This window comes from Parabacteroides sp. KHUB-03 (assembly GCF_056640975.1).
The window spans coordinates 230,686-346,028 of record NZ_CM153257.1 but is presented as its reverse complement, the minus strand read 5'-3'; the positions used below and the strand labels follow the sequence as shown (position 1 = coordinate 346,028).

The 115,343-nt window shown below is 41.0% G+C and carries 91 protein-coding genes and 1 tRNA gene (2 of these 92 only partly in view); 35 read left to right on the top strand and 57 right to left on the bottom strand.

All coding sequences use genetic code 11. The features are described from left to right. The 7 genes from ACYIB7_RS01375 to ACYIB7_RS01345 form a co-directional block, all read right to left on the bottom strand. Nucleotides 1-345, bottom strand: the start of a protein-coding gene (locus tag ACYIB7_RS01375) for a glycoside hydrolase family 32 protein (RefSeq protein WP_480337876.1). It extends 1,239 nt beyond the left edge of the window; 345 of the gene's 1,584 nt are visible here — the first part of the coding sequence; the start codon lies at nucleotides 343-345; its stop codon lies off the left edge, out of view. A gap of 25 nt (nucleotides 346-370) precedes the next feature. Further along, complete coding sequence (locus ACYIB7_RS01370; protein WP_480338495.1) at nucleotides 371-1,978, bottom strand: glycoside hydrolase family 32 protein; 1,608 nt, start codon at nucleotides 1,976-1,978, stop codon at nucleotides 371-373. A 119-nt stretch (nucleotides 1,979-2,097) separates the two neighbouring features. Beyond that, nucleotides 2,098-3,819 carry a RagB/SusD family nutrient uptake outer membrane protein gene (locus ACYIB7_RS01365; RefSeq protein ID WP_103983971.1) on the bottom strand — a complete coding sequence of 574 codons (1,722 nt, stop codon included), beginning with the start codon at nucleotides 3,817-3,819 and terminating at the stop codon, nucleotides 2,098-2,100. A 21-nt stretch (nucleotides 3,820-3,840) separates the two neighbouring features. After that, the gene (locus ACYIB7_RS01360; protein WP_480337874.1) at nucleotides 3,841-7,002 is read right to left on the bottom strand and encodes a SusC/RagA family TonB-linked outer membrane protein; all 3,162 of its coding nucleotides are present in this window, start codon (nucleotides 7,000-7,002) and stop codon (nucleotides 3,841-3,843) included. A 458-nt stretch (nucleotides 7,003-7,460) separates the two neighbouring features. Next, the gene (locus ACYIB7_RS01355; RefSeq protein ID WP_103984028.1) at nucleotides 7,461-10,178 is read right to left on the bottom strand and encodes a hybrid sensor histidine kinase/response regulator transcription factor; all 2,718 of its coding nucleotides are present in this window, start codon (nucleotides 10,176-10,178) and stop codon (nucleotides 7,461-7,463) included. Nucleotides 10,179-10,332: 154 nt separating this feature from the next. Continuing rightward, on the bottom strand, nucleotides 10,333-11,043 hold the full coding sequence (gene pyrH, locus ACYIB7_RS01350) for a UMP kinase (protein WP_103983972.1): 711 nt from the start codon (nucleotides 11,041-11,043) through the stop codon (nucleotides 10,333-10,335). 213 nt (nucleotides 11,044-11,256) lie between these two features. Continuing rightward, nucleotides 11,257-12,540, bottom strand: a complete 1,284-nt coding sequence (locus ACYIB7_RS01345) for a UDP-N-acetylmuramoyl-tripeptide--D-alanyl-D-alanine ligase (protein WP_480337872.1) — start codon at nucleotides 12,538-12,540, stop codon at nucleotides 11,257-11,259. Between the two features lie 92 nt (nucleotides 12,541-12,632). On the opposite strand from ACYIB7_RS01345, the gene folP reads away from it, so the two are divergent. From folP to ACYIB7_RS01325, 4 genes are all read left to right on the top strand, one after another. Next, the gene (gene folP, locus ACYIB7_RS01340) at nucleotides 12,633-13,481 is read left to right on the top strand and encodes a dihydropteroate synthase (protein ID WP_480337871.1); all 849 of its coding nucleotides are present in this window, start codon (nucleotides 12,633-12,635) and stop codon (nucleotides 13,479-13,481) included. Nucleotides 13,482-13,497: 16 nt separating this feature from the next. After that, nucleotides 13,498-14,283, top strand: coding sequence for a diadenylate cyclase CdaA (gene cdaA / locus ACYIB7_RS01335; protein ID WP_103983975.1), 786 nt, complete (start codon nucleotides 13,498-13,500; stop codon nucleotides 14,281-14,283). A 125-nt stretch (nucleotides 14,284-14,408) separates the two neighbouring features. Further along, nucleotides 14,409-15,425, top strand: coding sequence for a phosphate acetyltransferase (gene pta, locus ACYIB7_RS01330; RefSeq protein ID WP_103983976.1), 1,017 nt, complete (start codon nucleotides 14,409-14,411; stop codon nucleotides 15,423-15,425). Between the two features lie 26 nt (nucleotides 15,426-15,451). Then, nucleotides 15,452-16,651 carry an acetate kinase gene (locus ACYIB7_RS01325; protein WP_103983977.1) on the top strand — a complete coding sequence of 400 codons (1,200 nt, stop codon included), beginning with the start codon at nucleotides 15,452-15,454 and terminating at the stop codon, nucleotides 16,649-16,651. 76 nt (nucleotides 16,652-16,727) lie between these two features. On the opposite strand, the gene ACYIB7_RS01320 is transcribed toward ACYIB7_RS01325, so the two are convergent. The 8 genes from ACYIB7_RS01320 to rsmA form a co-directional block, all read right to left on the bottom strand. Continuing rightward, nucleotides 16,728-17,507, bottom strand: a complete 780-nt coding sequence (locus ACYIB7_RS01320) for a UDP-2,3-diacylglucosamine diphosphatase (protein WP_480337869.1) — start codon at nucleotides 17,505-17,507, stop codon at nucleotides 16,728-16,730. Between the two features lie 17 nt (nucleotides 17,508-17,524). Continuing rightward, nucleotides 17,525-17,842: an SUF system Fe-S cluster assembly protein gene (locus tag ACYIB7_RS01315; protein WP_103983979.1), complete on the bottom strand. Its 318-nt coding sequence runs from the start codon at nucleotides 17,840-17,842 to the stop codon at nucleotides 17,525-17,527. Between the two features lie 85 nt (nucleotides 17,843-17,927). Next, entirely contained in the window at nucleotides 17,928-18,608 is a 681-nt protein-coding gene (gene radC / locus ACYIB7_RS01310; RefSeq protein WP_103983980.1) for a RadC family protein, read from the bottom strand. Nucleotides 18,609-18,672: 64 nt separating this feature from the next. Further along, nucleotides 18,673-19,236 carry an elongation factor P gene (gene efp / locus ACYIB7_RS01305; protein WP_099463753.1) on the bottom strand — a complete coding sequence of 188 codons (564 nt, stop codon included), beginning with the start codon at nucleotides 19,234-19,236 and terminating at the stop codon, nucleotides 18,673-18,675. 170 nt (nucleotides 19,237-19,406) lie between these two features. Then, nucleotides 19,407-20,105: an LrgB family protein gene (locus ACYIB7_RS01300; protein WP_480337867.1), complete on the bottom strand. Its 699-nt coding sequence runs from the start codon at nucleotides 20,103-20,105 to the stop codon at nucleotides 19,407-19,409. A 3-nt stretch (nucleotides 20,106-20,108) separates the two neighbouring features. Next, nucleotides 20,109-20,447: a CidA/LrgA family protein gene (locus ACYIB7_RS01295; RefSeq protein ID WP_103983982.1), complete on the bottom strand. Its 339-nt coding sequence runs from the start codon at nucleotides 20,445-20,447 to the stop codon at nucleotides 20,109-20,111. Nucleotides 20,448-20,645: 198 nt separating this feature from the next. Beyond that, a complete protein-coding gene (gene mgtE / locus ACYIB7_RS01290) occupies nucleotides 20,646-21,992 on the bottom strand; it encodes a magnesium transporter (protein ID WP_099463756.1) in 1,347 nt (448 codons plus the stop codon). Between the two features lie 18 nt (nucleotides 21,993-22,010). Beyond that, nucleotides 22,011-22,814: a 16S rRNA (adenine(1518)-N(6)/adenine(1519)-N(6))-dimethyltransferase RsmA gene (gene rsmA / locus ACYIB7_RS01285; RefSeq protein WP_103983983.1), complete on the bottom strand. Its 804-nt coding sequence runs from the start codon at nucleotides 22,812-22,814 to the stop codon at nucleotides 22,011-22,013. Between the two features lie 96 nt (nucleotides 22,815-22,910). On the opposite strand from rsmA, the gene ACYIB7_RS01280 reads away from it, so the two are divergent. The 7 genes from ACYIB7_RS01280 to ispF all read left to right on the top strand — a co-directional run bounded on the left by ACYIB7_RS01280 (nucleotide 22,911) and on the right by ispF (nucleotide 32,933). Further along, nucleotides 22,911-23,924: a lysylphosphatidylglycerol synthase transmembrane domain-containing protein gene (locus ACYIB7_RS01280; protein WP_103983984.1), complete on the top strand. Its 1,014-nt coding sequence runs from the start codon at nucleotides 22,911-22,913 to the stop codon at nucleotides 23,922-23,924. Nucleotides 23,925-23,973: 49 nt separating this feature from the next. Further along, nucleotides 23,974-25,428, top strand: coding sequence for an aminoacyl-histidine dipeptidase (locus ACYIB7_RS01275; protein WP_103983985.1), 1,455 nt, complete (start codon nucleotides 23,974-23,976; stop codon nucleotides 25,426-25,428). 1,087 nt (nucleotides 25,429-26,515) lie between these two features. Further along, on the top strand, nucleotides 26,516-27,166 hold the full coding sequence (locus tag ACYIB7_RS01270; RefSeq protein ID WP_103983986.1) for a redox-sensing transcriptional repressor Rex: 651 nt from the start codon (nucleotides 26,516-26,518) through the stop codon (nucleotides 27,164-27,166). A gap of 2 nt (nucleotides 27,167-27,168) precedes the next feature. Continuing rightward, a complete protein-coding gene (locus ACYIB7_RS01265) occupies nucleotides 27,169-27,783 on the top strand; it encodes a fumarylacetoacetate hydrolase family protein (protein WP_103983987.1) in 615 nt (204 codons plus the stop codon). Nucleotides 27,784-27,793: 10 nt separating this feature from the next. Continuing rightward, on the top strand, nucleotides 27,794-31,183 hold the full coding sequence (gene porU, locus ACYIB7_RS01260) for a type IX secretion system sortase PorU (protein WP_480337864.1): 3,390 nt from the start codon (nucleotides 27,794-27,796) through the stop codon (nucleotides 31,181-31,183). Between the two features lie 68 nt (nucleotides 31,184-31,251). Continuing rightward, nucleotides 31,252-32,448 (top strand): type IX secretion system outer membrane channel protein PorV, encoded by a 1,197-nt coding sequence (gene porV, locus ACYIB7_RS01255; RefSeq protein ID WP_103983989.1) that lies wholly within the window; start codon nucleotides 31,252-31,254, stop codon nucleotides 32,446-32,448. A gap of 8 nt (nucleotides 32,449-32,456) precedes the next feature. Then, the gene (ispF, locus tag ACYIB7_RS01250; RefSeq protein ID WP_103983990.1) at nucleotides 32,457-32,933 is read left to right on the top strand and encodes a 2-C-methyl-D-erythritol 2,4-cyclodiphosphate synthase; all 477 of its coding nucleotides are present in this window, start codon (nucleotides 32,457-32,459) and stop codon (nucleotides 32,931-32,933) included. Nucleotides 32,934-33,302: 369 nt separating this feature from the next. On the opposite strand, the gene ACYIB7_RS01245 is transcribed toward ispF, so the two are convergent. Both ACYIB7_RS01245 and ACYIB7_RS01240 read right to left on the bottom strand, forming a co-directional pair. After that, nucleotides 33,303-33,524, bottom strand: coding sequence for a hypothetical protein (locus ACYIB7_RS01245; RefSeq protein WP_099463764.1), 222 nt, complete (start codon nucleotides 33,522-33,524; stop codon nucleotides 33,303-33,305). A gap of 51 nt (nucleotides 33,525-33,575) precedes the next feature. After that, nucleotides 33,576-35,390 carry a T9SS type A sorting domain-containing protein gene (locus tag ACYIB7_RS01240; RefSeq protein WP_146059485.1) on the bottom strand — a complete coding sequence of 605 codons (1,815 nt, stop codon included), beginning with the start codon at nucleotides 35,388-35,390 and terminating at the stop codon, nucleotides 33,576-33,578. A gap of 72 nt (nucleotides 35,391-35,462) precedes the next feature. Between ACYIB7_RS01240 and hflX the strand changes: the two genes are divergently transcribed. After that, on the top strand, nucleotides 35,463-36,680 hold the full coding sequence (gene hflX / locus ACYIB7_RS01235) for a GTPase HflX (protein ID WP_103983992.1): 1,218 nt from the start codon (nucleotides 35,463-35,465) through the stop codon (nucleotides 36,678-36,680). On the opposite strand, the gene xerD is transcribed toward hflX, so the two are convergent. Continuing rightward, nucleotides 36,681-37,610 (bottom strand): site-specific tyrosine recombinase XerD, encoded by a 930-nt coding sequence (gene xerD, locus ACYIB7_RS01230; RefSeq protein WP_200817975.1) that lies wholly within the window; start codon nucleotides 37,608-37,610, stop codon nucleotides 36,681-36,683. 85 nt (nucleotides 37,611-37,695) lie between these two features. On the opposite strand from xerD, the gene aroQ reads away from it, so the two are divergent. From aroQ to ACYIB7_RS01205, 5 genes are all read left to right on the top strand, one after another. Then, nucleotides 37,696-38,112, top strand: coding sequence for a type II 3-dehydroquinate dehydratase (gene aroQ / locus ACYIB7_RS01225; RefSeq protein ID WP_103983993.1), 417 nt, complete (start codon nucleotides 37,696-37,698; stop codon nucleotides 38,110-38,112). Between the two features lie 124 nt (nucleotides 38,113-38,236). Continuing rightward, on the top strand, nucleotides 38,237-39,694 hold the full coding sequence (pyk, locus tag ACYIB7_RS01220) for a pyruvate kinase (RefSeq protein WP_103983994.1): 1,458 nt from the start codon (nucleotides 38,237-38,239) through the stop codon (nucleotides 39,692-39,694). A gap of 9 nt (nucleotides 39,695-39,703) precedes the next feature. Further along, a complete protein-coding gene (locus ACYIB7_RS01215) occupies nucleotides 39,704-40,330 on the top strand; it encodes an O-methyltransferase (RefSeq protein ID WP_099464093.1) in 627 nt (208 codons plus the stop codon). Between the two features lie 12 nt (nucleotides 40,331-40,342). Further along, the gene (gene rbfA / locus ACYIB7_RS01210; RefSeq protein ID WP_099463770.1) at nucleotides 40,343-40,678 is read left to right on the top strand and encodes a 30S ribosome-binding factor RbfA; all 336 of its coding nucleotides are present in this window, start codon (nucleotides 40,343-40,345) and stop codon (nucleotides 40,676-40,678) included. An 8-nt stretch (nucleotides 40,679-40,686) separates the two neighbouring features. Continuing rightward, complete coding sequence (locus ACYIB7_RS01205; protein WP_103983995.1) at nucleotides 40,687-41,916, top strand: FtsX-like permease family protein; 1,230 nt, start codon at nucleotides 40,687-40,689, stop codon at nucleotides 41,914-41,916. Here the strand turns inward: ACYIB7_RS01205 and msrB are convergent, their stop codons facing one another. Beyond that, nucleotides 41,917-42,981: a peptide-methionine (R)-S-oxide reductase MsrB gene (gene msrB / locus ACYIB7_RS01200; RefSeq protein WP_103983996.1), complete on the bottom strand. Its 1,065-nt coding sequence runs from the start codon at nucleotides 42,979-42,981 to the stop codon at nucleotides 41,917-41,919. A 139-nt stretch (nucleotides 42,982-43,120) separates the two neighbouring features. Next, entirely contained in the window at nucleotides 43,121-44,203 is a 1,083-nt protein-coding gene (locus ACYIB7_RS01195) for a mannose-1-phosphate guanylyltransferase (RefSeq protein ID WP_099463773.1), read from the bottom strand. 152 nt (nucleotides 44,204-44,355) lie between these two features. On the opposite strand from ACYIB7_RS01195, the gene ACYIB7_RS01190 reads away from it, so the two are divergent. Further along, nucleotides 44,356-44,439, top strand: a tRNA-Leu gene (locus tag ACYIB7_RS01190). A 101-nt stretch (nucleotides 44,440-44,540) separates the two neighbouring features. On the opposite strand, the gene ACYIB7_RS01185 is transcribed toward ACYIB7_RS01190, so the two are convergent. Beyond that, complete coding sequence (locus ACYIB7_RS01185; protein ID WP_200817977.1) at nucleotides 44,541-45,041, bottom strand: GNAT family N-acetyltransferase; 501 nt, start codon at nucleotides 45,039-45,041, stop codon at nucleotides 44,541-44,543. 474 nt (nucleotides 45,042-45,515) lie between these two features. On the opposite strand from ACYIB7_RS01185, the gene ACYIB7_RS01180 reads away from it, so the two are divergent. Both ACYIB7_RS01180 and ACYIB7_RS01175 read left to right on the top strand, forming a co-directional pair. Next, a complete protein-coding gene (locus tag ACYIB7_RS01180; protein WP_480337861.1) occupies nucleotides 45,516-49,073 on the top strand; it encodes a response regulator in 3,558 nt (1,185 codons plus the stop codon). Between the two features lie 89 nt (nucleotides 49,074-49,162). Beyond that, entirely contained in the window at nucleotides 49,163-50,389 is a 1,227-nt protein-coding gene (locus tag ACYIB7_RS01175; RefSeq protein WP_480337859.1) for an MFS transporter, read from the top strand. Between the two features lie 96 nt (nucleotides 50,390-50,485). Here the strand turns inward: ACYIB7_RS01175 and ACYIB7_RS01170 are convergent, their stop codons facing one another. The 4 genes from ACYIB7_RS01170 to ACYIB7_RS01155 form a co-directional block, all read right to left on the bottom strand. Further along, complete coding sequence (locus tag ACYIB7_RS01170) at nucleotides 50,486-51,412, bottom strand: PfkB family carbohydrate kinase (protein ID WP_103984008.1); 927 nt, start codon at nucleotides 51,410-51,412, stop codon at nucleotides 50,486-50,488. A gap of 96 nt (nucleotides 51,413-51,508) precedes the next feature. Then, nucleotides 51,509-52,258: a biotin--[acetyl-CoA-carboxylase] ligase gene (locus tag ACYIB7_RS01165; protein ID WP_394340855.1), complete on the bottom strand. Its 750-nt coding sequence runs from the start codon at nucleotides 52,256-52,258 to the stop codon at nucleotides 51,509-51,511. Then, nucleotides 52,248-52,601, bottom strand: coding sequence for an MmcQ/YjbR family DNA-binding protein (locus ACYIB7_RS01160; protein ID WP_480337857.1), 354 nt, complete (start codon nucleotides 52,599-52,601; stop codon nucleotides 52,248-52,250). The genes ACYIB7_RS01165 and ACYIB7_RS01160 overlap by 11 nt, the downstream gene beginning before the upstream one ends. A gap of 19 nt (nucleotides 52,602-52,620) precedes the next feature. Continuing rightward, the gene (locus ACYIB7_RS01155; protein WP_099464095.1) at nucleotides 52,621-52,986 is read right to left on the bottom strand and encodes a YraN family protein; all 366 of its coding nucleotides are present in this window, start codon (nucleotides 52,984-52,986) and stop codon (nucleotides 52,621-52,623) included. Nucleotides 52,987-53,055: 69 nt separating this feature from the next. Here ACYIB7_RS01155 and ACYIB7_RS01150 point away from each other — a divergent pair, with 69 nt between their 5' ends. Further along, on the top strand, nucleotides 53,056-53,283 hold the full coding sequence (locus ACYIB7_RS01150) for a hypothetical protein (RefSeq protein WP_099463779.1): 228 nt from the start codon (nucleotides 53,056-53,058) through the stop codon (nucleotides 53,281-53,283). Then, complete coding sequence (locus ACYIB7_RS01145; RefSeq protein WP_480337855.1) at nucleotides 53,280-53,720, top strand: nucleoside deaminase; 441 nt, start codon at nucleotides 53,280-53,282, stop codon at nucleotides 53,718-53,720. The genes ACYIB7_RS01150 and ACYIB7_RS01145 overlap by 4 nt, the downstream gene beginning before the upstream one ends. A gap of 23 nt (nucleotides 53,721-53,743) precedes the next feature. Here the strand turns inward: ACYIB7_RS01145 and ACYIB7_RS01140 are convergent, their stop codons facing one another. From ACYIB7_RS01140 to uvrA, 6 genes are all read right to left on the bottom strand, one after another. Next, the gene (locus ACYIB7_RS01140) at nucleotides 53,744-54,004 is read right to left on the bottom strand and encodes a DUF4834 family protein (protein ID WP_099463781.1); all 261 of its coding nucleotides are present in this window, start codon (nucleotides 54,002-54,004) and stop codon (nucleotides 53,744-53,746) included. Between the two features lie 47 nt (nucleotides 54,005-54,051). Continuing rightward, nucleotides 54,052-54,753: a CDP-alcohol phosphatidyltransferase family protein gene (locus ACYIB7_RS01135; protein WP_103984011.1), complete on the bottom strand. Its 702-nt coding sequence runs from the start codon at nucleotides 54,751-54,753 to the stop codon at nucleotides 54,052-54,054. An 11-nt stretch (nucleotides 54,754-54,764) separates the two neighbouring features. Further along, on the bottom strand, nucleotides 54,765-55,436 hold the full coding sequence (locus ACYIB7_RS01130) for a phosphatidylserine decarboxylase family protein (RefSeq protein ID WP_103984012.1): 672 nt from the start codon (nucleotides 55,434-55,436) through the stop codon (nucleotides 54,765-54,767). Between the two features lie 70 nt (nucleotides 55,437-55,506). Then, nucleotides 55,507-58,755, bottom strand: coding sequence for a UvrD-helicase domain-containing protein (locus ACYIB7_RS01125; protein ID WP_480337852.1), 3,249 nt, complete (start codon nucleotides 58,753-58,755; stop codon nucleotides 55,507-55,509). Nucleotides 58,756-58,760: 5 nt separating this feature from the next. Continuing rightward, a complete protein-coding gene (locus tag ACYIB7_RS01120) occupies nucleotides 58,761-59,105 on the bottom strand; it encodes a translation initiation factor (RefSeq protein ID WP_103984014.1) in 345 nt (114 codons plus the stop codon). A gap of 23 nt (nucleotides 59,106-59,128) precedes the next feature. Further along, entirely contained in the window at nucleotides 59,129-61,927 is a 2,799-nt protein-coding gene (gene uvrA, locus ACYIB7_RS01115) for an excinuclease ABC subunit UvrA (protein WP_480337850.1), read from the bottom strand. A 164-nt stretch (nucleotides 61,928-62,091) separates the two neighbouring features. On the opposite strand from uvrA, the gene ACYIB7_RS01110 reads away from it, so the two are divergent. The 3 genes from ACYIB7_RS01110 to ACYIB7_RS01100 all read left to right on the top strand — a co-directional run bounded on the left by ACYIB7_RS01110 (nucleotide 62,092) and on the right by ACYIB7_RS01100 (nucleotide 66,341). Then, nucleotides 62,092-63,621 carry a glycoside hydrolase family 10-like protein gene (locus ACYIB7_RS01110; RefSeq protein ID WP_480337849.1) on the top strand — a complete coding sequence of 510 codons (1,530 nt, stop codon included), beginning with the start codon at nucleotides 62,092-62,094 and terminating at the stop codon, nucleotides 63,619-63,621. Between the two features lie 15 nt (nucleotides 63,622-63,636). Beyond that, a complete protein-coding gene (locus ACYIB7_RS01105; protein WP_480337847.1) occupies nucleotides 63,637-64,488 on the top strand; it encodes a helix-turn-helix domain-containing protein in 852 nt (283 codons plus the stop codon). Nucleotides 64,489-64,790: 302 nt separating this feature from the next. Continuing rightward, on the top strand, nucleotides 64,791-66,341 hold the full coding sequence (locus ACYIB7_RS01100) for a sulfatase family protein (protein WP_103984018.1): 1,551 nt from the start codon (nucleotides 64,791-64,793) through the stop codon (nucleotides 66,339-66,341). A 148-nt stretch (nucleotides 66,342-66,489) separates the two neighbouring features. Here the strand turns inward: ACYIB7_RS01100 and ACYIB7_RS01095 are convergent, their stop codons facing one another. After that, nucleotides 66,490-67,650 carry a clostripain-related cysteine peptidase gene (locus tag ACYIB7_RS01095; protein WP_480337845.1) on the bottom strand — a complete coding sequence of 387 codons (1,161 nt, stop codon included), beginning with the start codon at nucleotides 67,648-67,650 and terminating at the stop codon, nucleotides 66,490-66,492. A 73-nt stretch (nucleotides 67,651-67,723) separates the two neighbouring features. Beyond that, on the bottom strand, nucleotides 67,724-70,063 hold the full coding sequence (locus tag ACYIB7_RS01090; RefSeq protein WP_480337843.1) for a lamin tail domain-containing protein: 2,340 nt from the start codon (nucleotides 70,061-70,063) through the stop codon (nucleotides 67,724-67,726). 129 nt (nucleotides 70,064-70,192) lie between these two features. Between ACYIB7_RS01090 and ACYIB7_RS01085 the strand changes: the two genes are divergently transcribed. Beyond that, nucleotides 70,193-71,203 (top strand): aspartate-semialdehyde dehydrogenase, encoded by a 1,011-nt coding sequence (locus ACYIB7_RS01085; RefSeq protein ID WP_103984021.1) that lies wholly within the window; start codon nucleotides 70,193-70,195, stop codon nucleotides 71,201-71,203. A 154-nt stretch (nucleotides 71,204-71,357) separates the two neighbouring features. Here the strand turns inward: ACYIB7_RS01085 and ACYIB7_RS01080 are convergent, their stop codons facing one another. The 7 genes from ACYIB7_RS01080 to ACYIB7_RS01050 form a co-directional block, all read right to left on the bottom strand. Then, nucleotides 71,358-72,959, bottom strand: a complete 1,602-nt coding sequence (locus tag ACYIB7_RS01080) for a RagB/SusD family nutrient uptake outer membrane protein (RefSeq protein WP_103984022.1) — start codon at nucleotides 72,957-72,959, stop codon at nucleotides 71,358-71,360. An 11-nt stretch (nucleotides 72,960-72,970) separates the two neighbouring features. Then, the gene (locus ACYIB7_RS01075) at nucleotides 72,971-76,063 is read right to left on the bottom strand and encodes a SusC/RagA family TonB-linked outer membrane protein (protein ID WP_103984023.1); all 3,093 of its coding nucleotides are present in this window, start codon (nucleotides 76,061-76,063) and stop codon (nucleotides 72,971-72,973) included. Between the two features lie 222 nt (nucleotides 76,064-76,285). After that, entirely contained in the window at nucleotides 76,286-79,036 is a 2,751-nt protein-coding gene (locus ACYIB7_RS01070) for a hypothetical protein (RefSeq protein WP_480337840.1), read from the bottom strand. Nucleotides 79,037-79,064: 28 nt separating this feature from the next. Next, a complete protein-coding gene (locus ACYIB7_RS01065; RefSeq protein ID WP_103984025.1) occupies nucleotides 79,065-80,249 on the bottom strand; it encodes a glycoside hydrolase family protein in 1,185 nt (394 codons plus the stop codon). Nucleotides 80,250-80,400: 151 nt separating this feature from the next. After that, complete coding sequence (locus ACYIB7_RS01060; RefSeq protein ID WP_103984026.1) at nucleotides 80,401-80,646, bottom strand: hypothetical protein; 246 nt, start codon at nucleotides 80,644-80,646, stop codon at nucleotides 80,401-80,403. A 2-nt stretch (nucleotides 80,647-80,648) separates the two neighbouring features. Next, nucleotides 80,649-81,962 carry a Gfo/Idh/MocA family protein gene (locus ACYIB7_RS01055; protein ID WP_480337838.1) on the bottom strand — a complete coding sequence of 438 codons (1,314 nt, stop codon included), beginning with the start codon at nucleotides 81,960-81,962 and terminating at the stop codon, nucleotides 80,649-80,651. 44 nt (nucleotides 81,963-82,006) lie between these two features. Further along, nucleotides 82,007-83,347 carry a Gfo/Idh/MocA family protein gene (locus tag ACYIB7_RS01050; RefSeq protein WP_099463800.1) on the bottom strand — a complete coding sequence of 447 codons (1,341 nt, stop codon included), beginning with the start codon at nucleotides 83,345-83,347 and terminating at the stop codon, nucleotides 82,007-82,009. A gap of 276 nt (nucleotides 83,348-83,623) precedes the next feature. Here ACYIB7_RS01050 and ACYIB7_RS01045 point away from each other — a divergent pair, with 276 nt between their 5' ends. Then, nucleotides 83,624-84,781 (top strand): AraC family transcriptional regulator, encoded by a 1,158-nt coding sequence (locus tag ACYIB7_RS01045; protein WP_103983354.1) that lies wholly within the window; start codon nucleotides 83,624-83,626, stop codon nucleotides 84,779-84,781. Between the two features lie 7 nt (nucleotides 84,782-84,788). On the opposite strand, the gene ACYIB7_RS01040 is transcribed toward ACYIB7_RS01045, so the two are convergent. Next, entirely contained in the window at nucleotides 84,789-86,009 is a 1,221-nt protein-coding gene (locus tag ACYIB7_RS01040; RefSeq protein WP_103983353.1) for a hypothetical protein, read from the bottom strand. A 22-nt stretch (nucleotides 86,010-86,031) separates the two neighbouring features. Then, a complete protein-coding gene (locus ACYIB7_RS01035; RefSeq protein ID WP_480337836.1) occupies nucleotides 86,032-87,255 on the bottom strand; it encodes a DcaP family trimeric outer membrane transporter in 1,224 nt (407 codons plus the stop codon). A gap of 153 nt (nucleotides 87,256-87,408) precedes the next feature. Between ACYIB7_RS01035 and ACYIB7_RS01030 the strand changes: the two genes are divergently transcribed. Next, entirely contained in the window at nucleotides 87,409-88,773 is a 1,365-nt protein-coding gene (locus ACYIB7_RS01030) for a TrpB-like pyridoxal phosphate-dependent enzyme (protein ID WP_099463804.1), read from the top strand. Between the two features lie 97 nt (nucleotides 88,774-88,870). Here the strand turns inward: ACYIB7_RS01030 and ACYIB7_RS01025 are convergent, their stop codons facing one another. The 8 genes from ACYIB7_RS01025 to ACYIB7_RS00990 form a co-directional block, all read right to left on the bottom strand. Further along, nucleotides 88,871-89,077 (bottom strand): helix-turn-helix domain-containing protein, encoded by a 207-nt coding sequence (locus ACYIB7_RS01025; protein WP_480337834.1) that lies wholly within the window; start codon nucleotides 89,075-89,077, stop codon nucleotides 88,871-88,873. A gap of 14 nt (nucleotides 89,078-89,091) precedes the next feature. After that, a complete protein-coding gene (locus ACYIB7_RS01020) occupies nucleotides 89,092-89,748 on the bottom strand; it encodes a DUF2975 domain-containing protein (RefSeq protein ID WP_103983351.1) in 657 nt (218 codons plus the stop codon). A 21-nt stretch (nucleotides 89,749-89,769) separates the two neighbouring features. Then, nucleotides 89,770-91,542, bottom strand: a complete 1,773-nt coding sequence (sppA, locus tag ACYIB7_RS01015) for a signal peptide peptidase SppA (protein ID WP_480337832.1) — start codon at nucleotides 91,540-91,542, stop codon at nucleotides 89,770-89,772. Nucleotides 91,543-91,788: 246 nt separating this feature from the next. After that, complete coding sequence (locus ACYIB7_RS01010; protein ID WP_103983349.1) at nucleotides 91,789-92,460, bottom strand: DUF2461 domain-containing protein; 672 nt, start codon at nucleotides 92,458-92,460, stop codon at nucleotides 91,789-91,791. Nucleotides 92,461-92,512: 52 nt separating this feature from the next. Further along, complete coding sequence (locus ACYIB7_RS01005; RefSeq protein ID WP_103983348.1) at nucleotides 92,513-94,735, bottom strand: patatin-like phospholipase family protein; 2,223 nt, start codon at nucleotides 94,733-94,735, stop codon at nucleotides 92,513-92,515. A gap of 50 nt (nucleotides 94,736-94,785) precedes the next feature. Next, the gene (locus ACYIB7_RS01000; protein WP_480337831.1) at nucleotides 94,786-96,213 is read right to left on the bottom strand and encodes a tetratricopeptide repeat protein; all 1,428 of its coding nucleotides are present in this window, start codon (nucleotides 96,211-96,213) and stop codon (nucleotides 94,786-94,788) included. Beyond that, nucleotides 96,210-98,084 (bottom strand): TonB family protein, encoded by a 1,875-nt coding sequence (locus ACYIB7_RS00995; RefSeq protein WP_480337830.1) that lies wholly within the window; start codon nucleotides 98,082-98,084, stop codon nucleotides 96,210-96,212. The genes ACYIB7_RS01000 and ACYIB7_RS00995 overlap by 4 nt, the downstream gene beginning before the upstream one ends. A gap of 18 nt (nucleotides 98,085-98,102) precedes the next feature. After that, nucleotides 98,103-98,465, bottom strand: a complete 363-nt coding sequence (locus ACYIB7_RS00990) for a BlaI/MecI/CopY family transcriptional regulator (protein WP_480337828.1) — start codon at nucleotides 98,463-98,465, stop codon at nucleotides 98,103-98,105. Between the two features lie 187 nt (nucleotides 98,466-98,652). Between ACYIB7_RS00990 and ACYIB7_RS00985 the strand changes: the two genes are divergently transcribed. From ACYIB7_RS00985 to ACYIB7_RS00970, 4 genes are all read left to right on the top strand, one after another. Then, a complete protein-coding gene (locus ACYIB7_RS00985) occupies nucleotides 98,653-99,471 on the top strand; it encodes a head GIN domain-containing protein (RefSeq protein WP_480337826.1) in 819 nt (272 codons plus the stop codon). 120 nt (nucleotides 99,472-99,591) lie between these two features. Then, a complete protein-coding gene (locus ACYIB7_RS00980) occupies nucleotides 99,592-100,380 on the top strand; it encodes a head GIN domain-containing protein (protein ID WP_103983343.1) in 789 nt (262 codons plus the stop codon). A 23-nt stretch (nucleotides 100,381-100,403) separates the two neighbouring features. Continuing rightward, nucleotides 100,404-101,186, top strand: coding sequence for a head GIN domain-containing protein (locus ACYIB7_RS00975; protein WP_103983342.1), 783 nt, complete (start codon nucleotides 100,404-100,406; stop codon nucleotides 101,184-101,186). Between the two features lie 11 nt (nucleotides 101,187-101,197). Then, entirely contained in the window at nucleotides 101,198-101,995 is a 798-nt protein-coding gene (locus tag ACYIB7_RS00970) for a head GIN domain-containing protein (protein ID WP_480337824.1), read from the top strand. 1 nt (nucleotide 101,996) lies between these two features. On the opposite strand, the gene ACYIB7_RS00965 is transcribed toward ACYIB7_RS00970, so the two are convergent. The 7 genes from ACYIB7_RS00965 to ACYIB7_RS00935 form a co-directional block, all read right to left on the bottom strand. Then, on the bottom strand, nucleotides 101,997-103,007 hold the full coding sequence (locus ACYIB7_RS00965) for an NAD-dependent epimerase/dehydratase family protein (protein WP_103983340.1): 1,011 nt from the start codon (nucleotides 103,005-103,007) through the stop codon (nucleotides 101,997-101,999). A gap of 7 nt (nucleotides 103,008-103,014) precedes the next feature. Further along, complete coding sequence (locus ACYIB7_RS00960; protein ID WP_103983339.1) at nucleotides 103,015-103,221, bottom strand: hypothetical protein; 207 nt, start codon at nucleotides 103,219-103,221, stop codon at nucleotides 103,015-103,017. 24 nt (nucleotides 103,222-103,245) lie between these two features. Continuing rightward, a complete protein-coding gene (locus ACYIB7_RS00955; RefSeq protein ID WP_103983338.1) occupies nucleotides 103,246-104,010 on the bottom strand; it encodes a metal ABC transporter ATP-binding protein in 765 nt (254 codons plus the stop codon). Beyond that, nucleotides 103,994-104,887, bottom strand: coding sequence for a metal ABC transporter solute-binding protein, Zn/Mn family (locus ACYIB7_RS00950; RefSeq protein WP_480337823.1), 894 nt, complete (start codon nucleotides 104,885-104,887; stop codon nucleotides 103,994-103,996). The genes ACYIB7_RS00955 and ACYIB7_RS00950 overlap by 17 nt, the downstream gene beginning before the upstream one ends. Nucleotides 104,888-105,022: 135 nt before the next feature. Beyond that, nucleotides 105,023-105,691 (bottom strand): bifunctional 4-hydroxy-2-oxoglutarate aldolase/2-dehydro-3-deoxy-phosphogluconate aldolase, encoded by a 669-nt coding sequence (locus ACYIB7_RS00945; protein ID WP_103983337.1) that lies wholly within the window; start codon nucleotides 105,689-105,691, stop codon nucleotides 105,023-105,025. Between the two features lie 15 nt (nucleotides 105,692-105,706). Then, nucleotides 105,707-106,750 (bottom strand): PfkB family carbohydrate kinase, encoded by a 1,044-nt coding sequence (locus tag ACYIB7_RS00940; protein WP_480337821.1) that lies wholly within the window; start codon nucleotides 106,748-106,750, stop codon nucleotides 105,707-105,709. A gap of 33 nt (nucleotides 106,751-106,783) precedes the next feature. Next, complete coding sequence (locus ACYIB7_RS00935; RefSeq protein ID WP_480337820.1) at nucleotides 106,784-108,814, bottom strand: DUF6259 domain-containing protein; 2,031 nt, start codon at nucleotides 108,812-108,814, stop codon at nucleotides 106,784-106,786. Between the two features lie 418 nt (nucleotides 108,815-109,232). Between ACYIB7_RS00935 and purL the strand changes: the two genes are divergently transcribed. From purL to ACYIB7_RS00920, 3 genes are all read left to right on the top strand, one after another. After that, nucleotides 109,233-112,925 (top strand): phosphoribosylformylglycinamidine synthase, encoded by a 3,693-nt coding sequence (purL, locus tag ACYIB7_RS00930; RefSeq protein ID WP_103983294.1) that lies wholly within the window; start codon nucleotides 109,233-109,235, stop codon nucleotides 112,923-112,925. A 380-nt stretch (nucleotides 112,926-113,305) separates the two neighbouring features. Continuing rightward, nucleotides 113,306-114,592 carry a porin family protein gene (locus ACYIB7_RS00925; RefSeq protein ID WP_103983293.1) on the top strand — a complete coding sequence of 429 codons (1,287 nt, stop codon included), beginning with the start codon at nucleotides 113,306-113,308 and terminating at the stop codon, nucleotides 114,590-114,592. Between the two features lie 13 nt (nucleotides 114,593-114,605). After that, nucleotides 114,606-115,343: the 5' portion of an MBL fold metallo-hydrolase gene (locus tag ACYIB7_RS00920; RefSeq protein ID WP_103983292.1), read on the top strand. It continues 84 nt past the right edge of the window; the window shows 738 of its 822 coding nt (coding positions 1-738); it begins with the start codon at nucleotides 114,606-114,608; the stop codon falls past the right edge of the window.

Below are 115,343 nucleotides of genomic sequence, written 5' to 3'. Positions count from 1 at the left end.
TGCACTTCCCGAGAAAATATATCCAAGGCTATCCGGATACAAGGCAATAGGCAAATGTTCCCAGTGTACCAAATCTTTACTTACCGCATGTCCCCAGTGCATAGGTCCCCAAACAGACTTCTCGGGATAATGCTGGTAAAAAAGATGATATTCTCCTTCATAATACACCATTCCATTCGGGTCGTTCATCCAATGTTCCGCCGGTGAAAAATGAATTTGCGGACGGTATTTTTCCTGAAACAGCGAAGTTACCTCCGCTGTTTCAGTATTTTTATTTGTTTTGTTTCCCGTACAGGCTGTAAATCCGATAACGGCAGCCAGTGCACAATGTAATAAACCTTTCATTTGTTTGTGTTTTATCAGATTGTTGTTATTTCCAAATGGACTGAAGCGTATAAACCTCAAGGTTCTTCACTTCAATATTATGACCCCAGAAATGGAATCCTTCCTTATTGTTCGGATCAGCTTTACGTTCCATGTAATAAGCGTAGGCACCGCCATCTACATATACTTCCACCATTGTCTTGTCCAGAATAATATCAACAGTGATTTCCATGCTTGTTCTGTCTTCAGGGGAATAGAATACTCCGTTTACGCGATTAAAATTCATATCATAATCTAATAAACGTTGTCCAAACAGGTTCAGGCCTGCACTGGTTGCATGAGACAACTTCAATGTGGTACGTATACGAAGAGCTCCAGCATTGTTATACGGCTGCAACATCTTGCTTGCTTGCTGAACTGTCAGGTCTTTTCTGTCAAACGCTTTCGTTTGTAGCATTTCCACCTCTTTTACAGGCTCGCTGAATAATCTGACACCATCTTTAGTGGTACGTAAAGATAAAGAAGTAGGCAGCGTCATTGTACCTTTGAACGGCATGCCTGCATGGTCTATGTTACTCCAACCAATCTGTATGCGGCGTCCGTCACTTTCAGGTATATTAGTAAATGTCTGCGCTGCATAGATAGCACCTGAAGTGAAATAATATTTACCAGCTTCCGGTGTAAAAGTCTTTCCGTCAAAAGAACCGATCATATAGGTTCCCGAAGCTCCGTACATTACCCATTTTTTATTGTCAGGATTGCCATCCACTGCCAGTTCAAACAGTTCAGGGCATTCCCAGAAACCGGTCACATGACTCTGGAATGTCCAATCTTTCAAGTTAGACGAATTATAAATTGAGTGCCCATCGCGTTCATTCAGGATCATAACCCAATTGTTACCCGGTGCGTACCAAAATACTTTCGGGTCGCGGGTATCCCGTGATTGCCACTTGTCAAACGAGTCTATCACCGGATTTCCTTTATATTTCGTCCACGTACGTCCTTTATCCAGGCTATAAGCGATACACTGCACCTGTTTCTGCGGTTGATCGGCAGTATAGATAGCTACCATAGCCGGTGTATTACCTTTATTAAAACCAGCCGTATTATTGTAGTCTATCACAGCAGAACCAGAGAACATCGTTCCGTGTTCGTCCGGATACAAGGCTACCGAAAGTTCTTCCCAATGAATAAGGTCTTTACTTACCGCGTGTCCCCAATGCATATTACCCCATTCACGTTCATACGGGTTATGCTGATAGAACAAATGATATTCGCCATCATAATAAAGCAGACCGTTCGGGTCATTATTCCAGCCTCTGCGTTGCGTGTAATGTACTAAAGGACGGTTTTCTTCTTTGTACATATTTTCGTGTCCGGCAACTTCATCGGCCTGATATATCTTATCCATCCCGGTATTATCTCCTTTATAAGAGATAACTATATTCTTATTTTTATATTGAGAGACATCGCAGAACACCCAATAGTCTGGGTTGGCGGGTGCCAGGCGTATATCAAAAGCCTGCTCTTTACCATCTGCGCTTAATGTCATTACGGCGCGGTCTACCTTCTGGGAGACAGGAAGATTCAAATATTTCTTAGTAATTTTCATCTTGATATCTTCTGCACTCACTATGCAGGACAGGGTTAACATGGCACCTGTTAAAGTCAACAATTTACTGTAATTCATGCGTTATACGTATTTAGAATTAAAGAGATATTATAAATGAAAGATAAGCAGACTATCAAAAGCCTGCTTATCACAAACTTTGTTTACCAACCGTAGTTTTGTTTATACAATTTCTTGCTAAAGTTAATCTGATTCTTCGGAATTGGGAAATACTCATCCTTGTTCTTTGTGAACTTCGCTTCACCCATATAGGTACGGCGTGTTTTTTCCGTAGCAAAGTAGCTATTCACTTCTTTGTCAGCAATACCCCAACGAACCAGGTCAAAGAAACGCGAACCTTCCTGAGACAATTCCAAGCGTCGTTCCCAACGTAATGCTTTACGTGCAAAGTCTTGCGTCCATGCCGGACAATTTACACCGGGCTGATAGGTGGCAATCTTGAACTTTCCCGTAGGATCGCCCTGAACATCCACCAAACGTGCCGTACTCTTAGCTGCCCTTTCACGAAGAGAATTTATAATAGGTAATGCTTCGTTTTGACGGCCTAATTCGATCAAAGCTTCAGCTTCCCACAAAAGAACATCGTCGTAACGAATAATATCGCGGTTCTTAGAGCTTGACATAAACGGTAATGAGAAAGCAAAACAAGGGCAATCAGGCAACACAACTTCTTTCATAGACATGAAGTTTCCGTATGTATTCGGATCACGGGTCCAGCTTGCTTCAAAGATAAACTCGGGGTTATACTTATAAGGAGCACCCGGAATAGCTACCGTATGATTCAAACGCGGGTCAATGTTGTATTTCAACAAATCTTCGGCATTCTTCAAGTCGTTGTTGTTATAAGTATCAAACAAAGGAAGGCCATTATCGTCTGTCTGGAATGCGTTCACCATATTCTGGGAAGGGGAGTGGAAACCACAGCATCCATATTCAGGATTCATCGGATAATTCAACATTGCACCCCAATCCAAACGGCCGTATAGTGTTCCGTCGCCAGTTGAGAATTGTACGGCAAATACAGATTCGCGTCCGTTTTCAGTTTCACAAAGGAAGTTTTCAGCAAAATCGGAAGTTAAAGAATATTTGCCCGACAATCCCTGGCAAAGAGTTACTACCTCCTGCAACTTTGTTTTGTCTATATTAACGACATTATTCTTTTCGTCCTGTTCGTATGCTGCATACAAGAGCGCTTTTGCCAGATAAGCCTGGGCAATGCTCTTATTAATACGTCCGATCTCCGCTTGTTTTTCCGGCAGATTTTCGGCAGCAAAGCGGAATTCGGCAATAATCATATCCCAAAGTTGCTTGTCGGTATATTCAACGTTGGAGATATTGATATAATCCTCAGTCTTATCGTTCTCATCAATCCAAGGCATCTGTTTGAATAATATCTTCAGGTCGAAATAGAAGTGTGCACGCAAGAAACGTACTTCGGCTTCACGTGTAGTCTTCAGAGGGAATACAGTTGCATCCATCGCATTGATACGAGACAAAGCGTCATTAGTACGGGCTATACAGACATATTCATTATACCATTTTTTATCCAGATAGCCATTATCGTCACGCAGATAAACAAACGTTTCAAAAAGATGGAAGTCGCCCATATCACCAGTACCGGCACCTCCTTTATAAGCATCCCCTGCACGCAAATCGCCATAAGGCCAGTATGCATGCATACCATCGCTAAAGTTGTCGTTACCCAATGCAGAGTAAGCAGCAATGACCATTTTTTCTATATTTTCCACGGTATTCAGGTCATCCGTGCTGGCAACTCCCTGCGGATTGACATCCAGGAAAGAGTCGCAAGCTGCCATAGGAAGCAGCAAGGCAGCTGCCAATGTCATATATTTAAAAGTCTTCATAATTGTATTCGCTAATTAGTTTTAAAATGAAACATTAACACCCAAAGTGAAAGCACGCGGAACCGGATATGCGAAATCTGGTGTTTCAGGGTCTACACCCGTAAAGGCATTATCGCCCCAGCCCTTCTTAACTGTCAACAAGTTCTGTCCGGATACATAAATACGTGCATTCTGCATACGTGCTGCCTGCAGCCAAGCCTTCGGCAAAGTATAACCAATCTCGAAGTTAGCCAGCTTCAAGAAAGAAGTATTTTCGATAAAGTATGTAGAGAAACGGCCTTCATCATTTACATTGTTTGCCGAAACAGCAGGAATCGTAGAGTTAGGATTCGCAGGGCTCCAAGCGTCCAGCAAACGGGCACCATAATTTTGTCCGCCAAAGAAACCGTAGAAGTCGGTAAACGCCTTAATGCTATTTACATTTGCATGAGAGCCTACCTGTCCGTTCCAGAACATTGAAACGTCGAAGTTTCTCCAGGTTGCACTCAGGTTCAGACCATACAGGAAGTCCGGATCTTCTACGCCTAACCATGTACGGTCTTCATCGTTGATCACATTATCGCCATTCAGGTTTTTGTAGCGGATACGTCCCACACCTTTACCCGGCTGGCCTACGTGAGCATCTACTTCTTCCTGATTCTGGAAAATACCGTCGGCTACATAACCGAACAAAGATTTCCAGGGACGTCCCAGAATTGTCTGGTCGTTACCGTTACCGGCATAAGAATTGATTACGTCTTCCGGTAATTTTGTAATTTTGTTACGATAGCTGGCGATGTTACCGGAAATATTCAGTTCTACCTCACCAATTTTCTTATTGAAAGTAAGCAAGAATTCAAAACCGCTGTTCTCCATACTAGCCCCGTTCACCCAACGGTCTCCACCGAAACCAATTGTTGCAATATAAGGAGGCTTAACAAGGATGTCGTTTGTTTTCTTAAAGAAGTAGTCTACAGAACCGGTGAACATCTGGTTGAACAAGCCGAAATCGATACCGGCATTATTCTGTGTGGTAGCTTCCCATTTCAAATCAGGATTCTGCAATTGTGTACGCACAAAACCTGAAGGAAGTTCTCCCTGTCCTGCACCTGTGATATCGTAAGCCGTACCCTGGTCGCGGTTGAAAGCAGGGTCTGTAAAGTAACGGGCCTGGTACAAACCGTATGAAGCATAATTGTCTATTTCCTGATTACCTGTCATACCCCAACCGTAACGAAGTTTCAAGTCTGAAACAACATTCTTTGCACCTTCAAAGAAACCTTCTTCACTAACACGCCATCCTAAAGAGAATGCTGGGAAAGTACCCCAACGGTTGTTAGCACCGAATCGTGAAGAACCGTCACGACGAACAGTTACAGAAGCCAGATACTTATTATCGAAGCTATAGTTGATCTTTCCGAAGAAAGAAGAAAGAGCATAAGCCGTAGCACCACCGCCATTACGCAAGTTGCCATCGCCAACAGACAAATACATATAATCTTCATTTTCCAGTAAGAAACCATCGCGGCCGGCACTCATATCTTCCAGTCTGTATTTCAACATTTCCTGACCAACCAGGATATCAAAGTTACTCTTGCCCAGGTCTAATTTATATTGCAACGTGTTACTCAAAATCCAGTTACCGCCATAATTTGCATATGTATTCAAACGCGCAGTCTTGTCAGACATGAAACCGGACTGATATGTCTTCTGCATATCGCGCTTCCACCAACCGGTATAGTCGATACCGAATTTAGAACGGAAAGTAAGCCCCTTCAAAATATCTACTGTCAAGTTAACGTCGCCAAAGATGCGGAATACATCTTCATGGTTCTGTTTGTTATCTTCAATCAGGCGAACCGGATTCTGACGGTCACTCATGTTGCTGGCAGGACCACCCCAACCGCCGTCCAGTGAATGGATAGGAACGATAGACTGGATATTCTTTGCACCTTCCTGCAAAGTACGGTCGCTGATAACAGAACTGCGTGTTTTAGACAAAGACAGGTTCTCGCCGATAGTAACGCGGTCGTTAATCAGTTTATAGTCGCTATTGATACGGGCAGTTACACGGTCGAAGTAAGTACCTTTCACCGTACCGTTGTTGCCATAATAATCTACGGAGAACAAAGCACGTCCTTTGTCGGTACCTGAAGTAACAGTTACGTTATAGTTCTGCATCAAACCTGTGCGGCTGATTTCCTTCACCCAGTCCGTGTCGCCTGCACGCATCACCGGAGTGCCGGCTACGTCAAGGAATTCGGGCATAATAATGTTATTCAAAGTAGGAATACCGTTATTCCAGGCAACGTCATACATATATGTATATTTGTTCATACCTGTGTTAGGTTGTCCGTTGCTCAAGGTTGTTGTGTTCAGGATAGAACCGTCGTTAACACCTGCACGGAAATTAACCAAACCGTATTCTTCGGCATTCAACAAATCAACCGAACGTTGCCATTGCTGAGCCGTTACGGAAGCACGGAAGTCTACATGTGTACCACCAGCTTTGCCTTTCTTGGTTGTTACGATAATAACACCGTTGGCAGCACGCGATCCGTAGATAGTGGCAGCAGAAGCATCTTTCAAAACCTGAATAGATTCGATGTCGGAAGTAGCAATTTCATTCATCGAGCGGGTGCTGGGAATACCGTCTATAATATATAGAGGTTTGCTGTTTCCCAAAGTAGAGACTCCACGAATCTTAACATCCACGTCGCCGTTAGGCTGACCGGTATTCTTTATACTAAGACCGGGTACGCGTCCCTGCAAAGACTTGATAGCATTACTGCTGTTGATATCTTTGATATCGTCCATTTTCACAACGGATACGGCACCGGTCAAATCGGCTTTCTTTTGGGAAGAATATCCGGTAACTACCACATCAGACAATGCCTGTACGTTTTCTTTTAGAATAATGTTGAGCGCTTTGTTTGACGTTACAGCCATGTCTTGTGTAATGAAACCTACATAGCTGATCTGAATTGTTGCCCCTTTGGGCACTGAGAGAGTAAAGTTTCCATCCAAATCGGTGATGGTTCCGTTTGTAGTTCCTTTTTCAACTACAGAAGCACCAATTATAGGGAAGTTGTCCGTTCCCGAAATAACTGTACCTTTTACCGAAATCTGCTGTGCGTACATGGATTGCGTAATAAATAGCAGGGCAACCCAGAAGCACCACTTTGCAAGCGGCAATCTCTTCATAAAGATTAAATTTAATAGTTCAACAATAATAACTAGATCCAAAAAATTGATATGCGGCAAATATAGACGCGCCATTTATACGGAGTTGATAACAAAACAACCAGGATATATTACAAATGTAACATCGGACGCAGAATGCTACATTTGTTACAGTAATAATACAAATTTGATATCCGGCCAAAAGTACTACCATTGCTTCCATTAACATAAAACACGTCTCCGCTTTATGAAAAGCACAACCAACCTACAAAGTTTCCGGGAAGACAATTTTTCTCTCATCAGATGGGTACAAACATTATAAAAAGACGATATTATTATCTTTGCAAGGATATAAAGATAATAATATCGTCTTTTGGGAAACTTTGAAAATTGATACGGAGACAAAATAATATGTCAGCGTTCACCGAGTCCGCCCGACACAAAAATGCAACAAAAACAACTATCGACGGGGCTGTATCCTACACAAATTCGGTAGGCGTTACATCGTACACAGCCTTAAAGCACTTGGTAAAATAGGCCGGCGACGAAAATCCGGTGCGATACGTTATCTCGCTCACCGTGTATCTCCGTTCGCGAAGCAGCGCAGCGGCCTTCGAAAGACGGTAATTGCGCAGGAAGTCCACCGGTGTGGTTCCGGTAAGCTCCTTTATCTTGCGGTAGAGGTGTCCGCGCGACAAGCCTAGCATATCGCTCAGTTTTTCCACGTTGTAATCAGGATCGGGATAGCCCTCTTCAATACGCTCTACAAAGCGGCGCATAAACGCATCGTCCATGCTTTCGGGTTTACCCGGTTTGTCGAGCAGCAGATTGCCGTTTTCCAGCTTTCGGAGGAGTTGTTCGCGCAAACGCTCACGCTCTTCCAACACACGGATGATTTTGAGCTTGACAAAATCCATATTGAAAGGTTTCTGTATATAATCGTCGGCTCCACCCGAAATTCCGTGCTTCTGCTGCCGTTCGTCAGAAAGAGCCGTAAGCAGCATCACCGGAAGGTGACTGCACGAAAGGGTAGTTTTGATGGTGCGACACAGGTCGAAGCCATTCATGCCGGGCATCATCACATCGCTAAGAACAAAGGATATGGCAATATCTTCATGTTGCAAAACATGAAGAGCTTCCACGCCGTTGGAAGCGGTTACCACACTAAAATTCTCGCTCAGCCCTTCTTTCAAGAAGGTACACACTTCGTTGTCGTCTTCCACCACCAGAATGGTGTAAGGATATTTCCGGGAAAGCATTTCCTTCTCGCCGGTATTGTCGAGCATAGCAGCATCGCAAGCCATTTGCGGCACTTCAGTTACGTCGGCATCAACAAAATGCTTTTTCTCCTTATACAGGTTGACAATAAACGTTGTTCCTTTTCCGGGCAGGCTATCCACCCTGATGTCTCCATTGTGCATCAACATATATTCCCTGGCCAAGTGAAGCCCGATGCCAGTTCCCTCTGTAGCATTCTCGGTATAAAAACGGTCGTACAAATAAGGGATTTTCTCGGCAGAGATGCCCTGTCCGGTATCTTTCACGCTAATATGTATGCACTCTCCCGCATCGGCCACTTCGACAGCTATGCTCCCACCATCGGGGGTGAATTTAAAGGCGTTCGAAAGAAGGTTCATCAAAACCTTCTCTATCTTATCCGGATCGATCCATATCTCCTGCGACTTCACGCCCGAGGCAAAAGTGTAGGTAATGTGGCGTACTACGGCCATGCTATCGAAATATGACTTTACTTCGCTGGCAAACGAAACAATCTCGGTCTGCCGTATCTTCAATTTCTCCTGCTTGTTTTCTATCTTGCGAAAGTCCAGTATCTGATTGATTACGCGATACAGCCGGTTCGCATTTTTCTGTATCAATTGCAGATCGGGCAGGTAGGGAGAGTCGTGCATCAACCCCATCAGGCGATCCAGCGGGCCCAGTATCAGCGTGAGGGGAGTACGTACTTCGTGCGAAACGTTGGTAAAGAATTGTAGCTTCTGGGCAGTCACCTCCTTGATCTCGGCATTAAGGGAGATGAGTTTCTGGCGTTGTTCTTCTTCTTTACGGTTGATTTCGCGCAGCTCCCGGTTCTTCCTTTTCATCTTCCGGTTAATGGAAAAGACGTAAAAAGAAAGGAGAACGAAGCCTATCATCAGTGTTGTGATGATCCAGAGCGAGCCTTGCAGAAATTGGAAACGATTGAGCAAGGATTCTATATTGCCGCGCTGCTGCTCGATACGTCTCTGGTAGTTCAGCAAGCGCGATGCCTGAATCAGCATGGAGTGGGCAGCGGACTTATCGATCTCGCCCGTTTGCAGAGGGATAAATTTATCCACCGGCTCGCCGTTCAATATTTTCACAGCGGTACGGAGCACCTGCTCGCCACCTGTAGGATATAAAAAAGAGGCATTGATGCGTCCGTCGGCAACGGCTTCCAAACCGGCCCCGGGTACGGCATCCACTCCAATAATAGGCAGGCTGTCCCCTAATACGGAATCTTTTTCCAAAAAATATTCGCGGGCGGCAATGGCCATCATGTCGTTGTGAGAATATACAAAATCAACGTTGAAAGGCCATTCCAATGAAGCCAGACGTACTCTGGCAGTATCATAGACCCATTCTCCCTCCACTTTACGGAAATAAAGATCGGAGCGTTTAACCAGAGCATCTATAAATCCCTGATGGCGTTCTTGCGCAGGCGACGAGCTTGCCAATCCCCATATCTCCAGGATTGTTGCTTTGGGAGGCAGGTATCTGGAAGCATATTTTCCGGCCTCGTAGCCTATTTCGTAGTTGTCTGCACCCACAAAGGTGGTATAAAGGTCTGTGTTTACTTTCCGGTCTGTAATAATCGTAGGGATTCCGGCGCGGTAAGCCTCCTCGGCCGCTTCGGTGATGGGCTGCGACTGGAATGGGGAGATGATTAACACATCCACCTTCTCGTTTATCAATTCTCTGATCTGGCGTATCTGGGTGCTGTTGTCGCTATGTGCATCTTTGATTATAATTTCCAGATTATCGTAGTTGGATGCCTCTATTTCCATCTCTTTCAGCATAGCTTGGCGCCACGCATCATCCAGCATGCACTGCGAAAGACCGATTACGAACTTTTTATCATTCTTCTCGGATGTGGTACACGAGAATAAGCAAGATGCCAGTACAGTAATGGAAAGAAAAAGTTTAAACGGTTGCTTCATAACTATCATCAGAGAAGGTTGAAAAGATTTACAGAATTGACATTTCCAGATACTGCCGCCAGGCAGTTTAAAGAAGAGTGCTAAGTCATCCCGGTCATTTTACAAAATCATCGGGATGGTTTTATAAAATGACCGGGATGACTTAGTAAAAACACTAATTGTGTACCAGCGTACCTATATTATCCCCGCTCATTACTTTTTTCAGATTACCATTTGTATCCATATCGAATACGATAATAGGCAGGTTATTTTCTTTGCACATGGTAGTAGCGGTCAAATCCATAACCTTTAATCCACGGGTATAAATTTCATCATACGTAATTTCAGAGAACTTTGTTGCCGTAGGGTCTTTTTCCGGATCAGCGGTGTAAATACCATCCACCCGGGTTCCTTTCAGCATGACATCCGCCTCTATTTCAATCCCCCGCAGAGAAGAACCTGTATCTGTAGTAAAGAACGGATTTCCTGTACCGCCCGACATGATAACGACATTGCCTTGTTCCAGCAATTCAATAGCACGCCATTTATTATAAAATTCGCCAATCGGCTCCATACGGATAGCAGTAAGCACCTTTGCCTTCACTCCTTGTGCAACCAGAGCCGAACTAAGTGCCAGGCTGTTGATTACGGTTGCCAACATACCCATCTGGTCGCCTTTTACCCTGTCAAATCCTTTAGATGCACCACTCAAACCACGAAAAATATTTCCACCGCCTATAACGATACCTATTTGTACACCCATTTCAGCAATCTCTTTAATCTGAGAAGCATATTCATTCAACCGGACTTCGTCTATGCCATATTGCTTGCCACCCATCAGCGATTCGCCGCTTAATTTTAAAAGAATTCGTTTGTATTGAGCCATATCTATTGGTTTTTAATATGATTGAACAAAAGTAGACATTTAACAAGACTGTACAAAAAATGAAATCATTTTGTAATATTCCGATATTATTTTTGTCGTGAAACAAGTTTGGTAATCTTCCTGTTTTTTTAAGATAAAAATATCACCAAAACTTTATTCCTAACTTAAAATAGCAGCCCGTCTTTCAGCGGAAAGCGAGGGCTGCTATTTACGTTATAGAAACTCTATCGTTTTTTCCAAAGCCATCCCGTGAGACCCTTTAATCAGGACGTGATATCCTTTCAAAGGTTGCTCCCGGAGGCTTGTTATTAGCTCTTCAGTTTCCACAAAAGGAGAAAACTCTTTTCCAACTTTTGCAAAATGATCACCACAAAGATATACTTTATCAAACTTAGCGGCTTTTACCAATTCTACTATTTCCGTATGCAGTTCATCACTAGACGGTCCTAACTCCTTCATATCACCAAGTATAACCGCTTTCGGGTATACCGGCATAGAAGCAAAATTTTCCAAAGCCACCTTCATACTGCTGGGGTTGGCATTATAAGCATCGATAATCAGTTTGTTATGCCCGGTTTCTTTCAATTGCGAACGATTATTTGTCGGTTCATAGTTAGCAATAGCACGGCTAATACGCTCAGCCGGAATCTTAAAATAACGTCCTACTGCAACTGCAGCCAAAACATTGTCTATATTATAAGCACCTATCAAGTGAGTCTCTACCGTATGTATCTTACCTTGTTGCTTCCAGTCAAATACTAACAAAGGGTTGCAGCTAACCACATGCCCCGAAGCAAATGCTTCTTCACTTTCGCCATAAGTAATCTGTTCAATACCTTTGGCTATAGCCTGTAAATCGGCATTTTCTTTTTTGATGAATATTTTCCCTTTGCTGGCACGCATATAATCGTAAAGCTCTCCTTTTGTCTTAACCACACCTTCAAAAGAACCAAAACCTTCCAGATGTGCCCGTCCAACATTTGTAATAATTCCGTAATTCGGCTGAACGATATTAACCAGTTCTTTTATATCTCCCGGATGGCTGGCTCCCATCTCTATCACGGCCATTTCATGATCATGATTCAAACGTAACAGAGTAAGAGGAACACCGATATGGTTATTCAGGTTTCCTTCCGTATAAAGCAAGTTATATTTTGTAGAAAGAACTGCTGCCAGTATCTCTTTTGTCGTTGTCTTGCCATTTGTTCCCGTAATTCCAATAACAGGAATACCTAAAATTTTACGGTGACGATGAGCCAACTGTTGAAGAGTGACTAACACATCATTCACCAATATAGTACGCTCGCCGGTAACATAGGCCGGATTATCTATTATAGCATACGAACAACCGGAATCCAAAGCTTTCGCCGCATATTGGTTCCCGTCAAACTTGTCGCCTTTTAAAGCAAAGAACAATGATCCTCTGGGGCAATTACGACTATCAGTTGTAATCTTCGGATTATGTAAAAACAATTCGTATAGTTCTGAAATATTCATAGCATTATTAGCATTTTATTGGATAGCAAAAGTAACGCATATTATATTATTTCCGTACTTTTGTAGGAAATTGTTTGTTACCGATTATAAAGATGAATTATAAAACACTCAATATTAAAGGCACTCTCATTTCCCTGGAAAAGCCTATAGTCATGGGGATATTGAATATCACACCCGATTCTTTTTATGCCGGAAGCCGGAAACAATCGGAAGCTGAGATAGAAAAGCGCATACAAACAATCCTGGAAGAAGGTGGAACGATAATTGACATAGGAGGATATTCATCCCGTCCGGATGCAATAGACGTTTCTTCCGAAGAAGAGATGAAAAGACTGCAAATGGCTCTGGAAATATTGAACAAACAGTACCCGGATGTTATTATTTCGGTAGATACGTTCCGTGCAGATATTGCACGCCGTTGCATAGAACGATACGGGGTGGCTATTATAAATGATATATCAGCCGGCGAATTAGACCCAAACATGTTTGAAACCGTTGCCGATTTGCGTGTTCCTTATATCATGATGCACATGCGAGGCACACCCAAAACCATGCAACAGCATACAAACTACACAAACATGATGAGCGAAATCATACAATATTTTGCAGAAAAGGTGAAACGCCTGCACTTGATGGGAGCTAACGATATTATACTGGATCCCGGTTTTGGTTTCAGTAAAACAGTGGACCAGAACTATGAACTAATGAGCAATTTGAAAGAATTCGGATTATTCGGACTACCGTTACTAGTTGGTATTTCGCGTAAAAGCATGATTTATAAATATCTGGGCGGAACGCCAACCGAAAGTTTGAACGGGACAACTGTTTTAAATACATTTGCTTTGCTCAACGGCGCTGATATTCTACGTGTGCATGATGTAAGAGCCGCCGTAGAAGCTGTCAGAATTACAGAGAAACTAACTGTCAATTGTCAACTGTAAACGATCTATTATTATTATGTGGATGCACTTTGGCATAAAAGATTTGATTGATGTACTACTGGTAGCCTTCTTCCTGTACCAGACTTATAAATTAATGAAAAGTTCGGGTACACTGGCAATCTTCAGTGGCGTCGTTTCATTTATTATAGTATGGATACTCGTTTCGCAAGTTCTGGAAATGAGACTGATGGGAGCCATACTCGATAAGTTCATCAGTGTAGGGTTTCTGGTACTGGTTATTTTATTTCAAGACGAAATACGGCGCTTTCTGGTGGCTCTAGGCTCACACCGCGGATGGAAATTCTTGGGCAAATTGTTTTCGAAAAAGGATGAAACCAAAGAAAAAGAAGGTAAGTTCATAGCACCGGTTGTACTTGCCTGTATGAATATGGCACGTAAAAAAACAGGAGCATTGATTGTCATTCAACAGGATATCGACTTATCGGTATACGAACATACAGGGGAAATGTTTAATGCCGATGTTAATGCACGCCTGATAGAAAATATTTTCTTCAAAAACAGCCCTCTACATGATGGAGCCATGATCATTGCAGACAACCGTATCAAAGCAGCAGGCTGCATCCTTCCTGTCGCACAAAACGCTTCCCTACCCAAAGATATGGGATTGCGGCATCGCTCAGGATTAGGCATGTCACTCGAAACAGATGCCCTCGTTATCATTGTTTCGGAAGAACGCGGAAAAATATCAGTAGCCCACAAAGGTAAGCTAAGTGTGAATGTGACTGCAGAAGAGCTCCAACAAATACTCTCAGGCGAACGGGAAGTGATAAACTATTGTTAAAAGTTCTGAAAGTGACAACTTAACATGTAATTCTTTTGCCCGTTTTGCAAACTCCATATTGCATTATTGTATACTTTTGTAACCGATTACGGTGACAATTACAAAATAATATAAAAATTCCTATTATGGACTTAATGCAAGACATCATTGCACGCGCTAAAGCTAACAAGCAGCGCATTGTTCTTCCCGAAGGAACAGAGGAAAGAACTCTGAAAGCAGCCGACCGCTTATTGGCCGACAAAGTAGCAGACATTGTATTGATCGGCAATCCCAACGAAATTAAAAAACTTGCTACAGATTTTGGATTGAACCACATTAACGAAGCAACCATCGTCGACCCTAAAAATCATGCAAAGAAGGCAGCTTATGCCGATTTGCTTTTCCAATTACGTCAGAAAAAGGGCATGACTCCGGAGAAAGCAGCCGTATTGGTTGAAGAACCGTTGTTTCTTGCCTGTTTGATGATCAAATCGGGAGATGCCGATGGAGAAATCGCCGGCGCCCAAAACACAACAGGCGATGTTTTGCGTCCTGCATTACAAATTATAAAAACAGCTCCGGGTATGAGCTGCGTTTCAGGTGCATTTATCATGTTCACAAAAAAACAGGAATACGGTAAAAACGGCATACTTGTATTTGCCGATTGTGCTGTAATGCCTAACCCCACAGCTCCCGAACTGGCCAGCATTGCAATCGCAACAGCTGCAACAGCACGGGATATCGTAGGTATGGAACCTCAGGTTGCCATGTTAAGCTTCTCTACCAAAGGAAGTGCTTCAAACGAAATGGTAGACAAAGTTGTAGAAGCTACCAAGATGGCCAAAGAAATGGCTCCGAACGTGAAAATTGACGGTGAACTTCAGGCTGATGCTGCATTAGTTGAAAAGGTAGCATCTTTAAAAGCACCGGGTAGTGAAGTTGCCGGCAAAGCAAATGTATTGGTATTCCCTACTCTGGAAGTAGGCAATATTGCTTATAAACTTGTACAACGCCTTGGAGATGCAGAAGCTGTAGGCCCTATCCTTCAAGGAATGGCTGCTCCTGTAAACGATCTGTCACGTGGCTGTTCGGTAGACGATATTTACAAGATGGTTGCTATAGCCTGCAACCAATCGATAGGTTTGAAAGCTACAAAAAAGTAAGAATCACAAAATAACAATATAAACACATGAAGATATTAGTTCTTAACTGCGGAAGTTCTTCTGTAAAGTACAAATTGTTTGACATGGACAAACATGAAGTACTGGCTCAAGGCGGTGTCGAGAAACTGGGATTACCCGGTTCTTTTCTCAAATTCACATTGCCTAATGGAGAAAAAGTGATCTTGGAAAAAGAATTGCCGGAACACAATGCCGCAATTCAGTTTATTCTAAGCATATTAACCGACGAAAAATATGGTTGCATCAAATCATATGATGAAATAGACGCTGTTGGACACCGGGTAGTACACGGAGGAGAAGCATTCAGCGGAAGTGTTGAAATCACAAGCGAAGTGATTGGAAAAGTGGTAGAATGTATTGATCTGGCCCCTCTTCATAACCCTCCTAACCTGAAAGGTATTCGTGCGATGAGCTCATTGATTCCGGGTATTCGCCAGGTAGGTGTATTCGATACGGCTTTCCATCAGACAATGCCGGATTACGCTTATATGTACGGACTTCCTTATTCCGTTTATAAGAAATACGGTATCCGCCGCTATGGATTCCATGGGACAAGCCATCGTTATGTATCAAGACGTGCTTGCGAAATATTAGGCGTCCCATACGAAAAACAACGTATTATCACAGCCCACGTAGGCAACGGAGGTTCTATTGCTGCAATCAAAAACGGTAAATGCGTAGATACTTCCATGGGATTAACTCCGGTAGAAGGTTTATTGATGGGTACCCGTTGCGGAGACGTAGACGCCGGTGCACTGACATTCCTGATGGACAAAGAAGGTCTGGATGCTAAAGGCATGTCTAACCTGATAAACAAACAAAGCGGCGTACTAGGACTTTCCGGATTGTCTTCCGATATGCGTGAAATCGAAGCCGCAATAGCCGACGGAGACAAGAAGGCTATCCTGGCATTAAACGTATACAATTATCGTATTAAGAAATATATCGGTGCTTATGCAGCTGTTTTAGGTGGTTGCGACATCCTTGTATGGACTGGTGGAGTTGGAGAGAACCAATGGGCAACCCGTCGTGTTGTTTGCGAAAACATGGAATATATGGGCATGAAAATCGATGTGAAGAAAAATGAAGGTATGCGTGGCGAAGAAATGGTAATCAGTGCTCCGGACAGTAAAGTTACTATTATTGTTGTTCCTACTGACGAAGAATATATGATTGCTTCCGACACGATGGATATATTAAACAAATAAAATCCTAATCCTCACAGCTTACAAAACACAAAGGATTAGTGTTTAGACAGTCCCGGCATCGGTTGGGACTGTTTTTTTATTCTATTTCAAACTGATTCAAGGAGAGAGACTCGCCGTCCCATTCTATATAAGAGAAATATTGCATCCAGTCGCCAGTAATAAGTAAACGGCTCGTCTTAGACAACATTAAATCCAGCATGATATGACGATGCCCGAAAACAAAGAAGTTTATATCCGGATGCACCTTCAAATATTCTTTTGCAAAAGAAATCAGGTACTCTCCTGCTTCTCCTTGATATGCTTTTACATTACCATTAAGAGCTTCTTTCTTCAAACCACTTTTACGGCTACTCAATGACCAACCTAAGGCAAAACCAAATGTCCACCGGGGATGAATACCCGCATACAACCACTGACAGAATTTATTGCGAAAAACAGCCCGGATCAGACGAAAAAGCTTACTACGATAATCCACTTCATCTCCATGTGCTAAAAAGAAGCGTTTGCCCAATAAATCAATGGTAAGCGGTTCATGATGAATGACAGCGCCTATTTCCTGAGGCAAGTAGTCAAACATCCATATATCATGGTTTCCAATGAATATATGAATCTCAATTCCATTATCCGACAACTCGGCCAATTTACCAAGAAAACGCGTATGTCCCTTCGGAACAACATATTTATACTCGTACCAATAATCGAAAATATCACCCAACAGCCAAACAGCTGCAGCATCTTTTTTTATACTGTCCAACCAGCGCACCAACTTCTTTTCAACCGCCAACGGGTCTTTGTGGAAACGGGCGCCTAAATGGGCATCCGAAGCAAAATATATTTTCTTTCGGGAGGAGTTCATTTTTCTTTCGGGAGGAATTATAAAAAGCCCAGTTCCAACTTAGCCTCTTCAGACATCATATCTTTATCCCATTCCGGCTCAAACACAATGTTCACTTCCACATTGTTCACACCGTCCACCGATTCTACTTTCATACGGACATCTTCCACAATGAAGTCGGCTGCAGGGCAATTAGGAGCCGTAAGCGTCATATCTATACGAACATTCTTATCGTCGTCAATCTCTACATTATATATAAGGCCAAGATCGTACACATTTACCGGTATCTCCGGATCATATACGGTTTTAAGCATGGTAACAATAGCTTCTTCTGTCTGGAGGAATTCGTTGTTCATTTTAATTCTATTTAAATGCAAAATTACGAAATAGTTAACTAAAGAACCTCTCTATACATTGAAAAGTTTATTAAAAGCTACTTTACTAGAGCCTGCCTTCATCCGTATAACTATAAAACCGGTCGTCTGATATGATAATGTGGTCTAATAAACGGATATCCACCAACTGCACCGCCTGCTTTAGCCGCTGTGTCAACGCATCGTCCTGTGCACTTGGCTGGGTAACTCCCGAAGGATGATTATGGCAAAGAATAATACTTGCAGCCAGCGATTGGATAGCTGCTTTCAGTATCAGACGAATATCTGCATGGGTTTCCCCCACTCCACCTTGACTAATTTTAACCTTCTCAATAACTCTGTTTGCACGATTCAGTAAAGCAATCCATAGTTCCTCGTATGGCAAATCACAAAGCAAGGGATAAAAAAGAGAATAAGCCGCACGGCTTTCCTGAACAACCAACCGTTGAACCGGTTCACAACCTCTGCGTCTTTTACCCAATTCCAAAGCAGCAGCAATTGTAACTGCTTTTGCTTCGCCAATACCCTTAAAAGATGAGATTAAATCGTTTACGGACAATTTGCCTAATGCATTCAAATTATTATCAACAGAATGAAGAATACGCTGGGACAGTTGAACTGCCGTTTCCTGCAGATTTCCAGAACCAATCAGAATAGCCAGAAGCTCGGCATCACTTAAGGAAGATGCTCCTTTATGAAGTAATTTCTCACGCGGACGATCTTCTATCGCCCAATCTGTTATTTTCATAGCTTGTATTTGGTATAAAAAAGAAAAGGGCGGCTAAAAGCCGCCCCTATTTCTCTATATAGTATTAACGGATACGTCCTACATAAGAACCGTCCTGTGTATTGATTTCGATCGTTTCACCTTCAGAAATAAACAACGGAACACGAACCTCCGTACCGGTTTCCACTGTTGCCGGCTTCAATGTGTTTGTTGCAGTATCGCCTTTAACACCCGGTTCCGTATAAGTAACCTTCAATTGTACTTTTACAGGCATATCAGCAAAAAGAACAGTTTCTGTTGAAGCATCCGAAACAACATCAACAACCTGACCTTCTTTCATGAATTCAACACCATTAATAAGTTCTTTATCGATAATAACATCTTCCCATGTTTCCTGATTCAGAAAGTGATAATGTTCGCCTTCATTATATGAAAACTGGTAGGGACGGCGTTCAACACGTACATCTTCCAGTTTTTCATCAATATTGAAACGACGTTCAAGCGTACCGCCATTTACAATATCTTTCAATTTCGTACGCATGATAGTATTACCCTTACCTGGTTTTACATGAAGAAAATCCACGCAGAAATATAGCTTTCCATCTAAACGAATACAAGTTCCTTTCTTAATGTCTTGTGAATTGATCATACTTTATATTTTTTATTTATGTAATACGATTGAATTAATTCGTCATTTTCCGGGTGCAAAAGTAGTGCTTTCAAACGAAAGTAACAACATATTGCCGTATTTTTATTCTGAAAAGAGTTGCAAATCAATCTAATATGATTTGGAAGGAGAAAATACCCGTGGTTGTTTATTCAGAACATCGACAGAATTAAGCCAATCAAAGGAACCAAAACAGCAGTCATTATACCCATCAGGCCAATAGCTAATCCGCTCAAGGCTCCTTCTATAGCTCCCAGCTGGATGGCAACAGATGTCCCTACTCCATGCGACGAAGCGCCTAGTGCCAACCCCTTGGCTATATGGCTTTCTATACCTAAAACTTTCATTACAACAGGCCCGACTATACTGCCAAAAATACCTACCACAACAACAATAACAGCTGTTAAAGAAGGGATACCTCCGGCCTTTTCTGCAATGCCCATAGCAATGGGTGTTGTCACCGATTTAGGTTGAAGGGTGGCTATTAAAGCCTGGTCCGCTCCCATTACTTTACCTATTATAATTACGCTTACGATACCAACGATAGCTCCTACAAATACCGAGGTCAGGATCGAGATTACATTTCCTTTCAGGTATTGTATCTGTTCGTACAGGACATATCCTAATGCTACAACGGAAGGGCCAAGCAAAAAGTGGATCAAATGCGTATGTTGTTGAAACGATTCATAGTGAATCCCAAGCACTTGCAACACTACTATAATTACAAACACGGAGGTTATCAAAGGATGCAACAGGCTGACACGGGTCTTCTTATACAAAGCCATCGCCGCCAAATAAGTTCCCAACACCAAGGTCAGGGCAAATATTTCAGAATCAGCCAACATATTCATCGTCTATTTTCCTTTCTCCATTTTCTGTTGCACAAGAGCAACGCTGGCAATAACTAAAATCGTACTCACCACACATGCCGTAAGAATAACCGCCCAATACTGGGAAAGAATACCCACTGAGCCCATCAATCCCACAGCCGCAGGAACAAAGAACAGGCTCATATTCTGTGTCAATATAGTAGATACCCGTTTCACTTTATCCGGTTTTACCCATTTAAAAGCAAGAGCCAGAAAGAGCAACACCATGCCTATCACGCTACCCGGTATAAAACCGTCTATGAAATAGCTTATAAACTCTCCCGTAAAGTAGAAGAATAAAATATAAAACGCTTGTGCCAGCATAAACCTTTTACCTATTATTTAGTGACTGCAAAGATAACACATAAACAAAAAACATGTTCTACAACATAAGACATTAACCTATGTTTAACAAAACAGATTCATAGTTATAACTTTTCAAACCCATAACTATGATTTTTCCAAATCATCGGAATGAGTTTTTGCGATACAAAAAAGCGTGTGTAACGATGGTTTGATAAATCAGGCTAATGCAGAGGTGATAAACATATAAATCATCATACCTATAATATCGTTAGTAATCGTTATAAAAGGGCCGGTAGCCAGGGCTGGATCCACATTCATCCGGTTCAATGTCATCGGCACAAGTGTTCCGAATATACTGGCAAACATGACTACGGCAAATAAACTAAGTGACACAGACGCCGTAATAGCTCTGTCACCCAGCATAAAGAAGTTGTATATGAATACTACCAGACTGATAATGCTGGCGTTAATAAGCGAAACAACAGATTCTTTTAATATTTGCGAAACTATATGTCCTTCTTTCAATGTATTATTAGCTAAGCCTTGCACCACAATAGCAGAAGACTGTATTCCTACATTTCCGCCCGTACCACCAATCAACGGGATAAACAAAGCCATTTTAGGATTAGCCGCAAAACTACTCTCAAAGCCTCCCAGAATCACCGAATTTCCTAACCCGCCAATCATGCCGATAAGTAACCAAGGCAAGCGTGCAGCCGTTTGCATAAACACATTATCGGATGTCTCCACATCCTGGGAAATACCGGAAGCCAACTGGTACTCACGTTCATGTTGCTCGCGGATTTCATCCATTACGTCATCAATAGTAATACGACCAACCAAACGTCCGATACTATCTACTACAGGTAACGCAACCAAGTCGTATTTCTCAATAGTCTGCGATACATCTTCAATACTGTCACTTTCATGTACGGAGATCGGATCCTTCTTCATTACATGTTTGATCTTGGAAACAGAAGGATTGGTGATAAGCCGTTGCAAAGGCAAAACACCCTTCAGGCGTTCGTCGTCATCTATTACATATACGTAATAAATCTCGTCCATCTCTTCAGCCTGTTTACGCATTTCGTCAATACATTGGGGCATACTCCAATTTTCGTTTACAACGATCATTTCAGTACCCATCAAACCTCCGGCCGTATCTTCGTCATATTTCAACAAGTCTACGATATCACCGGCCTGCTCAACATCTTTTATATGCGACAAGATTTCTTCCTGCGTGTCTTCATCCAATTCACGCATCAAATCAACTGCATCGTCGGTTTCCATGTTATCCACGAAACGCTTCGCAATCAATTCACTCGGAAGTTCTTTCAGTAATTTATGACGGTCTTCTTCGTCAAGTTCCATCAACACGTCGGCTGCTTTGTCTCCGTCCATCAGCAGATAGAGATAAATAGCTTCCCGAAGATTCAGTTCCTGATATAATTCGGCAATATCTGCAGGATATAATTCGTGCAACAATTCGCGCGCTTTATCATCTTCTTTCCGTTCGATGATATTTTTCAGGTTCTCGATGTATTCTTTCGTTAATTCAATCATGGCAACGTGTTGTTTCTTCTATCGGGCAGGGGTTATCCGGCCAAGCACATTATTCTTTTGACAAATCAGGGTAAGCTCTACAAACTGTTCTACAGAAAGTTGTTCGGGGCGCTTATCAAAAATAGGCAATACATAATCCGGACAATCTTTGCCTAAAAGAGGTTTCATTGAATTGCGCAGCGTTTTGCGACGTTGGTTAAAAGAGGTCTTGACAACGGTTTTAAACAATTTCTCATCGCATCCTAATTCCTTCCGGTTATTACGCACCATACGCAAAACGGCGCTTTTCACCTTTGGGGGCGGATCGAAAACATATTCGCTGACTGTAAACAGATAACTTACATCATACCATGCCTGCAATAATACACTTAATATGCCATATGTCTTGCTACCCGGACCGGCAGCCAAGCGTTCGGCCACTTCTTTCTGCAACATTCCGGAACAACAAGGTACTTGTTCTTTATAATCAAGAACCTTAAAAAATATCTGGCTGGATATATTATACGGATAATTTCCAATCACACAAAACGGCCCTGAGAAGAGTTTGGAAAGGTCCAACTTCAGAAAATCATCTCCTATAATGCGCCCTCGCAAAGCAGGAAAATTCTGTTCCAAATAAGCTACCGATTCCCGGTCAAGTTCCACAACTGTAAGATCTTGCCCTGCTTCCAGCAAGAACTGGGTAAGCACTCCCATACCAGGACCTATCTCCAATATCGGTGTACCTTTATAGTCGGCTACTGTATCAGCAATACGCTGGGCAATTTGCAAATCTTTAAGGAAATGTTGTCCTAATGCCTTTTTCGGTTTAACTAATCTCATCCAGTTATTTAATAGATTGTGTTTCGTATCTAAATAATATTGTATCTTTGCAGACGCACAAAAATACAACAAATTATTAAAAGAACCCTACGTGTAATGGATTTTAAAGGCATTCTACGCACGATTCTTAAGATATGCTTACCTCTGGTTTTCGGCTGTTTGCTGCTCTGGTTTTTATATCGAAAGATGGATGTCAGTGAGATATGGAGAGTAGTAAAAGAAGGTGTCCGTTATGACATAATCTTGTTTTCCTTATTATTCGGCCTTGCTGCCAATATAATACGCGGTCTCCGATGGGGATTGCTGATCAGTTCGCTGGGCGAGCGGTTCAAGATGAGCAACGTTATCTATGCCGTATTAGGTAATTATGCTGTAAACCTCGTACTGCCCCGCGTCGGGGAAGTATGGCGTTGTGGTGTGATTACGAAATACGACAAGATTCCATTCTCCAAATTGCTGGGCACCCTGTTAATAGACCGTGTAAGCGATACAATCATGGTCGGGCTTATTACCTTGATGATATTCATCTTCAACATTAATTTCTTCACGAGTTTCTTTGCCAAGAACCCGGCACTGCTTGACGGCTTCCAATCTATGTTCAATTCTATCTGGATTTATGTGATTCTGATAGTTTTTTGCGTCGGAATTTGGTTTATATTCACTTATATGAGTAACTTTACGCTGGTACAGAAAGCGAAGACCCTGTTGTTGAATGTTTGGGAAGGGATGAAAAGCATCTGGCTGATGAAACACAAAGTTCGTTTCTTGTTGGAGACAGTGCTTATCTGGGCTGGCTATTTCTGTTATTTCTATATCACGTTTTATGCATTCGATTTTACCCGCGACCTGGGAGTTTCCGTCGGATTAATAGCATTTACGATGAGTAGTATAGGCGTTGCCGTTCCGGTACAGGGAGGCATCGGTCCGTGGCACTTCATGGTTATTGCAACATTAGTTTGTTTCGGGGTAAACGAGAGTGACGCTGCAGCTTTTGCATTAGTCGTACACACTGTACAGACGGTATGGACAGGGCTTTGTGGTTTGTTTGGCGTAATAGCATTGCCGCTAACCAACAAAGGAACACAAAAAACAGCTGTTGTTTCAGAATGAATACAATCATGTATTAAATAAGAGTTATAAACTTAAATCAGTAACTTCTATGTCAGCAGAAATCAAAAATCTATTACCAAAGCATGTATGGGGTTATTTCTATGACCTTACACAAATTCCTCGTCCAACCGGACACATGGAGGCCGTAACCCGTTATGTAGTCGAATTTGGAAAAAGCTTGGGATTAGAAACCCTGCAGGATGAAGTAGGAAATGTTTTGATCCGCAAACCGGCTACTTCCGGAAGAGAAGGACACAAGACCGTTACTTTGCAGGCACATCTCGATATGGTTCCGCAAAAAAATGCATCAGTAAAACATAACTTCATTACTGACCCTATAGATGCTTACATAGACGGAGACTGGGTAAAAGCTCATGAAACGACATTAGGAGCAGACAATGGGATAGGGGCATCATTCGCTATGGCGGCACTAGCCGATAACTCTTTACAACACGGTCCTTTGGAAGCACTCTTTACCATAGACGAAGAAGAAGGCATGGATGGAGCAGTCGGGCTGAAATCCGGTTTCCTGAAAGGCAATATTCTGTTAAACTGCGATTCGGAAGAAGAAGGAGAGTTGTTTGTAGGTTGCGCCGGTGGTGCAGACCTGAATATCTCTTTCCAATTTAAAGAAGATCAATATATACCGGAAGGCGATACAGCCGTTAAATTAAGCCTGACCGGATTAAAAGGCGGACATTCCGGTGTAGATATCCACCTGGGACGGGCAAACGCCAACAAATTAATGTTCCGGTTCCTGAAAGAAGCTGTCTGCGATTATGGAGCACGTTTATCTTCCATTGAAGGAGGCTCCTTACGCAATGCCATTCCACGTGAAGCATTTGCCACGATAACAATTCCGGGAGATAATGTAGAATCCCTTTGGGAATTGATAGCAGACTACCAGGACACTTTCCGTACCGAATACAAAGGTATAGAAGACAATATAAGTTTTGTGGCTGAAATGACAGATATGCCGTCAACTCTGATCCCGGAAGAAATTCAAGACGATTTGATCAACGCTATCGAAGGATGCCAGAACGGTGTCATCAGCATGCTGCATGATTTCCCCGGCACAGTGGAATCATCATCCAATCTGGCAATTGTGCATACAGCTAACGAATTGATCGAGATAAAGATATTAGTAAGAAGTTCTTCCGAAAGCCGTAAATATGCTGTTTGTTCCAGCCTGGAAAGCATCTTTGCCCTGGCCGGTGCAAAAGTGGAATATGGCGGAGCCTACAATGGATGGCAACCCAACATAGACTCACCTGTCCTGAATCTGATGGAGAAAGTATATCAGGATTTATACGGTAAAAAACCATCGGTAAAGGTTATGCATGCCGGTCTCGAATGCGGCATCATACAGGGAGCATATCCGGAAATGGACATGATTTCCATCGGGCCGGACTTACAACATCCCCACTCTCCTGACGAGCGCGTCAGCATTTCATCCGTACAACGGGTTTGGGAATTTATAAAGGCTACATTAGAAAGAATCTGACTCTTTCCGGAATTATCAAGGAAACATGTCTAAAAGCTAATATTGAACGCAGATGATGCAGAACACACAGAATATCGCAGATTTTTATTAATAATCAGTAAGGTCTGCGTTTATCTGTGCCTTGCCTGCACCATCTGTACCCTTTTTAGTTGCCTACCTTTCCTCATAGGTTGCTTACCCTATTCAATTTAGCAGCTTACCTAAAAAGTATCAGATCATAGTCTCAATAAAGGGATATTTAAGGGTTCACTTTGTCTCCTTCTGTCACCTCCTTCGGGGGGGAGTATTCCAAAGCGTGAAAAATATCTATAGACATTCTACACAAGTATACAATTTGCTAATATAGACAATATTACAACACATCAATACATTTTTCAAACTCCTAAAAACGGTCAATGCGGATTTCATTTTAACACTTCCGCGAACACTTTCCCTGATGCTTGAATAAGCTGTTTATTGCATACAAATGACATAGAATTCCCAGAAAGAAATTTGGCTAAAGCCAATCAAGATAGATATTCCTTTAATCCGTCAGCTGAAGCAGACGGCAATTGAGCTTAGGCTAAAGCCATAAAAGAACAGACCATATCGGCCATCCCTAAAGAAAGCTGCGCTTAGCTTAGCTTTCTTGTTAGCGGCATCAGCGGCCGGGCGTTAAACGCAGGTAAAAGACGCAGCGACGAAACCAGCGGCTGTCTGAGCGAAGCGAGTTCCGCTGGTTCAGCGAAGTCTTTTGCCGAAGTAGCCCGGACGGTGTAGCCTTGACCTTTTGGTTACTTTTGGGTCAAGCCAAAAGTGACAAAAACGTTCGCAGGAAGCACTAAAGCGTTACAGGTATGATTTTGAGACAGCGGTGAAATAATATAGAATCAATATCAGATCGTTTTGCAATTTGGGGATAAGCCCCGAAGAAGGTGACAAGGTGGGAGACATATCCAAAGTCTGTATTTGTGTAATACGGGACTCTGAAACCATTGCAAATAGACAGCATTAAAAATCATGTTAATAAACGTAAGTGCTTCTCTAAGAATATCGGTCAAATTTAAAATTTATTGTACTTTTGTGCTCTTACATTAAATATATAGCAATGGCCAGCGATGAAATGAAAGAAATTTGGAAAATCCCGGAACCCACACTCAGAAGATTGCCGTGGTATCTCGCCTTTGTAAAACTGATGAAAGGGAAAGGGGAAACATTTGTGTCGTCTACTCAAATTGCCAAAGAAATTAATGTAGACGCCAGCCAGGTTGCTAAAGATCTGTCATTTGTAAACATATCGGGAAAAACCAGAGTCGGTTACGATATAAATGCACTGGTAGACGTTTTGGAAGACTTTCTGGGCTTCACGGTGCAACACAAAGCTTTCCTTTTCGGTGTAGGAAGCCTGGGAGCAGCGTTATTACACGACTCCGGTCTGAATCAATACGGATTGGAAATAGTGGCAGGTTTCGACGTCCGCCCCGAACTGGCCGGATCACGCATTCACGGCATCCCTGTATTCCATATCGATGATTTTCCTGCCAAACAAAAGGAATACGGAGCAACAATCGGCATTATTACGGTTCCTGTTGAAAAGGCACAAGAGGTTACCGAACAAATCATTGCCGGAGGAATCAAGGCTCTCTGGAATTTTACACCTTTCCGTATCCGCGTACCGGAACATATCGTGGTACAAAATACTTCCATGTATGCACATTTAGCGGTTATGTTCAACCGGATGAATTCAATAAATCACTAAAAATGAAAATTATTGCTGTAGGAATGAATTATGCAGCCCACAATAAAGAGCTACATCATTCGTTAGAATTATCAGAACCTACGATCTTTATGAAATCAGATTCGTCTCTTTTGAAAGACGGGAAACCTTTTTTTATTCCCGATTTCTCGTCCGAGATTCATTATGAAACGGAAATTGTAATAAAGATAAACAGGCTGGGTAAGAATATTGCCGAACGGTTTGCACATCGTTACTACGATGAAGTAACAGTCGGCATCGATTTTACCGCGCGCGATTTGCAAAACAAATTACGGGCAGAAGGACTACCTTGGGAAATCAGCAAAGCATTCGACAACTCGGCCGCAGTAGGAACGTTTATCCCGTTGGATAGAGCAGGTGATATTGACCGCATTCCTTTCCATCTGGAAATAAACGGACAGAAAGTTCAGGAAGGCAATACGTCGGATATGCTTTTCTCTGTAGACAAAATTGTTGCTTACGTTAGCCGTTTCTTCACATTGAAAATAGGGGACCTGATTTATACGGGAACTCCCGTTGGTGTAGGACCGGTTAAGATTGATGACCATCTGCAAGGATATATCGGCGAACGGAAATTGCTGGACTTCTATGTACGGTAATAACTGATTTATGTTACGAACTATATACACATTACTGATAAGTCTTTGCTTCTTGTCCTCTGCATGGGCAGGCAGCGATCGCTATACATCCAGTTCCGTTTTATCACAAGGGAAATGGGTTAAGATAAAAATAAAGGAAAACGGGATGTACAAGCTCTCTTTTTCCGACTTAAAGAACATGGGCTTCTCCGATCCTTCAAAAGTTTCCGTCCACGGTTACGGAGGATGGATCATGGATGAAGACTTCCGTAAACCTTACCTGGACGACCTTCCTACTGTTCCCGTTTACAAAGGAACAGACTACCTGCTTTTTTATGGCAAGGGGGTACGTAAATGGGAATATGACTCAGGAAGCGGAACTTTTGCACACACCAACAATCCGTATTCACTATACGGATGTTACTTCCTGACAGATAATACAGAAACAAAAGAAATGACAACTGCTGCCTCCGGTGAAGGAGCAACATTAGTTGTCAATACTTTTGACGATTATGTTGTCCATGAAGAAGATCTTATATCGGTCAATAAATCCGGACGGGACTTATTTGGTGAATCTTTCAGCCTGACACGTACAAGAACCCTGTCGATGCCCTCCATTCCGGGTATCACTAATGATGACGCAAAAGTCACAATGCGCTTCATCGCCAGAGGAGCTTCAAGTGCAGGAAAGGCAACATTAAGTATTAGTAATCAAGATCTGCTAAACTTAACGATTCCTGCAGCCAATGGTTATAACTATCCGGAATATATAAAAGCCATAGCCAGAACCGGCACTGCTACATGGACAGGAGATAAAAGTGAGTCACCAAAAGTCACTGTTAGTTATAACCCAAGCGGACATACAAACGTACACCTCGATTACATCAGGCTACAAGTAAAACGTACTCTACAACCCTATGGAGCAAGTACACTTTTCCGTAGCTTGGCATCTAAGGGGAATACCACCCGTTTCGTCATCAAAAATGCAAATGCAAGTACTTTGGTATTTGATATAACAGACAGCCAAAATCCACAACGAGTGGAAACTTCATTAAACGGCACAGAACTTTCATTCACCATTCCACAAGGAGAGTTACGGGAATTTGCATTGGTACAACCGGACAAAACTTTTCCCAGCTATGAAAGAGCCAATGGCTATGTTGCTGCACAAGATTTGCACAAGTTAGGACAAACAGATATGGTGATTATAGCAGCTCCTACCCTCAAAAGCCAGGCAGAACGTCTGGCGGAAGAACACCGCCAACGCGATAACCTGACTGTAGAAGTGGTAGAACCGGAAAAGATATATAACGAATTTTCGAGCGGTACACCGGATGCCACAGCCATCCGCCGTTTCATGAAAATGTTTTACGACCGCAGCACTTCTGAAACGGATGCGCCCAAATATTTATTACTATTTGGCGATGGTGTCTACGATAACCGTTTTCTTTGTGAAGACCTGAAAGACATACCTCAGGAAAACATGTTACTCACCTATCAATCCACTAATTCCCTTGACATAAACTCTTACGTAACAGAAGATTATTTCGGTTTTCTGGAAGATCAATCGGGCAGCTATTTATCAAATGATAAATTACAGATAGGAATTGGGCGCTTCCCCGTACGCACAGTAGAAGAAGCCACCCTGATGGTCGATAAAACAATTGCCTACATGAACAATACACAATTCGGTTCATGGAAAAACAAAGTTGCTTTTATTGCAGATGACGGAAACAATGCCGATACATTTACGACAAATCATATGAATCAGGCAAATAAGGAAGCCGATTATATTGAAGGAAACCACCCGGAATTTCTTGTCAACAAAATATTCCTTGACGCTTACAAGAAAGATCATAGCGGGCAAAGCTCCTATCCCGATGTAAACAAGAAGATTCAACAGCTTCTGAAAAGCGGGTTAATGTTGATTAATTACACAGGGCACGGAGGCACAGAAGCTTTAGCCGATGAACATGTAATAACACAAAGCGACATCAATCAGTCCACCTATACCAATCTGCCTTTATGGATTACGGCTACCTGCGACTTTACCCGGTTCGATGCCCCAACCACATCTGCAGGCGAAAGTGTTTTCCTGAATAAAAAAAGCGGAGGTATAGCTTTGTTCTCCACAACAAGAGTTGTTTTATCCGGCCCGAATTTCAATATCAACATGGAATTGCTTGCCAATTTATTTGAAAAAGAAAACGGACGGCGTATAACATTGGGAGACGTGATTAAAATAACCAAACGCAATCTGGGGAATGATTCCAACAAGCTTAATTTCCTGTTGGTTGGAGACCCCGCCATGAAACTGACTTATCCGGAATACCATGCAAAAGTGACATCCGTCAATGGCGAACCGGTTGACGGTTCTCCTATTATTTTAAAAGCATTACAAAAAGTCACTGTAGAAGGAGAAATCACTACTCCCAACGGAGAAAAAGCCGAGGATTTCACAGGAATAGTAAATCCGACGGTGTTAGACAGTAAGCGTACAATTACAACACTGGATAATAACAATATAGGACAGACGTTTTCTTTTACCGACTATCCGAACACGATATTTATAGGAAATGATTCCGTACGCAACGGCAAGTTCAGCTTCACCTTCACCGTACCCAAAGATATTTCCTATTCAAACGATTATGGTAAAATGAACCTATATGCTTCCGACGAAACAAAAGGGACAGAAGCGCAAGGGTCTTTTATCAACTTCATTGTAGGAGGAACATCTGATGACACGGAAAAAGACACAGAAGGCCCGGAAATCAAAGCCCTGTATTTGAACGACTCCACTTTCACGGATGGAGGACAAGTAAACACGACTCCTTTATTTGTTGCCCAACTTTGGGATAAAAGCGGTGTTAATATCACCGGCAACAGCGTAGGGCATGACATCACACTGACAATCGACAACCAATCCGCTTTAAATTATAACCTGAACAGTTATTATGAGTCTGTTCCGGGTAAAGAGGGCGAAGGATTTGTGACATTCTCTATCCCTGCATTAAATCCGGGTATTCATACGGCAGAATTTAAAGTATGGGATATACAGAACAATTCGACGACTAAAACCTTCAGCTTCGAAGTAGTTGAAGGTTTAAAACCCAATCTGTACGAACTAATCGGTACGCCGAATCCAGCCCGCGAACAAGTGGAATTCCGCCTGTATCATAACCGGCCGGAGACCAACGTTGCCGTAAATATTATGATCTACGATATGGCAGGAAGACTGTTATGGAATCATAGTGAAACAGGTTCGAACGAACTATTCAAAGCTTATATAGTAACCTGGAACCTGACCGATAACAACGGAGCCAGGCTGCACCCCGGAATCTATTTATACCGGGCGGCAATAAGTTCTAACCATTCTAAAGAAGCTACAAAAACAAAGAAATTAGTCATTCTTGCACAATAAAGAATCGGTAAATCAGTTATATGTAGGAACGAACAATTGTCCGTTCTTTTATTAATAGTAATTTCAGTATGAGAAAAGTATCGAGAATTTATTTACTCCTTATATCCTTCTGTCTGTTTGCTGCAACCGCTGTAGTAAAGGCACAAGATAAAAACCAATTTGCACCTATCCAGACGGCCGTACCATCATTGTCTATTGCTCCGGATGCACGCGGAGGTGCTATGGGTGACAATGGCGTGTCTACAACGCCAGACGTAAACTCCCAATATTGGAATCCTGCAAAATACGCATTCAATTACAGTAAAGCCGGAGTTTCATTGTCATATACTCCGTGGTTACGTAAGTTGGTTAATGACGTAGCATTGGTGAACCTTGCCGGTTATTATAAAATCGGAGATAGCGACCTGCAAGCTATCGGTGCCTCTGTACGCTATTTCTCACTTGGAGAAATATCCGACTCGGAATATATGGGGCAAGGCGGTAGCGGAGTCACACTAAACCCGTACGAAATGGCAGTAGATGCCAGCTACAGCCGTAAGCTTTCGGAAAACTTCTCTATGGCCGTAGCTCTACGATACATACGCTCGGACTTAGGCGCCGACTCACGTTCAGACGGACAAACTGCAGGAAACGCATTTGCTGCCGACATTGCCGGTTATCTTGAGAAATATGTAATTCTTGGTAATAGCGAATGTTTATGGAGTTTCGGATTTAACGCTTCCAACATTGGTTCTAAAATATCTTTCGACGGAGGAGAAACCAGCCGTTTCCTTCCTGCCAAGTTAACTGTCGGAACAGGTCTTTTATACCCGATAGACGATTATAACCGTATAGGCGCTTATTTAGACATCAGCAAATATCTGGTTCCAAACTATCCGACAAAAGGGGATAAAAACCCGGACGAAACAGACGAAGAATTTCAAAAAAGGCTTGAAGATTACAGATCTTTGTCTTCCATATCCGGCATCTTCAAATCTTTTGGCGATAATCCAAACGGCTTCAAAGGAGAATTGCAGGAAATAATGGCTTCAATCGGTTTAGAATACAGCTACAACGAACAGTTCTTCGTACGCGGCGGTTATTATTACGAAAACAAGAATATGGGTAACAGACAGTATTTCTCAGTAGGTGCCGGTTTCCGTATGAGTGTATTCCAACTGGACGCAGCTTACCTTGTAAGTACTGTACAAAGCAACCCATTGGATCAAACCCTCCGTTTCTCTCTTTCATTCGATATGGATGGCATAAGAAATCTGTTCAGATAATAGAAAATATGAAGATCAGAGTAGGTTTCGGTTATGATGTACATGCACTAGTTCCCGATCGCGAACTATGGATAGGAGGAATTAAAATAGAGCATACACTAGGACTGCTTGGGCATAGTGATGCCGACGTATTAATCCACGCCATCTGCGATGCCCTGTTAGGGGCGGCAAACATGCGTGACATAGGATTTCATTTTCCCGACACAGCCGGCGAATACAAAAACATAGACAGCAAAATACTACTTCGTGACACGATGAAGCTGATCCGTAATGCCGGATATGAACTAGGAAACATAGATGCAACCATAGCTGCCGAACGTCCGAAACTGAATCCGCATATTCCCGAAATGAAGCAAATCCTGGCTAAGGTAATGCAAGTAGATGCAGACGACATATCCATAAAAGCTACAACAACAGAAAAATTAGGTTTTACCGGACGGCAGGAAGGTATTGCCGCTTACGCTACGGTTCTTATCCAAAAATAAAAACAATACAACTATTTTTTCATAGACTGCTTGTCTTCTTTTTCAAAAGGGCAAGCATTTTTTATCTCCAAAACCACAAGTTAATTAATCTCAACTTCGCAACAACTTTCCGCTCTCCCCTGTTTGACTTGTACTTATTTATAATCACATAATTCTAATTAACCACGCGGATAACATAGAAATATGTACCAAATACCCCGTGAGGGCGAAAAAGTGGAATATTAATACTAAAGTACAAAAATGAAGTTCTATCTGCCACAACTTCTGTGAAGAAGGAATGGCAGACAAACACCAAAGGGTATTTCAAACTAGATGGAATACTCTTTGGCGTTTTCTTTTTATAATCATCCCGATCATTTTATTAAATCATCAGGATGTTTTGGAAGAATCATCAGGATGATTTATTTTACCACGCATTTTAAGACGTTTGATCTGGAGAAAGCGAAGTAAAAGAATAACAGCCAACGTAGCCCCGATTATACAAAAGTATTCCGTATAGCCATTTTCCGGATTATTGCCGGGCCAGCCAATCACGCTCATAATTATAAGATATACCAGCAATGCTATACTGGTAATATTTACCTTTTTCATATTGTCTTATTCTACATTAACAGGTAACAAAGATACAAATTGTTTTATTTCCTATCCGGCTTTAACTATCTTATGGCAAGCACAATAACATTCCATTTCAATCTTTAGGATATATAAACCCGGACACAGCGGCAAATTAATTGACGAACAGCCTTTTCCTATCTTTTTCTGTAAAACCACCTTGCCGGCCAAATCCATAATCCGGATATTTCCCTTATCCGGGATATTCTCGAGGATTAACCGGTCACCATCCATATAACTAATTATATTCCTTTGATTGAAGTCTGCTCCTGTATGCAATGGCGTTGTTTTGTTGCCCGGCTCCAAGTTTATCGACGATAAAGGATCGGGCATAGATAGCAGTACACAATTGTCCGAACCGGACTGATTATTGATAACAAGCTCCGTATCTGCCTGTGTTTTCACAAAAAAAGCAGCAAAAGGAGGCAAAGCATAATTGCTGCCGATAGGATAAGGCTTATAATCTCCTCTTTCATACACATAAACATAACCGTCTAATAACGGATTAGATTCAATAGCCCTTAACGGCAAAAGAGACAGTAAAGGATTTCCACATAAATACCAGCCGTTATCTTCATCCTTTATGCCATCCAATGTAGCTTTTATTGGCACAGACATGCTTTTTCCAAAATCAGAAGGCAACTTTCCAATAGCCGAAGAAAACCGAAGTGTTTGGTTGGAAGCCTTGCTATCCAATGCTATCAGATAACCTTTATTTTTTTCAAAGACAGGTTGGGAACCGGAAACATTATCTACCTTTAAAACCTCCCAATTGTCATTACTTCTTCCCAAAGAAGCCCTCCTGTCACCATTATAACAACATACATAAAAATAGTTTCCCCCGTCATTAGGTGCATCGTCCTTTAGCTCAAAATCCGGCTCGATATCTGACAAATAAACATCAAAAGGAAAAGAAAGGAAATACCATTTTCCTTTTTCCTTAAAAGTTTTTTCTATTGCAACCTGCTTTCGAACAATAAGATGTCCGTCTACATCGACCTTTGCATCCTTATCCGAAGAATAAAGGATCAGATTACTTACGGCAAGAGACGCATCTTTTGCTATATAAACGCTCCCATTACCAACAGCCAAATCTTTACATTGCACATCCGAAAGGATAGAAACATCGCCGTTTACCAACGCATTGCGGTGGCGCAAAGCCGGAAGATGTGTCCATAAATCTTCATCACTCCAATCGCCTTTATCCGTAAAAAGAGAATATTGGGGAATAAGTCCAAATGCATAAACACTATCTATGCAATAGCAATTGCCGCAATTGGTACCAGGCGTAAACAAGACTATATCAGACGGATTTCCGGGAATCTGAACCGGATTCCCCAATTTATCAGGAAGAGTCGCCAAGGTCCTGTAAGGAAACGTGTATTTATCTGAGCCAGACCGGCACCATTCCCATTGATCTGTTTTTCCATTTCTTTCAGCCTTTACAAATAATTTATCACCTTTACTTAACTCTTTGGCGGCAAATGTTGCATTAATACGAATATCAGTGTATAAAGGCGATTGTCCAAACGAAGTAAACGTAACTTGGGATGCGGGAGGCATTTTTAAAGAATATTTTCCTCCTTGTCCTTTAATTCCGTATAAAGAAAAAACATCTATACGGTTAACATTTTCTGTTTTCGTATAACTCCATGTATCTGATAAATCATTCTCAAAAGATTGAAACAGAAAAGTATCTCTTACCAGTATATTCTGTGAAACATCCTGTACGAAATTGTTCCACTGACCGGGAACCGGAATCTGGGATTGAACATGCAAAGGGAAGTTTACCATTAATAAGCACAAAGAAACATACATTATAGCCCGTAAACTGTTCTTTATCATAGTTACTATAATTTTGGTTTGTAAATACGTCTACAAATGTATACAAATTATTGAATTTATTATCTTTGCCGCATGAAAGAATTTATTATCTCAGAAGCACAGACAGAGAAAGCCGTGCTAGTCGGGTTGGTTACTCCCGATCAAAACGAACAAAAAGTAAAAGAGTATCTGGACGAACTGGAGTTTCTTGCAGATACGGCCGGTGCCGAAACCGTCAAAAAGTTCTGGCAAAAACTGGATTATCCTAATCCGGTAACTTTTGTCGGCACAGGTAAACTACAAGAGATAAAAGAATATGTTGTCGAAAATGAAATAGGACTGGTTGTTTTTGATGATGAGCTTTCATCCAAGCAGCTTCGTAATATAGAGAAAGAGCTACAGGTAAAAATATTAGACCGCACAAACCTGATTCTCGATATTTTTGCCCGGCGGGCACAAACCGCCCACGCAAAGACGCAAGTAGAGCTGGCTCAATATAAATATATGTTACCCCGTTTAACCCGTTTGTGGACTCACCTTGAACGGCAGCGTGGCGGCGTAGGCATGCGTGGTCCGGGTGAAACACAGTTGGAAACGGACAAACGTATTATCCTGGATAAAATATCCAAACTGAAAAACGATCTGGTTGACATAGACAAACAAAAAAGTGTTCAAAGAAAGAACCGCGGAAAAATGGTTCGCGTAGCTTTGGTCGGTTATACCAATGTTGGCAAATCAACCTTAATGAACCTGTTAAGCAAGAGCGAAGTTTTTGCAGAAAACAAACTGTTTGCAACTCTCGACACGACCGTCCGCAAAGTGATAATCGAAAACCTTCCATTCCTGTTATCCGATACGGTTGGTTTTATCCGTAAGCTGCCGACAGAATTAGTGGAGTCTTTCAAATCGACCTTAGACGAAGTACGCGAAGCCGATTTGCTGGTACATGTTGTTGATATTTCGCATCCTACATTTGAAGAGCAAATTGAAGTGGTTAATAAAACCCTGGCAGAAATAGATAAAACCGAAAAGCCCATGATTATGGTCTTTAACAAAGTAGACGCATTCACTTTTGTGCCGAAAGACGAAGACGATCTGACTCCCCGTACACGCGAAAACATTGATCTTGATGAACTGAAACGCACCTGGATGAACAAATTACAGGATAACTGCATCTTCATTTCAGCAAAAGAACGCACAAATATAGATGCACTCAAAAGCATGTTGTACGAACGGGTAAAGCAAATTCACATAACCCGCTTCCCTTATAACGATTTTCTTTTCCAACAATACGATGAAGAGGAAATATAACTATTCCCTATGCTTACTGCGGGGATGATGTTCCAGAATTTCTTTGCGCAGAAATTCACGGTCTATGTGTGTATAAATTTCAGTGGTAGTAATTTTCTCGTGCCCCAGCATCTCCTGGATGGCACGGAGATTTGCACCCCCTTCCAACAAATGAGTGGCAAAAGAATGACGGAATGTATGCGGACTTACATTTTTCTGCACACCGGCCATTTCCGTTTGTTGCTTAATTACGTGAAAGACCATAATACGCGACAGGGCCGTTCCCCGGCGGCTAAGGAATAAAATATCTTCAAATCCTTTTTTCACGGCAACACGATTCCGGTCATATAAATAATTCTTTATCTCTTTAATAGCCGTATCGGAAATCGGAACCAAACGTTGCTTGCTTCCTTTTCCCTCCACTTTGATAAAGCCTTCGTCAAAATAAACATCAGAATAACGCAATGAAGTAAGTTCGGACACACGCAACCCGCAGCTATATAACACTTCCAACATGGCACGATTACGCTGACCTTCAGGCGATGACAGGTCTATTGTATCTAAAATATTATTTATCTCATTTACAGTCAGCACTTCAGGAAGCTTCAAACCAATCTTCGGGGATTCTAACAATTCCGTAGGGTCGGTTGTTATATAATCGTCCAGCAATAGAAAACGATAAAAGGATTTGATGCCAGAAATAATGCGGGCCTGAGAACGGGGATGAATACCTATATCACGCAATTGTGCAACAAACTGTTGTAAATCTTCATAAGTAATCTCCTTTATTCCCAATCCCTCACTCCCTGCAAAACAGATCAGTTTGTCCAGATCCGTCAGATAGGCATCCACCGAATTGGCAGACAAGGATTTTTCGAGACGGAGATAGATTTGATATTTATTAATTATTTCCTTTTGTTGTTGCGACTGTTGCATTGTTAAGTGTGCCATTATGTATGTGTCAAATAAAATCACTACCTTTGCCGGATATTTTCAACCCGGAAGGGTAATGCAAAGGTAATAAACTTACAACAAAATGAAGAAGATTCAAATCATCAACGGCCCGAATCTGAACCTGCTGGGCAAACGCGAGCCTACAGTATACGGAAACACTTCATTTGAAGGATATCTGAGCGAATTGCGTAACAAATATCCTCAATGTGAAATTGCTTATTTCCAAAGCAATATAGAAGGTGAGATGATTGATAAAATTCATGAAGTAGGTTTCGATTACGATGGTATCATCATGAACGCCGGAGCGTACACACATACGTCCATAGCTTTACATGATGCAATAAAGGCGGTAACAACACCTGTCGTTGAAGTACATATTTCGAATGTACATGCCCGGGAATCTTTTCGCCACGTTTCTATGATTTCTGCCGCCTGCAAAGGGGTTATCCTCGGGTTCGGCCTGGATTCATACCGGTTGGCACTTGAATCTTTTCTATAAAGAAAACACCTCCATGCGGAAGAAATTCCAATTTCTCTCGAAAGAAAATCCGATTTCTTCCGAAAGAAACATTTTTTAGAATAAGTATAAAAGATAAATAATAAGGTTATAATATAAAAGGTATATGTTAAAGCATACGAAGATTGTTGCTACTATTTCTGACCAACGCTGTGATGTTGATTTTATCGACTCACTATACAAGGCAGGTATGAATGTTGTGCGCCTTAATACGGCACACATGATGGAAGAAGGCTTAAGCCGCGTTGTTACTAACACACGTACAGTATCCGACCGCATAGGCATACTGATGGACACAAAAGGCCCCGAAGTTCGTACCACTGTGGCAGTAAATAAAGAACCAATTTCATTTAAAACGGGAGAACACGTTAAAGTTGCAGGCGATCCGGACAAGGAAACTTCGCATGAGTGCATTTATGTATCTTATAAGAATTTCGCATCAGACTTAACTATTGGCAGCGATGTGTTGATAGATGATGGAGACCTGGAACTAAAAGTTATTGAAAAACATCCCGACTATCTGCTTTGCGAAGTAGGAAACGATGCAACACTGGGTAACCGCAAAAGTGTAAATGTACCGGGTGTCCGTATCAACCTTCCGTCTTTAACAGAAAAAGACCGTAAAAACATCCTTTGGGCTATTAACAACGAACTGGACTTTATTGCCCACTCCTTTGTACGCAACAAACAGGATGTATTAGATATACAACGCATACTGGACGAATATAACAGCCCGATCAAAATCATCGCAAAAATTGAAAACCAGGAAGGAGTTGACAATATAGATGAGATTCTGGAAGTGGCATACGGCGTAATGATTGCCCGCGGAGACCTGGGTATCGAGGTACCCGCCGAAAAAATACCGGGTATCCAGCGCACACTTATCCGTAAATGTGTAGAGGTAAAAAAACCGGTTATTGTAGCTACACAGATGCTTCATTCCATGATAAACAATCCTCGCCCAACCCGTGCGGAGGTAACAGATATTGCCAATGCAATTTATTATCGTACAGATGCGTTAATGCTAAGTGGCGAAACTGCATACGGCAAATATCCCTTAGAGGCCGTACAAACAATGACGAAGGTTGCCCGTGAAGCAGAGAAAACGAAGTTGGCAGCTAACGATATTCGTGTACCTATCGAAGGAAATGACCTGGATGTTACCTCATATCTGGCAAAACAAGCCGTAAAATCATCTTCCAAACTACATGTAAAAGCAATTATTACAGATAGCTATACAGGGCGTACAGCACGGTTTCTGGCAGCATTCCGCGGTACATCTACTGTGTTTTCGATCTGTTACAATGCACGTGTGATGCGTATGCTGGCTTTATCTTATGGTGTTTGGGCAGTATATCAACCTTGGAACGATAGTCGCCGGGGCTATTTCTACGATGCTTTGAACCAGTTAATAAAGAGCGGACGTATCACCAATAACGATATGGTTGCTTATTTAAGCGGAAGCTTCGGAGAAGGAGGAGGAACAACTTTCCTCGAAATCAATAATGTAGGTAAAGTATTAGAAGCAGGAGACAATTATCAACTGCCTACTTTTAAAGAATAATTGAATAACGTGACAATAGACGAGTACATACTAACTCACATCGATGAAGAAGGAGCTTTGCTTTCTACCCTGAACAGGGACGCAAATGTGAATCTTCTTCGTCCGCGAATGTTATCAGGACATCTGCAGGGCAGAATACTGAAAATGTTTTGCCGTATACTACGTCCTCGCAGGGTGCTAGAGATCGGTACTTACACAGGGTATGCCACTCTTTGCATGGCAGAAGGTATGGAAGAGGATTCATTGATCCATACATTGGAAATCAATGATGAAATGGAAGATTTCATTCAGAAATACCTATCTGTTTCGCCACATAAAGACAAAGTCCGTCTACACATCGGCGACGCCATGGAAATTATTCCTCAACTGGATGAAACATTCGACCTGGTATTCATTGATGCAGACAAACGCTTGTACTCGGAGTATTACGACATGATATTCCCAAAAGTCCGCCCCGGAGGTCTGATTTTGGCAGACAACACATTATGGGACGGCAAAGTACTGGAAAAGCCACATACGTCGGACAAACAAACCATCGGTATTCTGGCTTTTAATGAAAAGATCAAGAAAGATGAAAGGATAGAAAAAGTAATTCTACCCTTACGTGACGGCCTTACAATGATTTGGAAAAAATAAAATATAGAGATTATGGAAAGTACTAGATTAAACAAAATAGAGCGTCTTATCCAAAAAGAGTTAAGCGACATATTTCAGAAGCAAACACAAGGTATGCATGGTGTTTTGATATCAGTTAGTCGTGTACGCGTAAGTGCAGACCTGGGCGTAGCGCGTGCTTACCTGAGCATCTTTCCTTCGGAAAAGTCAAAGGAATTGTTGGAAGCCATTCAGACAAACACAAAAGCGATCCGCTTTGATTTGGGACAACGCACAGGAAAACAGTTACGCAAAATTCCGGAACTAAGTTTTTACATTGACGATTCTCTGGACTATATCGACAATATTGACAAACTCCTGAAACAGTAGCTTTCACCTTGAACTTCCCGTTTTATATAGCCCGGAGATACTTGTTCTCGAAGAAATCGCACAATGCCATCAATATCATTTCGATGGTATCGGTTTGTGGTGTGGTAGTAGCTACTATAGCTCTTGTTTGTGCTCTTTCTGTATATAACGGGTTCAACGACCTTGTCTCTGCATTATTTAGCAGTTTTGATCCGGAATTAAAAATTACTCCCAATACAGGAAAAGTTTTTGATCCCACAACGAAAGAGATACAAAAGGTAAAATCACTTCCTGAAATTGCGATTTTCAGCGAAGTATTACAAGACAATGCCTTGGTTCGTTATCGTGACCGGCAGAATGTAGCCGTGATTAAAGGAGTAGATAATAAGTTTGAAAATCTGGCTCGAATAGACAGTGTTTTGGTAGACGGAAGATTTGCACTCAGAGAAGATGTCGTAGACTATGCTACATTAGGTATAGGACTAGCCTCTGCACTGGGAATTAATGCAGGTTTTGTATCTCCAATGGAAATTTATGCACCCAAACGGGACGAGAAAGTAAACATGGCTAATCCGGCCGCTTCTTTTAATGTAGAGTATGCTTATATTGGCGGCGTATTCTGCATTAACCAACAAATCTATGATGAAGGGCTTATGATTGTTTCGCTGGATCTGGCACGCAATTTATTTCATTACGACAAAGAGGTTACAGCCATAGAACTAAAGCTGATTGATGGTGCAAGTCTTTCGTCCGTAAAAAAACAGATAAAAGAGATATTAGGGGACAAGTTCAAAGTTCAAGACCGTTTTGAACAACAGGATGCGTCTTTCAAGATGATGCAGGTAGAAAAATGGATGACATTTCTGATATTGAGTTTTATCCTGGCCATAGCTTTGTTTAACGTTGTTGGCTCGCTCTCCATGTTAATGATCGAGAAGAAAGAAGACGTACGTACGCTACGCAACATGGGAGCAGACGATAAGTTGATCCGCTGCATATTTCTGTTTGAAGGTTGGATGATTTCAGGATTCGGTGCTTTGATAGGCATAACAATAGGTATAATTTTATGCCTGTTGCAACAAGAGTTAGGTTTAATAAAACTGGGGCAGACTGCCGGAGCTTTTATTATCGACGCTTATCCTGTTCGTTTGGAAATGACGGATATTATTACCGTATTTATTACGGTATTAACTATCGGACTCCTGGCAGCCTGGTATCCTGTTCGTTATTTGGGCAAAAAGTGGTTACAGGCCCGTTAATTATTTTCCCAACAAATATAAGTAACCGGCATAACCTTCTTCTTTCATCTTCTCCTTCGGAATAAAACGCAGCGAAGCGCTATTTATGCAGTAACGCATTCCTCCTAATTCGGCAGGTCCGTCATTAAACAAATGCCCCAGATGAGCATCACCCGTTTTACTCCTTACTTCCGTACGCACCATACCGTGCGAAGTATCCACATTTTCTTTTATAATATCTTTCTTTATAGGTTTGGAGAAGCTAGGCCATCCGCAACCCGAATCAAACTTATCTGTTGAGACAAACAAAGGTTCGCCAGTTGTGATATCTACATAAATGCCATCCCTGTGTTCATTCCAATATTCATTATGGAAAGCCGGTTCGGTTGCATTTTTCTGCGTAACAGCATATTGTTCAGTTGTCAGTTTCTTACGGAGTGTTGCATCATCCGGCTTTGTATAAGAGATAGGAGCATTCGCTTTCCTGGCAAAATCAAACAGATCAGGACTAATATGGCAATAACCGTCCGGATGTTTATCCAGATAATCCTGATGGTAATTTTCTGCCGGATAAAAGTTCTTCAACGGCTTTACTTCAACAAGTACAGGTTTTGAATACTTCTTGGATAACTCTTTAATAGCAGATTGGATAATTGGCGAATCAGCTTCATCCGTATAATAAATACCGGTCCTATATTGTGACCCTCGATCGCCTCCCTGACGATTCAAGCTGGTTGGATCAATTGTCTTAAAATAAAGATCGATCAACAGACTCAAATTCACTTCTTGCGGATCATACTTCACCTTCACTGTCTCTGCAAAGCCCGTTTTATCCGTACAGACCTGTTCATAAGTAGGATTATCAATATTCCCGTTTGCATACCCTACTTGCGTAGCCGTTACGCCATCTATTTGTTTCATAAAATGCTCTGTTCCCCAGAAACAACCTCCGGCAAAATATATTTCACTCTGATTCTTCATTACATTTTTCTCCTGTATATTTAAATTGTTAACCACTTCGCCCTGTACATTTACAGCAGCAATACTACCTATCAGCAATATTGCAATAATAAACATATTTCTCATGACTCTCCGTTTTTAATATAACAAGATTAAAGAAAAATATTTCGGATAAAACACAGATTTATTCGGACAAACCATAAAAGAAAAAAAGTGGCCTTTAGAATTAAAGACCACTTTTCACCCGCAATTTTTATACTTATGTTTAATTAAACTCTTTTCCGTACTTAATCTGTGCATCTGCAACATATTGCTTGATTCGCTGCTCATCTTCTTTCTTGCAGATAAGCAATACATTTCCCGATTCGGCAATTATACAGTCATTAATACCTTGCACTACAGCCAAACGGTTCGGATTTTCAAAAGCCACGACATTATTCGAACTTTCATACATCAGGGCCTTATTATTCTTAAGAACAGCATTATTATTCTCATCTTTATGTGCTATATCAAATAAAGATCCCCAGGTTCCTAAGTCCGCCCAACCAAAATCCACACAAAGCATATATACGTTATCAGCTTTTTCCATCACACCATAATCTATTGATATATTAGGGCAATAAGGAAAGTTTTCATGTATAAAATGACGTTCTTCCGGTGTGTTGAATTTCTCTTTTCCCAGATCAAAACGAGCGCTTATTTCAGGCAGGAACTTTTCGAACGCAGACAGCACCGTATTCACGTTCCACACGAACAGACCGGAGTTCCAGAAAAATTCTCCGCTTTCGTAAAACACTTTAGCCAACTCCAGATTCGGTTTCTCCGTAAAAGTCTTCACCTTCGTAAAATCGCCAAGCATCGTATCACTACTTTGGATATAGCCATATCCAGTCTCCGGACGGCTCGGTTTAATACCTAATGTCACCAGCGCTTCATTCTCTTTTACAAAATCCAGACTTTTCTGCACATCTCGCAAAAAAATATCTTCCTTCAATATAAGATGATCTGAAGGAGCAACCACTATGTTTGCATTCGGATTACATGCTTTTATATGATAAGTCGCATACGCAATACAAGGAGCCGTATTACGACGAGTAGGTTCGAGTAAAATCTGATTGTCTTTTAATTCGGGTAATTGTTCCTTGATAAGTTTTGCGTACAGTTCATTTGTTACGATATAAATATTTTCAGTTGGAATAATTTTAGAAAAACGATCGAAAGTCATCTGTAATAACGACCGACCGGTACCAAAGAAGTCCAGAAACTGTTTCGGATAACTTTCTCTGCTAAACGGCCAGAAACGACTACCGATTCCTCCTCCCATGATAACGCAGTAATTATCTTTCATGATATAGCTGTTTTAATTATACATCCACCACAAAGCTAACGAAATAATCTGTTATTTATTCTTCCACCATATATTATTTGAAAAAAAACGACAAAACTCTTGCGAAGTTCAAAAATATGCCTACCTTTGCAACGCATTTCAAAACAAGAGATGCCCAGATGGCGGAATTGGTAGACGCGCTGGTCTCAAACACCAGTGGATTCACTTCCATGCCGGTTCGATCCCGGCTCTGGGTACTTAAAGAAATCCTGATGGCCGATTGGTTGTCAGGATTTTTTCTTTCTACAAAGCGTATCCGGGAAAAGAATTAAACCAAGGATTATAAGAATATAAAAAACTAAGGCTGACAATCTATCACTTTATGAAAGGCCAACCGCTCTGTTCCGTTATCAACATAAATAATACCACATTGCATAAAGCCATGTTTTTTTAAAATAGCCTGCATTACAACATTATCGCGATGCGTATCCACACGGATGTTATTACATTTCCTAAAACTCCATTCCAAACATTCGGAAGATACATTTTTTTGTTTTCCATTTGATGCCATACGATGAATCACCGCATAAGGTTCATTATTAAGCCATTTACCTTCATAAATACGTAAATAAGTATGATCTATTCCTTCTATATAGCAGAATGTCCCGACTATTTCCCCTTTTTCATCTTCGCAAACGAAGCTATGCCCTTTTTCTATTTCCCTAACAATCAATTCCGTTGAAGGATAACCATTAATCCACTGATTCCCGTTGCCATGCTCTTGCATAAATCTTTTAGCGTAGTCATAGATTTCCATCACATGACTTAAATCGGCTAACGTTGTATTTCTTATATTCATCATTGTTTATTGATTTCCAGAGCATTCAAGGAATTATCGCCATTCCTAAATACCCCGATGTTATAAAAACCGATAATCCACAACCCCGATAAAGATAATAAAAGTATCATATTATTATCATAAATTTGAATAATTAATTAAATCTTATAAAATTCAACGATTTTCAATGCAACCATATTGATTTATACATATCTTTGTACACTCTATAAAACAAGAATGGAAATTGGGGTTATAAAAACATTACTAGTATTAATACTAGCTTTTATATTGTGTCCGGAAACTACTTTGGCGAATCAAAATACAGGCAAAAAGGAAAAAGTATTATTGATAAGCTCATATTCTCCTTTAAAAGAAGGAGGCATAAATATTATTTCCTCTTTTGAAAAAACATTAAAAGACAAAACCGACGTTTCAATTTCAATTGAATATATGGATAGCGAATCTTCACCAAATTTCAAAACATGGGCTATTTGGATGAAACAGCTATTCAAAGCTTATCAAGAACCGCCGTCAGCTGTCGTATTGCTGGGCAATGAAGCATGGAGTGTATATCGCAAAGTATGTATTCCGGAATGGCATACTATTCCGGTCATTCTAGGAAACGTCAAACCTATATTTATAGATTATGAGAAGCTGGCCCAAACAGATTCTATCACAAACATAACACAGTTCCCTAAAATGGAAACTACATTCGATAACTTCCAGGTTACAGGATATTTTTACAACGATTTCATCAAAGAAAATCTGCAACTAATAAAAAAACTGCAACCCGAAGTGCGCTATGTTGCTTTTTACTATGACAACCGATATTCATTACGATACTTTTCCGATTACCTGTGTTCGTTGTTTGATGAAATCGATTCACTGGATGTTTGCTTTTTAAGTGGAGACAAACTTTCCACAACACAACTAATCGATTCCATATCAAATATGGATAGCCGTCATGCATTATTATCAGCGGGTTGGTATACCGATGTCAACCACTATCCTCATGCTTATACCATGTTGCATAACGAACTATCCCGTTCTAAATCTCACGTACTTTACCAAGTACGTGACCAGGATTTTTCAAGTTTAAATTTCTTAGGAGGCTATTTTATTCTAGGAAAAAATCTGGGAAACGACATTGCCAACCTTACTTATGATGTCTTGACAAAAGGGATTAAGAACAGTCCTTCTTTCCAAATGACACCATCATTGCCTCAATACCATATTAATTATCCGACATTACAATATTATGGTATCAATCCTAAAAATCTTCCTCCAAACACTATATTTTACAACGAGGCTCCTTCCCTCATTAAAGAATATCCGATGGAAGTATTTTTATTTGTAATGGTTATTGTACTCATGTCGATATTATTTATTGTTATCCTCCATTTCCGCAAACGTAAAGAAGAACAGTATAAAATAGCAAATCAACGCATGATGAGGCTATTAAAAGCAATGCCGGATATGGCATTCATTTTTGATTCTTCACTAAAAATAACAGACATAATCAACCCTCAGGAAAATGTTTTATTAGGTCTTGATTGGCAGGAGATGATAGGAAAAAGCTTACAAGATGCCATCGCTCCAATAGAAGCATTTAAAGAAGCGGCTTCCATAATTACTAAAAATTTAATCCGCACAAAAGACACAAAGCAAGTATTTTCTTTCGATTATCAAGTAAAAATCGATGACAACATTCATTATGGCCGTGCACGCACTGTTCCATTTAACAAAGACAATGTTATTTATTTCTGTCACGATGTTACCATACATGTAGAAGCAGAACGTAAAGTATTAAAATTACAGACATTCTTACAATCCGTCATAGACAACCTGCCAATCGGATTGTCGGTAAAGGATATGTCCAACGAATTTCGTTACCTTTTCTACAACGATAAAGCCTGCGAATTTTATGGAGACACTAATAGTAGCGATTTGCTAGGCAAAAACGATTTTGAAGTCCATGATCCGGAAGCTGCATTATTCCGTCAGGAAGATATTATGACTTCCAATAGCAAAACACCTCTTTCTTTCGAACGGATTATTACAGATAAAGAAACAAAACAGCCTTGCAAATGGGGCATTATCACCAAAAGCAGGTTGCTCAACAACGATGGTTCCTCTTATATCATATCTGTTATTGTAGATACAACAGAAATACGAAAAAAAGAACTGGAACTGGAAAATACAAGAAAAGAGCTATCTATAGCACTTGATGCCGGTTCATTATCTGCATGGATGTATGACGTAAAAAAGCAATGGTTTTCTTCCTTATATAAAGAATCGGTTACGGGAAATGGCTTTTCACTTGACCATTGTATGGAATTCATACATCCCGACGACGTAGATAAATACCGTGAATTTATAAGACAGCTTTCCTGCGGAGAAAAAGAAAAACAAAGACAGGTTTTCCGTTTCATGCGTAATGGCTCATACAATTTTTACGAAACCTATGCGATGATTATCCGTTCCGGAAAAACAGGAGAAGTAAAACGCGTAGTCGGCACAGAAAAAGACATTTCAGAAGAAATCAGGAAACAAAAAGAGCAGGAAGAGAATAAATTCAAATTAGAGTTTGCATTTGATGCAGCCCAAATTATACCCTGGGAATATAATATAAGCACCAATATATTCTCATCGCCCAATCCGGCTGTTTTTGAATATACCGACGTTTCACTGGATAAATACCTGACATACATGAATCAAGAAGACATGCATCTTCTTAGAGACGGCATAAAGGATTTAATAAGTGGAGACATTAAATCGATGGATATCCAGGTACGGGTTGCTTTCCCCGGAAAAGAAATGCGATGGTATGAAATACATGGCCTCGTTTTTGAACGTGATAAAGAAGGCAAAGTATGCCGTATAATAGGCGTGCGTTGGGATATAACCGACTTAAAAATGACTGACGAACTCATTGAGTTACGAAATAAAGCCGAAGAATCGAACCGTTTAAAAAGTGCATTTCTTGCAAACATGAGCCACGAGATACGTACTCCTTTAAATGCTATCGTAGGATTTTCAAACCTCATCATTGAAACGGATGACCGTAGCGAAATTGAAGAATACAGCCATATTATCGAAGCAAACAATGAGTTATTATTACAACTTATAAATGATATTCTCGATTTATCTAAAATTGAAGCCGGACAACTTGAATTTAACTATTCCGACGTAAATGTTTCCACGATATTCTATGATCTGGAACAAATTTATAAATACCGCATAAAGAAAGGCGTCTCTCTGGAAACAGACTTGCCGGAACAATCCTGTATAATTTATTCGGAGAAAAACAGGTTGACACAAGTTATTTCCAATTTCCTCAGTAATGCCAGCAAGTTCACTACCTCCGGCTCAATCCGGATGGGCTATTCTTATACAGCCGATAGCTTACGCTTCTATGTGCAAGATACGGGCAAAGGAATTTCTCCCGAAAATATACCTTTTGTCTTTAACCGGTTTGCCAAATTCGACAGTTTTGTGCAAGGTACCGGATTAGGACTTTCTATCTGCGAGTCAATTATCCACCATTTAGGGGGCGAAATAGGAGTAGATTCCGAATTAAACAAAGGTTCTTTATTCTGGTTCACACTTCCATGCAAAACCAAACCATCCAGACCTGCAACCACAGTTAAAGATCAAAAAGCAGAAATAAAAATTTCAACTAAGGACAAGGTAGCCAACAGACAATACACACTCATGGTTGCAGAAGATAATAACGACAATTATTTATCGTTACTTCATATCTTGAAAAAGGATTATCAGATAATAAGAGCCTCAAATGGCAAAGATGCAGTGCGGTTATATCATGAAACCCATCCTGATTTGATCTTAATGGATATAAAATTACCGCTTATGAATGGCCTGGAAGCCACAAAAGAAATACGCAAACATGATCTTAATATCCCAATCGTAGCCCTTACGGCATATACTTTCGACAACAATCGCAAACAAGCACTAAATGCCGGCTGTACTGACTTTTTGGCTAAACCGGTCAACAAAAAACAGCTAAAAGAACTATTAAAAGCATTATTATGACCAAAATAACATAATCGGTTATGCCTTTTATTAAGCCTAAAAGGTTACTTTTGTGGAATTATTAAATCATAATGAACTAACTACAGGAAATGGAAATAGAAAAACGAAGTTCTTTCCCAAAAGAACAAATACGTTACGCTGTCCTAACCTTTTTTTTAGCCCAGGGACTATGCTTTTCAAGCTGGGCAAGCCGTATACCGGATATAAAGGATGTTTTTGAAGTAAATTACGCATTTTACTGGGGATTGGTATTATTCCTCATACCCGTCGGCAAGTTTGTAGCCATACCATTAGCCGGATATCTGGTTTCCAGATTAGGAAGTCGTATAATGGTACAAATAAGCATTCTGGGCTATGCATTATCTTTATTTGCCATCGGGACGGCATTCAATATCTACATGTTAGGTGCTTTCCTCTTTTGTTTCGGAGTCTTCTGGAACTTATGCGATATATCACTTAACACACAGGGTATCGGCATAGAACGTCTTTATGGGCGTACTATTATGGCATCTTTCCACGGAGGATGGAGTCTGGCTGCTTGCTTTGGAGCATTAATCGGTTTTATTATGATTATATCCGGCGTACAACCCTTCTGGCATTTTAGTTTGATAACCATTATTATCCTTCTAATAACCCTTTTCGGTCGAAAATATTTGCAGAATGACATAGAACCGGAACCACAAGAAGAAAAAGCTGAAGCCCCGGCTTTAACCAGTTTCCTGAAAAAGCCGGAAATATTATTGATTCAATTAGGAATTGTCGGACTATTTGCTTTGGTTGTAGAAAGTGCGATGTTCGACTGGAGCGGAGTTTATTTCGAATCTGTATTACAAGTCCCCAAGTCCCTTCAGATAGGCTTTCTGGTCTTTATGGTGATGATGACAGCCGGACGTTTTCTTACTAACTATGCTTATCATATATTAGGTAAACAACGCGTATTACAGCTTGCAGGCGCATTCATTTTCATAGGCTTTTTCACTTCGGCTTTGTTTGCCGGATTGTTCGACTCTATGGCAATCAAGGTAATTGTAAATTCGCTGGGCTTTATGTTAGTAGGTTTAGGTATTTCATGTATGGTACCAACCATCTATAGTTTGGTAGGTGCAAAATCGAAAACTCCGGTAGGCATAGCCCTTACCATTTTATCCAGTATCAGCTTTATTGGTTCACTCATAGCACCACTGTTAATAGGTGCAATATCCCAGGCTTTCAATATGAAATATGCATATATGGCAGTAGGCGTATTAGGATTATGTATTCTGCTGATGACCACCTTCTGCAAAGCATTCAAAGTGGAAGAGCCAAAAGGAAAATAAAATATATGAATCGGATATATATAAAAAGTCCCCGATGATTTTTTCAAATCATCGGGGACTTTTTGTAAAATGATCGGGATCTTTTTTCTCCTTTGTTTAATTCCTGCTTGAACCAAATGTTATATTCAAATCCGGCAATGTTTGTCCGGCTGTTTCCATACAACGGACAACATCCTCTTTTGTTCCTTTAAACGGGCCACTGCCTTCTATCTTCAATGTGGACATTGCTGCGGCAAAGCAACCAGCTTTTTCTATGCTCTCTCCCTTTGCTCGTTGATAAAGATAACCGGTCATATAAGTATCTCCACAACCGGTAGCATCTACTATATCTTTCGGTTTATAAGCGGGAATCTTGCAGAACGTCTTACCATCATAAATTACAGACCCCATACTACCCAAGGTAATCAACACTTCCTTCACTCCCCAGGCATAAAGTTGCTTAGCAGCATTAGGTACATCCGTATAACCGGTCAAAACTTCCATCTCATGTTCATTCGCTTTCAGGAAGTGGATATATTTCAGTGCCTCCGTCTTTTCCGCCCAATCTACCGCATATACCTTTGTATCTCTTACTTCACGTAAATAGCCTTGCGAATCAGCAGAAATAAGTCCTTTCTGCGATAAATATTTAATTACGTCCAACGAAAAATCATCTGCCAATAAACTTCCCAGGTGGAATATACGAGCTTCTATGTTCTCCAGGTAATCTATTGTAAAAGGATCCGCCTTGGCCAGAACCCGCTGCTTACGGTTATCCTGGTTTTCCCCATAAATATTCTCAAAATAAACAGAATGTTTACTTGGCATTACAGCTACATCTATTCCTTCGGAACGAAGTTCATGAACTGTTTCCATCTCCGATTCAGCCAAAGCTGTTACCAACGTATAATCTATGTCGTCAAAATGCTTGATGGCATGTGAAAAATAAAAAGACGTACCTCCGGGCATATGTACCGTTTTCTTGGGAGTCACAATCTTATCAAGCGTGATATGTCCCACGCAACAAAGGTCATGTATATTCATTAGTTTCTATTTTTGAAGCAGCAAAATTAGTGAAAATCAGTAATTCATTATATTAAACGGGACTATTATTCACGTTTTTGACCAATATTATCAGCATTATACATAAGAAACCTCTTTAAATGCATACCGCCTTAAATCGCCATTATGTAAACGAAGAATGAGATGACCGGTTAATTCGATATCATAAACAGATGCTTCAAAAATACCATGTTCGTCAGCAAACGAAAAAAATCCATCTCCCCGGTATAGAGACTTACGATACAAGTTGCGAATCTCATCCTGCTTTTCCTGCAACAGCCAAAGATAATAGTTATAGAAAATATGCAAGAAACGGTTCAAAATGGCTTCTTTATCCGTTTCTTCACCTACAATTTGCCAAAGGGAAACCGGATTAGGGGCGTTACTACGAAACACTTTCTGATTAACATTAATGCCTATACCTATTACGGAACAATACATATTATGCCCTGATAAATCGTTTTCAATCAGCATTCCACATATTTTCTTATCTTTCCAGTAAATGTCATTCGGCCATTTAACAGTGACGTCTCCGGTATAAGCCTCCAATGTTTCTTTAACGCTTAATGCTGCTATTTGCGATATCAGAAACTGGCGGTTGGCAGGAATACAATCCGGATACAGAACAAGGCTGAACGTAAGATTTTTACCCGGTTCCGATTCCCAGACATTACCTATTTGCCCGCGGCCTGCCGTTTGATTTTCAGTTACAACAACACTGCCTTCCGGCAACGGCCCTCTGGCCAGCAGGTCACGAAGATAATGGTTCGTTGAAGAAGCTTCTTCCAAACGGATAATCTGGGGAATGGTCTTTGAATTATTCATTATATAAATCACGTATTTTCTTCGGGAGTTTAGCAATAACCTCACGGTATGAATGACGAATCCAGTATTTTATATCTCCATCTCCCATATCACGTTCCAAATAAATAGTATTCCAGTATTTCTTGTTAAAATGCCATGCAGGTTCCACAGCTTTAAAACGTTCTCTGAGATCTTCTACATAATCGGTACTGCATTTAAGAGACAGGCATGGCTCTAGCGCATCCAAAGGAAGCAACAAAAACATCTTATTTTCCACTTTAAATACCAAAGAAACGTCATCAAATGGCAAACATTCTGTTACGTTTCTCAGCGACAAACAATATTCCCGGACTTCTTCAATATTCATATTCCCTGTTATTTCCAAATTAACGACACGGTGCGTAAAAAGCATCTTCGATGTGTTCAACACGATAACCTCTCTCCGTCTTAACCAATGTAATTATATCAAAACGAACAGGCAGGCCAATATTATAGTTACGGACATAAGCATCCGCAGCAGAAACGATTCGCCGTATTTTTTTATTATCTACGGACTCCTCCGGTGAAAGCAGAAAATTTCCTGAACGTGTTTTTACTTCAACAATCACCAACTCATTATCTTTAACTGCAATAATATCGAGTTCATAATGATGCCAGTGCCAATTGGTTTCCAACACTGTATACTCGCGTTTTATCAGAAATTCGCGGGCAAAAACTTCACCATCTTTCCCTGTTTCGTTTCGTTCAGCCATTTGATTAATTTGCACAAATATAGCTATTTTCTTTTTTATTTAAGCTTTCACTTGTACATTTGCAAATGTATGAAAAAGGTACGAAAATATTCTATTGCACAACCGAATCACCCACGCATCCATAAGGTTACTTTTATGCTTAATGATGACGAGCATAAAACCATTTCCCGCTACCTTACAAAATACAGAATTGCCAATAAATCACGTTGGTACCGTGAGACTATAATGTCTCATATACTTAAAACCCTGGAAGAGGATTATCCTACGTTGTTTAACGAAAACGAAATGCGGAGATGAAACCTTTCGACGACGAATATTTCATGAAACAGGCATTAGCCGAAGCCCGTATAGCAGCGGAAGAAGGTGAAGTTCCGGTAGGAGCTGTTATTGTTTGTAATAATCAGATAATAGCCCGTGCACATAATCAGACAGAACGTTTGAATGATCCAACAGCACATGCTGAAATGCTTGCTATAACAGCGGCAGTAGGTGTACTTGGAGCCAAATATTTAACAGAATGCAGCTTATATGTTACTGTAGAGCCTTGTATTATGTGTGCCGGGGCAATCGGATGGTCGCAATTAAACAAAATAATATATGGAGCTTCTGATGAAAAAAGAGGGTATAAAAAATATGCGCCCGATGCATTTCACCCAAAAGCTATCGTAAAGAGTGGAGTATTAGAAGCAGATTGCGCTGCAGAGATGAAAGCTTTTTTCAAACAACGACGTTAAGGAATATATCTAAGTAAAAATCACTATTTAACTTCTTCATAATCGACATATTCTCCTTCATCTTTCGCAAAGATTTTCTTTCGCTGCTGACTTCTTTGGTTTTCATCCTGATACATATTATTGGAAGTATTGCTTGAATTGCCCCCACGATGGCGCTTTTCATTCGAATTGCTATTACTGCCACTACCAAATAATATTCTTTTAAATGTTCTCAAAATAGAAAAGCCCATCAGAAATACCAACAGGATAAAAAAGAAAAATATGACAAATAAAAATTTAAACATAATGCGATCCTTAGTTAGTTTATTAACACAAAGATAAGAAATCTTGTTTATCTGTTTCTGTTAAAAATAGACAAGACTATATAGAGCAGAATGGTTCCCGATATACCGAGAAATCCCCACAAAGCAACGAATAGAATAGCACAGACAACTAATATATAACGCAACTCATTCCCTTTCCAGGAAAGAGATTTTATTTTCAATGAAAACATTGGTATCTCCGAAACCAGCAATAAAGAAGTTACAAAAGATAATATAATAGCTGCTAATGCAAAAATACATTCATTAACATGTATGATGGGTAAAACAGAATAACCGGCAGAAGCCCAGAATAAAGCATGCGCCGGAACAGGCAAACCTATGAAAGAAGTAGTCTGTCGTTCATCTATATTAAATTTAGCCAGCCTCAATCCCGAAAAAACCGGAATAACAAATGCCAGATAAGGAATATATTCATTCAAAGACCCCAAAGGCAATACAGGACTTACCTGACAAAGCAACCAAAATAATACCATTCCGGGGGCAACACCAAAGCTAACCATATCAGACAATGAATCCAGTTCTTTCCCTATTGCGGAATAAGCCTTCAGCATGCGTGCGGCAAAACCATCGCAAAAATCAAACACAGCAGCAATGATAATCCAGACAACAGCAAGCAGTAAATCACCGTTTAAAGCCATAACACTGGCTACACAACCTGATATAAGACTAAAGCAGGTTATTGTATTAGGTATATATTTCTTGATACTCATTCTTTCCTTTATTATCCGTTAGACTTACTTAAACGGGCTATAGGAGTTTGGTTTCCGGTAACTTTCTGATCCATTTCTACCAAAACTTCTGTTCCCACCGGTAAATAAACATCCACGCGGGAACCGAACTTAATAAATCCCATTTGTTCGTCTACATGGCACTTTTCTCCGGGTTTTGCATAAGTAACTATACGCCGTGCCATTGCTCCGGCAATTTGCCTCGCCAGAATATCAATACCGTTTTTAGTAGTAATAACAACTGCCGAACGCTCATTCTCCGTACTGCTCTTAGGTAAGTAAGCCGCCATAAAACGTCCGTTCTGGTGAGACACATGCTTCACTGTTCCGTTTACAGGAAACCAGTTGGCATGAACATTGAAAATTGACATAAAAATAGAGATTTGCAAACGTTTTTCATGCAATATCTCATTTTCCATAACTTCTTCAATTGCAACAATCGTCCCATCGGCAGGGGCAATCACCAGCCCTTCCGAATCATAAGGAAAACGACGGAAAGGACTACGAAAGAAATTCAATACCAATAAAAATAATATGGTAGAAATCAATGCAACAGAATAGAACAGCCCGCCCTTACCGATTGTGTGGTATAAGACGACATTCACAATAAATAATATTGTAAACAACGTCAATAATAGTCCTGTTCCTTCTCTATGTACTTTCATCCTTTATTCTACTGCGTTTGATAATAAGAATTTGCAAAAATATTCATTTTTACGGAATATCAAAAATATATCATAATTCATTAACCGCTTCCACCCTATTTAGTTCGACATACCATAAAAAGCCGCTTACCTTTTCATATCCCATCTGGCGAATCAGTTTCAAATAATTTTTAACCTGACTATAATGGCGTTTCTCTTGTTTTTCCCCGAATTTATAATCGACAACAACTGCTTCATTTCCATTTATCATCACGCGATCAGGACGTTTGGAAAGACCTTTTCCAAAAAGAATATCTACCTCATTCAAAACACGTGACGATCCATCATACCATGGTGCAACCTCAGGTTGATTCAACAAATCAGATAGCCGGACACATAATTTCTCGGCTTCGTCCCTATTTACCACACCAGCCAAACGATAGTTCTCTACAGCAACAGGTATATCTTTTTCAGTACGGATACCACTTAACACTTCATGCATTAATGCTCCGTGCTTACGGCGTTCATTATCAAAAAAGAATCCTTTTCCATGTAAACGTAATTGCAAACGGTCATCCGAAGAAACCGAACGAATCCGGTCCATCGAAATTTCTTCAACGCCCATTTTTTTATTCTGTTCTTCAGACGGATGCCACCAGTTTCCCAATTCAAACACTCCATCTGCAATATTGAAAGAATACGGCAAATTTATTAATGGCTCTCCTTCTTCCACATCATCTACCTGAGTATTCAATCCTGCCCAAAGTAAATCTCCTATAGAAGTAATCTTCTCTATATCTCCGCTCTTCTCATCCATTTTCTTAGGCCGGGGCGCAAAGACCAATAATTCTTCTTTAGCACGGGTAAAAGCAACATATAATGTATTCAGATTATCAATAAAGGCATGCAACCGTTCCTTGAAATAGTCTTTTGCAAAGATTGTACTACCCAATGCCTGCCCATAGCGCACCGGAACCAAATGCAAACGGTCAAAAGGTCTTTTATCCGGATGACACCAAAGAATAACAGGTTTAGATGGCTTATGATCTATTTCCCAGTCTCCAAACGGTATAATTACAACCTTAAAGCCCAGCCCCTTAGATTTATGTACGGTAAGTATACGAATAGCGTTCTGTTCATCCGGTGTAGCAATTGTTTTCTTATATCCCGTTTCATCCCACCATTTCAAGAAACGATTTAAGTCCGGACTCTCTTTTTGGCTATACTCCGAAACCATATCCAAGAATGCTTGCACAAAAACTTGTTCATTATCAGGAAATCGCTCAGCAAACAACCGGAACAAGCCTTCCGTTATCTCATATAAAGATTGACGTGAAAGCCCTAGCAACTCTTGTTTTATATCTGCAGGAATAGAAAAAGACGATACAAGTTCTGCATCCTTTTGCCATCCACCAGACAAAACAATATAGGAAAATGTAGCAATCTGTTCATTTGTCAAATCTTCAGGATTTTTTAAATAACGTAATGTTGCTACGAGAAAACGCACAACCGGCGAACTACTGACATACAACGCATCATCTGATATTATATCATAACGATACTGTTCTGAAGAATGCATTTCCTTATAAGACAACAACGTATCAGCCACCATAGCACCTTCCATATTGGTACGTACCAAGATTGCTATATCTTTCAACGTATATCCGTTATCCTGCAATTGTTCTAATACCCCCGGAAGTCTTTCTAGAGCTTCTTCTTTCCAATCCTTATCATCTTCACCGGTTAAAAACTCTATTTTCACATGTCCATCTTTTTTTTGAAAAGGAGCGGGAATCTGCTGATAGCTTTTCTTATAAGCAGACATGATCTTGGTAAAATAACCTATCCGTTCTTCAGTTTTCAAAGAAGACGCATCAAGAGCTTCGTTATAATAATGTTGAAGCAAGGCTGGAGTAACAGAAAACAAAGCATTATTTACTTCCACAATATGACGGCAACTACGCCAATTCTCCTTTAAAGTATCTTCTTTGATTTCTTCATGAATAAAATCATTTTGTACCTGTTCATCCAACAATTTCCAGTCAGAATTACGAAAACGGTAGATGCTCTGCTTTACATCCCCCACAATCAGGTTTGCATACCTGTGTGCCATGCTTTCCTGAATAAGCGGACGGAAGTTATTCCACTGCATACCACTGGTATCCTGAAATTCATCTATCATATAATGATCTACATGAGTTCCTGTTTTTTCATAAATAAACGGAGCATCACTACCATCTATGATTTTATTCAGCAATTCGGTCGTATCGGCAATCAACATTACATTTTTATCTTCACGATATGCAGCAATCTGTCGTGATACATCTGTCAAAATTCCCAGTGTATAATAAAAACGGACCACTTCTTTAGCCGTATTATAAGCAGTCAGATCGGAAAAAAGAGATACCACTCCCTTTATGCATTCGTTCAGTCCTCCTTCAAATGCACATCCTATAACTAAACGGAGGGATTGTGAGGTTGTTTTTGTAAAACAACCGTCCAGATTATCTGCCAGCCCCATAAAAGTAGCAGAAGGTTCTTTCATCTCTCCGTTAGCCAGTTTTTCGAAGAAGAACAAAGGTGAACGGCTTCCTCCTTTGAAATCGGAAGGTTGGAGCCCATATTGCTTAAGCAATGCCATTCCCTTCTCTCCCAAACGCTTTGCTTCCCTTTCTACAGAGCGGATAATAGCATATAAGTCATTTTTATACTCTTCCAGTGCGTCTTTATCTTCAATATCCCGAGACACCTCATCACTAAAAGCCTTATAACTCTCTTTAAATACCTCACGGCTCAAAGCCATAATATCCCGGCGCAGATTCCACTCTCCGCCATTTTCTATCTTCTCTTCCGCAAAACGGAGAAGCCACCCCAGTAATTCTTTACTTTCAGGCTTTTCCAGATCGGCCAGCAATTTATCTACCGACTCTGCCAAGACCAATTCCTGATCCATTTCTATTCCATAGCCACCCTGTAAACCGATCTCACGGGTGAAGGCACGCATTGTCTGCTGAAAGAAACGGTCGATCGTGCTTATATTAAATGCCGAATAATCATGAAGAATAAGAATTAAAATTCGCCGGGCTTGTTGCCTGACCTGCTTTTCGGTAAGAGAGTTAGCAGACATTAACAGACTGACATAATCGGATTTATTACCGGATGCTAAATTATAGAGCTCCTCGACAATACGGTTTTTCATCTCATCGGTAGCCTTATTAGTAAAGGTTACCGCCAAAATACGCTTATATGCCCCCGGTTGCGTAAAAAGCAACAAAAGGTATTCACCCGTAAGTTTATGTGTTTTTCCTGCACCGGCAGAAGCTCTGTAAACCGTTAACATATTATTTATATAATTCTACTCTTGATATATCCTTCTTTCCGCAGAATTTCAAGTACCTTATTACGTAAATCACCCTGTACAACAATCTCACCGTCTTTTGCGGTACCACCAACCCCACACTTCACTTTCAGGAGTTTTCCCAAAGAAGTAAGATCGTCTGGAGTTCCACGAAAACCGGTTATTAACGTAACTACCTTCCCTCCCCGATTACGTTTATCCAGGGAAATACGCAACTGTTGTTTTTCTTTCGGAAGCGTTTCTTCTTCCTCCCCATCTTCTGTATTATATTGAAAATCCGGATTGGTAGAATACATTACCCCTAAACGGCCTTTCCAGTCATTACTCTTCATATCAACATTTTATCAGATTAAAACTATAAAGCAATATCTAATTTTTCTTTTAAATATTTACCTGTATACGATTCCTTACAAGCCACTATATCTTCAGGCGTTCCGGTACAAACCAAACCACCTCCGGCTTTTCCTCCTTCTGGCCCCAAATCTATCACATAGTCAGCACACTTAATCACATCCATGTTATGTTCAATGATAACAACAGTATGCCCTTTATCTATCAAAGCATTGAATGCTTTTAATAACGTTTTAATATCATGAAAATGAAGTCCGGTCGTTGGTTCATCGAAGACAAATAAAGTAGGCTGCTGTTTCTCTTGCCCCAGATAATATGCCAGTTTCACACGTTGGTTTTCCCCACCCGACAAAGTGGAGGAAGTCTGTCCCAGTTTAATATATCCCAAGCCCACATCCTGAAGAGGTTTCAACTTTTTAACGATTTTCTTCTCCTGCGATCCGGAAGACTGTCCAAAAAACTCGATAGCTTGGTTAACCGTCATTTCCAATACATCATAAATACTAGCTCCGCAGTATTCCACTTCCAGGATTTCGGATTTAAAACGTTTACCATGACAAGCTTCACATTCCAATGTTATATCGGCCATAAACTGCATTTCAACAGTTATTTTACCCTCACCTTTACATTCTTCGCAACGTCCGCCTTCTTTATTAAAAGAGAAATAAGCCGAATTATACCCCATCTGCTTTGCCAAAGGCTGATCTCCATACAATTTACGTATTTCATCATAAGCGCCTATATAAGTTACCGGATTGGAACGCGAACTTTTCCCAATCGAATTCTGGTCTACAAACTCTATCGATTGTATCATATGCATATCCCCTTCCAAACCTGAGCAATCAACCATTAACCGGGCAGCTTCATCCAGATAATGCTTTACTCCTTCATAAAAAATATCACGCACTAATGAACTCTTGCCTGATCCACTGACACCCGACACAACAGTCATTACATTCAATGGGAACTTTACATCTATTCCTTTAAGGTTGTTCTTACGTGCTCCTTTTACTTCTATATAATTATTCCAAGGACGACGGAAAGAAGGGACATCTATTTTATTATCACCAGTCAGATATCGCACCGTATGGCTTTCACTATTTGTTTGCAGATTATTAATGTCTCCCTGATACACGACTTCCCCCCCCAACCGTCCGGCCTTAGGCCCAATGTCTATAATGTAATCAGCAGCACGGATTATTTCCTCATCATGCTCCACCACAACTACCGTATTGCCCAACGATTGCAACTGCCTTAATACATTAATCAGCAAATCCGTATCTCTTGAATGAAGACCGATACTTGGTTCATCCAATATATAAAGAGACCCAACCAAGCTACTGCCCAAAGAAGTAGCAAGATTAATACGCTGGCTCTCTCCTCCCGAAAGAGAAGATGACAGACGGTCTAATGAAAGATACCCCAAACCTACATCCAAAAGAAATTGAAGACGGCTGTTTATTTCTGTCAGCAAGCGTTTAGCTACAGCTGCATCCGTTTCATCGAGCTCCAGATTATCAAAAAAACTTTTTGCTTCTGTAATAGGCAATGTTACCAGTTGAGCTATGTTTTTCCCTCCTATCCGTACATAAAGGGCTTCAGGTTTCAACCGGGCGCCTTTACAAACCGGGCAAGTAGTCTTTCCACGATAGCGCGCCTGCATAACCCTGTATTGTATCTTATATAAATTTTCTTCCACAAATTTGAAGAAATCATCAATGCCATGCAATCCCGGAGCACCATGCCAAAGTAAATCTTTTTCCTTATCCGTCAAGTCATAATAAGGCCGGTGAATTGGGAACTTGTATTTTTCGCTTTTGGCTACAAACTCCTTCAGCCATTCGCCCATTACTTCTCCCTTCCAACATACAACAGCTCCCTGATACACCGACAAACTTTTATCCGGCACCACAAGATTTTCGTCTATGCCCAAAATCTTGCCGAAGCCTTCACATACCGGACACGCTCCTAGAGGATTATTAAAACTGAACATCATATCCGTAGGCTCCGTAAAAACTATACCATCCGTTTCAAACCGTTTGGAGAATTCTTTCGTCACCGTTTCTTCAGGAGTATAGATACGGATTATGCAAGTGCCATGCCCTTCAAAAAAAGCAGTCTCTGCTGAATCTGCCAAACGGCTTTTCAATGTCTTGTCATCCGATATGGTCAAACGGTCGATCAGCAATTCAACATTTTGGGAGTTCTGCAACGCTTCATCTCCAATCACTTCTCCTATACGATAAACATTATCATTAATTGCCAGACGCGTATATCCTTCTTTTTGTAAAATCTCCAATTGTTCCTTCATACTTCGTCCCTCAGGCAACACAACCGGAGCATAAACAGCAAAACGAGTCCCATCAGGATAAGCCAACACCATATTAACAATATCGCTAACCTGGTGTTTCTTTACTTCTTCACCGGAAACAGGAGATATGGTTTTCCCTATACGGGCATACAAAAGACGTAAGTATTCATATATTTCAGTTGATGTACCTACCGTAGAACGCGGATTACGGGTATTTACCTTTTGCTCAATGGCTATTGCAGGAGGAATACCTTTAATATAATCACATTCCGGTTTACTCATCCTGCCCAGAAACTGGCGGGCATATGCCGAAAGGCTTTCAACATACCGCCTTTGTCCTTCCGCATACAAAGTATCAAAAGCTAATGAAGACTTTCCGCTACCAGACAAACCGGTTATCACCACAAGCTTATCACGTGGAATTTCCACGTCGATATTCTTCAGATTATTAACACGTGCACCTTTTATAAATATAGAATTGCTCTCAGACATAATACCTTTTCCTATTTTTCTTAACTTGCAAAGTTAGAAAAGTAATGCCGTTTTGACAAACAATCAATAAGTATTCACATTAGAAGTTACGAAACCTTTTGTTTTTAAAAGATATTCATGTATTTTTGTTGAGTTTTCGTACATAAAAACAAATAAATAGAACAATGTATATAAAATATCTCCGTCTGCTATTGGCGATATTATCTATTGCTATGTCTTCATGTTCAACCGTCCGGGAAATTCCGCGTCAAACGACAGGCCAAAAAGAAGCAAAAAGAGAATTCCGAGGAGCATGGATTCAAACAGCTTTTCAGGGCGAATACAAAGACATGACTCCATCTCAAATGAAAAAAGATTTCATTCGTAAACTTAATTATCTACAAAATTGCGGCATTAATGCCATCATTTTTCAGATACGTCCGGAAGCAGATGCTTTTTATAAATCAGAAATAGAACCCTGGAGCCGTTTTTATACGGGAGAACAGGGAAAAGCTCCAGCCGGCAACTTCGACCTGATGGCCTTTCTCATTAAAGAATGCCACAAAAGAAACATGGAATTCCATGCCTGGCTAAATCCTTACCGGGTGAGCACTGCCGGTAATACCAAATTTGCCGATTCACATATCTACTATCGCCACCCGGAATGGTTTGTTACTTATAACAAACAAATACTTTTCGATCCGGGATTACCCGAAAGCCGTCAGTTTATTTGTAGGATTGTTCGTGATATTGTTACCCGCTACGACGTAGATGCCATCCACATGGATGATTACTTTTATCCATACCCGGCAGCAGGGCTTTCTTTTCCCGACGATAACAGTTTCTACAAGTACGGTTTGCGCAAAGGATATACAGAAGCCCAACGGAATGACTGGCGCAGAGAAAACGTAAATAAACTGATAAAAGAGATCAAACGCACCATTTTGCTGTCCAAACCCTGGGTACGGTTCGGTATCAGCCCGTTCGGTATTTATAGGAACAAGAAAAATACCCCCGACAACTCCGGCAGCGAAACCAACGGTCTACAGAATTATGACGATTTATATGCCGACATACTTTATTGGGTAAAGCAAGGATGGATAGACTACAACATGCCACAAATATACTGGGAAATAGGGCATCCGGCAGCAGACTATATCACACTAATTAAATGGTGGGACAAAAATACAAACGGAAGTCATCTTTATATCGGGCAAGATGTAGCCCGCACAATGAAAGCCAATGAGCTGACACGAAAGATGCGTTATGAAAGAGCCTTACCTCATGTCAGTGGTAATTGTTTCTGGCCGGCCAACGAAATTTTATGGAACAACAAAGGCGTTGCCGACAGCTTGAAACGAAATTATCATCGCTATCCGGCATTAATTCCGGCATACACACACATGCACAACCGTGCTCCGCAGGAAGTAAAGAAACTAAAAACAGAATGGACTCCGCAAGGCTATATGCTCCATTGGATAGCAGAACAGAGTGAGACCAACCCCGAACTCGCATCCTATTTTGTAATTTACCGTTTTGATGATAAAGAACCGGTAGATTTAAGTAATCCGGCTAAAATAGCTGCCATTACACGTAAAACGAATTATCTGTTACCTTACAATGATGGTAAGCGTAAATATCGCTATATAGTAACAGCTGTAGATCGTTTCCATAATGAAACAAAAAAAGGAAAAAGTAAGAAAGTTAAACTCTAAGTCGCTCATATAATTATGTCCGATCAAAGATGGGCCAAATTCACGGATTGTTCTTCGTGCAAGTCTTACCAGACGAATATATTCAAATACCGTGCATATCCTAGGGGAATGATGATACCTCAGGCCAGATGCATGCAGAACACTATCTATTTTCTCATCTCCGGCAAAGTACTTGTAAAAAGTGAAGAACATCCGATGACTACTTTCTCGAGCGGACAATTTATCCTTCAACCGATAGGTTCGCGGGTAGAATTCCACATTCTCGAATCATGCGAATGTATTCTTTACCTTTTCGACCGTCCGCAAAACGTATGTAATGACCGCTTTCTGAGCGGGGAAACCATGGCCGGAAACATGACCGTTACTCCCATAGTAATGAATTCCTGTACTCCACTCGTATTATATCTGGAAGGAATGAAGAAATACATAAACGACGCTATGTTATGTTGCAACTTCCTTCAAGCGAAAGGAACCGAATTAATATACATACTTAATTGTTATTATCCTCTTAAAGAACTGGCTACTTTTTATGCCCCGATTTACAGATACACCAAGAGCTTTAAATATTTTGTAATGCAAAATTACCTGAAAGCAAAAGATGTTGAATCTTTTGCTCAACTAGGAGGCTATAGCCTCCCTACCTTCCGGCGTATTTTTAAAGAAACCTTCGGAGAGCCTGCATATCAATGGATGGTTAAAAAGAAATGCCAGGACATTCACAACGATCTTATCACCACCAACCAAAGTATTTCCGAAATTTGCTATAAATACGGATTCGAATCATTGGCCAATTTCTCACATTTCTGCCGGGCCAACTTTGGCAAATCACCACGTACCATACGTAATGAAAGGATCGGAAACATATAAAAACCAACAAATATCATACATTTCACAACTTATTGAGTAGAAAAAACAATTTAGTCCGTTTTTAAATAGAATACTTCTGGATACTGATTTGGGAGAATGTAAAAAGACGGTACAGATTATCAATTCACGCCAACTGCTACATTAGAAGCAGGTACAACAACAACAATCAGTGTTACTGTTACATCTACCGGTGTTGAATTCAATCAAAGTGTCGAAGCATGGAAAGATAACACAGGAACAGCAACCATCCGGTAAATATTCATATCTTTACGAACTAAACAAGAAATAGAATATTTACCAACATGAAATCAACACTTATCCTGGGTATCGGAGCCTCGTTTCTGGCTACCGGTATAATACATGCCCAGAAACAACAACAAACGCAACAGAAAACACCCAATGTAATCCTTATTTATGCCGACGATTTAGGTTACGGAGATCTGGAATGTTATGGAGCCAAACGTGTTCAAACACCAAATGTAAACCGGCTGGCAAACGAAGGCATCCGCTTCACCAACGCTTATGCAACAGCTTCTACCAGTACGCCTTCACGCTATTCTATGCTCACTGGCGAATATGCATGGCGTGTGCCCGGCACAGATATTGCCGCCGGCAATGCAGGTATGATTATCCGCCCCGAACGCTACACAATAGCCGACATGTTCAAAAATGCAGGATATGCCACAGCCGCGATAGGAAAATGGCATCTGGGCTTAGGTGATAAAACCGGAGAACAGGATTGGAATGCTCCGCTGCCAACAGCCTTAGGCGACTTAGGTTTCGACTATTCATATATAATGGCCGCCACAGCCGATCGTGTACCCTGCGTCTTTATAGAAAATGGCAAGGTAGCAAACTACGATCCGTCTGCCCCCATCGAGGTAAGCTACGAAAAGAACTTTGCGGGAGAACCTACCGGAAGAGACAACCCCGAACTCCTATACAACCAGAAGCCCAGCTTCGGGCATGATATGTCTATCGTTAACGGTATCAGCCGTATCGGATTTATGAGAGGAGGCGGCAAAGCCCTTTGGAAAGACGAAAACATTGCCGACTCTATCACAACACATGCAATAGACTTTGTAAGATCAAACAAAGGCAAACCCTTCTTCATGTACTTTGCCACAAACGATGTGCATGTACCCCGTTTTCCGCACGACCGTTTCCGCGGCAAGAGCCCGATGGGACTACGCGGAGATGCAATTGCCCAATTCGACTGGGCAGTAGGACAATTAATGAAAACACTGGACGAACTGGGCTTAACAGAGAATACATTAATTATCCTATCCAGCGACAACGGCCCGGTAGTAGATGATGGTTATGCAGACAGAGCCGTAGAATTATTGGGCGACCATAAACCAACCGGCCCGCTACGAGGCAACAAATACAGCGCATTTGAGGGCGGGACACGCATCCCGGCAATCGTACATTGGCCAAAAGAAATTAAGAAAGCCACCGTATCCGATGCCCTGGTTTGCCAGATCGACTGGCTTGCTTCATTGGCGGCATTAACCAATTCGCGCCTGCCCAAAGGAAGCGCTCCCGACAGTTACGACTACCTCAATGCCTGGTTAGGCAAAGATAATGAAGGACGTCCCTGGGTAATAGAACAGGCATTAAACCGCGCCCTATCCGTACGCACAAAAGACTGGAAGTATATCGAACCAAGCGCAGGCGCTCCGCTTATGCCGCGGGAGAATGTAGAAACCGGATATTCGAGAGACCCTCAACTCTACGATATGACAAAAGAGGGCGAGCAAAACAACCAAGCCCTCCTACACCCCCAAGTGGTTTACAAACTACAAGGCATTCTGGCCGGAGCAAGAAATAAAACAGTTACACCTGAAAAATAGAAGCAGAAGGTGAAGAGGCCGGCATCCCGACCTTCCCTGTCAGACCAATCCCCCTAGGTAGGGAGAAAGAATCTCCCCTAGTAGGGGGAAAAGACCTCCCTAGGTAGGGGGATGGTTTCGTCAGGGGAATGTCAATGCCTCCCGGGCATCACCAGCCTGTTTGCGACCAGCCAGCCGCTTTATACCATGCCAAGTTCTGATAAAACGCATTTACGGATGCCATCGAGGAGCGGGGAACATATCCGGAAACACCGCCGGCATCAAGATCCATTGCAAACATACTTTGAACCAGTCCGGAGAAGTTCTTCGGAGTAGTCTTCCAATAAATCACGGCAGCATCAAATGCAGACTTCCATTCGGTATAATCGCTGTTGCCCCCCGTTAATTTATAAATAAAGCGTTCCAAATCATAATAATACTGCATGTAGCGTTTATCATAGCACATCACACCGGAAACAGCAATATCCTGTTTGTTTTGGATATACTTAGGAAGCACTTTTGCCGTGGCAGAAGCTAAGTGCTCCAGCTCACTACACTTTAGCACAGCCACCGAAGCACCGGCCGTCCAGTTAGAATTACTAAGCCCGGCGCCACCTTTATACAATCCATTATAGTATTCATAATAAGCAGTGGCAATTGCCAATCCTGCATTTTCTTTAACAAAGAAAGCGGGGGCAACCAGCTGATAAGGAGCTCCCGGACCCGGAATCTCGGTTGGAGAACCAATTAAATAATCCATACAGTCCCGCAATTCATAGGCAACTTCTACAGACTCCATAAAGCAAGCATCGAAAAAGAGGAAATCCAGGTGTGGGATGCTTTGCAACACTTCGTGTAGTTCCGAAATATCCATATAGTCATCGCCATCTTGCCCCCACCAGCGCATCATGCTTTTAGGCAGCCAGCCCTCGCCGTGAGACCAAAGAACAAGGCCGTAACTTTCGGCCGGATATCTTTGAAAAGCATCAGACAGAAGACCTTTCATAACAGATATATCTAATGAGTTCTGTTCGCCAAACTCTTTCACCACTTCTTCTACAACCTGTCCTTTTTTATCTTTAGTAAGATGCAGCAAGCGAGGAGCGAAATTATCATCTATATACACCAGCAGATTACAAGATGCCGGATCTACCTCCTGCATGCCTTGCTTCATTTCCTCATAATCCTTCGAAGCAAAACCGGACAATGAGTTTTGGGCAACCATATATACTAACACAGTACGGGCTTTGTTAACCGGTTCGTCATCACGGCTGCATGAACAGAACACCATAGCAAATGACAAAAGAAAACAGAGTACATTATATTTCATGACTCAAACTTTAAATTTAGTTAGGGATACAAAGATAGTAAAAAACAGTCCTTACCTGCCGGCCAGCTCTATTTTAATGAATAAGAAACACCCTTTTATAGGATTTGGTTGTCCCGTCAGGATGGAATAGTTCGATATACAATATATAGATTCCCGGCAAAGGCCGGCAACCATTTTGTCCTATACCGTTCCATAGCAATCTTCCCTCAACTCCAAGCAGTTCATGGTTGGCTATTTCCGCCAACCGCCGGCCAGTTGTATCAAACACCCACATCCTGCAATTATATCCGGGTTTATCCATATAATAAAGGATTGTGTACTCTCCGGTAAGTTCGGAATATACAGGAGCTTCAACAGAAACAGGATGCCCGGTTCCTGTTGTTTTGTATTGAGAATTACGATAACCCGGTGTACCTGAGCCGGTAGTTTCGGCCGCCGATATCCAATTGGCAGCATCCTGCGTTGCAGCATCCGGATCAATCCGCTCTAACGAAACACCTTTCCCATTCTTTACAGAAGGCGCATGCCATTTGGAAGAATAAGCAACTTCATCTATCACTTCTTCATCTTTCGTCCGAAACAGCACCAAAGCAGATGAAGTATTTGCCAATACCGGCAATTTCTGCTGATGCAACGATTCCGGTGAAGAAACAAGATAAAAAGAAGAAATACCTTCTACATCTTTTGTCAACAAAAGATACCCTTTCGGCTCTATGTCGAAAGGAACCGACGACAACGGATAATGTGTACTTAACGCACCGTCTGACTTCCGGGTGGCAATAGACAGTCCCTTTACCGACAATTTCCGGTCTGAGCGGTTATATAATTCGATATACTCGCTACCGCCGGTATAAGGGTCCGGCAACAATTCATTAAAAACCATCTCGAAAGGATTCACAGAAGTGTCTTCCAAATCAGTCGGAGGTTGGGGGTTATCCGGACGTGAATTTACCGCACCGGGAGTTCCACCCTTAGAATCGGTAGACAGATACAAGCCTTGTCCTGAACGCTCCCAGGCAATACCGGGTTTAGCTTTCGGATATGTAATTTGATCAATCAATTCGCCAGTCGGGGATTTCAGTTGGAGCGTTTTGCCATTATTTGCCAGTTGTGCCGGAAACTTAACCAGAGGCATTTCGTTACCCGCAGGATCAAGTTTCACCTCCCTTCCTTCCTTATATAGTACCACATAACCTCCGGCAGGAAGCAATAGACTCGAAAGTTTAACAGATATATCATTATAAACAAACATCCACCCTTCCAGTTGGCAGGCAGTAGCAGAAGCATTATATAATTCCACATACTCTGTCCGGGGCAAAACATCCAATCCGCTGGGATCGGCCATGATCTCATTGATGCAAATAAAACATCCCGATGGTTTTTCAAAACCATCAGGATCATTTTCAAAATCATCGGGATCATTTCCCAATGTCGAAACGAAAGCTTTATTTCCTTTACATTCATCTGTTCTTCCTTTTGCTACTATCCCGGAATAAGTCAATGTATAACCGGCTGCTTTTTGTCGGCTGGTTACCCAAACAGGCTTCAGCATTGTCTCGTCATCCGAAATATAGACCTCATTGGCTTTATCTTCATCTAACAGGAACACACTTTTTCGTGCATCCACTTTCTGATCGAATGAAAGGAGTAGCGAATATTGGTCTTCCTCCGCCAAAGATAAAAGCTTGGGAATAGAAGTTCCGGTAGAAGGTTTATCATCCGGTTGTCCGCCGGGTTCCTTTTCGGGGACAGTTGGAGTTGAAGTTATTTCAGATATGATTCTGATATTATCAAATGCATAGACCATATTCTTTAAAGAAGAGGCCTTGCAACGGCAAGTAATATTGAAATAGCCCCCGGGACGTATATTGGACAAGGGATTATCTGTAAATGGTTGTCCCTCCTGTTTGTAAACATTTCCATTTACAGAAGTATAAAGTGTCCATATTCTCTCATTTTCCATCGTTAGTTTTATTTTCACGGAAGAGGCGCCTGTACCTAGCAGATCTTTCCGTCCGTTAATAATTCGCTGTGGAGTTCCGTTTCCCTTTTGTCGATAAAGAGAGACATTATGGTCATTATGTCCCACTTGCAAATAATAAAGGACTGAAGCCGGACTATCGGTTGCATATACATAAATACGGGCATGATTAGAATTTGAAGACTTAAAAGAAAGACTTACATCTATCTGCCATTCCATATTTTTCGAGTATATTACAGGAACATAGCAAGAAAAATCTCCGGTTAAACGACTTCCGTCAAATTGGAGCAATCCATTATCAATACGAAAAAAGCCTTTTGGGGCAACCCAGGGATTACCAGAATTTACATCTGGTCCGTCAAATGATTCGATGAGTTGTGCAAAAACACAAAAAGGCAGAAACAAGAAGATAATAATAATAATTTGTCTCATAGTTATATGGTTTTGTTATAATTTGCATATCTTTGTGCCTCAAAACGTTGTAGCATAAAGAGACTTATATTTCTATGCAACGTAAAATTATAACATTTTTTTCTACAAACAAATTAATTAGTGCTCAAAATGAAAGTAGCAATTGTTGGAGCAAGTGGAGCCGTAGGACAAGAATTCCTGCGAGTACTCGACGAAAGAAACTTCCCGATGGATGAGCTTATCCTTTTTGGTTCATCCCGCAGTGCCGGACATGTTTATAACTTCCGTGGTAAACAGATTACTGTCAAGGAACTTAAACATAACGACGACTTTAAGGGAATTGATGTTGCTTTTGTTTCGGCCGGTGCAGGTACATCACGCGAATTCGAGCAGACAATCACCAAATTCGGTACTGTCATGATCGACAATTCAAGTGCTTTCCGTATGGATAACGATGTACCTTTGGTCGTTCCCGAAGTCAATGCGGAAGATGCACTGAATCGTCCGCGCGGTGTCATTGCCAACCCTAACTGTACTACCATTCAAATGGTTGTTGCGTTGAAGGCAATCGAAAATCTGTCGCATATCAAACGCGTACATGTATCTACCTATCAGGCTGCCAGTGGTGCAGGTGCCACAGCTATGGCCGAATTGGTAAAACAATATGAGCAACTGTTGAAAGGCGAAGAACCGACAGTGGAGAAATTCGCTTATCAGCTGGCCTACAACGTCATTCCTCATGTAGACGTATTTCTGGAAAACGGTTATACAAAAGAAGAAATGAAGATGTATAACGAAACCCGCAAGATCATGCATTCGGATATTGAAGTAAGTGCTACTTGCGTACGTGTACCTGTTATGCGCGCTCATAGCGAATCTACCTGGATTGAAACAGAACGTCCTATCAGCATCGAAGAAGCCCGCAAAGCATTTGCTGAAGCAGAAGGTGTCGTATTGCAAGACGAGCCGGCAAAAAAAGACTACCCGATGCCATTATTCATTGCGGGAGAAGACCCTGTTTATGTTGGCCGCATACGAAAAGACCTTACAAATCCGAACGGTTTAACATTCTGGACAGTAAGCGATCAAATCAAGAAAGGTGCAGCCTTGAACGCTGTTCAGATTGCAGAATATCTGATTAAGGTAAAGAATATAGGGTAATTTACTTCCTGATATTACAAGATAAAAGAGGCCTGCTAACAATAAAAAGTTAGTTGGCCTCTTTTCTTATTTACCTGTCTATCTTCTGATAAAAAAAATACCCCCGAAAATTAGAAATAACTTTCGGGGGTCAACACATTACTATCCACTTATTTTAATTCCATCCCGGATTTTGCTTCAAAGCTGGATTCAAATCCATTTCTTTTTGAGGAATTGGCCACAAATAGTAGTGATCAGGGAATCCTCTCTGACGGATCTTCACACCTGTAAATTCAGTCATCCAAACACCATCCACTACATCTTTCGCTATTTTCCAACGGCGGATATCCGAATATCTCTGTCCTTCACCGCAAAGTTCAACCATTCTTTCATGACGAATTTTCTCACGCATCTGAGCTTGACTCAACCCGGCAGGAAGTTCTTTTATACCTGCCCTTTTACGAACAGCATTTATTGCATCATAAACAGATTGGTCTGCACCAACAGCTTCGTTCTGAGCTTCAGCATACATCAACATAACATCGGCCAAACGGATAAGAGGGAAGTTCTGAGGCATATTATCCTGCAATGTATATGTAGAACCTGTTTCCACAAACTTTCTCCATGAATAGCTACCATTTGCCCAAACCGGAACAAAAGCACCCGGATCTGTTTTATCAACCGGAAATTTATAAAGGAGCGTTCCACTTTTTCCTTCAAATTCAGACCAGGGAACAATAATTGCCTGATGCATACGAGGGTCTCTGTTCTCAAACAATTTTCTAACAGAGGCTTCATCATTCCAGTCTTCCGGATTGTTAGGATCAAAAGTAGTACCTTTTGCATTTTTATAATTTTTGAAATCAAAAGAGGTTCCGTCAACCATTTCAAAAGCATTTACCAGTGCCGGAGTAGGACGGGTACGCTGCGATCCGGATGTTGCACCTCCCGAATTTCCATAATTACGGTCTGTTGCTATACCTTGTTTTGCTTCGGCAACATACTGTACATCAAAAATAACTTCGCTGTTATTATTTCCTGCAACACGGAATAGTGAATGGAAATCATCCACCAACTTGCGGTCGCTCTTTTCCATCAATTCTTTAAAATCGGCAGCAGCCTTGTCATATTGTTTAGCCCACAGATGTGCTTTACCTCTCATTGCCAATGCAGCCCATTTTGTAGCACGGCCTTTGTCTGATTGTCCATAACTTTCAGGCAATAAAGAAATAGCATCTGTCATATCCTGCACAATAAAATCATACACTTCCTGTTCTGTATTACGAGGCTTATCAGCTTCGTCTGCATTCATCGGATAATCATAAATAGGCACACCTCCAAAATAATCCCATAGTTTAAAATAGAAATATCCACGGAAAAACTTTGCTTCACCCATTGTACGGTTCTTTACAGCTTCCGACATCTCGATACCCGGAATCTGCTTAATAGCAGTGTTCGCACGGTAAATGCCTTTATAGAATATACCCCATGAAGTTTCATAAAAGACAGCATTCGTAGGGAAATTTCCGGTTGTCAATCCGGTAGCCCATGACTGGTACGAAATATCAGTAAAGTCGTCCATCATACCATATATTACGATGCTGTTTGTAAATTCACGATTCGCATTATATAATGAATTTACGCCCATTATCGCATCTTCTTCCGATTTCCAAAATCCTCCTTCCGAAAGTCCTACCAATGAATTTCTGTCAAGAAAATCACTGCAAGAAGACAGAAGGAATATAGATGCTATAATTGATATTATTATTTTTTTCATATCTTATTCATTTAAAATGTTACGTTTAAACCAACTACCCATTGTTTCATTAACGGATAAGATATATCTGTGTTTTCAGGGTTATATCCGTCGAAGCTTGTAAAGGTAAAGAAATTCTCAAGGTTCGTATATACTCTCAATCTATCAACCAAGAAGGTAGATGTCAATCGTTTAGGCAAAGTATATCCAAGTTGTATGGACTTAATTCTGAAATAAGAAGTATTATACAACCAATAATCGCTATATGCCGTATTAAGTGCCGAACCTGAGGTCTGCAAACGAGGATATTCCGTTGATCTGTTTTCAGGAGTCCAATGATTTAAAACATTCTCTCTGATCAAGAATCCTTCGTTAATATTGAACGTATTGAATCCGTCATTACCCCAATAACCTTTTACGTTGCCGACTCCTTGTCCCACGATATTAAAATCAAAATCTTTGTATGCAGCACTAATGCTAATACCATAAGTTAATTTAGGCAGGGAAGAAAAGTCTTTTGCTACGCGATCCTCCAAATTGAATGCTTTATCGTCATTTGTATTCTTATATAAGAAATCACCAGGTTTAGGTGTACCGCCTATATCACTTCCGAAAGTATATCCGTCAGCCAACAACTTGTCTATTTCGGCTTGATCCTGAATGATATGATCTACTTCAAGAACGTAGTAACTGTTATAAGGCTTACCTTCCATAGTAATCATAGCTTTATCTATGGATCTGTCGCCATTAAACTTGGTTACTTCATTCTTCACTGTAGCTAAGTTACCACTAACGCTATATGAGAAATCTTTTCCAACATTGCCATGGTAAGTCAATTGCAATTCCACACCTTTATTGGTCATTTCTGCAATATTCTGCCAAGGTGGAGTAAAGTTTCCCATTGTCAATGAAATAGGAATACGTGTTAAGATATCACTGGTTTTCTTATTATAATACTCAGCACTTACGGATAGTCTGTTATTAAACAAGACAAAGTCTACACCAATATTAGTAATTGCTGTTGTTTCCCATTTAATTTTATTGTTTGCCAACTCTACAGGAGCCACACCTTGCTGAAGTTGTCCGCCAAAAGAATAAGGTGAAGAGCCATATACAACCTGATATGCATAATCTCCAATTCTGTTGTTACCTAATTTACCCCATGAACCTCTGATCTTGATATCATCAAAAACAGTCTTCAAAGGTTGGGCAAAAGATTCTTCTGTTAATCTCCAACCAGCAGAGAAAGAAGGGAAGAATCCCCATCTGTTAGCAGGAGCAAATCTGGAAGAACCATCATAACGGGCACTGATATCTAAAAGGTATTTTCCTTTATAATCGTAGTTGACACGTCCGAAATAAGAACGGAGAGCATCATCGGTTCCAGATCCGGTTATAGATTCGTTCTCAACACCGGCATCCATAATATATATGGCATCATTTCCAAGTATATCGCTTTTCTTTGCATCAAACTTATCCATACGACTATATTGTTGGTCGAAACCAAGTAAAACCGCGAAGTTATGCTCCTTATTTAATGAATAGTTGAAACGCAAAAGGGTATTCAGAATAGTTGAATAGTCTCTTCGTGTACCATTAAACAGTTTATCAATATTGGATTTTGGCTGGTATTCATATCCAGACTGGAAATCCCATAGAGAATAAGGATTGGTATATTCCCAGTTATATCTGTTATCATAATTAAAGCCGAAGCTACTTTCCCATTCAAAGAACTTCAGGAACTTCACTTTTCCATAGAATTTCAATCCTAATTTTTGTCTTTGATAGTTACCCCGTATATTATCTACATAAGCACGCGGGTTACTAACTTCTGCCAGGTCTTTGAACATAGTTCCACCATAACGGCCATCCTCATATTGAGGAATAACTCCCGGAGTTGTATTTCTGATGTAGTTGAAAAAGTCTTTTGTATTAATAGGTTTACTATCCGACCATGAGCCAAACACGTTGGCACCCAAATCAAGCCAACTTGTTGCTTTTGAATCTACATTTAAACGGAATGAATACTTTTTAGAGCCGGAATTATCAATAATTCCCTGATTGTCCAAATAGCCAAGAGACAATGAGTAATTCATTTTCTCGCTACCACCTCTTACATTCAGATTATGCTCCGTCAAAACTGAGGTCTTAAGCATTTCATCATACCAATTGGTATTCGGATACAGAGGATTACCTGCGGCAGATTCTTGCCTCCATTGATCAATCAGACTATTTGAATACTTTTCAAAACCTTCTGCTTCGTTTACCAAACTCATGTGAGTAGCCATATCGCTTACAAAGTCGACCGTTTTCGCTGCACTTTGCCATCCAACATAACCATTATAAGAAACATTTACTTTACCTTCTTTTCCTCTCTTTGTAGTAACCAGAATTACACCGTTAGCAGCACGGGAACCATAGATTGAAGAAGAAGAAGCGTCTTTAAGCACAGATACGCTTTCTACATCATTCGGATTTACATCATTTAATGCTCCCGGTACACCATCAATAATAACCAAAGGTTCCGAATTATTCATTGTACCTTTACCTCTTACCAGAATAGAGACTTCTTCAGATCCGGGAGCTGCCGATGTCTGAGAGATATTTAAACCTGCACTCAGGCCGGTCAATGCCGAAGACAGATTCATTGTAGGGCGACTCTCCATCGATTCATCAAATCTAACAGCAGATACGGCACCTGTCAAATTCTGTTTCTTCATCGTTCCATAGCCTACAACCACAACGTCATCAATCATTTGAGAATTTTCGGCCAGTACAACATTATAGGTATTTTTGGAATCAACAGTAATTTCTTTTGGCAGATAACCGAGATAAGTAATAACAAGCACTGAACCCGGACTTACTGAAAGAGAGAAATTACCGTCCATATCAGTCATTGTTCCATTAGTGGTACCTTTCACAGCCACACTAGCACCCATCAGTGGTTCGCCCGCTTCATCCTTGACACTACCCCTCAACTGTTTTTGTTGCGCAGGAGACGGCATTCCAATTTTGCTGCTGTCATCTACCTTATCTGGTACATGCGCGTAAGCAGCAACATTGGGTAAACCCAACATCGCGGAACCAAGAAATACTCCTAAAATAGATCTTTTGTAGTTTTTCATATTAATTTATAATTAGACATTAGATTATAGGAAATAATCAATCTTTACTTATCCATTAGCGTAAAGCAAATTTGAAGAATAACAGTTATCTATCTTCCTTTCATTTGATTTGCAAAACTATTGATTCTTTCACCCTCTCAATAGTACATTCGAGCTAAAGATTCTTCAAATCACGTCATTCTGTATTATCTGGAATTTTTTTTATAATCAAATAACTTCTAACTATTTACCCAACTCATAAGAGCGACCGGGAGTAATTAAATATCTTCCCTTACCGCCTCTAAAGAAAATAGTATTCTTACCCGTTTTAACTTTGAAGTTAATATTTATCGCCCCATTCTCGCTTTGTACATTCCAAAAACCGGGTTTCAAATCAGTTATTAATATCTGGGATTCCGAACTTTGATCAACCTTTAAGGTAAACGGACTTTGTATTTGCTGATAACCGGAGCTTAAGCATACCATACGATCTTGCAAACATATAATATATTGGCCATTTTCTTCTTTAAAGTCTACAGGCATAGGCTTTGTATTGTCTGCTGTCATTTGAAAAACAGTCAGGAAACGATTGTGCTTTTCTTTTTTCTTCGGAAAAGCAACAACCTGATAACCATTTGCCTCGGGATAAGATGATTTAATCTGATACTGAGGGCCTAATACACTAGAAGAATCTTTCAGGCTGGAAATTTCGATCTCCCGGTTTTCCGGTAATGGAAGTAACATATTAATATGGGTCTTACCAACAAAGCCGTCTTTATTATTTTGTAATACAACGTTGGTACCGAGACGGCCTGGTTTATTCAATGTATTTATCTTCCAATAAGCATCAAAGTTGTCTTTGGACGCAAACAGATCGTCTGCCAAAATAATTACAGCCGGAACATCTTCCCTATTCATATTAAGGAAACAGAAACTACGGGTATAATTAGCAACTTTACTATAGTAAGCAGCGGTCAAATCTGCTTTAAAATAACTATATGACGGTTTCAGAGTATTTGCTTCAAAATCTGCAGAAAGTACGGTTCCGTAATCAAACCAGGGGTCATTTTTAGCCTCATCGGGTGATTTCGGATTTCTTTGATTAAACCGGCTTCCTCCATCATTTATTTTTGTTCTGTTAGCCAACTTTTCATCAGGATCTTTAACAAGTATCATATTGTGAGAAACAGACCTTTTATAGAAGTTGAAATCATATGGTGTGCCATACGCTCCATATATTCCCAAATCTGCGACTTGTTGACCACGGTAATAAATCTGAAAAGAACCGGCATCGGCATGTTTATGATTTCCGAAATGATAACCTCCACCTCTTATTTCGGCAACCACATCATTACTTGTTTTATCCATATTCCATCCGGTTCTTGCAATCAGGCTTCCCAATACAGGGCCAAACTCTGTAGATAACGGTAAAGAAGTTAAATCATGTTCTGCTTTTAAATCAGGATTATTCACCAATAAAAAAAGAACAGGATTGTCTTTAGCTCTTTCCAATCCGCCACGACGTTCAAATTCACCTTTCGTTACAGCATCATCAGCATAGGAATAGTCCAACAATAAGGTTTCGGGGTAAGCAAAATGCGTTTTGGAAAATTTATCCCCATCATACATCCGCTCCCCATCAGGGAGACGCATATATAACCAGTACTTCCGCAGATCAGCAACATTATCGTTAAACACGCGGACTCCGGTCATTCTATAAAACATCCATGCAGCATGCATTTCCCACCCATGTCTATATGCCCCGTAATCAAAACCTTGATTATGACGGGGTGATTGATATTCAAATGCCCTCATAGGAATCAGATGTTCCAGAAGCAAGTAAGAGATATAACGATATGGTTCAGGGTCTTTATCATATATAGCAATACTCATCGCTAAAAAATCGCGGTTTACCTGAGCTTCACTGGCATGTCCATTTACTACATGCTCTTTGAAAGGAGGCCACCCGATCTCCATATCCGGAGCAAGACGCATCATGTTATCATAAAGACTTTGCTTATCTTTTTCGTCCAGCAAGTTATAACACCAGTCGTAAGTAATTGCCGCCGTATAAATAGCTTTTCCTATTTCACGCGTAATATCTCCGGATTTAACATTACCGAATTCTAAAACTGATAAATAATCAACCGCCAATCGAACAGCTTCTTTTCCGATCTCGCGATTGCCGGTCATAAGATAATAGAAAGACTTAATAATGACTGCGTCTTCCAGTTCCGTATTATAAAATATTTCTTTCCGTATATTGAATTGAAAAGGGAATGGTTCTTTCGCTGTTTTTTCTACTATTTGCCATATCGCAAGATTTTCACCTTTCGTTAAGTTCTCTCTTACATCTGCAATATTATTCTTGTTAACCCATAGTCTTGGTCTGTCTGTAGGCGGAACAACTGTTGGAACATAACTGGCAGCATCAGCCGGTACTTCCAGAGGAACATATTTCTCTATACGAATTGCTTCGAATGATATTTTTTCCGGTAACCAAAGTTTTAACTCCTGGCCTGTTTCCAAATTAAATATGCCGAGATCATGCCCGGAATATTCATGCAGGTTCGATACGATACGTCTCGTTACACGTTGATTGTTTATTTGAATCTTAACCAAACGTGTCTCTACATTCATTCCGGGTTTAATGACCTCGTGCCTAATCACATCCGCAAATAACCTGTACCTCCCGGCTTCAGGAACCTTAACTTCATATACTATATCAGGATCGGTTTCGGTATCAGTATTTACTCTTTCGCTCACTCCTTTTTTTAAAGTCAATAATTTTGTTTTCGGAGAAGCAGTCTTATAGATTACATTAGTGGTTTTATTGTTATTCTTGGCATAGTCTACAGTTAGAGTCGCTTTATATTTTTCATCTTCTGCGGTTCTTTTCTGCAGAGAATAATTCTCTGCAGAAAAGACCGTAACAGCCATGCATGCTGTAAAAAAAACAAGAAAAAATAATATGTGGTTTTTACATGTACTCATTGTTGCAATTTTCTGCTTTATCCTATTATTATTTTTTTACCGAATTGGTTATCCTCACATTTACATTTCCTGGATCCAGTTGTACATCTTTTCCTTTCGGGTTAAGTTGTGTGATTTTATTGAAATGCGAATTATATACCGGAGCAAGAAATTCCAAAGCAATATCCGACTTATAAGAGCGAATATCATTCATAAAGATATTATACATATTTCCAGGTTTAAAGCCTTGTCCATATTGCCCATTTCCATAAATACGTACAACTTTTCTTTTTCCGCCTTTCGGTCCGTCGCTTATATTAGAACAATAAATATTATAAATTTTAGGCTGTGAAGGCAACAGAATCATCACGTGATGTACACCGGATGCTTCAATATTACGACAGGTAATATCATGTATGTCGCCTCCATAAGAATAATCCGAATATCTTACCGGAAGAAGAGGAAATACATATTTATTATTGCTCCACCGGGTTTCGTCAAAAGCAGCGAGGATTATCGTATCATCAGAAGTTTCTCCTGTAATATTCTCAATCACAATATCAGAGCCTCCCTGAATTATACTTACTCCATCGCCATTTTTAACAGTTGTGTGCAAATCTATATTATTAACATATCCGTTTTTACATCCGTTAGTCAATACAATTCCCCAACTATGCGTTTTCTGTACTTTCAATCCGGATATTTCAAATCCGTCGACATAAGAAAACAATATCGTAAAGTTTCTCCAACCCCAATAATCACCCAACCATTTTTCTTTCACCTTCGTCTTAGGGTTTACTCCTTCATAAAAATTTTCGGCACCTTCTATTATTGCTCCGTTCAATCCTATAATTTTAATGTTCTCGGCAGGCAATAATTGCTTGACATACCCATTCGGATCATTTTCATCTATATCCAGATTTCCTGAACGAATAATATTGTCGAACACCTGATCGGCAAGCTTTATTTTACATCCGTCAACAATCATCGTTGTGTTAGACGGCAAAGCAATTGCCTCTGATATAAGATAAACCGGAGAGTCTTTGAACAGGATTGTGCCACCGTTGCATTCTTTTATAAAATCCAGAGCGTTAGATATCTGTTCCGAGATGTTTTTCCCTTCAAAGTCTTCGGGTTTAACCGCAACGGAATGGTTTTTATTCTGCAATTCTCCGGCATGTAACATAGTAACCTGAAGAAGTATAATCAAAAAGGCAAATAGTATTTGTCTCATTTTTATCCGTATTTACTTTTATTAGTGGTCAATATTCTGATAGAAGTGTCCGTTTTGTAGAATGTCGTTATACCGACCGGTCGATACTCTTTATACCGGTAAGTATAAAAGTTTTCTACAAACTAACCGACAATCTATCATCTATAAGTTGTTATTTCTTCCTCCCGAATACATTACAAATCAACCAATAAAGGATACGGAAGAAAAGTGCAATAGCATAAAAAGCAATGCTTAGACAAAGCACCCATAGCAACTGTGTAAATGCTTCTTTCCATTCCGTACCAAAGGCTATAATAGAAATGATATTCAGCAAGAAAGCCAGTACAAAACAAACACCAAAGATCAATAATTCAGTGCGTTGCCTTTTTGTTGTTATTGTTATATTTAAGTCTCTCATAATTATGCATCAAATGAATAAGGTATTTTGTATTCTTCAGGAAACTCTATCACCGAACGTTCTTCCATTGCCTTATTGCCCAGCAAAGCCAGAACGGACGAATAATACGCTTCCTCAACCAGATTTGGTATCGGCTCGCCGGTGATGACTGATGAACAATAAGCCGAGACAAGACCCTTTGAACCGTCATCTACTGTAGCGCCGGTAGTATTAGAGCCATCATGAGTCTGGATATGATCCATTATAGGTTCACCCTTTGTAGAGGAGGCCGTTTCCGGCACCCAACTCGGACCCGCGAACGAGATATTGTCGAACACCTTATGCTCTATCTGATTTATCAACTGCTGGATACCCGGAGCCGGTTTCGGGTTTTCCGTATACAACAAACCCTGAGCCAACTCCAATGTTCCTTCATGACCCAGAACCTGTTCATCCATACCGTAACGCTTATTCGAAATGATTGATTCGAAGGTCATACGCAAACCGTTTGGATAATGGTAGATCACGCTTACGCTATCATAAACCTCCCGGCCGTCTTTCCAATAAATGATATCGCCGAAGCCGGTGATGTAATCAGGCAACGAATGGTTGACCCAGGTGCCCATCTGCAACTGATGAGCGGCCAACTCCGTCATCAAACCGCCGGAAGATTCTTTATACAACCGCCAGTTTATCAGTTTTTCCAAGGATGGATCCGGAACAGGTCTGCGCCAATCATTATTTCTATACCAGAAGTTACGAAGACCGACGATTTGGCCGATTGTTCCATTCTTTATTAATTCGATAGCCTTCAAATACTTCGGATCAAACAAACGCTGGATGCCGATATAAAGAACCTTACCCGATTCTTTATAAACATCATACATCTCCTTACACTGATCCATTGTCCGGGCCATAGACTTTTCGCAAAAAACATGTTTGCCGGCCTTCAAGCCTGCTATTGAAATAGGGGCATGCATGTTCAATGGAGTAGCTATTAAGATGCCATCCACATTCGGATCGGATATGGCCTGGTGGTAATCCTTATACAACTTTGCCTTGGGGTACTGTTTGGCTGCATTATCCAAATGAGGCTGATAAATATCACACAAAGCAACTACCTCTGCATGAGGTATCTGTAGCAGATGATTTATATGATACATACCTCTGGAGCCTGTTCCGATTACGGCGAGTCGTGCCTTTTGACCCTTCACCTGCTTCGCTCTTTCCTGAGCGAAGAGATGCAACTGAGGCAATGAAGACAACAATAGGCCGCTACCGCCGATTGTACCTACATTTTTTAGAAACTCTCTACGAGATAAATTTTGAGTATTCATGGTTTAAATTATTATTTGAAATGATATGGTTTTCTTTTTCCGGATTATAATTTCATTTCCCATCCCGGTTCGTAATCACGACTCCAATATTTCATAGCATCCGCATCCTGAATAATACGGCCATTAGCAGAATCTATATTAAGAGAACGTCCTACGCGCTGGGATATATTTCCGATTTGCATTAACAATGTACTCTTATGTCCCGAAACAATATCCGAATTTAGAACAGCACCTTTTCTGATACCATCAAAAAAGTTATTTATATGTAAAGCATCCAAACTTTCAGCCGGATTCATCAGGTTACGAGGGTCGATCTCCAGTTTGCTGTATTGTTGTTTTATCACCTTATTGTCCATATCGAAAATCCGGTAACCATCACTTCCCGTGATCAGCAAGCTACCTTTGTCTCCATAGAACATAACGCCAACACTACTTCCTTCAATTGTTCTTCCATTACAACTACGGCCTTCCCATGTCATCGATTTTTTACCGCCAAACTCAAGATTTATAATCTGAGTATCCGGAGTTTCCCAGTCATCATTAAAGAAATAACGTCCTCCTGCAGAATTAACCATTGTCGGGTAATCAAGATCCATACCCCAACGCAATAAGTCAATCATATGCGTACCGTTATTCAACGATTCGGAAGTTCCCCATCTCCAAAACCAGTGCCAGTTATAATGAACAACATTATCTTTATAGGCCACACGGGGAGCCGGACCTTGCCATAAATCCCAATCAAGCCATTCCGGGACAGGCACCTCTTTGCCAATGCCAATGGAAGGACGGTTATTTGTATACCAGGCTTTACCAAAATGCACATTACCTATAATGCCCTCTTTCAATGCCTGAATACCTTCTTGCACATTAGGCCATGAACGTCTTTGGTTACCCATTTGCAACACCCGGTTATACTTTTCTTTTCCTCTAATAAGCATCTCGCCTTCTTCCGGACAATAGCTACAAGGTTTTTCCAGATATACATCTTTGCCAGCCTGCATTGCCATCAACGCTCCAGGGGCATGCCAATGATCCGGTGTTGCTATTATAACGGCATCTACGTCTTTGGATTCGATAACCTTTCTCAGATCTTTCTCAATTTTTGGTTTACGCTCCTGTATTTTTGCAATAGCATCCGAACATTTAGCAATAGCACGACTGTCAACATCACAAATATAAGTTATTTCACAGCCTTTTTGCTTCGCAAAATTTGCAGCTAAAGCTCCGCCACGGGAATTAACACCTATTGCTGCTACTCTTATTTTTTCATTTGCTCCTTTGATATTGGAATAACTTCTAGCACTCACACCCTCCAGTATTCCGCCAAAAGAAAGAGCGGAAGCACCCAGTGCTGCTTTTTTCAAAAATTCACGTCGTGTACTCATGGTTCTATTTTTATAGTAGATAAACTTAATCTTAACAAGCAATACAAAGGAACTCTTATTTGAATTAAAACAAAACTCAAATGACGCCTTACTATTCTCAAAAAACGTCAACATTCATTGACACATCAAAGAAACGATCATTCCATGTATAATGAGACTTGGTTACAGAAATTAAACAATTATTCAGATTGTTTTTGAGGTAAATTTGATCATATTTCTTATTATACATAGTAAATTAGCACCAATTTAATCTACTACTAATAATCATCGGGAAATATGCTAAAAATACTTGTACTAACAGACTTCTCCAGCGGATACAGCCGCAGGTTACTTGAAGGTATTATACGTTACTCCAGAGAAGTAGGACCTTGGTCTTTTATACGCATGCCGCTATATTATCTTATGATGAATGGTGAAAACGGGGTTGTAGATTTCGCTAAACGATGGAAGGCAGATGCCATCATTGCACAACTTCGTGATGTAAATATAGATTTGTTCAGAAGCCTGGATATTCCTATTATAGTACAGAATTACCGCCATAGGAACAAAAATATTTCTAACCTTACAGGGGATTATTATGAAACAGGAGTTTTAGCCGCCGATTTCTTTCTGGGAAAAGGATTCCGCCATTTTGCATATTATGGATATAAAAATGCAATCTGGTCCAGAGAAAGAGCTTTAGGGTACAAAGAAAGGATTGAAAAACATGGCTATACATGCAACATGCTTGAAAACAAAAATCCGGATAATAAAGAATGGCTATATAACACCGAAGACATGGGTAAATGGTTAGAAGCTTTGCCTAAACCCACCGCCCTTTTCGCTTGTGACGATTTCTATGCCTTACAAATATCAGAAACATGCAACATATACAACATCTCCATACCCGATGATATTGCCATTTTAGGGGTAGACAATGATACTCTGTTATGTAATTTATCAACACCTACACTGTCTTCTATAGTTCTTGATGTAGAAAACGGCGGATACCAGGCAGCCAAACTATTGGATCAGTATATAAAAAATGAACAAAAAGAAGCTTTCAATATAGTAGTTAGACCTTTATATATTGAAAACAGAGCTTCAACAGACAAATATGCAGTATCAGATCCTCACGTAAAAATAGTATTGGATTATATCACCAACAATTATAATAATAAGATATCTGTTTCTGATCTGGTAAATCTGGTTCCTCTGTCCAGAAGAATTTTAGAAAAGAAATTTAAAGATCAAATTGGCACTTCCATATACCAATGTGTCCTTGACCATAGAATTAATCATTTCACCAAACTGCTATTGACAACAAACCTGCATTTGCCGGATGCTGCTATTCAGGTTGGCTTTGATGATTACAAAAATGTATCGAGGATATTCCGGAAATATAAATCCATGTCACCCGCCGAATATAGGAAGTTATATAGAAAACAATCCTGAACTTTCATCAGAACATAAAGATTGCAACGCCCAACACACGATGATTAGTTACCGAATGGGTATCATGAATCGTTCCGCCATCCTGCCAATCCACGTTCCCATACCAAGCAAGAGAGGGACTGTACTCGACACCAAGCTTCCAATGAGGTAAATTATATGACAACTGGACATTTGCAGTAAATACCTGATCTACATCCAAACCAACACCATAGGTTTTGCCAAGAATAGCTTTACCTGCTCCCAGGTTTTTCAAATAACCTAAAAACAGTCCTGGTCGCCATTCCTTTCCATATACAATATTCAACCACGTTGTCGAATACAAATAAGGAGAATATTCCTGTTCGCCTGTACGAGGATCAATAGCAGTAACACCATAGCCTCCCAACATACAAGTCTGAGCAAGATTAGAAGCCAGCAGAGTCTTTGCCATAACAGTCCAATTTCCATCCTGAAATTTCGCATGAGCTTCTCCCGAAACAGAAGTCACACGCTCCTTCACTTTATAGACTTTCCCATCAACTTCACTTTGCGTACGCGGAACCAAAGAAAGGATTTCCATTCCAACGCCAGCCATCCAAGTAGGCTTCCTATAATCAACACCGAGGTAAATCTCCGGAACACAACTATTCTTTATATATTCCTCACTCTTTCCGTTAGGCCCGGTAGACAAATATTGTAACTGCCACATTGCAGCTCCCGTTAATTGCCAATATTTATTTTTATACCGATAACGTATTTGAGGAGCCCGGTTGAAAGGCTGGAAAGGGGCACCTGTAGAAAGATTCAACATCTGAGGATATACTTCACCAAAAAGCGGATGCCAGGTTTGTCCGATCAACACAGCCGATTTTTTCCAGTCCAGATTCACATAAGCATGACGAATACGCAACATAGCCCAGTTGCTTCCCGAACCGCGGAAGTCTCCTTCCACCTTAACAGAAGTTGCTGCACTACCAATATTTGGTCCTGTAATATCAATACCTAACCGGGAATAAAGCAAGTAAAAACTGCCGTTAGGCGTTGCGTTCAAATCATTTCCATCAGCATCTAAAGAAACATCTTTAGGATATAAATGAAATAATCCATCCACAATCTCCGCATTGGCACGCGAATTATAAAATAAATCACCACGGACTTGTCCGTAAAATTTGTAAGAAAAGTTTTTCTTTTGGGCATATCCAATGAACACAGTCAACCAACTCGCCCAAAGAAGTAAAAAATATTTCATTCGTACTTAATAAATAATCATCTTAAAAATAATACATCACCAACCCCAGGATACGATGGTTGGTAACAGAATGAGTATCTTTCACTTTACCAGTACCAGGATCATTTGAACCATACCAGGCAGTGCTAGGACAGTATTCCAACCCAATCTGCCAATGCGGTAAATTATAAGACAGGTTCACATTAGCAGAAAGTAACTGATCTATATTCAATCCCATACCATACACCTTTGTTGGTTCAACCAATGACTTCCCGGTTCCCATATTCTTCGTATAGCCAACAAACAAAGCCGGTTTCCACTTTTTGCCATATGTAAAGTTTATCCAAGTGGTAGAATGGCGAAAAGGTGTATATTCCTGCTCCCCGTTCTCCGGATTAATTGAACTTACTCCATATCCTCCCAGTAAAGCCGTATGATCTAAACAAGCAGCCATCAGGCTTTTCGCCGCAAAAGTATAATTTTTTCCTGTATATTTAAAATGAGCCTCATAAGACAATGCTGTCATTCTTTCATTTACTTTATAGGTTTTGTCTTGCCATTCGGAAGAAGTGCGTGGTTTTAAAGAAATCAAATGAACACCCGCTCCCATCAACCAGCCATGCGATACATAATCTGCACCCACATAAAACTCCGGCACGCAGCTATTTTTTATATAATCTTCGCTCATTCCTTTAGGACCACTGGAAAGATATTGTAATTGCCACAAAGCAGAAGCTGTCAGTTTCCATCCCTTTACATTATATTGATACCGTATTTGTGGTTGACGGTTGAACGGCTGGAAAGGTGCCCCTGTTGAAAGATTAAGAATATCCGGCATAACCGCTCCGAATAAAGGATGCCAGGTTTGTCCGATTAAAACAGAAGATTTCCCCCAATCCAGATTTACATAAGCCTGACGGATTCGCAACATAGTAGTACTGCCCGAAAACCCGCCAAAATCAGTTTCCAACTTAGCACTTGTTTTAGCAGTACCTATATTCGGCCCTGTAACATCAATGCCCAATCGGGAGGTAAAGGTATAGAAACTACCATTAGGCGTAGCATTCAGATCTTCTCCATTCGCATCCGGATTTTTGTCGAGAGGATACAAATAAAAATTTCCATCCACAGGAGCCATATTAGCACGCGTATTATAAAACAGATCGCCACGAACAAAGCCATAAAACTTATAAGTAAAGTTTTTCCGTTGTGCATATACTGGAAATAAAGTAATAATAGCCACCAGCACTAATGCTACTCGTTTCATATTCTTAGTTTGTTATTTTTGTAATAATCAGGGTGCAAAGGTACATATTTTTGTTTATTCAATTTGAAGAATGAAATTTTATTTGTTCCTTTGCTTCCAAGTTGTAAGCCTTTTAGGCTAATATGATTAATAATGTAAACTACATAAAGAATTATGAGTACTAAAAAATTTCTACTACAAGAACAGGATATACCTACTTCATGGTACAATATTGTTGCCGATATGAAGACCAAACCGCTTCCTCTTTTGAATCCCCAGACCAAACAACCGATGAAAGAAGAAGACTTATATCCTTTGTTCTCAAAAGCTGTTTCACATCAGGAAATGAATACGACGGACGCCTGGATTGAAATCCCGGAAGAAGTACGTGAATTATATAAAGTATGGCGCCCTACTCCTCTAGTACGTGCAACCGGACTGGAAAAGATGCTGGACACACCAGCTCACATCTATTTTAAGAATGAAAGCGTCAGTCCGATTGGATCACACAAATTAAATTCGGCCCTTGCACAAGCCTATTATTGTAAAAAAGAAGGCGTTACCAACATCACTACAGAAACAGGTGCCGGTCAATGGGGAGCAGCCCTTTCATACGCAGCCAAAGCCTTTGGGTTAGAATTGGCTGTCTACATGGTTAAGGTAAGCTATCATCAAAAGCCATATCGCCGTTCTATCATGCAGACATTCGGTGCCCAGGTTATTGCTTCGCCAAGTATGAGCACAAAGGCCGGCCGCAAAATATTAACCGACCACCCTAATTACCAGGGTAGTTTGGGAACTGCTATCTCGGAAGCGGTTGAACTGGCCATGCAAACACCAAATTGTAAATATGCATTAGGCAGTGTATTAAACCACGTAATGTTGCACCAAACCGTAATCGGGCTGGAAGCCGAAAAACAGATGGAAATGGCGGGAGAATATCCGGATGTCGTTATTGGCTGTTTTGGTGGAGGATCTAACTTTTCGGGTATCACATTCCCATTTTTACGTCATAAACTTACAGAGGGAAAAGACGTACGTGTTATTGCCGCTGAACCTGCATCATGCCCTAAATTAACGCGCGGACAATTCCAATACGATTTTGGCGATGAAGCTGGTTATACACCACTATTACCTATGTTCACATTAGGTCATAATTTTGCACCTGCCAACATACATGCCGGTGGTTTACGCTACCATGGTGCCGGTTCCATCGTAAGCCAGTTGATGAAAGATAAGCTAATGGATGCTGTTGATATAAAACAATTGGATACATTCAAAGCCGCCACATTATTTGCACAATGTGAAGGCATCATCCCTGCTCCGGAATCTTCTCACGCTATTGCTGCAGCAATCCAGGAAGCAGAACAGGCAAAGATAGAAGGAAAGCCCCGTACGATCCTATTTAATCTATCGGGTCACGGATTAATCGATATGGCCGCCTACGACCAATATTTGGCAGGAGACTTAACAAACTATGAAGTTACAGACGAAGATGTAGCTAAAAACCTTGCAGAACTCGAGAAGATAATAAAATAATTGATTTAAAATGAAAAAGGCGCTAATAACAGGGACTCACGTCTTGTGTTATTCGCGCCTTTTTCAATGTGTTTATGATTAATAAAAAATAAGAGACTTATTCTTCTTTGTATTCCAGTATATCTGCCGGCTGACAGTTTAACTCCTTACATATTGCCTCAAGTGTAGAAAAGCGTATCGCTTTCGCCTTCCCTGTTTTTAGTATAGATAAATTAGCAGGAGTAATGTCAATACGTTCAGCCAATTCGCCTAACGAGATTTTTCGTTTTGCCATCATCACATCTAAATTCACTACTATAGCCATATCTATCCCCCCCGTTAAACTGTAAGATCCTGCTCTTCGCGTAATGTTATCCCCATAGCAAAAACGCGTCCTACCAGCAAAGCAATCAACCCTAATATCAAATTAACAGTATTCAATTCGCACCAATAATTAAAATGATATCCAGGAATTTCAATCAGGCTTTTTGCAAACAGATAGTTTAATCCGACAAACAACATGGTCATCACATATGAGAGGAGCAAGGCTACTCCGATCTTATTCAACTTTTTCACATTCACCCACTCAAAAATAACCTGATGGTTTATTGCATTTATTAATTTATAGAACTGGATTATAGCATACAGGATAGCAATCAAACGAATGATAGATAACAAACCGCGAGTAGTGGTTGTATCGGACTTAGCCTGATCTACCCATACGATATTATGGATATGTTGCACCGGAAAGCGTTCACCGCTTTTCTGGTTCAAGATTGTATCCGGGGCAATTGCTACCGACTCAGGCCATAAGCTTAATTCCAAAGGCATTAATATCTGCGGTTTTTCCAGATGCAGAGAGGCTTCCTTCGACTGTGAATATCCATGCTTAAACCCTTGAACAAAGGAATCTCCTATCATATATACATTGGGTATCAGAGACAGTCCCAGACAAACGAATATCAGTATACAGATAATATTTAATTGCTTTTTCATAACTTATGGCCTTAATCTTGATTATAAACCTACTTTGTCAAATGGCATGCGAGCCATGATACCACGTTGAGTCTTCGCTTTTTGAACAAGGCGGAACGTTTCAAAATCTTCTCCCATCAGATTCTTCACCACAGAAACTTTCGCTTCATCCAATTTCTTTTCCATAAATTTGGTAATGAAATCTTTCGGAGCATCGGCTACCGTTACGGTATAATCTGTAATTTCAGCCAAAGAAGCTGCCTGTTTAACCGCATCTTCTATTCCACCTAATTCATCGACAAGGCCAATACCTTTTGCTTGTTCTCCTGTCCATACGCGTCCCTGTCCAATTGAATCAATCCGGGCTTTCGTCATTCCACGTCCTTCGGCACACCGAGTGATAAATAGGTCATATGTACGTTCCACACTATTTTGAATCAAAGCCTTTTCATCTTCACGCATCGGACGACTCATATCACCCAAGTCTGCATAAGTATTTGTTTTTACCACATCCGTAGTTAAACCGATCTTCTCGAACGTGCCTGCCAAATTCGGCAAAATACCAAATACGCCGATAGAACCGGTCAAGGTAGTACGCTCGGCTATAATCTTACTTGCCGGAGCTGAAATATAATATCCCCCGGAAGCAGCATAATCACCCATTGAAACAACCACCGGCTTAACAGCTTTCAATTCCGTTATTGCTTTCCATATTTGCTCGGCAACGAAAGCATTCCCTCCCGGAGAGTTTACACGCAACACAACAGCCTTCACGTCATCTTTATCTTTTAATTTACGAATTTGTTTTGCCATATTTTCAGTAATTACCTTTGCGTCAGCATCCCATGGAGAGGAAGGTTCTTCCATTGTAATCTCTCCTTCTGCATAATAGATAGCAATTTTATTCTTACTTTCCTTTTCTTTCACTTTTATAGATGCCATTTTATCCACTCCAGCAACTTTCAGCTTACCTTTTACATCTTGTCCGGCCATTTTCTTTACAATATTCTCAACATCATTTCGATAGAGTAACGCATCTACCAGTTTATAATCTACCGCTTTTCCGGCACTGCCCAATGCAAGGCCTTCATTCAAGAACTGCTCCAATTTTGCAGCTGGTATATTACGGTTCTTTTCAATAACCGATGTCATATTTCCCCAGACACTTCCCAAAAAAGAAGTTATTTGCTCCCGGTTGGCTTCGCTGAACTTCTTTAACACATAAGGCTCTGTATAACTTTTATAAGTTCCCACTTTAAAAATAAGAGGTTCTATGCCTAGTTTTTCTTCCAGTCCGGTAAAGAAAATTCCCTGATATACAAGCCCGGTCAAACTTACAGCACCCAGAGGATTCAAATAAACAGAATCGGCAACACTGGCCAAATAGTAGCAACCCTGCGTATAGAAGTCTCCATAAGCCACAATAAATTTACCGCTTTCCTTAAAATCTTTAAGTTCTCTCTGGATAGCTTCAAAGCCCGCAAAACCACCGGATAGGCCATCAACTTCCAAATAGATACCTTTTATATTATCATTCGTTTTTGCACAACGAATTGCTTTTGTTATATCAACCAGGGACATCCGGCTATTTGTTTCACCCATAATCTCATCAAAAGGATTTTTAACCGCTTGGTCGGACAAAGTTCCTTTCAAAGAAAGCTTGAACACAGTGTTCTTTTCAGGCATATATTCCGACGAACCTTCGGCACTGGCAAGAATTCCCACAATAAAGAATATGGAACAAACAGAAAAAATACCTGCTGCAACTAGCACTCCTAATGTGGAGGCGAACATCATTTTGAAAAATTGTTTCATAATATATTTTGTTTTACAATCAATTTTTATCGTTTTTCAATATGCAAATGAATATATTATTTTTTATTCCACCAAATATTTTTATCGTTTTTCGATAAATATTTTTCGAAATACAAAAACAGTAGTTATTACAGCCTCCCTTTCCAATAAAATGTTACAAAAAATCATCCCGATCATTTTCAAAAAACATCAAGGTGATTTCTAAAAATGATCGGGATGATTTCAAAAAAAGAAATATATAGTCTATCAGATACGTCCCTGATAGTCGTCTACCGTATAATTAAGGAAACGGTTAAAAGGTAAAAGCAGCTTATAGCAGTCAACAGCCTGTTCAATCCAACCTTTCTTGCAGAAAAAAGAATCCGGCTTCACGGCTACCACACTAAAATCCTTATGCTTCAAAATATAATCGTAGGGAGAATTTGCCGGATAACCGGCTGGCATGCGTTTCAACATTTCGCCCTCCAATACCGGAAAAGTCGTTTTAAAAACAGGATCTTCCAGAATAGCTGCAAATTCTTCAATATGGTCATATATATCCTGACGCAATTTCTTCAGCAAAGCGGGTGGAGGGCACCATACGCCTCCCGACAACATACAGTTTCCTGGTTCAAGATGAATGTAATATCCACTCCGTTCACTGGAACGCCCCCCTTGGGCTATATACGCCGCAAAATGTATTTTATAAGGAGTTTTATCCGGCGAGAAACGGATATCACGGTATATGCGGAATAAACAATCTTTAGCCTCCAGCCCTGCAACCTCCGGATCGAACAATGAAATACGTCCGATCAACTCTTGCACCTCATCAATAAAACCTTGGCGTAAGGCATCATAACGTTCTTTATTATCCTGAAACCATGCACGGTTATTATTCTGTTTAAGTTCCTCAAGAAATTGCAATATCTCTGTATTCATACGCTCGCTTCGTTTAAATAAATGATTGACAGAATACAAATGTAGAACAAAATCAGAAATAATATCCCAGGTTCATATAAAATTGCACATTATGATTTCGGTTAGACATTCCGAAATTGGCACTTAAAGGGCCCGCAAAACTATTATACGCATATCCCAGACTACCTCCGAAAACATGTTCGCCTTTAAAAAGATTAAAAAAGTTATTATCGGTCATTCCATAGTTTGCAATGAAAGAGATATAGTTATTCTGTCCGATACGCTGCCGGAAGTGCAACCGTGCAAAAGTAACCGTATTATCAAATATCTCTACATGATTCAAACCGGCAAACGGCAATTGCTGCGGTAAATAGCGGTCAGGCATTTCTCCTCCGACAGCATTCATGAAAGGATAAGCAATATTGCGCCCTATCAGCACTCTTCCATAAAGAGAAGGTATTAAACTAAAATGAGATGTTAACGGTAAAACTGCCTGAAACTGATACCCCAAAGCCTGAAACGGGACATGCCCTTTATAACTTACAAAATTATCTGTATAGATTGAATAATCGGCTTGCAAAGAAACACCTTTATTTGGAAAATACCGACGGTCCAACGTTTCCAAATGAGCCAGAGCAAAGTAGCTTACAAAACCTGCAGGTTTAATATCAAACCGTTGATCATCGGCCGTATAAAGCAAAGAATTATAATCAAAATATTCATAGCGAAGGCCTGCCTGAAACTTAAAATTCAGCCAGTTTACATCCGTATAACTAAATTCGGCCAGATGATGCCGGTAAGTGGTATTGAATATTTTATCGCCTCTGTTATATATATCCAAATCCTGATAAGTAAATTTATACGAAAGGTCAAAATTCCGGAGAGGAGATCTTTGTATTGCATAGTCTAACTTAACATACGTTTTCTTTCCAACCCGCCCCGTAAAAGCCAGCTTAGAGTGATAGCGGGTACGATAGTCAAGTGTAGCATTCAACAAAACAGCCACTATTTCTTCCGTATCAAAACGAAGCCCTACATTTATAGAACTAATAGATTTTTCCTGAACGGTAAATATCAGATTATCCTGTTTTTCCCCCGTCAGTTTATAACTTACGCTAGAATACGCATTTGTCCCAACAAGGATATTCATCGCCTGTTGCAATTGTTTCATTGTTATAGTACTGTTTTCCTTCAGGCGTGTTATGCCCGTCAACCATTTCTCATCCCTCGGATCAATACCTTCAAAACGAATGTGGCGGATAACAAGCGTATCATTCGGAGAAACCGGATAAGTATGCACACTATCCCGGTACACAGGAACATCAGCAACTTGCAGGCCTGTAGAATCAATCAATCCGATTTGTTGTTTCAGGGCAATCAGCTCATCCCACCGTTTACGGGTAGCAATTTCACCGCGGTTTATCAATGTATCTAAAGCGGATACGCTAAAACTGGCAGAATTATATGGAACTGTGTTCGGGCGAATCAGGAACTCTGTACTATCCTTATTGTTTTTATATTTATCATATCCGTACAGAGCTACAATTTGCCCCACTACGTCGCTGGGCGTATTTATGCCATCTATATCTTTCAGGTCGCTGGTACCCAAATCTACCCCGATAATGATATCAGCACCCATTGCACGGGCAACATCAGCCGGATAATTATTACAAAGACCGCCATCTACCAATACCATACTATCCAAACGTACGGGAGTAAATACGGCTGGTATCGCCATGCTGGCACGCATCGAAGTAGGCAGACTTCCTTCATGGAATACCTTCTCTTTACCGTCTACAATATCCAATGCCACACAGGCAAACGGTATATGAAAGGAATTAAAGTCCACCGAATCATGGTAACCTATTGTCAAGCTGGAAAAAAGGTTCTGCAAATTCTGTCCTTTTATCACCCCGCTCATAAAACGGTCTTTCTTCTCCTTGCCAAAAGGGATAGATATGATATAACGTTCAGAGTTTTCTTTTTCAGGAAAGGAAAGATTGCTACGCTGCACTTTATCACTCAAAAGCATTTGCCAGTCCAACGAGCCTACCATGCTATCTATCTCAGCCGGAGCATACCCTATGGAATATAAGCCGCCTACAATAGCTCCCATACTCGTCCCCGCAATATAATCTATAGGTATGCCTGCTTCTTCAAGTACTTTCAGCACTCCTATATGGGCAACCCCTTTTGCTCCGCCACCGCCTAAAACAAGACCGACTTTCTTGCGTTCCGTAGCGACAGATGAAAAGGCAAAAAGCATCATCAACAAAAAGATAAGACATTTCTTCATCCTTGCAATCTTTGCAACAAAAGTAATGGTTTACCTTAAATGGACAAGGGCTATTTCTTTACTTTATTCAGCTGATTACGAAAGTCATCAGGCATTTCGGGCAATTTACCGATCAGATTGCGAAGGTCTATCACAGTGAGTTTACTTTTTTTACCGTCAGGTGCCAACATTGTTTCTTCGGTCACGCTCTTAAAAAACATATCCTGATAAAAAGATTCAAGTAATGGCCTGTAATAAAAAAGAGATTCTTTATCTTTTTTGCTTTCTAAATATTCACTCAGGTAAAGTACATATATAAAAAGCCCGCGTTGGCGGTCTTCTTCATTCTTATACTGGTTTACATCAAACCCACCGCTATACATTTTCATAATATTGAATAAGACATCCAGTCTCCCGGGGTCATTTTTCCACATCTGATAATACAAACGTGAAGCCTCCCTGAAATGGCCATCTTTCATTTTCGTTTCCGCCCTGAAACCAAGTAATTGGTTAGAAAGGAATTCATCCGGCTTAAGTCCTTCTTCCGCTTTGTCTAACAAGACATAGGCCCTGTTTCGATCAAAAGTTTTTCCTAATGCAGAACCCAACAGAAGATTTACCTCAACAGCTGTAGTATCTTTATTATATGCCGCTTCCAACGGCTCAATAGCATCCAGATACTGTCCGGCATAATATTTGGATGCACCTCCATATTTTAAAGTAAAGTAAGAAGAATCGCCTTCTGCCAGAAGTTGAGCATATAAAGTATCGGCTTCGGAATACATTCTATTCATATATAGTGCCATCCCTTTGTTTTGCCGTAACAAACGGTTATCCGGATTATAGTACAAAGCCGTATCACATATAGCCAAAGCCTCTTGCTGATAAGTTCCTCCTATCCGTAGCATTGTATTAATCAAGGCACTTGCCAGGCTGGCATTTTCACGATTCTGATTATATGCCTGAAAGTAACATAAAGCAGCGGCCGGATATTCTTCCAGTCTCGTATAGCAGTCACCCACGTTGCGATACAGGGCTGAACTGACCCCGTTCCAATCCATTAACTGGTGATACATATCTATTGCCATACGGTAATCGCCCAATTGCTGATAAAGCCTGGCTAACTGATAATTGGCATAAAAGTTTGTACTGTCATTTGATAACACTTTATAGAAAAGCCGCTTGGCATCTGATACACGCCCCAAGTTTATAGCAGTACGAGCCAACGTATTAAGCATATCGATATTAGATGTATCCATATTCAGGCAACAAGTATAAAAACCAAAGGCCTTACGATATTGAAGCATCCCTTCATAAGCTTGTCCGATAGCAGACATCGTAGCATAATCCGCCGAGTCGGCAGCCGTTAGGCTATCGGCCCGGGCAGTAACTGCTGCATACTGTTTTTTATCTACTAGCTGTTGCAAAGTAGAAGACTGGGCTTTTATCTGTAAACAAAAGCCCCAAGCCAACAACAATATGGATATAATCTTAATCATTGCAGTCTAAACGTAACAGGTACGGTATACATTACACGAACAGCTTTTCCTCTCTGCATTCCGGGAGTCCACTTAGGAAATGAATTGACCACGCGCAGCGCTTCGGTATCCAATGACGGATCTATTCCCTGGACAATTTCAGCACCTGTTACCGAACCGTCTTTTTCCACAATAAAACGGCAGATCACACGTCCCTGGAGACCTTTTGCCTGCGCTTCTTTCGGATATTTGATACTTGAAGCGAGGAACTTCAACAGTTCGCTCTCACCACCAGGGAAACGTGGCATGTGTTCTACCATACGAAATACGGTATTGCCAGGGTTTTGCTCTACAGTTTGTACTTTCCCGCTTTCCGAAGATTGGTTATTTGAGCGTTGAAGTGAAAACGTAACAGGTATCGTATACTTTACAGGAACAGCTTTCCCTCTCTGCATTCCGGGAGTCCACTTGGGGGATAAACCGACTACGCGCAGTGCTTCGGTATCCAATGACGGATCTACTCCACGTACTATTTGCGCATCACGAATATCGCCTTCCGAATCAACTATGAAACTACAAATTACACGTCCTTGAATACCTTTTTCCTGTGCTTCTTTCGGATATTTGATATTTGAACCGAGAAACTTCAACAATGCCTTATCCCCACCGGGGAAACGAGGCATTTGTTCTACTACGGTGAAATACCTTCCTTCCGAATATGTACCGCCCGTCATTAACTGTATCTTCATATTATCTCTTATACGACTGACTTCCATATCTCTGGCAAGACAGCCTAAAGCTGAAACAGAAATGACACCATCCTCAGGAGCTTCTAATACAAAAACACCTTTATTATCTGTTATCGTACCACTAGAAGTTCCTTTTATTAAGATATTTGCACCGATCAGCGGTTTATACATTTCATCTACCACTGTAGCAGTTATTTTTACTTTTTTTCCTTCATTTACAATGGAAGAAGCTCCATTGGCCAGCTCTGTTGTTATACGTGCCACAGCCTCAATATTACTTAATAACATAAGTATACCCACAAGGGGAAGAAATATAAGATACTTTGTACGCCCTATTCCATGCGAACGTTTTTTATTCATCATAAAAATACGGTTTTTCAGATGTATGACATTAAAACTATTATATAAATCCGAAGATACCTGGCAATGATGTGCTAATCCTAACAAGTGATACTGATAGACTTTACTATCATAGCCGGCTTGTATCACTTTATTATCGGCCAGATATTCCAGATTATGGCGCACTTCGCGCTTGAGCAGCCAAACAAATGGGTTGAACCAACAGAAAATAGCTATAATCTCACTTATGATCACGTCAACTGAATGCCATTGCGACACATGTGTACATTCATGTGTCAATATTTCATCAGTCTCTTTATCCGAAAAGTTTTCAGGACAAATGAATATGAACCGGAAAAAAGAAAACGGTCCTGCAGAAGGCTCCAGCAACCGTACCATCACTCCATGAACCATCGTCTTCCGGCAAGTAAAAGCAAGCCGTATAATACTACCTAATTGAATGAAAAAACGTATAATCAACAAAAGAACCCCTACTCCATATATACCGACAGCACAAGCTGGTAAAACCAATTTCCAGTTTATTGATTGCTCTGCTGCCTGCACAGTCACATCCGGCAACATGACGGCACTATACATATATATTACGTCTGCAATAGGTTCCTGGCCTCTCACCCAATCTTGTATATTAAACAAGGGATAGAGCAATGCCAAACCAAAAAACGCCAACAGAATCGTACGTCTCAGCTTAAAGAACGTATCTTTATAAAAGAACAGGCGGTAGAAGGCGTAAAAGAGTACAAGCGCCATATTCACCTTCATAAAGTAGGCAAATTCCGGATTCATGGTATATATATTTTAACGTTATTCTTTCCCTTTTTCAATCATATCGATGATGTCTTTCAAATCATTGGCCGAGATTTTCTGATCTTTGGCAAAGAATGAAACCATCTCTTTATAAGAGTTTTTGAAATAGTTGTTCACTACTCCCGTCATGAAGGTTCGCTTGTAATCACTTTCCTCTATCAAGGGTGTATACTCGTATGTATTGCCATAACGTTTAGCTTTGACATACTTTTTACGTTCCAAATTCTTTATTACTGAAGCTAGCGTAGTATAGGGAGGTTTGGGATCGGCATATTTTGCCAGAATATCTTTTACAAAGCAAGGCCCCAGATGCCATATCCAGAGCATCGCTTCTTCTTCCTGATGTGTTAATTTTTCCATGACAATTATATTTTATGACAACATTACAAATCTACGAATAAATCGTAAACACATACAATTGTTTGCGTTAATTAGTATTAATATAACTAATATCATCACTAAAGCTGATTAATTTTTATAATTATGCAACAGTACAACTTTATTATACGTCTTATAAAACGAATGAACTTAATAAAAAAGTTAGATTATGAAAACACGTACTTGCCTATTTATTTTTTGTTTATTGATAACAGTTTCAGTTGGTTGCATTGCTCAAAAAAGCATTCGTGGCAACGGGCATATAATAACAAAAAAGATCGAAATTTCAGATTATGAATCTATAAATATGATTGGTTGTTCTGCTTATATTGAGTATAAGCAATCTGATGAAACCCCGAAATTAACTGTAATCATTGATGAGAATGTGCTTCCTTATATTTCCATTAAAGTAGAAGGGGGAACTCTGAAAGTAGCCCCCAAGGCATTGGATGATCCCGATAACGAATGGGGAAACACCTGTAATATTAATCCCAGTAAGTTTAAGATAATAACCAATTCAAAAAACCTTAAAGAAATTCAGGCTGTAGGGTCCGGAGATTTTTCCGTATTAAGTGACTTGTCCATTAATAAACTGGCGGTAAATTTAGCAGGAAGTGGTTCTGTCAATTTCACAAAAGCGGTAAAAGGAAGCAAAATAGCCCTATCTTTAGCTGGCAGCGGAGATATTAATGCAAATGATATACGTGTAGATAATCTTGAATGTTCACTGGCCGGAAGCGGAGATATCACTTTAGGAGGTGAAACGCCACGTGCCAATTACAACGTAGCTAGTAGCGGTGAAATAAATGCTTATAAATGCATTGTAAAAAAACTGGATTGCAGTGTAGCCGGAAGTGGCGAAATAAAAGCTTACGCAACAGAAAACATTGATGCCACTGTAACTGGTAGCGGCAGCATCTATCACAAAGGAAACGCCAAAGCAAGCACCTCTGTATTTGGATCAGGTTCGATAAAAAAAGTCAATTAATAATTCATCTGAGTCTCTATGGTTTGAATACAAACAAAAGAAACTTTTTTTGCTATTTTTGTAACGGATTTGGTTTACAAGTCGTCTTATTATTAGAAACAATTCTAAAACATTACGTATATGAAGGCAAAAACCTGGTTGCTTACGGCATTGGTAATATGTTTCTCTACCACCTCTATTATGGCGGCAGACAGAGTGAAAGGAGATGGAAATCTTACTACAAAAAAGATTTCTATTGACGATTACAACGAAATAAAAATAGATGGAGTGATCGACTTTAGTTATGAACAATCTGAAACGACACCATCCATGGAAGTAACTATTGATAAAAACCTTCATCAATATGTAAACATAGAAGTAAAAGACCGTGTATTGTCTATCGGATTTAAAGGTGCAAAGGTAGATCACTTTACTAAATTCATTGTGAAGTCAAATTCAAAATGGTTAAAAGGCGCAAAGGTTTCGGGCAATGGCAATTTTATACTTAATACTCCTTTAACCGGAGATGAATTGGAAATTAAAGCAAATGCAAACAGCCTGGTACAATTAAAACATTTGGTTACCGTAAGCAAACTGGAAATGGATGTTTCAGGCAGTGCCAATATGGTAATAGACGACCTGAAAGTAGATATAATAGAATGTAATGTGGATGGCTCCGGTTCTATTACTCTGAAAAACGGCAGTGCAAAAGAAGGAAAATATAGTATAGTCAGCAGTGGAGATATTCACGCCTTTGGCGTTGCTGTTCCCGATCTGACCTGCAAGATTACAGGCAATGGTTCTGCCGAAGTTCATCCTACCGATAACTTGAAAGCTACCATTATAGGCAAAGGAAATATCCGTTACAAAGGTCCCACGGCAGTTCAGCAGAAAGTGATTGGCAAGGGAACCGTTGAAGAAGTAAAATAATTAAACCATAAAGGGCAAAAGTTATGAAAACATTACTAATAGGACTGGTATGTATCGTTTCCATGCTAACGGTGTTACCAAACATCAGCTTTAAGAGTGGCCAGCAAAAGGTAAAAGGTAACGGTTCTATCGTAACCCGTACCATAGAGATTGGTGATTTTTCAGAAATCGACTTAGGCAGCAACATCGAGAGCGGAAAAAACATATTTGGCGGATCCAGCCACCCGGCTGTATTCAACTACGTTTTAACAGAAGATGCTCCACAGTTACAAATCACAACAGACGAAAATCTTTTGCCTCTTATAGAGATTAAGGTAAACGGAAACAGTTTAACTATAAAATCCAAAGACGGGAAGACCAAATTAATTCCTACCCAATTAACAATCAATGGATCTTCACGGAATCTGACAAAAGTAAATATCAGCGGTTGCATGGACTTTGTATCCGAAAGGCCTATACAACTTAAAGAGCTTAAAGCTTCCGTCAGCGGTGTTGGCGATATAAAAATGAACGATCTGGAATGCGGTGATTTGTCATGCCGCGTATCGGGAGTAGGAAATATTAAACTGACCGGTAAGGCAGACAAAGGAGACTTCCATGTATCTGGTGTAGGCCATATTTATTGCTACGACTGCGTTGTGAAAGATATGAAATGTGGAGTATCAGGTGTAGGAGGAGCCGAAGTAAATGTCTCGGATAATTTGGAAGCGAATGTTTCCGGTGTCGGTTCTATCAAATATAAAGGTACAGCCAATGTTCAATCCAACAAGTCCGGAGTAGGAAGTATAAAATGCGTCAATAACTAATCGATAACAATATGACAAGAAAAATCTTTTTGTACTTATGTGCAACTTCCATATTACTTTTACTGGACAGTTGCTTTTTCAAAGTAGTAAATGGAGATGGCAACATTGTTACCGAAACGCTTTCCATCAGCGACTTCGAAGAGATAGATATGAGCGGGTGCAAGATGATTCTTAACTATACTCAATCTGCAAACGAAGCTTCCATGCAAGTAACTACAGACAAGAACATTTACGATATGTTCGACTTTATTGTTGAGAACCACACCCTCAAAGTAAAGCCGAAAACCGAATATCGGATGACTAGTTTCTCTCCAACCGAATTTACAATAACTTCCAACTCCAGCAAGTTGGAAGAATTGGAAACATCCGGTTCTATGAATGTCAACGTAAACAGCACACTCATATCAGACAAACTAAATATATCCATGAGTGGCAGCGGGACAATAAACCTGAATGACAGTGTAACTGTACAGAATTTCTCTATCGATATAGCAGGTAGCGGCACTCTGAATGCAAAGAAACTATTCTGTATAGAACTGAAATCCGAAATTGCAGGTAGCGGCGAATTAACTCTAGGAGGCGAAGCCGAAAAAGCATCCTACGAAATTGCAGGCAGTGGAGATGTGTATGCGCTGGACTTTATTGTAAACGAAGTACGTTGTGAAATTGCCGGTAGTGGAGATTTAGAGGTATATGCAAATAAATTTATCAAAGCTGAAATTGCCGGTTCGGGAACTATTAAGTACAAAGGCAATCCTCAGATTTCCACTGAAGGAATAAATTCGGGAAAAATAATAAAGGTTGACTGATTTATTTCAGCCAACCTTCCTTTTTATACCACGCAATACTTTCCTCTAACCCTTTCCACAACGGATAAGAAGGAACAAAACCCAGTTCTTTCCGAAGCGGTTCCACATCGCATATCCAGTTACGTTGTTTAAGGATAATATATTTATCGCTGTTCAATGTCATGCTTTTATTCAATAGTTTCCCGATAGCCTCAGAACAAATACAAGCTATATATGCCAGAAACAAAGGAATACGGGCATGTAATACATGTTTTTTCTCTAACAGTTCCTGGATAATACGCGCAAACTCTTCATCGGTATATACATCTCCGTCCGCAACAAAATAATGCCGGTTAAGAATCGTCTCGTTCTCCAAAGCCAGGAAAGCTACGGTTGCCAAATCTTTCACATATATAAATGTAATGCGTTGGGGAACGAACCCTACAGCAAAATCAAGTCCGGAACGAATGCTTTTTATTTCCATAAAATAGTCTTTCTCACCCGGGCCATATACTCCGGTAGGACGTAAGATGACATAAGGAAAGTAGTTTTGCGAACGTACATAATTTTCTGCCAGCAATTTGCTTTTTCCATAAGCCGTGTCCGGTTGTTGAGAATCATCCAGGCGGATAGGACTGAATGTATCTTCATCGCCACAACCATACGAACTGAGGCTACTCATCAACAGGAATTTCTTTGGTTGGCAACCGGCAGCATGAAGTGCTTCAACGAAGTTATACGTATTTTCCGCATTTACCCGGAAAAAGTTGCGTTTGTCCAATGTCTTTGTCAGTCCGGCATTATGGATTATATAATCCCACGCACCTCCGGCAGTTGCAAACTCCGCCAATTGAGCAGTCAACGCTTCCCTGTTATTATACTTCAGGTCAATAAAATGGATTCGTTCATCCTGCAAATGTTCGCGGCTGCTGCCGGAACGGATTCCCGCCCATGTTTCATATCCTCTCCGAAGGGCTTCTTTTACCAGGAATCCACCAATAAAGCCACTTGCACCGGTTATCAATATCTTCATATCCGTATTATTTATCTTTCATATAATAGGTATAGTAATACCATAATAACCCGATCCAGTTCAGTAAAAGGATAGTAAGTATCCAAAGCACTTTCTTGCCCGTACTGATGAACGGGTTTTGCATTACTGCCGTACAGCCAAACATAATAACTGCAATTCCGATAATATATCCGATCTCGGAAATGCTTATAAGGCCTAAGATATGTGGTATCATTGTATAATAAAGATTTAATGGATACTAATGCTCATGTTCATGTGTTTTCAGTACCCGGTGCGGCAAGTTTCCGTGTCCGACAAGTTCGATCGGGCAAGCATACTTCTCGCCCAGCCACTCTTCCGACACATCTGCTCCCGGATGATAATGCAGAGACTCGTTTACACAAGCAATGTTTTTCACCATAGTCAGCACAGTTCCTATATCATGGGAAACCAGGATGATGGCACTTTCCTTATTTATTTCTGTCAGCAATTGGTAGAAACGCGATTCAAACCGCTTATCGACGTACGAATTAGGCTCATCCAGGATCAGCACTTGCGGTTGTGAAACAATAGAGCGTCCCAGCAAAACACGCTGCAACTGTCCGCCTGACAATTCCCCTATAGGGCGGGTAGCCAAATCTTCCAGTCCCATTTGCCCTATCACCTTCTCTATCCGTCCCTGCTGCGAACTATTATATTTTCTGAACAAAGGTTTCTCTGCTGCTAAACCCGAAGCAATTACTTCACATACCGATATGGGGAATTTTTTATCTATATTATTCATTTGCGGCAGATAGCCTATCTTCAAGGAAGATACTTCCCCGCCATTGCTATAGAAACGGATTGTTCCCGATTTTGGAGACAACAATCCTAATATAAGCTTCAGCAAAGTTGTTTTTCCTCCGCCATTCGGCCCGATAATCCCCAGGAAATCATCTTTCCATACATCCAGCTTAATATCCTTCAATACGGTTTTCGTTCCATATCCGGCCGTTACATTGTCTATTTCAATCAGCTTTTCCATCGGCAAGAGATTGGGCAATATGTATCATTTCTTTATTCCAGTCATAATCCAGCGGATTTATACGTATCAGCTTACAGCCTGCCTCTTTGGCAATCAGTTCGGCATTTCTTTGGTCAAACTCCTGCTGGATAAAGACAACTCTGGCATCATGCTCCTTGGCTGTTTCTATTAATCGCTTCAGTTGTGCCGGCGAAGGCTCCTTGCCATCCATCTCTATACAGAGTTGATGCAATCCAAACTCATCAGCCAAATAGGTCAAAGCCGGATGATAGATAATAAAAGCCGTCCCTTTCAAGGGTTCCAGTAAAGAAGTAACAGACTCAGAAGTCTGGTTGATTTCACCCATAAGACGATCGTAATTGTCGCGGTAATACGCCTCATTCTCTTTATCCAAAGCAATAAATGCATTCAGCGTATTTTGAGCTATCACCTTCGAACCTTGCAAAGAACTCCACACATGCGGGTCTATACCTCCCGGATGATGATGGTGGTGTTCGCCTTCATGGTGATGTCCGTCATGCTCTTCTTCATTACGGACAAATTCCATTCCTTCCGAAAGATCAAAGATTTTCAGATCCGGATTGTTCTTTATAATATTATCCATCCATGCCTGTTCAAAACCGATAAAACCAATCCGGAAGTAAGCCTGGCTTTTATCGATCTGTATCATTTGCTGGGGCGTCGGGTCGTATGTCTCCGGGCTTTGGCCGGATGGAACAACACAATTGACTTTAAATTTATCCCCTGCAATCCGTTCCGCAAAATACCGTTGAGGTTCTATGGTTACAGATATCATCTTTGCATCCTGTTGTTTGTTTGTACAAGTCGCCAGCAAACACAGTGAAAGACAGATCATCCATATATTCAAATGTTTCATCTTCTTCATCTTTTTGCAAAGATAGACAGATTTGCAGAGAGAAGAAATATGTTTTCGTATTATTAATAACCCGCCCCTGCTCCCTTCCTGAAAAAAGAGAGCAGGGGCGCATTTTATTATATATCCTCCTTCAGGTTATCTATGCCTGTCTATGATGGCCAATGCGTCGGAACAAAGCGCACTGATGTGTGCCCAATCTCCTTTAGCTATCGTTTCTGCCGGAAAAAGTTTCGATCCCATTCCTACACATGCCACACCTGCATGAATCCAGGCGGACAGGTTCTCTTCGGTCGGTTCCACAGCCCCGGTAGCCATAATCTGTGTCCAAGGCATAGGCGCCAGCATATTCTTAACAAAGGAAGGGCCTCCCACCGATCCGGCAGGAAATATCTTACATACGTCGCAGCCGGCTTCTTGTGCCGTACCAATTTCCGTTACCGACCCACAGCCCGGAATGTATGGAACCAAACGGCGGTTGCATACCTTGGCCACTTCGGCATTAAAGCAGGGGCCAACGATAAAGTTTGCTCCCAATTGCATGTATAAAGCAGCCGTAGCAGGGTCTACAACAGAACCTGCCCCAAGTATCATATCCGGGCATTCGTCCTTTAGCCGGCGGGATACTTCGCCAAATACTTCGTGGGCAAAGTCGCCACGGTTAGTAAACTCGAAGGCACGTACACCGCCTTCGTAACAAGCTTTTATTACTTGCAGCGTTATTGCCGCATCTTTATTATAGAAAACAGGAACCATACCTGTGCGGCGCATTGCCTCTATAGTTTGCAGTTTATTGAATCTTGCCATAATGTTTATTTATTATCATCTTGCAACGCGTCCGCTGCCGTCACCCGACATTAGTTTCTCTACTTCTTCAACCGACACCTGGTTGAAATCGCCATAAATCGTATGCTTCAGGCAAGAGGCCGCCGTTGCAAAATCCAACGCTTTCTGGTCGTTGCCTGTATAAGTAAGCAAGCCATAGATAAGACCTCCCATAAACGAATCGCCACCACCTACGCGGTCAACAATATGGGTTATGTCATAACGGCGGGATTCATAGAGCTTGCCATCTGCATAAAGCACACCTCCCCAAGTATTATGATTGGCATTAATAGAACCCCGAAGCGTGATGATCACTTTCTTTGCACGCGGGAAACGGGTCATAAGCTGGGTGCAAACCGAACGGAATGCATCGGCCTGCACATTTCCTCCCGTATGCACCACGTCAAATCCTTCGGGTTTGATACCAAACACTTTCTCCGCATCTTCTTCATTTCCCAGAATCACGTCGCATCCGGCTACAAGTTCCGGCATAACCTGCGAAGCTGTCTTTCCGTAGTTCCAAAGGTTCTTGCGATAATTCAGGTCGCAAGATACGGTGATCCCCATCCGGTTAGCAACCCGGATAGCTTCCAGGCAAACAGCCGCCGCCCCTTCCGACAAGGCAGGAGTAATGCCTGTCCAATGAAACCAAGTTGCATCCTTAAACACTTCCTCCCAGTTAACCATACCGGGTTGAATGGTCGAAATAGAAGAATGTGCACGGTCGTACGTCACCTTGCTGGGACGTGCTACAGCACCCGTCTCCAGGAAATAAATACCGAGACGTTCTCCTCCATAAACAATGTGCGATGTTCCTACACCGTATTTACGTAAATCCATTACACAGGCGCGTGCCAGATCATTCTCAGGCAGGCGGGTTACGAACTCGGTCTCGATACCGTAGTTGGCAAGCGACACGGAGACATTAGCCTCTCCCCCACCAAAAGTGGCGTTGAACTGGTTGCTCTGGCAGATACGTAAATAGTCCGATGTGGCTAAGCGGAGCATAATTTCTCCGAATGTAATTACTCGATGTTTCATAATGGTTCTCATAAATTGTTAACGAATTACTTATTATTGGTTTATTCTCATACAGCTAAGTCCGTCTATTTCTATTTCTTTATTTCCAGGTAAATACACTTTATGTTTGTTTTCATCCATGTTTACTACAAGTATGGCCTTCTTGCCGTCTACGCTTGTCCATTCGGCTGCGCGAACTACCGGGGAGATTTCGTAACCGGGTATATCACGCGTTGGATTATCGCCCGCAGGAATAATTTCCTGCATATAACGTCCGCCCAGGAACAAGTCGTGTTGTTTCTTGCGGAATAACATCATATTTTTCAGGAATTGTGCTTCGGTACGCGATTCGGGTTTCATCAGAAGCACAGGATTCACCCATCCGAGTTGCGAACCCCACAACAAACTCTGCATACTGATATAGCGGAACACTCCATCGGTCAGGTTTGAAGGCTGATAAGCAAATCCACTATATATAGCACGATCCGAATATACGATCGGGAAAAGAGGTACCATACGGATATTGGCATTATGAGCCGTATTTACCACAAGCAGCATGTCGAAAAGGTCGATATAACACTCTGCATTTTCTTCACTGGTGAAGATATTGTCTTTTTTCAGATGATTAGCGTGCATATCTGTCAGCAGGCTGCGATAGGCCTTAGGCCAGAAATCTCCGCCTCCGGCAGGATGCGAATGATTTTTAGCATAGCAAGGTTCGGAAGCCGCTGCTGCTATCTGGTCGATATATACGCCGCTGGTTCCCAGTTCGTTTTGTATACGGTCTACCAATCCCTTCAATATATTCTGCCAGATCGGGGAAGAAGGACAGGTTACCGAGTTAGGCACTTTAGAACCGTACACCTCGGTATACAAAGCTCCGTCCGCTTTACGGCAAGAGGCATCCTTACCATTCAACCGGCCATAGCTTTCCGTTGCCGGGTCCCATAAACGGCCATTTATATAAGGTGTAACATGACCTCCCAACTTCTGCGCTTCTTTTACAGCTTCTGCAAAGCCTTCTTTGGCCGGAAAGTAATCCGGATAATGTGTATCATAAGGAATCTGATGCCAGTCGTACCAATGAATACCGCATCCTTTACCGTAAAATTTCAAAGCATCCCGTACTCCTTGCATGATTTCGGGAGATAAATTACGCGGACGGATCCACATATCCGCATTGCGGAGCCATTCCGGAATAGAACGTTCGGTCAACAGTTTGCCTCCCCATTCGGTAGTAAAAGTAAACGGACGATACCATTCAGTAGTGGCTGCTATCCAGCCTTTCGGGTTAAAACCGGTAACGGTAGTCCAGGGTAACTTAAAATACCCCGCTTTTGTCCAGCCTTCAGATGCAACAATATCTGTCTGGAAAGTAGCGACCGTACCGTTATCTTTCACCTTTAATGATTTACCGCACGCGCCACGGTCTTCGGTTGCATAATAAAAAGCTCCTTCGGAATTATGCATAAGCAAAAACTGCATACCGCCTGTGCATGAAGGATAACGTGCTCCATATTCGCTCTGCCGTCCCATTTCATATTCTATACCCCAGCCAAAAGGAATGATAAGTTTAGCTCCTTCAGGTCTGGACACCGGAATACGTGGAAATTCCAACTGGCTTACCACCCAACCTTCCGGCATAGAAGCTTCGATGTTCCATTGTGCCAGTTCGGAATCGTCAGACAAAGACACAGACATGCGAACCGGATATGTAGGCGTATACCGTAAAACCATCTGCCAGGTAAAAACGAGTGTGGCACGGTTGCCTTCTTCCTTCACTTCCACTCCTTCGTAGGTGCCGTTTACCGGCAGTAGTGTAGGATTTTCCCCATTCTCTCCTTTATATGTGATTTGCCAGGGTGCCATATCGACTCCTTTTGCAGGAAGCAACGCCCGGTTTCCGGCATGCATGGAAACTAATTTAAAATTCTTGGAATCCGAAAAAACAAGTTCCGTTTTACCATTGGAAAGAATAATATTTCCATTTTTTTTCTTCACAGAAACCGCACTGTTCACCAAGTGCGTAAAAACGAAAAGCATGCATACAAGCATGCACGTCAGCGTGGTTCTTGATCTCTTCATGATATTTCGTGGTTTTAATAATACTGTATGACTTTACAAAGATAGAATCTTTCTTTTATATGTTGCATATCCGAATTCACTTTCGTGTTTAAAAACTATAAAGATATTCACTATCCGTTAGGTTTTTATACCTGATATTTTAAGTTGAATATCCTATACATTTATTCTTTTGACCTGGGTCGAAATTAATTATTACCTGGGTAAAAATCAATTTCCAGCAAGGACAAAATTAATTTCCAGCCGCCAAAAAGAATACAACTTCCTATACATCTTATTAAATTGTGCTTTATCAGAAATTAAACAACCGGATATATCCGATTAACTTTCTTATTCTGTCAACTGATTTCATATAACACAAAAAATAGCTATCTTTGCCATCTCCTTACTAACAAGTGGAATATATAAATAAATCGTCGATATGATTCTATTTTTCAAATCTTCAACAAAGACTGTGCTGGCCGTAGAAGCTGCACAAACTTTCTCACCCGAAGATGTTCAAAAACTGGTATGGTTGTTTAGCGATGCAACTCCTGTTCAGGCAGAAACATTGGAAGGTTGGTTTGTTGGTCCCCGCCGGGAAATGATCACCCCATGGAGTACAAACGCTGTAGAAATAACCCAGAACATGGGTCTTTCCGGCATCTCCCGCATAGAAGAGTATTTTCCTGTATCGGGCAAGGATGCAGACCATGATCCGATGTTGCAACGTATTTACAACGGACTGAATCAGGAATTATTCACTATCAGCAAACAACCGGACCCTATCGTTTACATAGATGACCTGGAAGTTTACAACAAGCAGGAAGGGCTGGCTTTAAGTACCGAAGAAATTGCCTACCTGAATGAAGTAAGCCAGAAACTGGGACGCAAACTGACAGACAGCGAAGTGTTTGGTTTCTCGCAGGTAAACTCGGAACACTGCCGTCATAAAATCTTTGGCGGTGTATTCGTTATCGACGGTGAAGAAAAGGAAAGTTCACTGTTCAATCTTATTAAGAAAACATCGGCCGAGAATCCGAACAAACTGGTTTCGGCCTACAAAGATAACGTAGCTTTCAACGAAGGCCCGGTAGTGGAACAGTTTGCTCCGAAAAGTGGAGACAAACCCGACTATTTTGCCGTAAAAGATATTAAAACCGTTATCTCGCTGAAAGCAGAAACGCACAATTTCCCTACAACCGTAGAACCTTTCAACGGTGCTGCAACCGGTAGCGGCGGTGAAATCCGCGACCGTCTGGGCGGCGGTAAAGCTTCGTTGCCAATTGCCGGAACAGCCGTATATATGACTTCGTATCCGCGTACGGAGGAAGCCCGTGAATGGGAAAAAATTCTTGACCCGCGTCCGTGGTTATACCAGACGCCCGAACAGATATTGATTAAGGCATCCAATGGTGCTTCAACATTCGGCAACCATTTCGGACAACCACTAATCTGTGGTTCATTGCTTACCTTTGAACATACGGAAAACCATAAGAAATATGCTTACGACAAAGTGATTATGCTTGCCGGCGGTGTAGGTTTTGCCAATATGCGCGATGCACTGAAAGGTAATCCCGAACCTGGTGAGAAAGTAGTCGTTATTGGTGGCGACAACTATCGTATCGGTATGGGGGGAGGTGCCGTATCTTCTGTAAATACGGGACAATATACCAGCGGTATCGAACTGAACGCCGTACAGCGTGCCAACCCCGAAATGCAAAGACGTGCTGCCAATGTAATCCGTACGATTGCCGAATCAGACGAGAATCCGATTGTTTCTATCCACGACCACGGCGCAGGTGGCCATCTGAACTGTCTATCCGAATTAGTGGAAGCTACCGGAGGACATATAGACATGAGCAAATTGCCTATCGGCGACAAGACACTTTCGGCCAAAGAAATCGTAGGTAATGAAAGCCAGGAACGTATGGGCTTGCTGATGAAAGAAGAAGACGTAGCCCGTGTGCGCCGCATTGCCGAACGCGAACGCGCTCCGATGTATGTGGTAGGAGAAACAACAAACGACATGAAGTTCGTTTTCGAACAGGCCGACGGAAAAAAACCTATCGACATCAAGCTGGAATATATGTTTGGCAAACCGCCAAGAACTGTGATGACAGACCATACCGTTACCGAAAGTTTCCAGCCGGTTGTTTACAAAGAATCGGAACTGCATCATTATCTGGAAAACGTTCTCCAGCTGGAAGCCGTTGCTTGCAAAGACTGGTTAACCAATAAAGTAGACCGTTCGGTAAGCGGAAGGGTTGCCCGCCAGCAATGCCAGGGCGAACTGCAATTGCCATTGAGTGACCTGGGTGCCGTAGCCCTCGACTACCGTGGAAAAGCAGGTATTGCAACATCCATCGGGCACGCTCCGCAGGTAGCATTGGTAGACCCTGCAGCAGGCTCGGTAATGGCAATAGCAGAAGCATTAACCAATATCGTATTTGCTCCGCTCAGCGATAAACTGACAGGTGTATCACTGAGCGCCAACTGGATGTGGCCGTGCCGCAACGAAGGCGAAGATGCCCGTTTATACACAGCCGTAGAAGCGGCTTCCGAGTTTGCCATCTCTTTAGGCATCAATATTCCTACCGGTAAAGACTCTTTATCCATGACGCAAAAGTATGGCGATGATAAAGTAATTGCTCCGGGTACGGTTATCATCTCGGCAGGTGCCGAAGTAAGCGACATAAAGAAAATCGTTTCTCCGGTATTAGCCCGCGAAAAGAATTCGAGCCTGTATTATATAGACTTCTCATTCGACACATTAAAATTAGGAGGTTCCGCCTTTGCCCAGATCTTGAACAAACTGGGAGACGAAGTACCGACTGTAAAGGATGCCGAATACTTCCGCGACGCATTTAACGCCATACAGGAAGCAATAGAGAAAGGCTTGATTCTTGCCGGACACGACATCTCTGCCGGCGGTATGATTACTGCTTTGCTCGAAATGTGTTTTGCCAATGTAGAAGGCGGTCTGGAAGTAAATCTGGACAAGATAGGCGAAACGGATGTTATCAAAATATTGTTTGCCGAAAATCCGGGTATTCTGGTTCAGGTAAAAGACAAGAAAGCATTTGAAAAGATGATGGAAGAAGCCGGTGTAGGTTTCGCCGTCATTGCAAAACCGACCGACGAACGCCATATACTGGTATCGAAAAACGGTGTACAATACCACTTCGGCATTGACTATATGCGCGACGTATGGTATGAATCATCCTATAAATTGGATATCAAGCAGAGCGGTAACGTTTGCGCAGGCAACCGTTTCGAGAACTATAAGATGCAACCGCTTGAATTCAAATACAACAAGAACTTCACCGGAAAACTTTCTGCTTACGGCCTGACTGCCGACCGCAAAGGTCCGAGTGGAATCAAGGCTGCCGTAATCCGCGAGAAGGGTACGCAGTGCGAACGCGAAACGGCTTATGCACTCTATCTGGCCGGCTTCGACGTGAAAGATGTTCATATGACCGACCTTGCCAGTGGACGCGAAACACTGGAAGACGTAAACTTCATCGTATTCTGCGGTGGATTTTCCAACTCCGACGTGCTCGGCTCAGCCAAAGGATGGGCAGGCGGCTTCTTATATAATGAGAAGGCCAAAAAGGCAATCGAGAACTTTTACGCACGCACCGATACAATGAGTATGGGCATCTGTAACGGTTGTCAGTTGATGGCCGAACTGGGACTGGTTTATCCGGAACACGAAGTGAAGCACAAGATGCTGCATAATGATTCCCATAAGTTCGAATCGAACTTCGTAACACTGGAGATTCCGAAGAACAACTCCATCATGTTCGGTTCGCTTAGCGGAAACAAGTTGGGTGTATGGGTGGCTCACGGCGAAGGTAAATTCTCATTCCCGTATGAAGAGAAGGAATATAATGTAGTAGCAAAGTATAACTACGAAGGCTATCCTGCCAATCCGAACGGTTCGCCTTGGTCTGTAGCCGGCGTTTGCTCTAAAGACGGCCGCCATCTGGCAATGATGCCTCATCCCGAACGTGCCATCTTCCCATGGCAATGTGGTTATTATCCTGCCGACCGCAAGGAAAACGATCAGGTAACTCCATGGATCGAAGCCTTTGTGAACGCATACAAGTGGATCGAAGGAAACAAGAAGTAAAAAAGACATATATCTTTTAAAAGTAAAAGAGGTTATATCAAATGAAGTGCACCCCAAAAGTTAGATAAAAAACTTTTGAGGTGCATTCTTTATGAAATATACTTTTGAAAAAAAGCTCAATATAGTGCTATTGCTACAGGGCTGCCGACTGCAGGAGGCATTGACCTGACAGGGGAAAGCGGGACGCCGGACGAGGCTAAGACAAAAATGTTGTGCATATAATTATGGTAATATTGGTTGATATCCCCCCTGTAATATTATTGTAATAATTTGTTCCTATCTTTGCAATGCTGTCGAAACGTATGTGAAACAGAAAAACTGTTTATTTGCAGGCGGAAACAGTGAGTCATATTTTTATTCACCGCAACCAACAAACTAAAATGAAAATTGGAAAAAGAATGGCGCTCGCTCTGTTAGCGCTGCTTCCCTTAGCGATGAAAGCTCAGGAAACAGAGAACCTAAACCCTCGTATAGATTCGCTTGCAGAAGAGACTGCAACTCTGGACAAAATTGTAAAAAAACTCAGCAAATTTAAAGTATCGGCCTATATCCAGGGACAATACCAATATGGGCAGGAAGATGCAACCCTTAAAGTAGGAGATAAGAACGAACATGAAGATAAAGGCTTTAACCGTATCGGCATTCGTCGCGGACGTCTGAAATTTGAATACAACGACGGTATTGGTACAGGTGCCGTGCAAATAGAGGCAAATGACAAAGGTATAAGCTTTCGTGATTTATACATCGGAGTCAAAGACCCATGGACAAAACGCAATCAACTGATGGCAGGTGTATTCAATCGTCCTTTCGGCTATGAAATCGGTTACTCAACCAGTGGACTGGAATCTCCCGAACGTGCAACAATCATTCAGTATTTTTTCCCCGATGAACGAGATCTGGGAGCTATGCTTACCTTGCGCACGCCGGAGAAAAGTCCGCTAAACTTTCTTCGTCTGGATGCCGGCCTGTTCGCAGGAAACAGTATTAACCGGGAAACAGACAGCCGGAAAGATTTTATCGGCCGCCTGGGAGCCGAAAAACCTATCGGGAATTGGGGCAAATGGGGATTAGGTGTTTCATACTATCACGGTTACGTTTACAATCCTACAAAAGAGGCTTATGAAATGGACGGTAAGCATTTCGTCAAGATAGACAAAGGAGAGACCGGTACATACATGAAACGTCAGTATATAGGTATGGACGCCCAGTTTTCCTTCTTAAGCTCTCTAGGCAAAACAACCTTACGTGCAGAAGGACTTTTAGGCACCCAACCGGGTATTGCCGGAAGTAGCAGAAGCCCCAATTACAGTTCACGCCCTGAAGATTTACCGGAAAACTCATTATTCAAGCGTCCTTTCCTGGGTTATTTCTTCTATCTGGTGCAAGACATCGGGGCATCCCCGTTTTCTGTCGTATTCAAGTACGATGCTTATGATCCGAATACTAAGATTAAAGGAAACGAAGCAGGAGCCGAAAACAGCTATACCTCCAAAACGGATCTTGCACAAAGCACTTTAGGCCTGGGTGGTATATACAACTTCAACAAACATATCCGCCTGCAAGCCTATTATGAACTTAATTTCAACGAAAAGAGTACCTTTGTAAAAGGTTACGAAAAAGACCGCAAGGATAATGTACTGACGGTTCGTTTGCAATACAAGTTCTAAATAAACACAACATATGGATGTCCATCTTATAGATACGGGGTATTTCTATGCAGACGGCGGCGCCATGTTCGGAGCAATTCCTAAAACAGCTTGGCAACGCCGTTATCCCAGCAATGAAACAAACGGGTGCATACTAGCTATGCGAAGCGCCCTGGTTACAACAGACGACGGCCGGGTTATTTTAATCGATACCGGAGCAGGAAATAAGCATTTAAAACAACTCAGCTATTATCAGTTTTTCAATTTAAAAGATTTAAACGACGAACTGGAACAGTTGGGATATAGCCGCGGGCAAATAACGGATGTGGTGCTTACCCATCTGCACTTTGATCATTGCGGCTATGCAACTCTTAAGGATAATGCAAACGGGCAACTCATTGTTGCCTTCCCTAATGCCACCCATTGGGTAAGCCACTCCCAATGGAACAACTTCTGCCATCCTAACGCTTTGGAAAAAGATTCTTACTTCGCAGAAAACATGCAGGCAGTAGAGGAGGCCGGATTGCTCCGGTTGGTAGACAACGATACTTTCCTTTGTCCGGATATAGAACTTCGTATTTACAACGGGCATACGCCGGGACAATTAGTACCCTATATCCAAACACCGGAGCGGAAGGTGGTTTTTGCAGGAGATGTCATCCCGCTTGCCGCCAACGTATCGCCGGAATGGATATCCGCCTATGATACATATCCTGTTATTTCTTATAACGAAAAAGTACGGATGCTTAAAGAAGCAGCCGACGAAGGACAA

Excerpts from the sequence above, each read along its gene's own strand:
- ACYIB7_RS01370 (WP_480338495.1), bottom strand. The coding sequence starts at position 1,978 with ATGTTAACCCTGTCCTGCATAGTGAGTGCAGAAGATATCAAGATGAAA.
- ACYIB7_RS01365 (WP_103983971.1), bottom strand. The coding sequence starts at position 3,819 with ATGAAGACTTTTAAATATATGACATTGGCAGCTGCCTTGCTGCTTCCT.
- ACYIB7_RS01360 (WP_480337874.1), bottom strand. The coding sequence starts at position 7,002 with ATGAAGAGATTGCCGCTTGCAAAGTGGTGCTTCTGGGTTGCCCTGCTA.
- ACYIB7_RS01355 (WP_103984028.1), bottom strand. The coding sequence starts at position 10,178 with ATGAAGCAACCGTTTAAACTTTTTCTTTCCATTACTGTACTGGCATCT.
- pyrH (WP_103983972.1), bottom strand. The coding sequence starts at position 11,043 with ATGGCTCAATACAAACGAATTCTTTTAAAATTAAGCGGCGAATCGCTG.
- ACYIB7_RS01345 (WP_480337872.1), bottom strand. The coding sequence starts at position 12,540 with ATGAATATTTCAGAACTATACGAATTGTTTTTACATAATCCGAAGATT.
- folP (WP_480337871.1), top strand. The coding sequence starts at position 12,633 with ATGAATTATAAAACACTCAATATTAAAGGCACTCTCATTTCCCTGGAA.
- cdaA (WP_103983975.1), top strand. The coding sequence starts at position 13,498 with ATGTGGATGCACTTTGGCATAAAAGATTTGATTGATGTACTACTGGTA.
- pta (WP_103983976.1), top strand. The coding sequence starts at position 14,409 with ATGGACTTAATGCAAGACATCATTGCACGCGCTAAAGCTAACAAGCAG.
- ACYIB7_RS01325 (WP_103983977.1), top strand. The coding sequence starts at position 15,452 with ATGAAGATATTAGTTCTTAACTGCGGAAGTTCTTCTGTAAAGTACAAA.
- ACYIB7_RS01320 (WP_480337869.1), bottom strand. The coding sequence starts at position 17,507 with ATGAACTCCTCCCGAAAGAAAATATATTTTGCTTCGGATGCCCATTTA.
- ACYIB7_RS01315 (WP_103983979.1), bottom strand. The coding sequence starts at position 17,842 with ATGAACAACGAATTCCTCCAGACAGAAGAAGCTATTGTTACCATGCTT.
- radC (WP_103983980.1), bottom strand. The coding sequence starts at position 18,608 with ATGAAAATAACAGATTGGGCGATAGAAGATCGTCCGCGTGAGAAATTA.
- efp (WP_099463753.1), bottom strand. The coding sequence starts at position 19,236 with ATGATCAATTCACAAGACATTAAGAAAGGAACTTGTATTCGTTTAGAT.
- ACYIB7_RS01300 (WP_480337867.1), bottom strand. The coding sequence starts at position 20,105 with ATGAATATGTTGGCTGATTCTGAAATATTTGCCCTGACCTTGGTGTTG.
- ACYIB7_RS01295 (WP_103983982.1), bottom strand. The coding sequence starts at position 20,447 with ATGCTGGCACAAGCGTTTTATATTTTATTCTTCTACTTTACGGGAGAG.
- mgtE (WP_099463756.1), bottom strand. The coding sequence starts at position 21,992 with ATGATTGAATTAACGAAAGAATACATCGAGAACCTGAAAAATATCATC.
- rsmA (WP_103983983.1), bottom strand. The coding sequence starts at position 22,814 with ATGAGATTAGTTAAACCGAAAAAGGCATTAGGACAACATTTCCTTAAA.
- ACYIB7_RS01280 (WP_103983984.1), top strand. The coding sequence starts at position 22,911 with ATGGATTTTAAAGGCATTCTACGCACGATTCTTAAGATATGCTTACCT.
- ACYIB7_RS01275 (WP_103983985.1), top strand. The coding sequence starts at position 23,974 with ATGTCAGCAGAAATCAAAAATCTATTACCAAAGCATGTATGGGGTTAT.
- ACYIB7_RS01270 (WP_103983986.1), top strand. The coding sequence starts at position 26,516 with ATGGCCAGCGATGAAATGAAAGAAATTTGGAAAATCCCGGAACCCACA.
- ACYIB7_RS01265 (WP_103983987.1), top strand. The coding sequence starts at position 27,169 with ATGAAAATTATTGCTGTAGGAATGAATTATGCAGCCCACAATAAAGAG.
- porU (WP_480337864.1), top strand. The coding sequence starts at position 27,794 with ATGTTACGAACTATATACACATTACTGATAAGTCTTTGCTTCTTGTCC.
- porV (WP_103983989.1), top strand. The coding sequence starts at position 31,252 with ATGAGAAAAGTATCGAGAATTTATTTACTCCTTATATCCTTCTGTCTG.
- ispF (WP_103983990.1), top strand. The coding sequence starts at position 32,457 with ATGAAGATCAGAGTAGGTTTCGGTTATGATGTACATGCACTAGTTCCC.
- ACYIB7_RS01245 (WP_099463764.1), bottom strand. The coding sequence starts at position 33,524 with ATGAAAAAGGTAAATATTACCAGTATAGCATTGCTGGTATATCTTATA.
- ACYIB7_RS01240 (WP_146059485.1), bottom strand. The coding sequence starts at position 35,390 with ATGATAAAGAACAGTTTACGGGCTATAATGTATGTTTCTTTGTGCTTA.
- hflX (WP_103983992.1), top strand. The coding sequence starts at position 35,463 with ATGAAAGAATTTATTATCTCAGAAGCACAGACAGAGAAAGCCGTGCTA.
- xerD (WP_200817975.1), bottom strand. The coding sequence starts at position 37,610 with ATGGCACACTTAACAATGCAACAGTCGCAACAACAAAAGGAAATAATT.
- aroQ (WP_103983993.1), top strand. The coding sequence starts at position 37,696 with ATGAAGAAGATTCAAATCATCAACGGCCCGAATCTGAACCTGCTGGGC.
- pyk (WP_103983994.1), top strand. The coding sequence starts at position 38,237 with ATGTTAAAGCATACGAAGATTGTTGCTACTATTTCTGACCAACGCTGT.
- rbfA (WP_099463770.1), top strand. The coding sequence starts at position 40,343 with ATGGAAAGTACTAGATTAAACAAAATAGAGCGTCTTATCCAAAAAGAG.
- msrB (WP_103983996.1), bottom strand. The coding sequence starts at position 42,981 with ATGAGAAATATGTTTATTATTGCAATATTGCTGATAGGTAGTATTGCT.
- ACYIB7_RS01195 (WP_099463773.1), bottom strand. The coding sequence starts at position 44,203 with ATGAAAGATAATTACTGCGTTATCATGGGAGGAGGAATCGGTAGTCGT.
- ACYIB7_RS01185 (WP_200817977.1), bottom strand. The coding sequence starts at position 45,041 with ATGAATATAAGAAATACAACGTTAGCCGATTTAAGTCATGTGATGGAA.
- ACYIB7_RS01180 (WP_480337861.1), top strand. The coding sequence starts at position 45,516 with ATGAAACAGCTATTCAAAGCTTATCAAGAACCGCCGTCAGCTGTCGTA.
- ACYIB7_RS01175 (WP_480337859.1), top strand. The coding sequence starts at position 49,163 with ATGGAAATAGAAAAACGAAGTTCTTTCCCAAAAGAACAAATACGTTAC.
- ACYIB7_RS01170 (WP_103984008.1), bottom strand. The coding sequence starts at position 51,412 with ATGAATATACATGACCTTTGTTGCGTGGGACATATCACGCTTGATAAG.
- ACYIB7_RS01160 (WP_480337857.1), bottom strand. The coding sequence starts at position 52,601 with ATGAATATTGAAGAAGTCCGGGAATATTGTTTGTCGCTGAGAAACGTA.
- ACYIB7_RS01155 (WP_099464095.1), bottom strand. The coding sequence starts at position 52,986 with ATGGCTGAACGAAACGAAACAGGGAAAGATGGTGAAGTTTTTGCCCGC.
- ACYIB7_RS01150 (WP_099463779.1), top strand. The coding sequence starts at position 53,056 with ATGAAAAAGGTACGAAAATATTCTATTGCACAACCGAATCACCCACGC.
- ACYIB7_RS01145 (WP_480337855.1), top strand. The coding sequence starts at position 53,280 with ATGAAACCTTTCGACGACGAATATTTCATGAAACAGGCATTAGCCGAA.
- ACYIB7_RS01140 (WP_099463781.1), bottom strand. The coding sequence starts at position 54,004 with ATGTTTAAATTTTTATTTGTCATATTTTTCTTTTTTATCCTGTTGGTA.
- ACYIB7_RS01135 (WP_103984011.1), bottom strand. The coding sequence starts at position 54,753 with ATGAGTATCAAGAAATATATACCTAATACAATAACCTGCTTTAGTCTT.
- ACYIB7_RS01130 (WP_103984012.1), bottom strand. The coding sequence starts at position 55,436 with ATGAAAGTACATAGAGAAGGAACAGGACTATTATTGACGTTGTTTACA.
- ACYIB7_RS01125 (WP_480337852.1), bottom strand. The coding sequence starts at position 58,755 with ATGTTAACGGTTTACAGAGCTTCTGCCGGTGCAGGAAAAACACATAAA.
- ACYIB7_RS01120 (WP_103984014.1), bottom strand. The coding sequence starts at position 59,105 with ATGAAGAGTAATGACTGGAAAGGCCGTTTAGGGGTAATGTATTCTACC.
- uvrA (WP_480337850.1), bottom strand. The coding sequence starts at position 61,927 with ATGTCTGAGAGCAATTCTATATTTATAAAAGGTGCACGTGTTAATAAT.
- ACYIB7_RS01110 (WP_480337849.1), top strand. The coding sequence starts at position 62,092 with ATGTATATAAAATATCTCCGTCTGCTATTGGCGATATTATCTATTGCT.
- ACYIB7_RS01105 (WP_480337847.1), top strand. The coding sequence starts at position 63,637 with ATGTCCGATCAAAGATGGGCCAAATTCACGGATTGTTCTTCGTGCAAG.
- ACYIB7_RS01100 (WP_103984018.1), top strand. The coding sequence starts at position 64,791 with ATGAAATCAACACTTATCCTGGGTATCGGAGCCTCGTTTCTGGCTACC.
- ACYIB7_RS01095 (WP_480337845.1), bottom strand. The coding sequence starts at position 67,650 with ATGAAATATAATGTACTCTGTTTTCTTTTGTCATTTGCTATGGTGTTC.
- ACYIB7_RS01090 (WP_480337843.1), bottom strand. The coding sequence starts at position 70,063 with ATGAGACAAATTATTATTATTATCTTCTTGTTTCTGCCTTTTTGTGTT.
- ACYIB7_RS01085 (WP_103984021.1), top strand. The coding sequence starts at position 70,193 with ATGAAAGTAGCAATTGTTGGAGCAAGTGGAGCCGTAGGACAAGAATTC.
- ACYIB7_RS01080 (WP_103984022.1), bottom strand. The coding sequence starts at position 72,959 with ATGAAAAAAATAATAATATCAATTATAGCATCTATATTCCTTCTGTCT.
- ACYIB7_RS01075 (WP_103984023.1), bottom strand. The coding sequence starts at position 76,063 with ATGAAAAACTACAAAAGATCTATTTTAGGAGTATTTCTTGGTTCCGCG.
- ACYIB7_RS01070 (WP_480337840.1), bottom strand. The coding sequence starts at position 79,036 with ATGAGTACATGTAAAAACCACATATTATTTTTTCTTGTTTTTTTTACA.
- ACYIB7_RS01065 (WP_103984025.1), bottom strand. The coding sequence starts at position 80,249 with ATGAGACAAATACTATTTGCCTTTTTGATTATACTTCTTCAGGTTACT.
- ACYIB7_RS01060 (WP_103984026.1), bottom strand. The coding sequence starts at position 80,646 with ATGAGAGACTTAAATATAACAATAACAACAAAAAGGCAACGCACTGAA.
- ACYIB7_RS01055 (WP_480337838.1), bottom strand. The coding sequence starts at position 81,962 with ATGAATACTCAAAATTTATCTCGTAGAGAGTTTCTAAAAAATGTAGGT.
- ACYIB7_RS01050 (WP_099463800.1), bottom strand. The coding sequence starts at position 83,347 with ATGAGTACACGACGTGAATTTTTGAAAAAAGCAGCACTGGGTGCTTCC.
- ACYIB7_RS01045 (WP_103983354.1), top strand. The coding sequence starts at position 83,624 with ATGCTAAAAATACTTGTACTAACAGACTTCTCCAGCGGATACAGCCGC.
- ACYIB7_RS01040 (WP_103983353.1), bottom strand. The coding sequence starts at position 86,009 with ATGAAATATTTTTTACTTCTTTGGGCGAGTTGGTTGACTGTGTTCATT.
- ACYIB7_RS01035 (WP_480337836.1), bottom strand. The coding sequence starts at position 87,255 with ATGAAACGAGTAGCATTAGTGCTGGTGGCTATTATTACTTTATTTCCA.
- ACYIB7_RS01030 (WP_099463804.1), top strand. The coding sequence starts at position 87,409 with ATGAGTACTAAAAAATTTCTACTACAAGAACAGGATATACCTACTTCA.
- ACYIB7_RS01025 (WP_480337834.1), bottom strand. The coding sequence starts at position 89,077 with ATGGCTATAGTAGTGAATTTAGATGTGATGATGGCAAAACGAAAAATC.
- ACYIB7_RS01020 (WP_103983351.1), bottom strand. The coding sequence starts at position 89,748 with ATGAAAAAGCAATTAAATATTATCTGTATACTGATATTCGTTTGTCTG.
- sppA (WP_480337832.1), bottom strand. The coding sequence starts at position 91,542 with ATGAAACAATTTTTCAAAATGATGTTCGCCTCCACATTAGGAGTGCTA.
- ACYIB7_RS01010 (WP_103983349.1), bottom strand. The coding sequence starts at position 92,460 with ATGAATACAGAGATATTGCAATTTCTTGAGGAACTTAAACAGAATAAT.
- ACYIB7_RS01005 (WP_103983348.1), bottom strand. The coding sequence starts at position 94,735 with ATGAAGAAATGTCTTATCTTTTTGTTGATGATGCTTTTTGCCTTTTCA.
- ACYIB7_RS01000 (WP_480337831.1), bottom strand. The coding sequence starts at position 96,213 with ATGATTAAGATTATATCCATATTGTTGTTGGCTTGGGGCTTTTGTTTA.
- ACYIB7_RS00995 (WP_480337830.1), bottom strand. The coding sequence starts at position 98,084 with ATGAATCCGGAATTTGCCTACTTTATGAAGGTGAATATGGCGCTTGTA.
- ACYIB7_RS00990 (WP_480337828.1), bottom strand. The coding sequence starts at position 98,465 with ATGGAAAAATTAACACATCAGGAAGAAGAAGCGATGCTCTGGATATGG.
- ACYIB7_RS00985 (WP_480337826.1), top strand. The coding sequence starts at position 98,653 with ATGAAAACACGTACTTGCCTATTTATTTTTTGTTTATTGATAACAGTT.
- ACYIB7_RS00980 (WP_103983343.1), top strand. The coding sequence starts at position 99,592 with ATGAAGGCAAAAACCTGGTTGCTTACGGCATTGGTAATATGTTTCTCT.
- ACYIB7_RS00975 (WP_103983342.1), top strand. The coding sequence starts at position 100,404 with ATGAAAACATTACTAATAGGACTGGTATGTATCGTTTCCATGCTAACG.
- ACYIB7_RS00970 (WP_480337824.1), top strand. The coding sequence starts at position 101,198 with ATGACAAGAAAAATCTTTTTGTACTTATGTGCAACTTCCATATTACTT.
- ACYIB7_RS00965 (WP_103983340.1), bottom strand. The coding sequence starts at position 103,007 with ATGAAGATATTGATAACCGGTGCAAGTGGCTTTATTGGTGGATTCCTG.
- ACYIB7_RS00960 (WP_103983339.1), bottom strand. The coding sequence starts at position 103,221 with ATGATACCACATATCTTAGGCCTTATAAGCATTTCCGAGATCGGATAT.
- ACYIB7_RS00955 (WP_103983338.1), bottom strand. The coding sequence starts at position 104,010 with ATGGAAAAGCTGATTGAAATAGACAATGTAACGGCCGGATATGGAACG.
- ACYIB7_RS00950 (WP_480337823.1), bottom strand. The coding sequence starts at position 104,887 with ATGAAACATTTGAATATATGGATGATCTGTCTTTCACTGTGTTTGCTG.
- ACYIB7_RS00945 (WP_103983337.1), bottom strand. The coding sequence starts at position 105,691 with ATGGCAAGATTCAATAAACTGCAAACTATAGAGGCAATGCGCCGCACA.
- ACYIB7_RS00940 (WP_480337821.1), bottom strand. The coding sequence starts at position 106,750 with ATGAAACATCGAGTAATTACATTCGGAGAAATTATGCTCCGCTTAGCC.
- ACYIB7_RS00935 (WP_480337820.1), bottom strand. The coding sequence starts at position 108,814 with ATGAAGAGATCAAGAACCACGCTGACGTGCATGCTTGTATGCATGCTT.
- purL (WP_103983294.1), top strand. The coding sequence starts at position 109,233 with ATGATTCTATTTTTCAAATCTTCAACAAAGACTGTGCTGGCCGTAGAA.
- ACYIB7_RS00925 (WP_103983293.1), top strand. The coding sequence starts at position 113,306 with ATGAAAATTGGAAAAAGAATGGCGCTCGCTCTGTTAGCGCTGCTTCCC.